We start from the raw sequence: 115,343 nt of genomic DNA on the forward strand, positions 1-115,343 counted from the left end.
GCGCCGTCGATCTCTCCGCGCGCGTGTTGATCCTGGACGAGCCGACCGCGAGCCTCGACCGCCATGAGGTCGAGATCCTGTTCGGAATCATGCGCCAGCTCGCAAAGCGCGGCATCGGCATCGTCTTCGTCAGCCACTTCCTCGACCAGGTCTACGAGATCTCCGACCGCATCACGGTGTTACGCAACGGACGCCTGGTCGGCGAGCGCGAGATCGCCTCGCTGCCGCGGCTCGAGCTGATCCGGATGATGCTCGGCCGCGAGTTGGCCGAGACCACCAGCGCGCGGGCGTCGGCGAGCGAGCATGAAGTGCGCGAGGTCTGCGCGAGCTTCGAAAACTACGGCAAGGCCGGCTATGTCGCGCCGTTCAATCTCGAGCTGCGCCATGGCGAGGTCGTCGGTCTCGCCGGCCTGCTCGGCTCGGGCAGGACTGAAACGGCGCGGCTGGTGTTCGGCGCCGAGCGCGCCGATGGCGGGCAAGCGAAGGTGGAGGGCGCGCCCGTGCGGCTCCAGTCGCCACGCGACGGCGTGCGCCACGGTTTTGGCTATTGCCCGGAGGAGCGCAAAACCGACGGCATCGTCGCCGAGCTCACCGTGCGCGAGAACATCGTGCTTGCACTCCAGGCCAAGCGCGGCCTCCACAAGCCGTTGTCACGCCGTGAGCAGGACGAGATCGCGCGTCGTTACGTCAAGATGCTCGACATCCGCCCGCCGGATCCGGAGCGTCCCGTCGGCCTGCTGTCCGGCGGCAATCAGCAAAAGGTGCTGCTGGCGCGCTGGCTGGCGACATCGCCGCGACTTCTGGTGCTCGACGAGCCGACCCGCGGCATCGATGTCGGTGCGCATGCCGAGATCATCCGGCTGATCCGCGAGCTCTGCGATGACGGGCTTGCGCTGCTCGTAATCTCCTCCGAGCTGGATGAGATCGTGACCTATTCGGACCGCGTGGTGGTGCTGCGCGACCGTGCCCATGTCGAGGAGCTCGCGGGCGAGGCGGTCGACGTCGGCAGCATTCTCGCGGCCATCGCCGCCGACGGGGCCAGTGTTGCGCATGAGGGCCGGGCATGACGGCGCTGTTGCCGCGCCGCGGCCTTGCCCAGATCCTGGCGCTGATCGTCATCCTTGCAGTCGACCGCGTGGTCTCGCCACAATTCTTCGATTTGCGCTTCCAGGACGGCCGGTTGTTCGGCAGCCTGATCGACGTGCTCAATCGCGGCACGCCGGTGGCACTGCTCTCGCTCGGCATGGTGCTGGTGATCGCGACGCGCGGCATCGATCTGTCGGTCGGCGCGGTGATGGCGATTTGCGGCGCGATCGCGGCGAGCCTCGCCGACAGCCATGGTTTGCCCGTGGTCCTCGCGGCCGCGCTTGGTGCCGGTCTCGTCTGCGGATTGTGGAACGGATTTCTCGTCGCCGTGCTCGGCATGCAGCCGATCGTGGCGACGCTGATCCTGATGGTGGCGGGGCGCGGCATCGCGCAGCTCATCACCGAAGGACGGATCGTGACGTTCTCCTCGCCGGACCTGGTCTGGCTTGGCAATGGCGCTATTCTCGGCCTGCCGGTGCCGGTCGCAATTGCGCTCGGCATGCTGATCCTCACCGGCGCGGTGGTGCGCGGCTCGGCGCTCGGGCTTTTGATCGAGGCGACCGGCGGCAATGCGCGGGCGAGCGAGCTTGCCGGCGTCGGCACCCGTGCGATGATCCTGGCGGTCTATGTCTGGTGCGGCATCTGTGCCGCGCTCGCCGGCGTGATTGCGGCGGCCGACATCATGGGCGCCGATGCCAACAATGCCGGCCTCTGGCTCGAGCTCGACGCCATCCTCGCGGTCGTGATCGGCGGCACCTCGCTGTTCGGCGGCCGCTTCAGCCTCATTCTTGCGGTGTTAGGTGCGCTGATCATCCAGACCATGAACACGGGCATCCTGCTGTCGGGATATCCGCCAGAGTTCAATCTGCTGGTCAAGGCGGTGGTGGTGCTCGCGGTGTTGCTGCTGCAATCGCCGAAGCTGTCCGGCATCGCCGGTGTTGTGGCGCGGCTGCGGAGGACCAAAGCATGAAAGGTCTGCCGCCCGTCCTCATCACCGCCATCGTGCTCGTTGCGGGCTTCGCGCTCTGTGCGATGCAATTCCCCAACATCGCCTCGACCCGCGTGGTCGGCAATCTCCTCACCGACAACGCGTTCCTCGGCATCGTCGCGACCGGAATGACCTTCGTCATCATCTCAGGCGGCATCGACCTCTCGGTCGGCTCGGTGATCGGCTTCACTACCGTCTTCGTCGCGCTTGCGATCGAGCGCTGGGGCGTGCCGCCGCTGGTCGCCTTCGTCGCCATTCTCGCGCTCTCGGCGGCCTTCGGGGCCGCGATGGGCGCCGTCATCCACGTCTTCGATCTGCCGCCGTTCATCGTGACGCTGGCCGGCATGTTCCTCGCTCGTGGCGCCAGCTTCCTGCTCTCGACCGAATCGGTGCCGATCACCGCGCCGGTCTATTCCACCGTGTCCGACTTCGCGCTGCGGATGCCCGGCGGCGGGCGACTGACGGCCGTTGCGATCATCATGCTCGTCGTTGTGATCGGCGGCGCGCTGCTGCTGCATCTCACCCGGTTCGGCGCCAACGTCTATGCGCTCGGCGGCAGCCGGACGACGGCGAGCCTGATGGGCGTTGCGGTCGGCAAGATGACGGTGAAGATCTACATGCTGTCGAGCCTGCTCGCAGGCATCGCCGGCATCGTCTTCTCCTTCTACACCAGCGCCGGCTATTCGCTCTCCGCCGTCGGCGTCGAGCTCGACACCATCGCAGCGGTCGTGATCGGCGGCACGCTGCTGACGGGCGGGCAGGGCTCGGTGATCGGCACCTTCCTCGGCGTGCTGATCCAGGGCCTGATCCAGACCTACATCAATTTCGACGGCACGCTGTCGAGCTGGTGGACCAAGATCGCGACCGGCGTCCTGCTGTTCGCCTTCATCGCCTTGCAGCAGGGGCTGGTCGCCCTGGCGCGCCGGCCGTTGGCGAAGCGCGCGGGAGCTGCCTCATGACCTCGCGCATCGTCGTCATCCCGACACGACGGGCCCATTCCAACCACGCGGAAGTGGCGCGGTCGATCGGCGTCGACATCATCGCCGGCCGTTACGCGGAGGGCACGCGCCTGCCGGGGGATGCCGAGATGATCGCGATGTTCGGCGTGTCGCGGCCGGTGCTGCGGGAGAGCGTGAAGACGCTGGTCGCCAAGGGCCTGCTCACCACCAAGGCGCGGGTCGGCACCGTCGTGCGGGAGCGTGGGGCGTGGAACATGTTCGATGCCGACGTGCTGGCCTGGCATCTGGACGCCGGGATCGAGAAGCGCTTCCTCAACGATCTCGCCGAAATCCGTCTCGCGGTCGAGCCGCGCGCGGCCATGCTCGCAGCGGCGCAGCGGTCCGAGGACGACCTCGCCGAGCTCCGTCGTTGCATGGACCGCATGCGGATCGAGCCCTCCGATTCCGCAGGCTTTGCCGACGCCGACCTCGCGCTCCATGTGGCGGTGGCGCGCGCTTCGGGCAATCTGTTCATGCGCTCGATCGGGCACGTCATCGAGGCTGCGCTACGCGCCTCGTTCCTGCTCAGCGCCCCGGTCGAGCCGGAGGACCGCGACACGGTGCTGCTCTGGCACCAGAAGATCGTCGATGCCATCGCGGCCGGCGACGCCACGACGGCGTCGGAGGCGATGGTCTATGTCATTCACAACGGCATGCGCCGCCATGAGGGGACGGTGATCGTAACAGCGCCGGCCGAGGCGCTGCCATCTGCGGAATCCGGAGAGAGATCGTGACTGAACTTCGCATCGCCATCGTCGGCTTCGGCAAGATCGCGCGCGACCAGCATGTCGGTGCGATCGCCGCGGTGCCCGGCGCGACACTGGCCGCCATCGCGAGCCGGAACGCTTCGCTGCCGGGGCTGCCGCATTTTGCCACGATCGAGGACTTGCTGGAGAAGGGGCCGCCGATCGACGCCGTCTCGCTCTGCACGCCGCCACAGGTGCGGCGCACCCAGGCCGCCGCGGCGCTCAAGGCCGGCAAGCACGTGATGCTGGAGAAGCCGCCGGGCACCGGCGTTGCCGAGCTCGATCCGCTGATCGCGATGGCGACGGAGGCCAAGCGCACGCTGTTTGCGACCTGGCATTCGCGCCATGCACCGGCGGTCGAGCCGGCGCGGCAATGGCTCGCCGCGCGCCGGATCAAGTCCGTCCACATCAACTGGAAGGAAGACGTTCGGGTCTGGCATCCCGGGCAGGGCTGGATCTGGGAGCCGGGCGGCCTCGGTGTGTTCGATCCCGGCATCAACGCACTGTCGATCCTGACCAGGATCCTGCCCAAGCCGGTGTTTGTCACCGCGGCCGAGCTCGCGTTTCCCGCCAATTGCCAGGCGCCGATCGCCGCGAACCTGACGCTGACCGATATCGACGGCCTGCCAATCCGTGCCGAGTTCGACTTCCGGCAGACCGGGCCGCAGAGCTGGGATATCCTCGTCGAAACCGACCACGGCCAGTTGACGCTGTCCGGCGGCGGCAGGCGCATGGCGATCGACGGCAAGACCGTTGCCGAGGCGCCCGATGAGGAATATCGGGAGCTCTACCGGCGCTTCGTCGATCTCGCCGTAACAGGCGCAAGCGATGTCGACCTGGCGCCGCTTCGTCTCGTCGCCGATGCCTTCCTGCTCGGCAGGCGCAACATCGTCGAACCGTTTGTGGATTAGACATGGCTGGCCCGAAAATACAAAAAGACGTCTTCGGAACGCTGCCGGACGGCCGCAAGGTCGAGCGCATCGTGCTGCGCGGGGAGGGCGGCTTCGAAGCGCGCATCATCACCCATGGTGCGGTGCTCCAGGCGCTGATCGCGCCGGATGCGAAGGGAGCCTGCGACGACGTCGTGCTCGGTCATGATGCGTTCGCCGGCTATCTCGCCGAGCGGAAGTTTTTCGGAGCCACGGTCGGCCGTTATGCCAACCGCATAGCCAACGGCCAGTTCTCGCTCGTCGGCGAGACGGTGCAGCTTCCCGTCAACAACGGTCCGAACGCGCTGCATGGTGGCCTCGACGGGTTCGATCGCAAGCTCTGGGAGATCGCGGAGATCGACGAGGGCGCCGCACCCGCGGTCACGCTGACTTACACGAGCCCGGACGGCGAAGAAAATTATCCCGGCCGACTCGACGTGCGCCTGACCTATCGCGTCACCGGCCCGGCGGAATTGTCGCTGACCATGGCGGCGCGGACCGACCGGGCGACCATCATCAACCTGACCAACCACAGCTTCTTCAACCTGGAAGGCGCTACCTCGGGCACGCCCATTCTCGACCACCGCCTGACAGTCGCTGCCGAGCATTTCCTCGCCATCGATCCCACCGCCATTCCGCTGCCGGAGCCGCCGCGAAGCGTAGCCGGCACGCCGTTCGACTTCCGCGAGCCGCGGCCCGTGGGTGAACGCATCCGCGAGAGCCACGAGCAATTGCGCAACGGCAGGGGGTACGATCACACCTATTGCCTCGGGCGTGACGGCAAGCTTGCGCTCGCGGCGCGGCTGGAGGCGCCGCGCTCGGGGCGCATCATGGAGCTGTTCACCGATCAGCCCGGCCTTCAGGTCTATTCCGGCAACTATCTCGACGGCACGATTTCGGGGAAGGGTGGCAAGCTGTATCGCCAGTCGGACGCCATTTGCCTCGAGCCGCATATCTGGCCTGATGCGCCGAACCGCCCGGATTTCCCGAGCCCGCGTCTCGATCCCGGCGGAATCTATCGCCATCACACGGTCTATCGCTTTGCAGTAAGGTCGCCATGATGGAGCAAGTGCCGACGTCAGTTCTCTCGGACGATCCCTGCCATCTCGGCGAGGGGCCGACCTATGACGTGACCACCGATACGGCCTGGTGGTTCGACATCCGTGAGGGGCGTCTGTTCGAGGCGCAGCTCGGCAGCGGCAGCATTCGCGTCCATGCGCTCGGCCGGATGGCGAGCGCACTCGGGCGCATCGATACCGAACGGCAATTGATCGTCGCGGAAGATGGCCTTTACATCCGCACGCTCGCCGACGGCGCGATGACGCTGCTCTGTCCGCTCGAAGCCGACAATCCCACGACCCGCTCCAACGACTGCCGCGTGCATCAATCCGGCACGTTCTGGATCGGTACCATGGGCCGCAAGGCGGAGCGGGAGGCGGGCGCAATCTATGCGTTCCATCGCGGCAAGATCTCGACGCTGTTCCCCGGCATCAGCATTCCCAACTCGATCTGCTTCTCGCCCGATGGCGCCATTGGCTATTTCACCGACACCGCGCGCGCGGTGCTCTATGCCGTGCCGCTCAATCCCGCGACCGGACTGCCGCGCGGCGAGCCGGAGGTGCTGCTGCGCCACAGCGGCATCGGCGGCCTTGACGGTTCGGTGTGCGACGCCGACGGGCAGATCTGGAACGCCTGCTGGGGCGCTGGCCGTATCGATGTCTACTCCCCGCAAGGCGAGCGCCTGCGCTCGCTGAGCGTGCCAGCGAAGCAGTCGAGCTGCCCGGCCTTCGTCGGCCCCGACCTGTCGCGCCTTCTGGTCACCTCGGCCTGGCAGGACATGGACGCGGCCGCGCGTGCTGCCGATCCGCAGGCCGGCTGCACTTTTCTATTGGAGGCATCTGCGCGTGGCCGCGCCGAGCCCGACGTCAAGCTCGCATAGGAGGCTCAAAGCCGCACACAACCAAATTTCTCGACGACCTAAGAAACAGTCTGACACCCAAGGGAGCGAAATATGCTGAAACTGAAGACGACATTCCTCGCGCTGGCGCTGGCCGGCGCTGCGACGATGGCCGCAGGCGTCACCGCCTCCGCTCAGGACAAGGCGACTGTCGGCATCGCCATGCCGACCAAATCGTCGGCGCGCTGGATCGACGATGGCAACAACATGGTCAAGGTGCTGAAGGAGCGCGGCTACAACACCGACCTGCAATATGCCGAGGACGACATCCCGAACCAGCTCTCGCAGGTCGAGAACATGGTGACCAAGGGCGCCAAGGCGCTGGTGATCGCCGCGATCGACGGCACCACGCTGTCGGACGTGCTCAAGCAGGCCAAGGCGAAGGGCATCACCGTGATCGCCTATGACCGCCTGATCCGCGGCACGCCGAACGTCGACTATTACGCGACCTTCGACAATTTCCAGGTCGGCGTGCTCCAGGCTGAATCGATCGTGCAGGGCCTGGGCCTCAAGGACGGCAAGGGGCCGTTCAACATCGAGCTGTTCGGCGGCTCGCCGGACGACAACAATGCCTACTTCTTCTACAACGGCGCGATGAGCGTGCTGAAGCCCCATATCGACAGCGGCAAGCTCGTCGTCGTCTCCGGCCAGATGGGCATGGACAAGGTCGCAACGCTGCGCTGGGACGGTGCCACTGCGCAGTCCCGCATGGACAATCTGCTCAGCGCCTATTACGGCAACAAGAAAATCAATGCCGTGCTGTCGCCCTATGACGGCATCTCGATCGGCATCATCTCCTCGCTGAAGGGCGTCGGGTATGGCAGCGCCGGCCAGCCGATGCCGATCATCAGCGGTCAGGACGCCGAGGTGCCCTCGATCAAGGCGATGCTGCGCGGCGACCAGTACTCGACCATCTTCAAGGACACCCGCGACCTCGCCAAGGTGACCGCCGACATGGTCGACGCTGCACTCGCCGGCAAGCAGGTGACCGTCAACGACACCAAGACCTACGAGAACGGCGTCAAGACTGTGCCGTCCTATCTGCTCAAGCCGGTCGTGGTTTACAAGGACAATTGGGAGAAGACCCTGGTCGACAGCGGCTACTACAAGAAGTCGCAGTTCCAGTAAGACTTCTTTCTTCTCCCTCGCCCCGCTCTTGCGGGGAGAGGGGCGGGGTGAGGGGTTCTCTCCACACGGGCAGTCGCCCTCGCGGAGACTCCCCCTCACCCGTAATCCGCGCTGCGCGCACATTTCGGCCTCTCCCCACAGGCGGGGAGAGGCGAAGGAAGGGACAGTACCGATGACCGCCATGCTGGAGATGCGCAATGTCAGCAAGAGCTTTGCCGGTGTGCAGGCGCTGCGCGACGTCAACTTCTCGGTTCAGGCCGGGCAGATCCACGCGCTCGTCGGCGAGAACGGCGCCGGAAAATCGACGCTGATGAAGGTGCTCAGCGGCGTCTATCCGGCAGGCAGCTACGAGGGCACCATTGTCTTCGAGGGCGAGGAGCGGCGCTTTCGCGACATCAACGATTCCGAGGCGCTCGGCATCATCATCATCCACCAGGAGCTGGCGCTGATCCCGCTGATGTCGATCGCCGAAAACATCTTCCTGTCGCATCCGCCGTCCAAGTTCGGAGTCATCGACCGCGACCAGGTGTACCGGCGCACGCGGGAACTTCTGGCGCAGGTCGGCCTCAAGGAGTCGCCGGATACGCTGATTACCGATCTCGGCGTCGGCAAGCAGCAACTTGTCGAGATCGCCAAGGCGCTGTCCAAGCGGGTGCGAATGCTGATCCTGGACGAGCCGACCGCGAGCCTCAACGAAGCCGACAGCGCCGCGCTGCTCGATCGCCTGATGGCCTTCCGCGAGCACGGCATCGGCTCGATCCTGATCTCGCACAAGCTCAACGAGGTCGCCAAGGTCGCCGACCACATCACCGTGCTGCGCGACGGCCGCACCGTCGACAGTATCGACTGCCGCGCCGAGCCGATCCAGGAAGACCGCATCATCCGGAGCATGGTCAACCGCGATCTCGCCCATCGTTTCCCCGAGCGCAGCGCGAAGGTCGGCGAGCCCGTGCTCGAAGTCGCGGACTGGTCGGTTTATCATCCCATCCATCCCGAGCGGCAGGTGATCAAGAACGTCCGTTTCAGCGTCAGGCGGGGCGAGGTCGTCGGCATAGCGGGCTTGATGGGGGCCGGCCGCACCGAGTTCGCCATGAGCCTGTTCGGCCGCTCCTGGGGCACCAATATCAGCGGTCGCATCCGGCTGGAGGGCCGGGAGATCGTGCTGCCGAGCGTCGCGGCCGCGATCGACGCCGGCCTTGCCTATGTCACCGAGGACCGCAAGCAGCTCGGCCTGATCCTCGCCGACGACGTCCGCAAGAACATCACGCTGGCAAGCCTTGACCAGGTCGCGCCCGGACGCGTGATCGACGACATCGCCGAGCTGAAGGTCGCCAGCGACTATCGCAACCGGATGCGCATCCGCTGCTCCGACGTCTACCAGGAGGCCGGCCAGCTCTCCGGCGGCAACCAGCAGAAGGTGGTGCTGTCGAAATGGCTGATGACCGACCCCAGGGTCCTGATCCTGGACGAGCCGACCAGGGGCATCGACGTCGGTGCCAAATACGAGATTTACTGTATCATCAACGAGCTGGCGGAGGCCGGCCGCGGCGTCGTGGTGATCTCCTCGGAGATGCCCGAGCTGCTCGGCATCTGCGACCGCATCTGTGTGATGAACGACGGCGCCTTCGTCGGGGAATTTCCCGCGGCGGAAGCGACGCAGGAGAAGATCATGCGCGCCATCATGCGCAACGAACGAAGCATTGGAAACGCCGCGCCCGCGGCCGCGGAGATGGGAGGATCGCAGCCATGACCGACAAGACGGTTTCGCTGCCGGAGGAGCGCCAGCACGGCAGCTTCATCAAGAACAACTTGCGCAACTACGGCATGCTGATGTCGCTGATCGCGATCATGCTGTTCTTCCAGGTCATGACCGGCGGCACGCTGCTCCAGCCGCTCAACCTGACCAACCTGGTGCTCCAGAACAGCTACATCGTCATCATGGCGCTGGGCATGCTGCTGGTGATCGTCACCGGCCATATCGACCTGTCGGTCGGCTCGGTCGCAGGCTTCGTCGGTGCGGTGGCCGCTCTCTTGATGGTCACCTACAAGGTCGACTACACGCTCGCCTTCATCGCCTGCCTCGCGGTCGGCGCCGCCATCGGCGCGGCGCAGGGCTATTGGGTCGCCTATTTCAAGATCCCGTCCTTCATCGTGACCTTGGCCGGCATGCTGGTGTTCAAGGGCCTCGCGCTTGCGGTATTACAGGGTCAGTCGCTCGGGCCGTTTCCGTCGACGTTCCAAAAGCTGTCGTCAGGCTTCATTCCGGAGCTCCTGCCTGAGGCGGGCACGCTGCATCCGACATCGATGCTGATCGGCGCGGTGCTGGCGTTGGGGCTGGTCTATGCCAGCGCCAAGAGCCGCACGCGCGAGCTGTCGCACGGCATCGAGGTCGAGCCCTACGCGTTCTTCCTGGGAAAGAGCATCGTGCTGGCCTGCGCGGTGCTGTACTTCACCTACCTGATCGCGACCTATCGCGGCCTGCCGAACGTGCTGGTGATCATGAGCGCATTGATCGCACTCTACGGCTTCGTGACCCGCCGCACCGTGATCGGCCGGCAGATCTACGCGGTCGGCGGCAACGCCAAGGCGGCAGGCCTGTCGGGCATCAAGACCGAGCGGCTGACCTTCCTCACCTTCGTCAACATGGGCGTGCTCGCCGCGCTCGCCGGCCTCGTCTTCGCCGCGCGCCTCAACACCGCGACGCCGAAGGCAGGTTTGGGTTTCGAGCTCGATGTCATCGCCGCCTGCTTCATCGGCGGTGCGTCAGCTTATGGCGGCGTCGGGCGCGTCGGCGGCGCCGTGGTCGGCGCCATGATCATGGGCGTGATGAACAACGGCATGTCCATCCTCGGCATCGGCATCGACTACCAGCAGGTCATCAAGGGCCTGGTGCTGCTCGGGGCGGTGTGCATCGACGTGTATAATCAGCGGCGGTAGCCGCATCGGCAGTTCCGTAGGGTGGGCAAAGGCGCAATCGCGCCGTGCCCACCATCTGTCTCCGATCGAGAGAAAAAAGGTGGGCACGCTTCGCTTTGCCCACCCTAAGGCAGTTTTGACTGCTGTTACTGCGTCGTGAACAGCACCGCCGCGATCGCCACCGAAAGGCTCACCGCCGACACGGTTGCGACCGTCGACAGCACGCCCATGCGCCTGAGCGCTATCGCGAACGCGATGATGATGGGGGTCGCGGTCATCAGCCCGATTTGCGCATCGCTCATCTTCTCATCGCTCGCTGTTTTGCGGAACCGCCACATACTCACCCTAGGGCGGGGAGGCGGGCGGGACGTTGCGATAGCGCAAACGTTCCTTCGGCCGGTTGCACTATTTGTGCGGCGACAAAGTCGGAACCGCACCGCTGAGGTATTCGTTCGGCGTCTTGGCTTGGAAATCAGATGTCGGCGACGGATTGCGAACAACAAGAAACCGGCTGGGGCATCCTGGAAGATCTTCCCGGCGACCCCATGATCTGGGTGCTCATCTTCAGCGAGCTCGTCGCTTTCGGCCTCTTCCTCGGTGCTTTCGTCGTCGCCCGCGCGATTCATCCCGCGATCTTCGCGGCCGGCCAAGCCACGCTCGATACGCATCTGGCCGGGATCAACACCGTCGTTCTGGTGACCAGCGGCTGGGCCGCGGCGCGCGGCACGGCTGCCGCAAGAGCGCGGGACAAGCGGACCGCGCGCGGCTGGCTGTTCGGAGCCATGGCGCTTGGAGCTCTCTTCATCGCGATCAAGCTGTTCGAATATGCCGGCGAGATCGCGCTGGGAAACGGCCTGGAGACCAGCCCGTTCTTCACGCTGTATTTCCTCCTCACCGGCTTCCATCTCCTGCATGTCGGCCTCGGCATCGTGATTCTGGCCGTAGTTTCCCGGGGTGCGAACGTGGCGGGCGTCGAGACCGGAGCCGCCTTCTGGCACATGGTCGATCTGCTCTGGATCGTCATGTTCCCGATCATCTATCTGGTGCAACAGTGATTCCGGATCGTCTCGATCTCACCTGGATCGTGTTGATCGGCCTCGCGCTTGCGACCATCCTGGTTCCATCCCTCGTCGCGCGTCCGCTGCTCGGCAACGCTCTGCTGCTGAGCTTCGCCGCCCTCAAGGGCCGCCGTATCGTGCTTGATTTCCTCGATCTTCGCGCTGCGCCGGCGCTCTGGCGCGGCCTCGTCAGCGCCTGGGTCGTCATCGTGGCGCTGTTCGCCTGGCTCGCATCCGCGATCGCCGCCCTGATCTGACGCGCTGCTTGCGCTTCGTCAAAGAGCGGTCTGCGCCGATCGGCAATAAATCGCATCACCGATTTTCTCGATACGACTCACACCGGAAAGGATTGGCAATGGCTGAACGCCTGACCAAGTCGGCCGCCCGAAACGTCTTCTACGGCGGCTCGGCCTTTTTCTTCGCCATTTTCATAGGGCTGACGGCGCACAGCCATTACTACATGGCCACGACCTCCACGGACGCGGCGACGCTGACGACGTCGGTCGCGCGCGGCAAGCATGTCTGGGAGAAGAACTCCTGCATCAACTGCCACACGCTGCTCGGCGAGGGCGCCTATTTCGCCCCTGAAGTCGGCAACGTCTGGGATCGCTGGGGCGGCAATGAGGATCCGGCCGCTGCGCGCGAGACGCTGAAGGCCTGGATGCAATCGCAGCCCTCGGGCGCGCCCGGCCGGCGGCAGATGCCGCAGTTCAACCTGACCGACCAGGAACTCGACGATCTCGCCGACTTCCTGCAATGGACCAGCAAGATCAAGCGCCAGGAGTGGCCGCCGAACAAGGCCGGCTAAAACGCTTTCCTCTTTCAAGACAGAGAGAACCCGAGATGAAATATCAAACCCAGAAAGTCGCGATGCTGTATTTCTACGGCGCGCTGACGCTGTTCCTGGCTCAGGTCCTGTTCGGGCTGCTCGCCGGGACCATCTACGTCCTGCCCAACACCCTCTCGACCATCCTGCCGTTCAACATCGTCCGCATGATCCACACCAATGCGCTGATCGTGTGGTCGCTGATCGGCTTCATGGGCGCGACCTACTTCCTGCTGCCTGAGGAAACCGAGACCGAGCTGTACAGCCCGCTGCTGGCGAAGATCCAGTTCTGGATGTTCTTCGGCGCCGCGGGCGTCGCGGTGGTCGGCTATCTCTTCCACTATCACGAGGGCCGCGAGTTTCTCGAGCAGCCCTTCATCATCAAGGTCGGCATCGTCGTCGTCTGCCTGATGTTCCTGTTCAACGTCACGATGACGGCGCTCAAGGGCCGCAAGACCACGGTCACCAACATCCTGCTGTTCGGCCTGTGGGGCGTTGCGATCTTCTTCCTGTTCGCCTTCTACAATCCCGCGAACCTCGCCGTCGACAAGATGTACTGGTGGTACGTCGTCCATCTCTGGGTCGAGGGCGTCTGGGAGCTGATCATGGCCTCCATCCTCGCCTTCCTGATGATCAAGCTCAACGGCATCGACCGCGAGGTCGTGGAGAAGTGGCTCTACGTGATCATCGGCCTTGCGCTGTTCTCGGGGATTCTCGGCACCGGTCACCATTTCTACTGGATCGGCGCGCCCGGTTACTGGCAGTGGATCGGCTCGCTGTTCTCCACGCTCGAGGTCGCGCCCTTCTTCACCATGGTGATCTTCACGGTGCAGATGACCTGGAAGGCCGGCCGCAAGCATCCCAACCGCGCGGCGCTGCTGTGGTCGGTCGGCTGCTCGGTGATGGCGTTCCTCGGCGCCGGCGTCTGGGGCTTCCTGCACACGCTGTCCTCGGTGAACTACTACACCCACGGCACGCAGGTCACCGCTGCGCACGGCCATCTCGCCTTCTTCGGCGCCTATGTGATGCTCAATCTCTCCGTCATGGCCTATGCGATCCCGCAACTGAAGGGACGCGCGCCCTATAACCAGTGGCTCTCAATGACCAGCTTCTGGATCATGTGCACCGCCATGATGGTGATGACCTTCGCGCTGACCTTCGCCGGCGTGGTCCAGGTCCATCTCCAGCGCGTGCTCGGCCAGGGCTACATGGACGTGCAGGATCAGCTTGCGATGTTCTACTGGGTCCGGCTCGGCTCCGGTGTGTTCGTGGCGATCTCCGCGCTGATGTTCGTCTGGGCCGTGCTGGTGCCGGGTCGCGTCAAGCAGGCGGTCATCCCCGGCGCGTTGCAGCCGGCCGAATAAACGCAAACGGCGGCCGCGGTTCGCCGCGGCCGCCTGCTTCCTGAAAAGTCCGGAGAGACATCATGAAACTAGCGCTTCACACCGTGACCTCGGCGCCCGAGCTGCCGGCATATGTTCCATCCGGAAACGAATGCGCGCTGTTCGAGCATGCCTGGCGGCATCAGCTGCCGGTCCTGCTGAAGGGGCCGACCGGCTGCGGCAAGACCCGCTTCGTCGCGCATATGGCGGCGCGGCTGGGCTTGCCACTGCACACCGTCGCCTGCCATGACGACCTCACCGCCGCCGATCTCACCGGCCGCTATCTCTTGAAGGGCGGCGACACCGTGTGGGCCGACGGCCCGTTGACGCGGGCGGTGCGCGAGGGCGGCATCTGCTATCTCGACGAGGTGGTGGAAGCGCGCAAGGACGTCACGGTGGTGCTGCATCCGCTCACCGACGACCGCCGCATCCTGCCGCTGGAGCGCACCGGCGAGGAGTTGGTCGCGCCCAAGAGCTTCATGCTCGTCGTCTCCTACAATCCCGGCTACCAGACGCTGCTAAAAGCGCTGAAGCCCTCGACGCGGCAGCGCTTCGTCGCCATCGAGTTCGGCTTTCTGCCACCGGAGCAGGAGATCGCCGTGGTCGCGGCCGAGAGCGGGCTCGCGTCCGACTATGTCAGGCCGCTCGTCCTGCTGGCCGGTCGTCTGCGGGCGCTGAAGGGCCACGATCTGGAGGAGGGCGTCTCGACCCGCCTTGTCGTCTATTGCGCCACCCTGATTGCCGCCGGCGTGTCGATCGCCGATGCCGTGCTCGCCGGCATGATCGAACCGTTGACCGACGACGCGGACGTCAAGGCCGCGCTGCTCGACGTCGCGCGCGCCGTGATCTCCTGAGGAAGATGCCATGCTCGATTTCCTCGAGCTTGAAGAAACGGTCGGCCGTGCCTGGCATCGCCTGGTCGGCGGCACCGCGAGCTATCCGGTCCATGCCGAGCACGCCGTGTCGCTTGCGGAGGTTCGGAGCCGGATCGCGATCATGTTCCGCGCGCTTGGCGGTGAGACGGGCGTGCAGATCGCGAGCGCCAGTGCCCGCCGGGCAGGGCACCGGCTCGGATGGCGCCAGCGCATCGGGCTCGGGGACGAGCGCCTGGAGCAGCCGGGGCGCGATGCCGCGACGATCTTCCTTCCAGACAGCATCGCGATCTTCGCCGATCGGGCGCTGAATGCATCGCTGTACCGGTGGTTGGCCGCGTGGTTTGCATTTGCGCCCGCCGATGGAATCGAGGAGGCCGATCCGCTGCGGCGCGATCTGTTGATGCTGCGGCGGACCAGCGAGATCGCGGTGCTGGTGCTGACCGAATGTCCGGGCCTCGCCGAGGACTACGCGCGGCTGGCGGCGGCCACGGCCATGGCCCGGCCGCGCCGGCCACTGCCGCGCATCGAGCAGGACATGGAGCGGATCGTGCTCGCTCTGCTCGGCGCCGATACGCCGCCCGCAGGCAAGCTGTGGCCGGCGATGATGGGAACGGGACCGCTGCCGGACAAGGCGCCTCCGGGCTATCGTTCGATCCTGCCATGCCCGCTCTGGGGCGATTGCTGGACGCGCGAGCTCTCGCCCGCACATGCGGGCGAGGACGAATGCGCACCGGGCGCAGAGGCCGCGGCGACGGACGATCGCAAGCGCTTTGCCGTCCGCGAGCGCGAAGACGGTGCCAACCGCCGCGATCCCTTCGTGCTCAACCGCTTCGAAAAAATCCTCGCCATGGCAGAGATGGTCAATGTCGACCGTCCGGCCGACGACAGCGAGGACGAGGATGCACGGAAGGCCGCCGACGATCTCGAGGAGATCACGCTCAGCCGCCGCAGCGGCAAGCCCGCGAGCCGGCTCAAATTCGATCTCGACCTGCCGCCGGAGGCGCTCGATGCCTCGCGATTGGACGCGGACCTCACCTATCCCGAATGGGACTATCGCAGCAGCGCCTATCTGCCGGACCACTGCCGCGTGCTCGCCGCCGCAGCCTCCGAAACCGGCGAAAGCTGGACGCCGGATGGGACCATGCGTCGGCATATCGGTCAGGTGCGCCGCCGCTTCGAAGTGTTACGGCCGCGCCACGAGTTGATGCGCGCACAAGCCGATGGTCACGACCTCGACCTCGACGCACTGGTGCGCGCCCGCTGTGATCTTCGCGCCGGCGGCAATGGCGCCGGTCTCGACCGCGTCCACATGGCCATGCGACCGCAAGGGCACGATCTGGCCGTGACGCTGCTCGTCGACGTCTCGCTCTCGACCGACGCCTGGGTCGACGGCTACCGGGTGCTCGACGTCGAGAAGGAGGCGCTGCTGGTGCTCGCCCACGGCCTTTCGGCCTGTGGCGATCATCACAGCATCCTGACCTTTACCTCGCGCCGGCGCTCCTGGGTGCGGCTCGAGACCGTCAAGGCGTTCGGCGAGCCGATGAGCGGCGCGGTGGAGCGGCGGATCGGCGCGCTGAAGCCCGGCTACTACACCCGGATCGGCGCGGCGGTGCGCCACGCCTCGGCCGAGCTCGCGCGTCAGCCGCAGCGCAAGAAGCTGCTGCTCGTCCTCACCGACGGCAAGCCGAACGACGTCGATCATTACGAGGGCCGCTTCGCGGTCGAGGACACCCGTAAATCCGTGCAGGAGGCGCGCCGGCTCGGCATCGCGGTCTTCGGCGTGACGGTCGATGCGGCGGCGCAATCCTATTTTCCGACACTGTTCGGCCGCAGCGGCTACGCCATTGTCGGGAACATCAAGCGATTGCCCGCGGCGCTGCCGGCGATCTACCGGCAGGTGGCTCATTGAACCAGCAGGGCAAAGTCCGCGGCGTCGTGTTCCCGGGTGAACTATTGCTCATGGATTGGGTATATGATCGAATGACCGGATGGACCAAATCCGGCCAAAGCCCGATCTGATCATCTTCGACTGCGACGGCGTGCTCGTCGACAGCGAACTGCTGAGTTGCCGCTGCCTGTCCGATGAGCTGTCCGAATTCGGGATATCGCTGACGCTTGCGCAGGCGATCGAGCTGTTTCTCGGGCGGAGCACGAGCGCGATCACGCAGCATTATCGCGAGCGCGGCCAGGTGGTGCCGGTCGATTTTCCGGTCCGGCTGAAGTCGCGCGTGCTGACCGCCTTCGAGAAGGCGCTCCAGCCGATTCCAGATGTCGATGCCGTCCTGTCCGGCCTGCGCGTGCCGTATTGCGTGGCTTCGTCGAGCGATCTCGACCGCGTCGCGCTGTCGCTGAAGGTGACCGGTCTTGCGCCGTCGTTCGGGAAGCGGATCTACACCGCGCAGATGGTCGCGCATGGCAAGCCGGCGCCCGATCTCTTCCTCTACGCGGCCGAGAAGATGGGCGCGCAGCCCGCCCGCACGCTGGTGATCGAGGATAGCATCAGCGGTGTGCAGGCGGGGAAAGCCGCCGGCATGACCGTCTGGGGATTTGTCGGCGGCAGCCATTATCGCGGGCGCGACGGGCAGGCTATATTGTCCGGCGCCGGGGCCGATCGGGTCTTCGGCCACATGAGCGATTTCTGGAAGGAGACGTGACGCCTGCCATGGCCGCCGAGAACGAAAAATCGAGGCTCGACGATGCCGCGCGCGCCGGCTGGCTCTATTTCATTGCCGGCCACACCCAGGACGAGATCGCAAAGATGCTGCAGGTCTCGCGCGCCTCGGCGCAGCGGCTGGTCTCGCTGTGTCTCGCCGAACGTCTCATCACCTTCCGGCTCGAGCATCCCATCGCCGCCTGCATGGAGCTGGCGGCACGCCTGAAGCAGCGGTTCGACCTCAGCCATTGCGAGGTGGTGCCGGCCGATCCTGCGGCTCCGCAAGCCACCGCCGGCATTGCGGAGCGCTGCGCCAATCTGCTCGACTCGACGCTGCGATCCGAGACGCCCGTGATCGTCGCGCTCGGCACCGGCCGCGCCGTGCGTGCCGCAGTCGAGCGCGTCACGCCGATCGACCGGCCCAACCACCAGATCGTCTCGCTGGTCGGCAATATCTCCGCCGACGGCTCGGCGAGCTTCTACGACACCGTCGGCCGGCTCGCCGACCGTACGGGTGCACGGCACTACCCGATGCCGCTGCCGTTCCTGATGTCGTCGGAGGACGAGCGCAACAAGATGGTGCGCATCGAGCCGATCGCCAAGGTGAAGGCGGTTGCGGCCAAGGCTGACTTACGCCTCGTCGGCATCGGCCAGATGGACCAGAAGGCACAGGTCCATGTCGACGGCTTCGTCACCCGCGACGAATTGTTCGAGATGATGCGGTTGGGGGCCATCGGCGAGATCACCGGCTGGGCCTATGACGCGAAGGGAAAGCTGCTCAAGGCCGGGACCAACAAGCGCCTCACCAGCATCCCGCCGGAAGTGCCGGCGAAGACCACGACCATCGGCGCCGCGGTCGGCGCAGCCAAGGTGCAGGCGATCACGGCCGCTTTGAGCGGAGGCCTGATCAACGGCCTGATCACCGACGAGGCCACCGCAAGGGCGATCCTGGAGCGGTAGCAAGGCCGGGCTTGGCGCTCGGCTCCTTATCCTCGCCCGCGACATTACAAAACCCTCCCGCACCGCAGCACTCATAAGTTGCGCGAATGCGCTCGCGCCTGCTTGACAATCGTCCGTCCTTGCGTTGAACATACGCCCAACGCGTGGGCATATGCTCAAAACGCGAGTTTGAGGGAGGTCACCGTGAAACACGTCCTCGGCGCCGTCTGCGGCGCGTCCGTCCTGTTGCTGGCCGTCCCCGCGATGGCCGAAACGACCCTGACCATCGCCACCGTCAACAATGGCGACATGATCCGCATGCAGGGGCTGACGGCCGAATTCACCAAGAAAAATCCCGACATTTCGGTGAAATGGGTGACGCTGGAGGAGAACGTGCTGCGTCAGCGCGTCACCACCGACATCGCCACCAAGGGCGGACAATTCGACGTGCTCACCATCGGCACCTATGAGGTGCCGATCTGGGCCAAGAAGGGCTGGCTGGTGCCGCTCGCCAATCTCGGCGCCGATTACGACGTCGCCGACCTGCTGCCCAAGATCAAGGATGCGGTCTCCGTCGACGGCAAGCTCTATGCCGCGCCGTTCTACGGCGAGAGCTCGATGGTGATGTATCGCACCGACCTGTTCGAGAAGGCCGGCCTCAAGATGGCGGAGAAGCCGACCTGGGATTTCGTGATCGACGCCGCCAAGAAGCTCACCGACAAGAGCGCCGGCACCTACGGCATCTGCCTGCGCGGCAAGGCGGGCTGGGGCGAGAACATGGCGTTCCTGTCGGCGATGGCCAATTCCTACGGCGCGCGCTGGTTCGACGAGAAGTGGGAGCCGCAGTTCAACACGCCGGAGTGGAAGACCACGCTCACGACCTACGTCAACCTGATGAAGGAAGCCGGCCCTCCCGGCGCGAGCTCCAACGGCTTCAACGAGAACCTCGCGTTGTTCAACGCGGGCAAATGCGCGATGTGGATCGACGCCACGGTCGCGGCGTCCTTCGTCACCAATCCGAAGGACTCCAAGGTCGCCGACAAGGTCGGCTTCGCGCTCGCGCCCAACACCGGGCTCGGCAAGAACGCCAACTGGCTGTGGGCCTGGAATCTCGCGATCCCCGCCGGCTCCAAGAAGACCGAAGCCGCCGAGAAGTTCATCGCCTGGGCGACCAGCAAGGACTACACCAAGCTAGTGGCATCGAAGGAGGGTTGGGCCAACGTGCCGCCGGGCACACGCACCTCGCTCTACAAGAACGAGGACTATCTGAAGGTCGCGCCGTTCGCGAAGCTGACGCTGGCTTCGATCGACGCCGCCGATCCGAACAAGCCGACGGTGAAGCCGGTACCTTACGTCGGTGTGCAGTACGCCGCGATCCCCGAATTCCAGGGCATCGGCACGCAGGTCGGCCAGCAGTTCTCGGCCGCACTTGCGGGATCGATGACGGTGGATGCCGCGCTCGCGGCAGCGCAAACCGCGACCGAGCGCGAGATGAAGCGCGCCGGTTACATCAAGTGAACCCGAGCTCTCCCTCCTGAGCTCAAACTTGCGGCCATCCACCGTTCGGGATGGATGGCCGCCTTCTTCCCCCAGCGGAGAAGCGTTGATGGCAACCCGGCAGACGCAGATTCTTGCGCGGTCGCTCCTGACGCCGGCCGTCGGGCTGCTCTTCATCTGGATGATCGTTCCGCTCGCGCTGACGATCTATTTCTCGACGCTGCATTACAGCCTGCTCGACCCCGGCTCGGAATCCTTCGTCGGGCTCGAGAACTTCCGCTACTTCCTCACCGATCCCGCCTTCCTCGCCTCGCTCCAGAACACGCTGGTGCTGGTCGGCTCCGTGCTGGCGCTGACGATCCTGCTCGGCATTCCGCTGGCGCTGCTGATGGACCAGCCCGTGATCGGACGCAATTTCGTCCGGTTGATGGTGATCGCGCCGTTCTTCGTGATGCCGACGGTGAGCGCGCTGGTCTGGAAGAACCTGCTGATGCACCCGGTGTCCGGCCTGTTCGCCTGGCTCGCCTCGGTGTTCCATTTGACGCCGATCGACTGGTTTAACGACATGCCGCTGTTTGCGGTGATCCTGATCGTGACGTGGCAATGGCTGCCATTCGCGACGCTGATCCTGCTGACCGCGCTGCAATCGCTCGACGAGGAGCAGAAGGAGGCGGCCGAGATGGACGGCGCCAGCGCGGTCTCGACCTTCATCTACATCACGCTGCCGCATCTGGCGCGTCCGATCACGGTGGTGATCCTGATCGAGACCATCTTCCTGCTCACCGTGTTCGCCGAGATCTTCGTCACCACCGGCGGCGGGCCGGGCTTGCAAACCACCAACATCGCCTTCCTGATCTATTCGCAGGCGCTGATCCAGTTCGACGTCGGTAGCGCCTCCGCAGGCGGCCTCGTCGCTGTGGTGATCGCCAACGTCGTCGCCTTCTTCCTCGTCCGCATCGTCGGCCGCAATCTGGAAGCCTGAATCATGGCGCGCAAGACAACGACGCAGCACGTGGTGATCTCGACGATCGGTGCGTGGTTCTTCGGCTTCCTGATCTTCTTCCCGATCCTCTGGATGGTGCTGGCGAGCTTCAAGACCGAGCTCGAGGCCTTCGCCATCCCGCCGTCCTTCCTGTTCTTCCACTGGACGACCGAGAACTATGCCACCGTGCAGGAGCGCAGCGACTATTTCCACCATGCGATGAACTCGGTCATCATCGCCGGCGGCTCGACGCTGATTGCGCTCCTGATCGCGATCCCTGCGGCCTGGTCGATGGCGTTCTCGCCGACCAAGCGCACCAAGGACATCCTGCTCTGGATGCTCTCGACCAAGATGATGCCGCCGGTCGGCGTGCTGGTGCCGATCTATTTGATCTACAAGACCTTCGGCCTGCTCGATTCCCGCATCGGTCTCGTCTTCATCCTTTGCCTCGGCAATCTGCCGATCGTGATCTGGATGCTGTTCACCTATTTCAAGGAGATCCCGCGCGACATCCTCGAAGCCGCGCGCATGGATGGCGCCACCATCGGCCGCGAACTCGTCTATGTGCTGACGCCGATGGCGATCCCGGGGCTGGCTTCGACCATGCTGCTCAATTTGATCCTCGCCTGGAACGAGGCGTTCTGGACACTCAATTTGTCGACGTCGAGCGCCGCGCCGCTCACCACGTTCATCGCCTCCTATTCGAGCCCGGAAGGGCTGTTCTGGGCCAAGCTGTCGGCGGCTTCCACGCTGGCGATTGCGCCCATTCTCGTCCTCGGTTGGTTCAGCCAGAAGCAGCTCGTGCGCGGGCTCACCTTCGGCGCGGTGAAGTAAAGGGGCTGCCGGATCATGGGTCAGATCACACTTCAGGACGTGCAGAAATCCTTCGGCCCGGTGCACATCATCAAGGGTGCCGACCTCGACATCGCCGACGGCTCCTTCGTGGTGTTCGTTGGTCCCTCGGGCTGTGGCAAGACCACGCTGTTGCGGCTGATCGCCGGGCTCGAGGACGTCAGTGGCGGCAAGATCCTGATCGACGGCAAGAACGTCGTCGACACGCCGCCCGCCAAGCGCGGGCTCTCGATGGTGTTCCAGTCGTACGCGCTCTATCCGCATATGAGCGTGCGCGGCAACATCGGCTTCGGCCTGAAGATGGCAGGCCTTTCCAAGGACGAAACCAACCGCAAGGTCGAGGCGGCGGCGGCCACGCTCAACCTCACGCCCTATCTCGACCGCAAGCCGCGCGAACTCTCCGGTGGCCAGCGCCAGCGCGTCGCCATCGGGCGCGCCATCGTCCGCGAGCCCAAGGCGTTCCTGTTCGACGAGCCGCTCTCCAATCTCGATGCGGCGCTGCGCGTGCAGATGCGGATCGAGGTGACGCGGCTCCAGAAGCAGCTCGGCACCACCGCGATCTACGTCACCCACGACCAGGTCGAGGCCATGACCATGGCCGACAAGATCGTCGTGCTCAACGGCGGCAAGATCGAGCAATATGGCTCGCCGCTGGAGCTGTACGAAAGGCCCGCAAACCTGTTCGTGGCCGGCTTCATCGGTTCGCCAAAAATGAACTTCGTGACCGGTGAGTTCGCCAAGCAGCAGGGCGCGACCACCATCGGCGTAAGGCCGGAGCATCTCAAGATCGAGCGCGACGGCGCCGGTGGCTGGCAGGGCACGATCGCGGTGGCCGAGCATCTCGGCAGCGACACCTTCCTTTACGTCGATGCCGGGCCGCTCGGCATGCTGACGGCGCGCTATATCGGCGAATTGAGCCTGCATGCCGGCGACCATGTGTCTCTGCTGCCGGACCCCGCACGCATCCATCGCTTCGATGAAAGCGGCAACGCGCTTCGAGGCTAACAAGAAACGGCAAAGAAACGGCAAGAAACGGAAAACCACCATGTACCTGGAAAAATTCAAGCTGAACGGCAAGACCGCGTTCATCACCGGCGGCGGGCAGGGCATTGGCCTTGGCTGTGCGGAGGCGCTGTCCGAGGCCGGTGCCAAGGTCATCATCGGCGACCGCGACAGCAAGGTCGCCGACAGCGCCAAGGCCAGCCTGAAGGCGAAGGGCTATGACGTCGAAACCGCGGTCATGGATGTCACTGATACGAAGCGCGTCGCCGAGGTCGCGAACGACCTCGTCGCCCGCCACGGCAAGGTCGACATCCTCGTCAACAATGCCGGCATTGCGCGCAGCGAGACGCCGGCCGAGACCGTCACCGACGAGCACTGGCTCAACGTCATCGACGTCAATCTCAACGGCACCTTCTGGTGCTGCCGCGAATTCGGCAAGCACATGCTGAAGGCCGGAAGCGGCGCCATCGTCAATGTGGGCTCGATGTCCGGCTTCATCGTCAACAAGCCGCAGGAGCAGTGCTTCTACAACGCCTCCAAGGCCGGTGTGCACCATCTGACCAAGTCGCTCGCCGCCGAATGGGGCGCGCGCGGCATCCGGGTCAACGCGGTGGCGCCGACCTATATCGAGACGCCGCTCAACGCCTTCGTGAAGAGCAACGCCAAAATGTACGACGCCTGGATCGGTGGAACCCCGATGGCACGGATGGGACAGGTCGAGGAGATCGCCTCCGTCGTGCTGTTCCTCTCCTCGGAGGCCGCGAGCCTGATGACCGGCAGCATCGTGCTGGTGGATGGCGGCTACACTTGCTGGTAGGCTTGCGTCACGATTGACGAAGCGACCGGGAGCGACAATGCCGCGAGCCTATATCGGCGTCGACGTAGGGACCACGAGCACGCGGGCAGGGGTGTTCGACGAGGCCGGCACTCTGCTTGCGACCGCGCGGCATCCGATCCGGATCTGGCACGAGGCCGGCGATATCGTCGAGCAGTCGTCGCAGGACATCTGGGAGGCATGTGCCAAATCGGTGCGGGCGGCGATGGCGGAAGCAGCAATCGCGCCCGACAGCGTCGGCGGCATCGGCTTCGACGCCACCTGTTCGCTGGTTGTGCTCGACAGGCAAGGCGAGCCGCTCACCGTCAGCGCCTCCGGCGACAAGCAGCGCAACGTCATCGTCTGGATGGATCACCGCGCCACTTCCGAGGCGCGGCTGATCAACGAGACCGAGGATGCCGTGCTGCGCTATGTCGGCGGCTCGATCTCGCCCGAGATGGAGATGCCGAAACTGTTGTGGCTGAAGCGGCACATGCGATCGAGCTTCGATGCCGCCGGTCACTTCTTCGATCTGGCAGACTATCTGACCTGGCGCGCGAGCGGCTCGCTGCAGCGCTCGACCTGCACGGTCACCTGCAAGTGGAACTACCTCGCGCATGATGGCGGGGGCTGGAGTGCGCCCTTCTTCAAGCGCATCGGCCTCTCCGATTTCGTCGCCGAGAGCTACGCCCGCATCGGCACCGACATCGTCGCGCCCGGCACCCGGCTCGGCGAAGGCCTCACCCGTGCCGCCGCGGCCGAACTCGGCCTGTCGCCGGGCACGCCGGTTGGAGCGTCGCTGATCGACGCGCATGCCGGTGGCATCGGTGCGATCGGCGGTCGCGACGGCTCGGACGGCACGACCGATGTTTCCGATCGCCTGGCCTACATCATGGGAACCTCGGCCTGCATCATGGCGACGACCAGGGAGCCGTGCTTCGTGCCGGGCGTATGGGGGCCTTATTACTCCGGCATGGTACCGGAGTTCTGGCTCAACGAAGGCGGCCAATCGGCTGCCGGGGCGGCGATCGACCATCTACTCAAGTCGCATCCCGGCTTCGGCGAGGTGCGTGCGGCGGCGCGCAACGAAGGCCTCGACCTCATCGAGTACCTGGAACGCCGCATCATCGCGCGCTCGGGCGACGCGAGCCGCGCCGCGCTGCTGGCGCGCGACGTCCATGTGTTGCCCGAATTCATCGGCAATCGTTCGCCCTACGCCGATCCGGATACCCGCGCCGTGATCGCGGGCCTCGATCTCGATACCGACGTCGCCTCGATGGAACGGCTGTTCGTCGCCGGTCTCTGCGGCCTTGCCTATGGACTTGCCGAGGTGATCGAGGCCTTTGCCGCGCATGGCGTCCGTTCCAGCATCATGATCATGGGCGGCGGCGCGAGCCGCAGTCCTTTGGTGCGGCAGATCATGGCGGACACCACGGGCCTCACGGTGGCGTTGCCGCAGACCAAGGAACCGGTGCTGCTGGGTGCCGCGATGCTGGGGGCGGTGGCCGGCGGCGCCTATGCCTCGATCGGGCAGACCATGGCTAAGATGTCGGCGCTGGGCGGGAAGAGCGAGCCGACCGCGCCCGATATGGCCGCCTTCCACGCCCGCAAGCGCAACGTGTACAGGCTGCTGCGCGACGTTGACCGGAATAGCCGCGCCGCGATGGGCGACGTCGCGAGAGGTTGAAGGACATGCTGATTTCCTGCGGCGATGCGCTGATCGATTTCGTCCCCACGCGAAACGCCGACGGGCGCGAGGCCGTGATGCCGGCGGTCGGCGGCTCCTGCCTCAACGTCGCTGTCGGCATGGCGCGCCTCGGTGCGCCGACCAGCTTCCTCGGCGGCATCTCGACAGACATGTTCGGGCAGATGATCGCCGATCATGCCGCGGCCTCGAATGTCGAGCTTGGTCTTTCCACCCGCACCGACCACCAGACCACGCTCGCCTTCGTCCGCATCGTCGCGGGCGAGTCGCATTACGCGTTCTACGACGCGGAAACCGCGACGCGGAACTGGACCTATCGGCGCGGGACAATTCCGTTCGCGCGTGTCGAGGCCGTCCATGTCGGCTCGACCACACTCGTCAACGATCAGGGCGCCGCCGAGACCAAGGCGCTGATCGCGGATGCACAGGCGTCGTCGACGATCTCTTTCGATCCGAACTGCCGGCCCAATCTGGTCAAGGACAAGCCTGCCTACGTCGCACGCATGGCCGAGTTCGCCGGCTACGCCGATCTCATCAAGATGTCGGATGTCGATTTCGCCTATCTGTTCGGGGATGAGCCTTATCAGCAACGTGCGACCGCGCTGCTGGAGCAGGGCACGAGCCTCGTCGTCGTCACCCGCGGCAACAACGGTGCGATCGCATGGCATGCGGGGGCAGGGCAGATCGAGGTCACAGCGCCGATGGTCGCGGTTACCGACACGATCGGCGCGGGCGACAGTTTTCAGGCGGCGCTGCTGTTCGCTCTGCACAAGCAGGGACGTCTCGCGCGGCAGCAGCTAAAGGGCATCAGCACCGACGAGCTCCGCCACGCGCTGTTCTTTGCCGCCAATTGCGCCGGCCTGACCTGCACCCGACCGGGCGCCGATCCGCCCTGGAGCCACGAAGTCGCGTGGAGCGTCTAACCCGGCTCCGCGTTACAGCCGCGCCACGACCTTCTCGGCGCATTTGAGGAAGATGCGGATCAGCGGGCTCTGCGAGTCCCGCCGCCAGCACACCGCGATATCGAGGGAATCGGCTGCTTCGCGCAGCGGCCTGAACACGATGCCGCGTGGCGCGCCAAGCTTGGCGCAAGCCGGCACGATCGCAAAACCTTCGCCGGCGAGAACCAGGCTCATTGCCGAATGCACTGTCTCCACCCGGCTCGCGATCGGCATCACGATCTGATGTCGGCGCAGCAGGGCTGCGACTGCGGAGGAGGCGGGGTCTTGCTCCGGCGGCGGCAACGCAATCAGCGGGCGGCCTTGCAGCCGGGCCATCGGCACGGCGCCGAGGCGCGCGAGCGGCGAGCGGGCGGACATCGCCAGCATGAACGGTTGTGCACCGATCCGCGCTACCTGGATCTCGGGATGATTGATCGCGGGCATGCACAGGGCGACCGTGACGCTGCGGTCCAGCAGCAGCGCCTCGCGGGTCGAGGCGCTGAGCTCGGCGAAGTCGAGGTCGACGCCGGGAATGGACCGCCGCAGCTCGGGGATCAGGCGCGGCAGCACCGCATTCGCCAGCACGAACATGTAGCCGACGGCGATCCGCCCGCGGCTGCCGGCCGCGACGGCGCGCGCAGCTTCGACGCCGTCGGCCGCAAGTGCCAGCGCCTCGCCGGCGCGCGCCAGCAGGGCCTGGCCCGCCTCGGTCAGGTCCATGCCGCGCGTGCCGCGGCGGAACAGCGGCGCGCCGACCTCCGCTTCGAGCTTGCGGATCTGGACCGAGAGGGGTGGCTGCGCCATCCGCAGCCGCTCGGCGGCCTTGCCGACGCTGCGCGCCTCGGCCACGGCGACGAAGTAGCGAAGCCTGCGCAGATCCATTGGCATACCGAAAATGTATGGGTTGATCATCAAAATCGTATTGGACGGCGAGTTAACAAAACTGTCATTCTCGCTGTCAATATCCTTGGGCCAACGGCGGCCCGCCTCGGAGCGTGATGTGACGATGAACGGCGATCCCTGCCTGCTGTCCGCAACCGAGCTACGCGCCCTCATTGCCGCAAGGAAGATTTCCCCCGTCGAGATCGTCAGCGCCGTGCTCGCCCGCGCCGAGGCGCGCCAGCCAGAATTGAACTGCTTCATCACCCTGTGCGGCGACGAGGCGATGGCCGCCGCGCGCGAGGCTGAGCGCAAGGTCATGGCCGGCGAGCCGCTCGGCCTGCTGCACGGCATCCCCGTCACCGTCAAGGACATCGTCAACACCAAGGGTGTGAAGACCACCTTCGGTGCCGTTCCCTACAAGGACAACGTGCCGACCGAGGACGCGGTCGCGGTCGCGCGGCTGCGCAGCCAGGGCGCGATCCTGATCGGCAAGACCACGACGCCGGAGTTCGGCAGCAAGTGCCTGACGGACTCGCCGCTGTTCGGCCGCACCCGCAATGCCTGGGACGCCTGCCGCTCCTCCGGCGGCTCCAGCGGCGGCGCGGCGGTGGCCGTGGCGAGCGGCATCGCGCCGCTTGCGATCGCGACCGATGGCGGCGGCTCGACCCGGATTCCCGCCGCCTGCAACGGCGTGGTCGGGCTGAAGCAGAGCAATGGCGTGATCCCGCACAGCCAGGCGCTCGACGTGTTCGGCAACCAGACCTATGTCACGCCGACGACGCGGACCGTCGCCGACACCGCGCTGATGATGCAGGCGATGGCGGGTGAGGATGCTTGCGATCCCTGGTCGATCGGCGTTCCCGTGCCCGACTTCGTCGGTACGGCCGCCCCGCGCGGCGATCTGCGCGGGCAGCGGATCCTGTACTGCCTGACCCCGCCGGGACGCCCGGTGTCCGCCGAAGTCGCAGCCAGTTTCAGGGCGAGCCTCGACCGGCTGGCCAGGCTCGGTGCCGAGCTCGAGGAATTTTCCGGCGACGGTTTCGACATCGAGCCGATTTGGCGCGCTATCAACCACACGGTCTGGCGCACGCGCTTTGCAAAGCTCGCAGCCGAGCACAGGGACGAGCTGAGCGAGGCCTTCCTCAAGCAGCTTGCGCTCGCCACCGAAGTCAGCGGCGTCGACTATCAGGAGGCGATGTTCGCGCGCACCGCGCTGTTCCGCCGCGTGCAATCGCTGCTTGCGCGCGGCCACTTTCTGGCGATGCCGACCCTCACGCGCACCGCGCTGCCGATCAAGCAGGATCTGTTCGGCAGCATCGAGATCGACGGGGCGCATTTCGACAGCGTCCGGCCGCACTGGTTCCCCTGGACCATGCCGTTCAACATGACCGGGCATCCCGCGATCAGTCTTCCCTGCGGCTTCGCCCGTGACGGTCTGCCGATCGCTCTTCAGCTCGTCGGCCGCTTCCGCGAAGATGCGGACTTGCTGCGCGTGAGCGCGCTGTTCGAGGCCTCGAGCGACCTGCTGTCCCGCTGGCCGGAATGACGAGATGCGCATGCAGCAAAGTCCTTGCCTCCGGCGTCTGGACATGTTGATCGTGCCCGGTAGCCCTGACTCCGAGCGCGCATGAGCGTATTTGTCCTCCGACGTGTCCTGACCCTGCTGGCGACGCTGGTCGGCGCGTCGCTGATCATCTTCCTGGTGCTGGACGCGCTGCCCGGCAACGCCGCGCAGATGCTGATGGGCGCCGACGCCTCGGCGGATGCGGTCCGCGCGCTCACCGCCAAGCTCGGGCTCGACCAGCCGCTGGCGGTTCGCTATCTGCACTGGATCAAGGGCCTTCTCGTCGGCGATCTCGGCAACTCCTATGTCTACGGCACGCCGGTTGCCGCCCTGATCGCGGAACGGCTGGTGCTGACCATTCCGCTCGCGATCATGGCCATGACGATCACGGTGACGCTGGCGCTCTCGGCCGGCATCTACACCGCCGCCAATCACAACAAGCTCGGCGATGTCGGCGTGATGTCGCTGACGCAAGTCGGCATCGCGCTGCCGAATTTCTGGTTCGCCATCCTGCTGGTGCTGCTGTTCTCGGTGCGGCTGCAATGGCTCTCGGCCGGCGGCTTTGCCGGCTGGGAGGACGGCATCTGGTTAGGGGTGAAGTCGCTGCTGCTGCCGGCGATCTCGCTCGCCGTGGTGCAGGCCGCGATCCTCGCGCGTGTCACGCGCTCGGCGGTGCTGGAAGTGCTGCGCGAAGACTTCGTCCGCACGGCGCGCGCCAAAGGGCTCGGCAAGCGCGAGGTGTTGTGGAGTCATGTGCTGCGCAACGCCATGATCCCGGTGATGACGGTGATGGGGCTGCAATTTGCCAATCTGCTCGCCGGCACCATCGTGATCGAGAACGTGTTCTATCTGCCGGGGCTCGGCCGGCTGATCTTCCAGTCGATCGCCAACCGCGACCTGATCGTGGTGCGCAACTGCGTGATGCTGCTGGCGGCCATGGTCGTGATCGTCAATTTCGTGGTCGACGTGCTCTATGCCTTCATCGACCCCCGTATCAAGGTGCACGACCTGTGAGCGCGCCCCTGACCATCGACGCGCCGGTCGCAACGCGGCCGCTGCCGGCCCGGACCTTCTGGCGCCGCGCGCTACGCCATCGCAGCTTCGTGCTCGGCGGTGCGCTGAGCCTTGTGGTGCTCGCTTCCGCGCTGCTGTCGCTGGTGTGGACGCCGTATTCGCCCTATGAGATCGACATCGCGTCAAAACTCCGGCCGCCCTCGGCGGCGCATTGGCTCGGCACCGATTCCTTCGGCCGCGACATCGTCTCGCTGCTGCTGGCCGGCGCGCGCTCCACCATCATGGTCGGCATCATCGCGGTGAGCATCGGTCTCACCTTCGGCGTCTGCCTCGGCCTGATCGCCTCGGCCAGGCGCGGCTGGACCGAAGAGATCATCATGCGCTTCTCCGACTTCACCTTCGCCTTTCCGGCGGTGCTCTCCGCCATCATGCTCGCCGCGGTGGTGGGTCCGGGCATGGTGACCTCGATCGTCGCGATCGGCATCTTCCAGATTCCGACGCTGACCCGGCTGACGCGCGGCTCGGCCAACGCGATCTGGGCGCGCGAATTCGTGCTGGCCGCGCGCGCCTCGGGCAAGGGCAAATTCCGCATCACCGTCGAGCACGTGCTGCCCAACATCCTGTCGATCCTGATCGTGCAGGTCACCATCCAGTTCGCGCTCGCGATCCTTGCCGAGGCCGCACTGTCCTATCTCGGTCTCGGCACGCAGCCGCCGCAGCCGTCCTGGGGACGGATGCTGAACGATGCTCAGACGCTGCTGTTTCAGTCGCCGATGCTTGCTGTGTATCCAGGCGCTGCGATCGCGATCGCCGTGCTCGGTCTCAATCTCCTTGGGGATGGATTGCGTGACCTGCTCGATCCCAGACTGGCGCGGGAGCGGTGACGATGGGCGAGCGCTCAACCATGCCGCTGATCGAGGTTGAAAATCTCGGTGTCCGTCTCAACACCAGCCGCGGCCCGGCACTGGCCGTGCGCGGCGTCAGCTTCGCCTTGAAGCGCGGCGAGACGCTCGGGCTCGTCGGCGAATCCGGCTGCGGCAAGTCGGTCACGGCGCTGTCGCTGATGGGCCTGTTGCCGGACAGCGCGGTCGTCACCGGCAGCATCAAGCTCGACGGCAGCGAGCTCGTCGGCCTTGCGGATGCGGACTATTGCCGCCTGCGCGGCAACCGCATCAGCATGATCTTCCAGGAGCCGATGACCGCGCTCAACCCGATGCACACGATCGGCAACCAGGTTGCCGAGCCGCTGCGGCGTCACAAGAAATATTCGGCGGCGCAGGCGCGGCGCGAAGCGATCGCTTTGCTCGACCGCGTTGGACTGCCCGATCCGGCCAGGCGCATCGACGCCTATCCGCACCAGTTCTCCGGCGGCCAGCGCCAGCGCGTCACCATCGCGATGGCGCTCGCCTGCGAGCCGGACCTGCTGATCGCGGACGAGCCGACCACCGCGCTCGACGTCACCATCCAGGGCCAGATCCTCGACCTGATCGCCGACCTCGTCGAGGAGCGCGGCATGTCGATGATCCTGATCTCGCACGATCTCGGCGTCATCGCCGAGAACGTGCAGCGCATGATGGTGATGTATGGCGGCACGGTCGTCGAGAGCGGGCCGACCGACGAGGTGTTCCGCCGCATGGGCCATCCCTACACGCAGGGCCTGTTCCGCGCCCGCCCGAAGCTCGGCGCGCGCAAGGGGACGCGGTTGACGACGATCGCCGGAACGGTGCCGGAGCTTGCTGACCTTCCGGCCGGCTGCACCTTCTCCGAACGATGTCCGCTCGTGATCGATCAGTGCCGCGCCGCCCTTCCGCCGATGGTCGAGGTCGGCGCCGGTCACGGCGTGCGCTGTGTGCGCACCGATGTCTCGATGGCCGCGAATGTCGGAGCGCTGTCCGCATGAGTACAGCGCCGCTTCTCGATGTGAAGGATCTCGAGCAGCGTTACACGCTGCCGCGCGAAAGCCTGTTCCGTCCGCCGGGGCACGTGCGCGCACTCAACGGCGTCAGCGTGCAGGTTGCCGCCGGCAAGAGCCTTGGCATCGTCGGCGAGTCCGGTTCGGGCAAGTCGACCTTTGCACGGGTGGTGATGGCGCTGGAGCGGCCGACCTCGGGGCAGGTGGCACTGCTCGGGCGCGATCTCAACCAAATCTCGGCCGACGAACTGCGCCGCGCCCGCCGCGATTTCCAGATGGTGTTCCAGGACCCCTACGGATCACTCGATCCGCGTCAGACCATCGCCCGCATCGTCGCCGAGCCGCTCACCGTGCTTGACGATGCCGACCGCACCAAATTCCGCGAACGCGTCTCCGCGGTGCTGCGGCAGGTCGGCTTGCGCGAGGCGGACATGGACAAATACCCGCACGAGTTCTCCGGCGGCCAGCGCCAGCGCATCGCCATTGCGCGCGCGCTGATCACGCAGCCGAAGCTGATCGTCGCCGACGAGCCGGTCTCCGCGCTCGACGTCTCCGTGCAGGCGCAGGTGCTCAATTTGATGCAGGACCTCCAGGAGCAGTTCGGCCTCAGCTACATCCTGATCAGCCACGACCTTGCCGTGGTCGACTATCTCTGCGACGAGGTCGCGGTGATGTATCTCGGCCGGATCGTCGAGCAGGGCCGGCCTGAGGATCTGTTCGAGCACTGCGCCCATCCCTACACCCGGGCGCTGCTCGATGCCGTGCCGCGGGCGCGCGCCGGCGGCGTCCGGCGGCGGCGCGGGGCCCAGGCCATCGCCTCGCAATCGGCGGCCGCCACCGGCTGCCCCTATGTCGCGCGCTGTCCGCTCGCCGACCAGCATTGCCGCGAGGTTCCGCCCTTGCTACGCAAGGTGGGCGAGGGCCATCTTACCGCCTGTCACAAGGCGGAGGCGGTGATGGCGTTGCCGCAGGCGGCCATGGAAGGTTAGTGTCCCCCATGGAATTGGCGTAGGCTGGGATCAAGAGAAGGCCGGGGAGTTACGCATGTTCAGGAAACTATCGATCGTCGCATTTGCCGCCGCGCTCGCCGCAGCACCGCTGCCGGTCATGGCGCAGAGCAAGAAGGACAGCGTCGTCATGGGCATGACGCTGGAGCCGCCGGGCCTCGATCCCACCAATGCCGCCGCTGCCGCAATCGCCGAGGTCACGCTCTACAACATCTACGAGACCCTGACCAAGATCAACGAGGACGGCTCGACCTCGCCGCTGCTGGCGGAGAGCTGGACCGCATCGCCCGACCTGAACACCTATACCTTCAAGTTGCGCAAGGGCGTCAAATTCCACAATGGCGAGGCGTTCGATTCCGCGGCGGTGAAGTTCTCGTTCGAGCGCAACGCCGCGGCGACCAGCACCAACAAGGACAAGAGCCTGTTCCAGGCCTTCGAGAAGGTCGAGGCGCCCGACGCCGACACCGTCGTGATCACGGTGAAGTATTCCGAGCCGAACCTGCCGTTCCTGATGGGACAGGCGAGCGCCTCGATCGTCGAGCCGAAGAGCGCGGCGACGAATGTCACGCAACCGGTCGGGACCGGACCTTATCAGTTAGGAGCCTGGGCCAAGGGCTCCTCGCTCACCCTGACCAAATGGGCCGACTATCGCAACGCCGCCGCGGTCAAGCTGTCGAAGGTGACGATCCGCTTCATCTCCGATCCGGCCGCCCAGGCCGCGGCGCTGCTCTCGAATGATGTCGACGCATTTCCGCGCATCGCGACCCGCGTCGTTGCCCAGTTCAAGGCCGACCCGCGCTTCACGGTGCTGATCGGCGGTTCCAGGGCCAAGACCATCGTCGCGATCAATGAGCGGAAGAAGCCGCTCGACGACGTCCGCGTTCGCCGCGCCATCCTTGCTGCGATCGATCGCAAGGCATTGATCGACGGCGCCGTCGAGGGGTTCGGCACGCCGATCGGCAGCTTCTACACGCCCGGATCGCTCGGCTATGTCGACACGACAGGCATCAACCCCTTCGACCCCGAAAAGGCCAAGAAGCTTCTGGCTGAAGCCGGCGTCACCACCCCGCTCGAGCTGTCGCTGAAACTGCCGCCGCCGCCCTATGCGCGGCAGGGCGGCGAGATCGTCGCGGCCCAGCTCGCCAAAGTCGGTATCGTCGCCAAGATCGAGAACGTCGAGTGGGCGCAGTGGCTGTCGCAGGTGTTCGCGCCCAACGGTCCGCACAATTTCGACCTCACCATCGTCAGCCATGTCGAACCGTTCGATCTCGTCAAGATCACCGAGTCGGACTATTATCTTGGCTACAACAACGAGGCGTTCAACGCGCTCTACAAGCAGATCGTGTCGACGCCGGAAGAAGCCGCCCGTGCCAAACTTCTCGGCGACGCCCAGCGCATGCTGGCCACCGACGCCGTCTCCGCCTACCTGTTCCAGCCGCAATGGCCCACGGTCATCAACAAGAAGCTGAAGGGCGTCTGGAAGGAAGTCCCGCAGTTCGAGAACGACTTCTCGGCGTGGGCGTGGGAGTAGGGGTGCATTGTTGCGCCCTCTGCCCCTTGTGGGAGAGGGCGGCGCCGTCCAAAACAAAAACCTGAAAAACAACCCCATGCACAGTAGCCGGGGGTAGTGATTTCAATGGCTTGTGCGGGCCGCTCAATGGCCCTGCGCTGCGCCCGTGATGACGTTGACCCGTCGGGCAAAACGCTGGCAGAATGCCGTCATCGCGGCGTCATGGTTCGGGACGCGCCGTCAGGCGAGGCACGCCATGAAGACACCATCCCGCCGCGCCGCTGGCCGCGTCGTGACTGCTGCGGTCGAACCAGCGATTTCCGTGAAACTCGAAGACGCGCCGATGAGCGAGATCGCTCATGCCCTGGCCAGTGGGCGGCTGAATGCAACGGCGCTGACCGGAGCCTACATCGCGCGCATCGAGGCCTACGACCGCAATGGGCCCGTGCTCAACGCCGTGCGCGCGCTCAACCCCGATGCGCTGTCGATCGCGGGCAAGCTCGACGAAACGAAACCTTCGGCCAAGCAGCCGCTGGCCGGCATACCGATCCTGCTGAAGGACAACATCGCGACCGGCGACAGGCAGTCGACCACGGCGGGCTCGCTCGCGCTGGAGGGTGCGCGCGCGCGGGACGATGCCACCATCGTCAAGTTGCTGCGGGATGCCGGCGCGGTGATCCTGGGCAAGGCGAACCTGATGGAGTTTGCCAACATGCTCGCGATCGACATGCCGGCGGGCTATTCGTCGCTGGGCGGCCAGGTGAAGAATCCGTATGCGCCGGCGCTGATGAACGATCACGGCATTCCAGTGGTGTCTCCGGGCGGATCGAGCTCGGGTTCGGCGGTCGCAGTGGCAGCCGGCCTGTGCGCAGCCTCAATTGGCACCGAGACCTCGGGCTCGCTGCTGCACCCCGCGAGCCTGAACGGCCTCGTCACCGTGAAGCCGACCGTTGGGCTGATCAGCCGTGCCGGCATCCTGCCGCTTGCACACAGCCAGGACACCGCTGGGCCAATGACGCGCACCGTGCGCGACGCGGCGATCCTCCTGAACGTGCTGGCGGCCGGGGACCCGCTCGACCCGGCGACGCAAGAGCAGCGGCGGCCGGCCGACTACACCGCCGGCCTTGCACGCGATGCGATGAAAGGCGCGCGCATCGGCGTGCCGAGCGACCCCGCCGATCCCCTGAATGACTGCTATTACGGCAAGCTGCCACCGAAGTCGGCCAAGCTGATGGCTGAGGCGATCAAGGCGCTGGAGGATCTCGGCGCCGCCATCGTGCGCGCCAGCATGCCGACGGCCGGCTGGATCGGCGGGCCGGGCACGACCATGGCGGTGCTCAACCGCAATCCGCTGAGCGAACACAAAGGCACGGTCGCGAGGCCGCCGGTCGTCTTTCTGTACGAGCTGAAACACGATCTCAACCTCTACCTGAGGGACTGGGCGACCAACACCGACATCAAGACCATCGCCGACATCGTGGCTTTCAACGCCGCGAACGCCGACAAGGCGCTGCGTTTCGGCCAGGACTACTTCCTCGCTGCTGAGTTGACCCGGGGCGACTTGAGCGAGCGCGAGTACAAGTCCGCACGTGCTATGGACCTGCTCTCTGCCAGGACGCGCGGCATGGACGCCTACATGAACCAGCACAAGCTCGACGCGGTGTTGTTCCCCGGCGCCGGCGGCGCCATGATCGCCGCTAGGGCGGGCTATCCCAGCGTCATGGTACCAGGCGGCTTCGTGTCGGGGACGACCGACGGCAAGGACACGCCGGACTATCCGCTCGGCGTCACCTTCGCAGGAAGAGCCTGGAGCGAGCACAAGCTGCTGCGTCTCGCCTATGCCTATGAGCAGGCCTCCAACATGCGCAAGCCGCCGCCGGGGTTGCCTGCGCTTTAGACTTCACCCGTTTCCTCGCCCGCTTGTCGACGAGTGGGCCATGCATAGTAGCCCGGTGCCAGTCATTTCAATGGCTTGCGCGTCGTCCGCGAAAACATTGTTGCTCCGTCGGACAAAACACTGGCATGATGTCACCATCGAAGAAGGCGCTGCCGGTTTTCATTGGAAGGCGCGGCCTCTGTTGCTCTCCCGGTTTGAACGTTCGGAACCTTCGTGCGTTGGCTCGGCGCGGGATGGCCGCATGCCGTGCGATCCGGCGCGACTGTATGCGGAGTTCGGTTCTTGCTTAAACTCTACAGATGGCCGACCGACGACTGGCAAGGCATCGGCGCGGAGATGCCCACCGAGATCATCTGGGCCGACCTCCTGAACGCGACCACGGAGGAAAAGCAGTTCGTCGAACGATTGCTGAAGATACGCATTCCGTCGCAGGAGTCCCTCAGCGAGATCGAGGCGTCGAGCCGCCTGATTCTCGACCACGGCACGCTCTATCTCGGCTCGCCGGCGGTCCGCCTCAACGAGCACAACGAGGCCGAGATCACGCCGGTGGGTTTCGTCATCGGCCCGCACGTGCTCGTGACGGTGCGCTTTGCCGAGCTGCCGATCTTCGACGACATCGGCAAGCGTATCGGCTCCGATGACAGCCTGGAAAACGGCATGTGCGTGTTCACCAGCCTGCTCGAGGCCATGATCGACCGCGGCGCCGATGTGCTGGAGCATCTCGGCGCGCGGGTCGATACGCTCTCGCGCGGCGTCTTCAAGGGCGGACTCGTTCGCACCCAGCGGCCGGTCCGGTCCAGCCGCAGGATGCGCGAGGCGCTGGAGAATATCGGCGAGCTGGCCGACCGCCTGGCCAAGGCGCGCGACGTTCTGCTCGGCGTCGGGCGAATTGCGTCGTTTGCGGGCGACGTCGGAAGCGCGTGGATCACGGAGGCGTCGAAAAAGCGCCTTCACGCCGTGTCGAAGGACGTCGTCTCGCTCAGCGACTACGAGACGCGGCTGACGGACAAGATCCAGCTCCTGCTCGATGCCGTGCTCGGCTTCATCAACATCCAGCAGAACGAGCTGTTCAAGATCCTCACGATCGTGTCCGTGGTCGGCGTGCCGCCCACCATCCTGGTGGGCATCTGGGGCATGAACTTCAAGCACATGCCCGAGCTGGACTGGACGTTCGGCTACCCGCTGGCCTGGCTCGCAATCATTGCCACCGGGGTGCTGCCGCTGATCTGGTTCAAGCGGCGCGGCTGGTTCGATTGAAGCAAGCAGTCCGTCCAGCGGCGCACAGCTACGCCGCCGCAGGCAGATCCGGATCGGCGATCGCGCCCGCGACGCGGACGCGGACACGGAGCGCGTTGCCGGGCAGATAGGCGATCGGCATGTCCTCGACGTCGACGGTCTTGAGGCTGTCGCGCGCCGCGCCGGCCTGGACGGCACGGTCGGCGGCGATATCCCGCGCCGCTGCGATCGCATCCTCACGGCTGAGATCGCGGAACACCTGGTCGGCTTCGCCTGAGACCTGTGCGATCGCGGCGCCCACCGCATTGGCGCAGTCGCCATGGGGGACGCGTACGATCTCGGAAATGCCGGGCAAGCGATCCGGCACCAGGAAGGCGCCGCCGCCGACCGCCAGCAACGGCACGTCGCCGGCTTCGGTCTTCATGCGGTCGATGTCTTCCTCCAGCTTGCGCCAGGCATCGCGCAGCGCGGCATCGATCAGGCGTTTGGGCAGATTGGCGACGCGGGAGCGATCGCCGATGTCGATCAGGCCGGCAGCAACCGCAATGTCGGTGGCCGTGAGGCGGTCGCCGCCGAATACCAGTGCATCCGACGTCAGGCGATAGCCGACGCTGAGCGGGCCGACGCGGACCGGCTCCTCGTCGACATGGCTGCCGCCGCCGAGCCCGATCGACAACAGGTCAGGCATCCGGAACAGCGTGCGCACGCCGCCGACCTCGACCACGGCATTGGCTTCGCGCGGGAAGCCGTGACGCAGTTGGCCGATATCGGACGTGGTGCCGCCGACGTCGACGACCATGGCGTCGTCGAGACCGGAGAGGTGCGCGGCGCCGCGCATGGAATTGGTGGCGCCGGAGGCAAAGCTCATCACCGGGAACGCGGTGGCGATCTCGGCCTGCATCACGGTGCCGTCGTTCTGGGTGAGGAACAGCGGCGCGTCGATGCCGCTGTCGGCGATCGCCTTGCGGAAGGCCGCAACCGTGGTGATGGCGAGGTCGTGCAGGGAGGCGTTGAGCAGTGCGGCGTTCTCGCGCTCCAGAAGACCGATGCGGCCGAGATCGTGCGACATCGTCACCGCAACGTCGGGGCAGATCTCGGCGAGGATTTCGCGCGCGGTGGTTTCGCAGGAGGGATCGAGCGGGGAGAAGCTCGAGCACACCGCGACCGAGCGCAGGCCCGCATCCTTGATTTTTCGCGCCGCGCTCTTGAGACCAGCGATGTCGAGCGGCATGAACGGGCGGCCGTCATAATCGTGGCCGCCCTCCAGCATGAAGATATCGCCGTTGACGAGCGAGGCGAGATCTGTCGGCCAGTCGCAGAACGGTGGCAGCGAGGCACTGGCGGGCATGCCGATGCGGATCGCGGCGATCTTCTGCACGTGGCGGCGCTGCACCACCGCGTTGATGAAATGCGTGGTGCCGATCACGACCGCATCGACCTTCACCGCGGCGGCGGGCTCCGCGCGCAACGCCCTGAGCGCGTCGAGGATGCCCGAAGTGACGTCAGCCGTGGTCGGACGCTTGACGGAATGGACGACCTTCTCGTCGACGATCAGCACGGCGTCCGTGTTGGTGCCGCCGACATCGATGCCAATGCGTTTCATGGGATCTTAGGCTCCAGCCGCAGCGGGCGAGAAGAGGGAACGGAAATCGAGGTCGTAGCCGAAGGCGCGCGGGCCGACGAATTCGAGACCGCGGGGGCTCGTCAGCACGGCCGGCGCCGGAAGTGCCACGACGGTGACGCGCTGGCCGTAGCGGATGGTCTCGGTGCCGATGCCGTGGCCGTTGACGCTGTCGAGCACGCAGATCAGATCGGGCGATGTCGCAATCGCGTCCTCGTCGCGCCAGGCCACGATCCATTCGTTCTGGAACGAGAGTTTTAGTTTCGTGCCGCGATCGGCATCGCTGCCGTCGACCATTGCCGTGCCGCGCAGGAACCCCTCCGTGGTGCGCCGCGCCACATCGACGATCTTGCCGGTGAAGAGCTTCTTGCCGCCTTCGGTTGCGAGCAGCGCCGCGATCGGATCCTCGTGGCGCCGGTTGGCCTCCTGCACGGCGCGGCCGATGCGGATCGCCTTGGTGGTGGTGAAGTGGATGCCCCAATCCTTCACCTCGCGTCCGGTGCGCGGCGCCTTGCTGGTGGAGGCGATCGAGCCCATCTCGACGCAGATCTTTCGGCTCGCCCGCTCCATCCACTTCCAGCTCGGCACCTTCGTCACCACGGCCTCGATGCCGCGCGGATCGTACAGCGTGCAGGGGTAGGGGCGCAGGTCCCCGATCGCGACCGAGGTCATCTGCGCCTCGGGGAAGGCGCGGCCCATGCAGTCGGCATCGACCACGGGGATGCCGAGATGGGCGGCTGCCATCAGCGCCTGCACGCCGTTGCCGCCGCCGATCTCGACCGACATCACGGCGCGGAACTTGATGTTGTTGATCTCTTCCTGCATGCGCACCGCGCGCGCGATGTTGCGGCTGTCGGCAAGCCGCTCCTGTCCCACCAGCGGTGCGCCCATGTTGGAGACCACGGCAACCCAGTCCTCGTCGTCGAGGTCGAGCGGCGACATCAATTGCACGCGGGTGCCCTCGGCATAGAGCCGGCGCAGATTGAGCAGGCCGAGATAGGGGCTGCCGCCGCCGCCGGTGCCGAGAATCCAGGCGCCGACCGCGAGCGCCTCGATCTCCTCGAGGCTGATCGTCTTCAATTCCGCCTTGCTCACGACACCAGCTCCTCGACGATGCGGGCGGCCGCGGCGATGCCGAGGATCACCGGACCGGGATAGGCGGTGCGCACGCGCGCCTTGTTGGCGCTGGTGTAGCTGATGCAATCCATCACCACGAGATCGGGTTCGAGGTCGGCCATCGTGCGTGCGGCCTCGTCGACCGTGGCGTCGTTCGAACCGGGACGCAGCGTGATGCCGACCACCTCGACGCCGTCGCGCTGCCACTTCTTGTCGATCAGCACGGTCTGCTCGGGCAGCGGCGAGAACACGCCGAGCCGGCCCTTCGGCAGCACCGCCTCGACGAGATTATGCAGGATGGCCGAGGGCAGGATGACGAGGCCATCGGCCGCGAGATTGGGGAATTTGCCGGTGCAGGCCATCAGCGTGACGCCGACGCCCTCATGCTTGAAGCGGATGATCTGCTGGCTCGCGCGCCGCTCCACCTCCTTCTTGCTGATGGTGACGCCGTCGCCGTTCGGCAGCAGCGTGAACAGCGTGTCGTAGCCGTCCATTGGCGGGATGGCGTCGATCTCGGCGCGGCTCATGCCGTCGAGCGCGCCGCGCAGCTCGATCTGGATGCCGGGCGAGAGCACGGTGGCGATCTCGGACGCGACGGTGGGACGCGGGCTCTGGCCGATCACGACGACCCCGACGCGCTGGTGCTGCAATGGCATGTTCATGTCTAGTCCTTCAAGACGACGAGATCGGCCGGCGTCCACTGAAGCGTGACACCGTTGCCGGGAACGAACAGGCGGCTCGTGCCTGCATTGGGCTGCTGCACGAGGACGCGATGGCCGCCCTCGAGGGTGATGCGGTAGAGCACGGCGCCGCCGAGGAAGTTGGTGTTCTCGACGGTGCCGTGGGCGGAGCTGCCGGCTGTGATGGCGGTGTCAGAACGCGGCGAGAGGCTGATCTTTTCCGGTCGGAGCGCCACGGAGAGAACGCCGATGCCTTGCGCCTCGGTCGGCGGCAGCGCCAGGATCAGGCCTTTGCCGACGTCCAGGTTCGGTCCGATGCGCTCGCCGCGGAAGATGTTGGTGTCGCCGATGAAGTCGGCGACGAAGCGGGTGGTGGGCTGGTTGTAGATCTCGGCGGGCGTTCCGACCTGCTCGACCCGGCCGCCGTTCATCACCGCGATGCGGTCGGACATCGCCAGCGCTTCTTCCTGGTCGTGGGTGACGAACACGAGCGTGAGACCCAGCTTCTTCTGGAGCTGCTTGAGCTCGAACTGCATCTGCTGGCGCAGCTTCTTGTCGAGCGCGCCGAGCGGCTCGTCGCAGAGCAGGACGCGCGGCGCGATCACGATGGCGCGGGCGAGCGCGACGCGCTGCTGCTGACCGCCGGAAAGCTGGGCGGGACGGCGCGCTTCGAGGCCGGACAGCTCGACCATGGCCAGCGCTGCCTTCACCTTGGCCGCGATGCTGGCCTTGTCGAGCCCGCGCATGCGCAGGCCGAAGGCGACGTTCTCGGCGACGGTGCGATGCGGGAACAGTGCGTAGTTCTGGAACACCATGCCCATGTCGCGCTTGTGCGCGGGCACGTGGGTGATATCGGCGCCATCGACGCGGATCGCGCCCGCGCTCGGCATCTCGAAGCCCGCGATCATCCGCAGCGTCGTGGTCTTGCCACAGCCGGACGGGCCGAGCAGGGAGAAGAACTCGCCCTGCCGGATGTCCATGGCGACCGCATCGACCGCGCGCACGCCGCCGTCATAGACCTTGCTGACGCCGGCGATCTCGATCGACGCGCTCATGCGCGGAAGATCCGGTTGACGCGCTGGTCGATCTCGTCCTTGCGCTCGTTGTACCATTTCCAGTCGACCTGGATCAGCTTCGAGACCTTCTCGGGCGTGGTGAGCAGCTTGGCGTCGTATTTTGCGTCGAGCTTCACCTTCTTGTTGGCCGGCGAATACCACACGGTCTCCGCAAGGCGCTTCTGCACCTCGGGACGGAGCATGTAGTTGACGTAGGCGTTGGCGAGCTCCTTCATCTTGCTGCCGGGCGTGATGGTCAAAACCTGCTCCAGCGACAGCACGCCTTCGCTCGGCGAGACGAAGTCGGTCGGCTGGTTCTGGCCGTCATAGCGGTAGATGCCGGAATCGTGGATGACGCAGAGGCCGACCTCGCCCGACAGCAGCATCTTCTCCATCGCGCCGGTGAAATCGACGATCTTGATCGGCTTTAGCTTCTCCAGCGCGGTGTAAGCGGCATCGAGATCGGTCTGGCCCTTGCCGAACAGCGTGCCGCACATCATCAGGAAGGCCTGGCCGAGGCTGTTGACGGGGATGACGTAGCCGCCGCGGACGCCGTTATACTTGGCGTCCCACAGCTCCTTCCAGGAGGTGATGGCGCCATAGCCCTTGTCGGTGCGCAGCCCAAGGCCGATGGCGCTGGTGAAGATCGAGACGCCGACGATCTTGTCGCTGATCGCGTAGGGGTAGACGTCGGCGAGGTTCGGCACGAGCTTGGGATCGATCTTCGGCTCGACCAGGCCCATCTCGGCCGCGGCCCATTGCTCGTTGGAATTGGTGTGCAGCACGTCGTAGATCGGTGCCGAGCGCGAGCTCGCCTGGAGCTTCGGCAAGTACGGGAAGGCGGAGTCGGTCTGGAGCTTGCACTTGAACTCGCTCTCGAAGGCGGGGCCGATCTCGGCCTTCATGATGTCGCCCCATTTGCCGCCCCAGCCGGTGATGCGCAGCGTCGGATCGTCGGCTCGCGCGACGCAAGGCGCAGCGATCGTGCCGATGCCGAGCGAGGCGCTCGCGGTCAGAAAACGGCGGCGGCTGAGCGATCCCAGAGCTTTCATCATATCCTGATTCCTTCGGTGCAATGAGCAGTTACAATTTGACGTAGGAGCGCAAGCCCACCGTGCGGTCGAGCCCGATGACGACGACGAACGCGAGCACGATCGAGACGACGGACGCAGCGCCAATGGTCCCGTCCAGATCGAACTTGAGGTAGTTGAACAGCGTGACCGGCAGCGTCTCGTTGCCCGGTGAGACCAGGAACAGCGAGACCGGAAACTGGTCGAAGGAGACGATGAAGGCGAAGATGGCGCCTGCCAGCACGCCCGGCTTGATCAGCGGCAGCGTCACCTCGAAGAAAGTGCGCAACGGGCTGGCGCCGAGATTGCGTGCGGCTTCCTCGAGGCGGGTGTCGAAATTATGCAGGACGGCGAGCGTGGTGCGCACCACATAAGGCAGCGTCACCAGCGTGTGGCCGGCCACGAGACCCCAGGTCGGACGTCCCACGTCGAGCAGCACATAGGTCTGGAACAGCGCAAGTCCGGTCAGGATCGCCGGCAGCATCAGCGGCGAGAGCATCGTCGCCACGATCAGCCTCGTGCCCGGCAGATTGCCGCGCGCCAGCGCCAGCGCGGCGGAGGCGCCGAGGATCGTTGCGGACACGGTGGTGAGGACCGCAACTTCGAGGCTGAAGCCGAGCGCATGCATGAAGTCGCGCGAGGCGAAGAATTTCTCGAACCAGCGCAAGGACACGCCGACCGGCGGGAACTGGATGAAGGGTGTGGGGTTCAGGGCGAACACGACGACGATCGCGATCGGGGCCAGCAGGAAGGCCAGGATGGCGATGTTGATCGCGAGATAGAGGGTGCGGCCGGAACGCCTGACGCTTCCGGCGGTCCGCGCGGGTGCGGCCGGCCGGCTTGCTGCGAGCGATGGGCTGTGCGAGGCCGTGGTTTGCATCGTCGGCCTCACTGCAACTCGCGCTGGCCGGAGACGAGGCCGAGCGCGCGGTTATAGGCGACGACGAGCAGCAGCGAGATCATCAGCAGGACGATGCCGAGCGCGGCGGCGAAGCCGACGTTGAAGTTCGCGGAGATCTGCTGGTAGATCAGGATCGGCAGCGTCATGATCTGGAAGCCGCCGAGCAGGATCGGGGTGACATAGGCGCTGATCGCGAGCGCGAACACCAGGAGCGAGCCGGCGAGGATGCCGGGCAGGCTGAGCGGCAGCGTCACCTCGATGAAGGCGCGCAACGGGCTGGCGCCGAGATTTTCGGCGGCCTGCTCCAGCCGCTCGTCGATGCGGCCGATCACGCCTGTCAGCGTCAGCACCATGAAGGGCACGTAGATGTGGACGAGGCCGACCACGATGCCGGTCTCGCTGTACATCAGTTTCAACGGCTGAGAGATCAGGCCGAACGCGAGCAGGGTCTCGTTGATCACGCCCTTGTCGGACAGCAGCGTCATCCAGGCGAAGGTGCGCACCACGATGCCGGTCAGCATCGGCGCCAGCACCGCCATCAGCAGCAGCGCGTGTCCGGTGCGGCTCTTGATGCGTGCCATCCAGTGCGCCAGCGGATAGCCGATGAGAAGCGCGACCAGCGTGGTGACGAGCCCGATCCGGATCGTGGTCCAGATCACCTCGAGATAATAGGGATCGCCGATCATGCGGGCGTAATGACGGGTGGTGAAGGCGACCTTCGGCATCACCACCGGGTTGCCGGTCAGCACGCTCATCAGCGCCATCAGCCCGATCGGCAGGAAGAAGAACAAGGCGAACAGCAGCGCGCTCGGCAGGATGAAGAGCGCAAGGCCGTTAGGGCGCGTGGTCGCGGTGCTGCTCATCGCGTCCCCGTCTGAATGCGGGTTGCAGCCTGATCGAGCGGATCGCCCGTCAGTCGTCGCAATTTCGTGGCCATCGCCGCGAGCTCGCGGCGGACATTGGCGCGCTCGGCGGCGGTGGTGGCCTGCACCGAATAGGACACCGCGATCCCGATCATCTCGCCGGTCTCGCCGCTCTTGAGCGCAAAACCTTGCGAACCGACGCCCTCGATCGATTCATCGGCCGCGTCCGACACGCCGGTACGGCGGATCTCGTCGAGGCGCGCCATCAACTGCTTGAAGTTCTGCGGCGAGTTGCGCGGCAGTTTTGGATAGGTCGCCGGCACCCGCGCGCGGATATCCTCGTCGGAGAGGCGGGCGAGCATGGCGCGGCCGTTCGACGTGGCGAGCGCCGGCGTGCGCTGGCCCGGCGGATTGACGACGCGCAAGGGGTTCGAGCCCGGCACGATGCGGAGCACGACCTGCTCGTAGCCGTCGAGTACCGCGATGTAGCCGGTGTGTCCGGTCCGCGCGCAGACCTCGCGCAGCTCGCGCTCGGCCATGCTGATGAGGTCGTCATGGGCGCGGTGCAGCCGGCCGAGCTCGAAGGTGAGCAGGCCCGGCCGGTAGCGGCGGGTGTGGGGGTCCTGCTCGAGCAGGCCGCAATCGCGCAACGACCGCAGCAATCGTGAGGTCGAGCTCTTCGGCTTGCCGGTCAGCGCCATCACGTCCGCGAACGACAGATCCGGCCGCGCGCTGGAGAAGCAGCGGAGAATCTCGATGGCGTTGGTGAGCGCGCTCATGAAGGCAGCCCGGGCGTTGGTCCAAAGGAGTTCCAAATTTCGGAACCTTGTCCCAAATTCTAGGCCTGGCACGAAAACGGGCAAGCGGAAATTTCGCGCAGGCTGGCGCCCGATTGCGCAGATGCGGCGGAAGGTCGCCTGGAGCAGCGGCGGAGCGGCGCCCCACGGTCGGGTGCGCCGCTCCTGAGGTCAGGCCGCTTCGGCGGCGATGCTGCCGATCCAGCCGCGGGCGAGCGTGACGTCGGCCTGCGACAATTGATGGCCCGCCGGCAGCACCTTGTGCTCGACGCTCGCGCCCGCTTCGGAGAGCAGCGCGGCAAGTTGCGCCGAATTACTCGCCGGCACGATCGGATCGGCCTGCCCGGAGAGCAGCAGCACCGGCTTGCCGCCAAGCTCCGCCTTGGGCGGCCCCGACAGCGGCACCATGGCGCGCAACAGGATGGCGCCCGCCAGCGCGTCAGGCCTCAGCAGCAACAGCGCGGCTGCGATGTTGGCGCCGTTGGAGAAGCCGACCGCGACGGGCGCGGCGATGCCATATCGCTTTCGCGTCTCCGCGACGAAGTCGCCGAGTTCGTGCGCGCGCTTGCGCACATCGTCCTCGTCGAACACGCCCTCCGAAAGGCGGCGGAAGAAGCGCGGCATGCCGTGCTCGAGCACGCGGCCGCGCGGCGAGAGCAGGGCGGAGCCTGACGAGATCATCTTGCCGAGCCCGAGCAGGTCGTTCTCGTCGCCGCCGGTGCCGTGCAGCAGCAGGAGCGGAGGGGAGCCCGCGCTGGTCGCGGGCTCGAAGCGATGGATGAAGTCGGTCATGACGCGCTCTCTTCCAGGCTCGGCAGCACGCCCTCGATCTGCTTGCGCTGCGCTTCGAGGAAGCTCGGCAGCTTCAGGTCGCGTCCCAGCGTCGCGACGGGTTCGTCGACGGCGAAGCCGGGGATGTCGGTCGCGATTTCGAACAGCACGCCGCCGGGCTCGCGGAAGTAGATCGAGCGGAAGTAGTTGCGGTCCCGCTGCTCGGTCGGATGCAGGCCGTGATTGCTCACGAGCTTTTGCGCCATCTGGCCCTGCTCGGCATCGTCAGCCGCGCGGAAGGCGATGTGGTGGACGGAGCCGCCGCCCTGGTGTCCCCGCAAAAAGCCCTTGGCCTCGTAGATGTCGACGACGCTGCCCTCAGTGTCGCCAGATGCCTTGAAGCGGATCACCGAGCCTTCGCGTCCCGTCTCCTTGAAGCCGAACACGTCGGTGAGGACGGCAGCCGTCTTGGCCGCGCTGTCGAGCAGCAGGGTTACGCCGTGAAAGCCGCGGATCGCGTGCTCGGTGGGCACGTCGCCATTGCTCCGGCCGGGCTCGTTCTCGGCACCGGGGACGCCGACCAGGGCGAGCGCCATGCCGTCAGGATCGGTGAACGGCAGCACGGATTCGCCAAAGCGCTTCTCCAGCGCCTCGTAGGCAATGCCCTTCTCGGTGAAGCGCTGGGTCCAGTAGCCGAGCGAGCGCTGCGGCACGCGGAAGGCGGTCTGATGGGTTTCGCCGACGCCGCGGCGCCCCGCGGGCACGCCGGCCCAGGGGAAGAAGGTCAGGATGGTGCCGGGACGGCCGGTCTCGTCGCCATAATAGAAGTGATAGGTGCCGGGATCGTCGAAATTGACCGTCTTCTTGACGAAGCGCAGGCCGAGATCCCGGGTGTAAAAGCCGAAATTGCGGATGGGGTCGCCGGCGATCGCGGTGACGTGGTGCAGTCCAGACATTGTCGTCCTCCAGAATTTGCAGGAGCAGTCTTGCTCTGGCCGGAAATATCGTTCCGCTTTGGATTGGAGACAATCCATGCAAATATGACGTCTATGTCTACGATTTGGAAACAATCGGGCGGCCCGGCCCTTGGATAAGGTCTCCAGCCTCAGGGCCTTCGTGAAGGTGGTCGAAAGCGGCAGCTTTGCCGAGGCCGGCCGGCAGCTGCGGCTGTCGCGCTCGGCGATCAGCAAATACATCGCCGACCTCGAAGAGAGCCTCGGCGTCCAGCTCCTGAACCGGACCACCCGGCACGCCAGCCCGACCGAGAACGGCCAGCGCTATTTCGAGCGCGCCGTGGTGATCCTCTCCGAGATCGAGGCGGCCGACCAGGCGGTGACGCAGGCCCAGTCGGCGCCGCGGGGTCTGTTGCGGGTCAACGCGCCGATGTCGTTCGGCACGATGCGGCTGGGCCCCGTGCTCGCCGACTTCATGGCGCGCTATGGCGAGCTTCAGCTCCAGATCGTGCTCAGCGACGATCTGCTCGATCCGGTGCAGGACGGCTTTGACGTGACGTTGCGGATTGCGGAATTGGAATCATCGAGCTTGATCGCGCGAAAAATCATGCCGGTGGCGCGCATGATCTGCGCCTCGCCCGATTATCTCGCGCGTCACGGCACGCCAAGACATCCGCAGGATCTGCGCGAGCATACTTCGCTCACTTACGGATTCCTGCTGACCGGCAATCAGTGGAAGCTCACAGGCAGCGACGGCGACCACTGGATCCAGCCGGCCTGGTCGCTCTGCGTCAACAACGCCGAGGTGCTGCGCGACGTCGCGATCAAGGGCAGGGGGCTGGCGCTACTGCCGGAGTTCATTGCGGCGGACGCGTTGAAGACGGGCGAACTGCGGACCGTGCTGGACGAGTATTCTGCGCCGCCACTCGCGCTCTACGCGGTCTATCCAGCGACCCGGCATCTGTCGGTGAAAGTCAGGCTCTTCATCGATTTTCTGGTCGAACGCTTCAGCCGTGACGAGGACGAATCCGGCGGGCGCAGACGTGCGGAGGCGAGGCCGTGACCCATAAATCTGCCGGGCGACTTGCCCCCGGTGCAAGATATGCACGGTTCGGATCAGAAGCGGTCCTGCCGGAAAACGCAGTATAGGTCGGTCGGCTAAGGGCCGGATGCGAAAGAGCGTGTACTAAGCAAGTCTTGGTCAGCTTGATCAGATCGCCCGTATCGACCCACCGAGAGTCCCGCGCAGGTGGCTGGACACTATTATACCGTAACGGAAACCTGAACTTTCTTCCCATCCCTCGGGACTCATACTTGCGTCCCGACATCGCGCCTTCAGATACGGAAAGCTTCAGCCGCTGCCGGGCGTCGCCGAGGGCTCTCTTTCGCGCCGCCGCGAAGAGCCGGGGCCTGACGTGTAGCTCGTCGGCGCTTCTCGACTTAGTTTCAACAAGCTCAGGAGGAACACATGCGGAAGTCTCTCAGCTTTTTCCTTTCTGGCGTGGCATTGGCCGTCGCGGCGTCGACTGCTGTAGCCGGTGAGCGGGTACTTGAGTTCAAGCTGGTCACGAAGCCAATCGACCTCAAGGTCATAGAGGCCGCAAACGTCGAAGGGCAGACGGTTGTGTCTGGCAAATTCTTTGGGGTCGCCGTCTTCAACGATGGCCGTATCGGAGTGAAAGAGTTCGTCAATAGTTCGGACTTGCTCAAAGGGTCGGGTCCCTTCTTCGGCTATAGCACTTACACCTTCGAGGAAGGCTCGATTACGGCGCGCTACACCGGTTCCGCCAAAGACGGCAAATCAACGGGCGAATACACGATTCTGTCGGGCACAGGTGCTTACGCGAACGCCACGGGTACGGGAACAATCGAAAGCGCACCGAACCCATTCAAGGGCGTCAACCTGCTGAACATAAAGCTCGTCGTTAAAACATCGGGTTCGTGATGGCGCAATGTTCACAGGTCCCACACGAAGGACGTTGATCCCTTGGGTGGCGTGTTGGCCCGGCCGGCGGCACATTGTCGGCCGGGCGACCTGCCGAAGAAACCGACTGGAGTCGTTGAGATCGATCTCCCTCTTGGCCAGCTGGGAGCGAACGCCCAGGTTGGCTTTGGGGACCCAGATGAACGCTAGGCGCACCGGCTTGCCCGTCCTGCACAGCACCCGAAGAATGTCAGGGCTTGAGCGACGCTGAAAAGGCGACCAGCGCGATCATGTCGTCGATGCTGAGATTCTCGACAATCGGCTTCATGAGTTCGCTATTGGCGCCCTTGCGCGCACCCGATTTGAAGTCATAGAGCTGCCGGAACATGTAGGTGGGCGAACGGGACGCGAGCCCCGGCGCGATGGCAGTCCCATTGAGGTCAGCACCGTGACAGGTCCCGCACTGGACGCGCGGATCGCTGTTCGCTGCCAGCGTCCGTCCTTTCTGAACGCTGCCTACCGGGACGTAGGCGATGAAACGAGCGCGCGAATCCCGGCTGACAAAGTGTTCAACGTTTTCCGGTATCTCGATGATGCGCTGACCGATGGGTTCTTTCTCGGTGCCGTCCAGCGGAGCCAAGAACAAGTCTCTCACCTGTGTTTTTGGCACCGCCTCGGCCTCTACGACGGCAATATTCGATCTCGGCGTGATGGAGGCGAAGTAGGCCGCGGCCTCTCCGAGTTCCTGATCGGTCACCGCTTTGGACAACTTGATCATCAGGTCGGTGGCGACGCGAGGCGCCGAGTTCTTGCGCAGGCCCGTCTTGAACTCCGCCGTTTGCTGAATGATGTATTCCGCGGAGAGGCCAAATAGGCTGGCATTCTCAGGACCGCCCGGTCCGTCGGCCCGGTGACAGACGCCGCACGCGAACACCTCTGGCTTTCGTCCCTTCGCCACGATTTCTGGCATTGGTGGATGATCGTCCGGGTGCCAGTCGGGCGCGGCGAACAGATCCCGCACTTGCGTGAGCGTAAAACCGGCGGTGCTGTCAGGAACGTGCCTGATCGTACCATCGTCAGGCGTGCGTTGAAAATTGGGCGGATTTACCGGGTAGGCCCATGCTGGCGGGCCCTCCTGGATTTGCGCACGCGCGCCTGCCGCGGTGAGCAATGCCAGCGAGAACGCCCATAGAGCGGTCGGAAATCTCATGGCTCTCGACCTCCCAGCGCGTCGGTGAAGCCAAACTGTACTTTCCGAAGGCGAAGATCAGGAGCGGCTAACCGACCGCTTGTCGGGCGACGGGACGCCGCTGCTCCTCCGCCACATCGAAAACACCATTCAACGCCGGGGACTCGCAGACGTCAATGTGCGATTCAGCTGTCTTGGTCTGCTCAGGGTCGAACGCGAAGAACTCAATCCGAGCAAATCTAGCTCACCGAACGCTGCTCGGCGGGCCGGAGCAGATCGTCGAGCGCGCTCATCGACGCTGCACGCAGCGTAGCGAGCTCACGCGCGGTACTCTGGCACTCGGGTAGAGACATCGTGGCTGCCGCCAGCTCTATCTCGCGGCAGCGCTCGAACAGGCAGACGAGGCCGAGCGCGCTCGCCGCGCTGCCGAGCTGGTGCGTGAACCGCGCGAGCTGGTTGTGCTCGCCGATCTCCGCGGCCCTGGCGATGTCCGCGATCAGTCTGTCGCTGGTCTCCTGGAGCAGAAGATGCAGCTTGGCAATCTGCGTTGGCCCCAAGAGTTCTTTCTGGTCGTCGAGAAAATGCCGGTCGATCAAGGCGCCTGCGGCGAGCTGTGCGGCGGCCGGCTCGTCGGGAGTGTCCTCGATCGCCTCGCGCAGCGCGTTGATCAGGATCGGCTTGCTGACGATCTTGGCGATGCCGGCGCCGGCGAGCCGCTCGCGGGCGCTGCTCGACACGTCGGCGGTCACGGCGATGATGCGCGGCATCCGCGGCAGATCGAGCTTGCCGATCCGCGATGCCGCCTCCACGCCGTCCATGTCGGGCATGTGCAGGTCCATCAGGATGACGTCGAACGCCTGCTCGCGGGCGAGCTCTATGGCCGAGGCGCCATTCGCTGCGATGGTCGGACGATGGCCGAGCCGGCTCAGAATGGCTTCACCGACCTCGCAATTGACGGGATCGTCGTCGACCAGCAGCACGCGGAGTTGCCGCGACGGCGGCGGTATCGCGCCTTGCGCGATACCGTGCGCGGCGCGTCCGAGCGGCACGTCGAGCGTGAACGCGCTGCCCGCGCCCGGCGTGCTCTCCACCGTCAGCTCGCCGCGCATCAGGCGGGTGAGGCGCCGCGCGATCGCAAGCCCGAGGCCGGTGCCGCCGAACCGCCGCGCGATGCTGTCGTCGGCCTGGACGAAATCCTCGAAGATGCGCTCATGCATGTCGGGCGCGATGCCGATGCCGGTGTCACGAACGGTGACGTGCAGCCGCACATGATCGTCGTGCGGCTCCGCCGCCGCTTTCAATTCAATCCCGCCGCGCGGGGTGAACTTGATCGCGTTGCCGATCAGATTGAGCAGGATGCGATTGAGCCTGACAGGATCGCCGTGCACCGATGTTTTGACCGTCGCATCGCAGGCGACGTCGAAGGTCAGGGCCTTGCCGAAGGCCTGCGGACGCATCAGGTCCGAGGCCGTCTCGATGAGCTGGTCGAGGCGGAAGTCGCGCATCTCCAGCGTTTCGGTACTGGCCTCTAGGCGGGCATATTCCAGCACCGCATCGACCAGCGCGATCAGCGTCTCGCCCGACGCGGCGGCGGTCGCGAGGTGGCGCCGCTGCGCCTCGCCCAGGCTGTCGTCGTCGAGCAGCTGCAGCACGCCCATCACGCCGTTGAGCGGCGTGCGCAACTCGTGGCTGACGACGGCGAGGAAGCGCGATTTGGTTTCGTTGGCGGCCACCGCAGCGCTGCGCGCGCGCTCGGCTGCGTCATGCTCGGCAAGGGCGTGGTCGCGGGCCTTCTCGAGCTCGGACGTCCGCTCGGCCACCTTGCGCTCGAGCGTCGCGTAGGAGTCGCGCAAATGCGCGGCCATCCGGTTGAACTGGTCGCCGAGCGCTTCCAGCTCGTCGCCGGTCTTGATCGCGAGCCGCAGGCCGAGATCGCCGCTCCCGATCAGCTTCGCTCCTTGCGTCAGCATCTGGATCGGCACGGTCATGCGCCGGCTGAGCCAGAGCGATACCAGCACGGCACCAGCCAGCAGGATGACCAGCAGAAACGTCGAGCGTCCGATCGATGCGTAGATCGGCGCGTAGGCTTCGGTGAGCGGCAGCTCGACGAAGACAAGCCAGCCGAGCGAGGGTACCGTCGCATAGGTCGACAGCACGCGCTGACCGGACAGGTCTTCCTTGACCAGGCCGCCCGAGGGCGGGCCCACGCCATCGAGTGCGGCGCGCACGTCCGGATGGCCGGAGAGATCGCTGCGCTGGAGTGCCCGCCACAGATCGGGATGCGCGATCAACACCCCCATGCGGTCGACCACATAGGCCTTGCCGGTGTTGCCGACCCTGATCCCGGCGACGAGGTCCCAGATGAAACGCAAATTGACCTCGGCGACAATCACGTCGGGAGCGCGGCCGGTTCCGCGCGTGGCAAGCGTCATGAACGGCTCGGTGTCGCCGAAGAAATAGACGGGACCGTAATAAGCCCGGCTTTCATTGGCGCCGCGGAAGGCGGGCGAAGCGGAGAGATCGGCATTGCTGCCGACCCTGTCCGCGACACGGCGCGACACGCGCACCTGCTCGCGGCCCTGCGCATCGATTTCGGCAATTTCCGCAATCGGGGGCGAGAGCCGCAGAAGGCGGATGGCGTTCAGGCGCTCGTCTTCGTTCGTCGACAGCTCCGGCGGCAGGCGCGCGAGCCATCTGATCTGGTTTTCGATCTGGCCGATGAACTGGCCGATCTGAATGGCCGCGCTTGCGGCCTGCTCGCGCTGGGTTGCGGCGAGAAGCTGCTTCTGCTCGTGATAGGAGAACCAGACGTCGAAGCCAGTGTTGATGGCGAGCGCGGCAAAGGCGAGGGCGACGATCGCGTAGAGATATTTTCTGAACAGCCGGCCGGGAGGCGTCCGCAAATGTCCCTGGTCGACCTGTTCGTTCACTCACGGATCTCGTCGGCACGCGCGAGCAGCGTGAATGGAATGGTCAGTCCGAGCGTGCGGGCGACCGTGCGATTGATCAGCAACTCGTATTTCCGCGGCGATTGCACCGGCAGGTCGCCGGCCTTGGTCCCGCGCAGGATGAGATCGACATAGTCGGCCGAGCGCACCTCGAACGTCGGCCCATAGCTCATCAGCCCGCCTGCATCCATGAAATAATGGAACGGATAAATCGTGGGCACGCGATATTTGGCTGCCGACGCCACGACCGCCTGCCGGTTGACCACGAGGAAGCTGTCGACCAGCGCAATCATCGCCGCCCTGGGCGGTTCGGAGAAGCGCCTGATGGCTTCGTCGATGTCCGCTGACGTGTTGACGGGTGCGGCGACCGCGGACACTCCGGCCGCCGCGGCCTCCTGCTCGATCGATTCGAGGAAGAAGCGCCCGCCGCGAGGGCTGGTCACCGGGTTGAAGAGGACACCGACGCGGGCGATATCAGGCACGGCCTCCCGGATCAGTTGCAGCCATTTGCCGCCCATATCGGCGGTGCTGTTGGTGAAGCCGGTGACGTTACCGCCAGGATGCGCAAGGCTTTCGACGAAGCCGCTGCCGACGGGATCGTGGGCGGTCGCGAACACGATCGGGACGGTCTTGGTGGCCGCGAGGACGGCTGCGGTTTCGACCGTCGAGCCGGTCAGGATCACGTCCGGCTCGAGCTCGAGCACCTCCTGGATCGCAGCCTTCAGCCTGTCTGGAGCGCCGAAGGTCGAACGGAGCTCGAGGCGGAAGTTGACGCCTTCGACCCAGCCCCGCTGCCTCAAGCCGCCGACGAGGCCGCCCAGACGAGAGGTCGGGCTATCGATCATGCTTCGTCTGGTCAGCTCGTCGTCGAGCGGCAGTGCCGTCAGCGAGGCCACGATCCGCATGCGATCCGACGTTGCGCCGAGCGCAAGCCATCCTGCGGCGGTCGTGCCCGCGAGGCGAATGAAGCCGCGGCGATCGACCGCGAACGCGGAAGGCCGTTCGGTCATGGAATTCTCTGCTCGATGGTCCGTCCCAAACCGGATGATTAACGTGAAAGGGCGGTGTCCACAATTGATGAAAAAATGCGCTTATGAATGTTCATTCGCAGCTTTCGGCAGTCCGATACCGTATTGCTGGCCCGGCCAGAGAGTCGCTGTTTCGAGCTTTGTCTGCTCCGTGACGATTCGCAACGCATTGTGGCGTTGCAATATTTTTCGTCCCGGTTGCGGTGTCGGCCCGGAGAAGTCGGTTCGCAGCGGCTGATTTTTGAAGCGTTGTTTCAGGTTTGTTTCGAAGGTTTTTCGATGCGCAAAATCCATCTCCTGCCGGCTCTCGTCGGCCTCCTCACATCTGTTGCAGTCGGGCCGCTCGCGGCTCAGGGAGCTGTCCCCAAGCAGAAGGCGGCGCCGGCCCCAAAAGCCGCCGCTGCCGGTGCGCCAGCCGCCGCAGGCGTACCGGCGGGCACGACGTCGACGGCCGCCGCCGAGACGCCTGCCGCCGGTGAGGACAAGGCGGCCAAGGCGATCGACGGCTTCCGCTCGGCCAAGTTCGGCATGAGCGAGACCGACGTGCGCGCGGCGATGACGAAGGACTTCAGCGCCAAGCCCGACGCCATCAAGATCCAGGACAACGCGTCCGAGCTGACGCGCAGCCTGCTGCTCACCGTTCCGGAGCTGCTGCCGAACGGCGGCGCCGCCGAGCTCTCCTATGTGTTCGGCTACAAGTCCAAGTCGCTGATCCAGGTCGGTGCGGTCTGGTCGAAGAGCACCGACACGGCGTTGACGGCCGAGAAGCTGTTCTCCAACGCCAACATCCTGCGCGCCCATTTCATGGGCGAAGGCTTCAAGCCCGATTCGGTCGCGGTGAACATGCCGGTCGCGGGCGGCATCGTGATGTTCCGCGGCAGCGACGCCAAGGATCACTCGGTGATCCTGCTGCTCCAGGGCACGTTCGAGAACAAGGAGAACAACCAGCGTGTGCTGACGCCCACCAGCCTGCTGCTGTTCTACGTCGCCGACGCCAAGAGCCCCGACATCTTCAAGCTGCCGCCCGGCCAGTTCTGATGCCGGATCACTTCACGACATTCTCCCACCCGGTTGTGGATCGGCGCCAATGCCGATGACGAGGATCTGAAATGCGCGGACCATCTGCGACGCGAGACAATGACGAGCGGGCGACGCTGCGGAGACTTGCGCGCTTCCGTTCGATGTCGCTGCTCTGCGCGATGCAGATGGTCTTCCTGCCGGTGTACAGCGTCCGCGTTCAGGCGCAGACGGCGAACGTCATCGTTCCGGACGGCCGCACCGGCACCAGCTTGCAGACCTCCGGCAGCGTCACGAACGTCACGACGTCGACGATCTCGGGCAACAACGCCTTCAACTCGTTCTCGCAGTTCAGCGTGGGGCAGGGCAACACCGTCAATCTGCAACTGCCGACCGGCACGCAAAATCTCGTCAACATCGTTCGCGACGCGCCTGTCTACGTCAACGGCACGCTGAATTCGTATATGAACGGTGCGATCGGCGGTAACGTCTATTTCGCAGATCCCAAGGGGTTCGTGGTCGGCCGCAGCGGCATCGTCAACGTCGGCAGCCTCAACGTCTCGACGCCGACGCGCGAGTTCACCGACAGCCTGATCGGCCCGGGGGGCGCGATCAACGGCACGGCTGTCGGCAACCTCATGGCCGGCTCGTTCCCGGTCTCGCCCGACGGCAACATCCGCATCTACGGCCGGGTCAACGCGATCGACGGCGTGCGCCTGACCGGGCAGAACGTCTTTGTCGGCGGCGCCACCCAGCGCGACATCGCCAATCTCGATCACGCGGCGAAGTTCGCGGCCTCCGTCAATTCCAAGGGCCTGCGCAGCGCCAGCTCGATCACCGTCAGCAACGGCTCGATCCATATCGGCGCCGTCAACAATGCCAGGGTCAACGGGCGCCTGACCGCGCGCAGCAAGACCTCGACGCCGAGCAACATCACGGTGCAGGCCGGCAACAACATCGAGATCGGCAAGAACGCCAGGCTCAACATCGCCAGCAAGACCGGCGATGCCGGCGAGATCCGCCTGAAGGCGGCGCAAAACCTGACGGTTGCGGGCGGGGCCAAGTTCAACGCGAGTGCGAAGACCGGGAATGCGGGCCTGGTCGATTTCAGCGCCAACGGCATCATCGACATCGGCCAGGGCATCAAGGTCAATCTCAGCGCGGACAACGGCAAGGCGGGCACGCTGCTGATCGACCCGACCGATTTGGTCGTCGGTGACGCCGCCCTGGGCGACGCCGGCGTGACGCTGTCGAACAGCTCCGTCGCGGCTGCGCTCGCCGGGCTCAGCGCCGGTGCCAACTACCTCATTCAGGCGGATCATTCCATCACGCTCGCCGCGCATGCGGTGATCGATGCCCGCCGTCTCGATGGCTCCGGCCATTCGACCGGCAACGCCAACAACGTCACCATCGACGCGCCGAACATCGACATCAAGAATGGCGCACAGATCCTGGCGCAGTCGGTCAATTTCGGCGGAACCACCTACGCTGACGGCAACGTGACGCTGCGGGCGACGGCAAGCGACATCAAGCTGTCCGGCCAGGCCACCGCCGCCACCGCGATCACGGTCGACGGCAAGATCACCGGCGGCATCATCTCGATCACCGCGACCTCGACGGCCGTGTCGAGCTTCCTGAACGGTTCCGTGGCCGGTGATTTCGCGCTGGTCGGCTCGACGCTTGCCGCCTCGCTGCTCGGGCTCAATGGCGGCTATCTCGCCGCAAGCGCCACGGCGACCATCAACATCAACAGCCATGCCGACATCAACGGCCGCGGCGATGTCACCATTTCGGCGCACGCCACGGAGACCGTATCCGATCCGGCGATCGCCACCACCTTGCTCGGCAGCCTCACGCCGGTCGCGGCCGGCGTGGTCGTCGGCAAGATCGACGGCACTGCCACCACCAACGTGTCCTCGGGCGCGACGGTCAACGCCGGCGGCAACCTCGAGATCAAGGCGCTCAACGACGCGACCATCGCCGTCTCCGCCCTCGCGGCATCGACGAGCGCGCAGATCGTCCCGACGGTGGCCTATTCCACGGGTTCGGTGACGACGACCGCCAACGTCGAGACCGGCGCGCATATCGCGGCGGGCCTGGTGAACACGAGCGGCAGCACCCTGAAGGTGCGCGCGATCAACAACAATTCCTTCTCGACCAGCGCAACGTCGGTTGCTGCGAGCGGACCGAATGCGAGCGGTGCTGTCGGCGCCGCGGTCGCCATCAGCGACGTCACGACGTCTGCGACCGCGACGCTCGGCGCATCGCTCGGAACCAGTGCCGGCAACCGGATGAACGGCTCCGTTCTCGTCGAGGCGACGTCCGACACCACGAGCAACTCCACGATGGCCTCGTCCATCGCCGGCCTGCCCGCGCTGATCGCGGCGATCCAGGAGTTCGCAGTCTCGAACGTCGCTTCGCCGACGCACTTCGTCATGGACCACATGACCTCGCTGGTGCCGCTGAGCTTCGATTTCAAGATCGCAGGCGCGCTCTCGCTGGCCAACAGCACTCAGAGCGCGACCGCCGCGATCGCGCAGAATCCGAGCGGCGGCGCGCCGAGCATCTATGCCAGCGGGAACGTCGCGGTTGCCAGCAACGTCATCGATCGCGGCGTTCGCAGCAATGCGACGTCCAGCGCGATCACGAAGGACGTGTCGACGGGCGAGGGGACGGCAATCAGCGCGGCCGTCGCCTGGGGTAACTTCACGCATAATTCGAACGCCTATGTCGGCAATGGCGCGCTGATCAACGCGGCGAATATTGCCGTCGACGCCACCACCGAACTGCCCATCACCAACACCTGGTTGAAATGGGACGGGCTCGGTGCGGTCCTGAGCCACCTCAACGGCAATCTCGGCGTCGGCGGCAACATCCTGACCAGCTACGCTAATGCCACGGCGGACGCTGGTGACACGATCGGTATTGCCGGTTCGCTGAACCATTTCGTCGTGAACAACAACACGACGGCGTGGGTGGCCGGCAGCGCGAGCCTGACGGCGACCTGCGCGACCGCGGCCTGCGGTAGTGGCACCGGCTGGTCGGCCGGGATGGACAATGGCGACGTCCACACCTACAACGCCAGCCTCCAGATCGCGGCGACAACGACCACGGCATCAATCGACGCCGCCGGCAATGTCGGCACGCTCGGCTTCCTGCCGGGTAACACGTCGGGTGGATCGTCGGTGGGCGGCGCGCTCAACCTCGTCCAGTTCAACACCAACACCATCGCCGGCGTTTCGGACCGTGTGACGCTCCGGGCGGCGGACGACATCGCGGTCAATGCAATCACCTCGGACCAGTTCGTCGCCGTTGCGCCGACCTCCGGCAAGGCCGCCGGCGCGCTGGCGCTCAACGGCATCACCTCGCTCGGCTTCCTGAACAACACGACGCATGCCTCGATCTCGAGCCAGGCCACCGTCTATGCCCCGACCGTCGGCATCCTGGCGCAGCAGGACCTGTCGGTCGTGACACTTGCCGGCGCGATGAGCCGGAACACCAGCGGCGGTTCGGCGGTCGGGTTGGCGGTCGCCTATCTCGGCGCAAATGCCGACACCGCCGCCTATATCGGCGACAACCATTCCGACATCCGGCCCGGCCCGTTCAGCTCCAACGATCCGTTTGCCGGCAACAGTGGCGGCAGCGGAGCCGTCAATGTCGACAATCTCACGATCAGCGCGACGACCTCCGGGCGCATCACGGCGGCGGCGGTCGCGGCGTCGATCTCCGAGCCGCAGGCATCCAGCTTCTCCGACAAGGCGGGCGCGGCCGGCGCCGGCGCGACCGGAGGCACCGCCGGCGTGGCGACGGCCGCGAGCAAGATCGGCTCGACCTCGGGATCGAGCACCGAAGGCTTCAGTCTTGATCTCGCCGGCAGCTCGTCGATCAGCGACGTCGCGCTCGGCACCAGCGCCTATATCAAGAACACGACGGTCAACAAGTTCACCACGACCGGAACCGTGGCGACCAATACGATCGTTCAGGCGCTCAACGACACCATGCTCAACAATGGTTCCGGCTCAGCGGCGCTCAATCTGGCCGGAGCATCCGCCCAGGGGGCTGCGATCGGCGGCGCAATCGCCGCGGCGATGTCTGACAATGCGACACTCGCCTACATCTCCAGCACCACCATGAACAACCAGAGTTCGGTGACGGTGCAGGCGCTCAATGGCGGCTCGGAGACCGTCGTCGCGATCGGCGTAGCGGGATCGAAATCCAATGCGGCGTCGCTGTCGGCCTCGGTCGGCATCATCACCGACAGCGCCAACGCCTATATCGAGAGCTCGACGATCACGGGGCAGGCGACCGGCGTCAATCGCGCGCTCGAGGTCGACGCCTACCAGACCACGAATATCGCGGTCGGCGGCGGCGTGCTCTACATGTCGGGTGGCCAGGCCGGCGTCGGCATCGGATTGACCTATGCGTCGATCGCCGACCCCACCGGCGGCAATGCGACCGACGCGCATATCCGCGCGACCTCGATCTCGAACTACGACAGTCTCCTGGTGCTGGCCGACAATGCCAGCGTGATCGCGGCCGGTGCGGCCTCGGGCGGCGCCGCGACCAATGGCAACGCGCTGTCGGGTGCCGTCGTCGTCGACGAGATCAGTCCGACCACGACGGCCTATATCAACAGCGGCGCGACGGTGAACATCAACGTCGGCGGCGTGACCGTGCTGGCCGACAGCGGCGCAGTGTCTGCGCTGGATACGGCGCTCGGAAATCTCGTCAAGAAGTCGAACAACAATCATCTCGCCGAGGACACCTGCACGGTGCGCAGCGGCACGGGCGGACAGAACTGCATCGATTTCAGCGCGGCCGCGCTCAATGGCGGCACCGGCAACGGGCCCGGTGCCAGCATCGTTTCGGTGGCGGGCGTCGTCAACGCCGCCCAGAACGCAATCGGCGCCTCGATCGTCTACGACACCATCGCAACCACCCATTCGGCTTACATCGCCAACGTGCTGCTGCAGGCTTCGACCGCCAACGGCCGCGTCAATGTGAGCGCGGTCGATTCCTCCAAGATCCAGTCGGTCACGATCGGCCTCACCGGCGCGACCGGACAGTTCGCCGGCGTCGCCGGCACGACGATCAGCTCGATCACCAACACGGTTTCGGCCGCAATCGGCAACGGCCAGTCCAGCGCGTCGAATTCGACGGTTTCCGCCACCAACGTCTCCGTCACGGCGAGCGACAATTCCAGCATCAAGGGCAGTGCCGCCGTCGCGGCGGGTGCACCCAGCGGAAACGCCGGCGGCCTTGCGCTGGTCTACAGCAATATCGCCAATAATGTGAGCGCCGGCGTGACCGGGTCCAAGGTGACCGCGACAGGCAGCGTCGCCGTCGGTGCCAGCTCGAACGCCAGTATCTCAAACGTCGCCATCGGCATCGCGGCGTCTTCGCAGGTCGGGCTTGCGGGCTCGGTCGTCACCAGCCTGATGGGCACCAACGTCACCGCCAGCATCAGCGCCGCCGGCACCAACGGTGTCAACGGCGCTGACGTCATGGCGACCAACAATGTCGGGGTGATCGCCAGCAATTCGGACAGGATATCCGCGATCGCCGGCGCGCTCTCCGTCTCGACCGGCGCGGCCGGCGGCGCGGGTTCGCTGGTGACAAACCAAATCACGGGAACGACCGCGGCCTATATCAGCGGGGCGAACACCAAGGTCGATGCGCTCGGCACCAGCTCGACCGATACGCTGTCGGTCAACAACGGCTCGCTGGCGCATGCGGTCGATCTGGGCGGCTTCCAGGCACCGACCGACAACACGCCCGATCTGACCGAGAGCCAGGACACGGTGCGCGGCCTCGCCGTCGTCGCCAGCTCGCACCAGGCCGTCGTGACCAACGTCGCCTCGCTCGCCGCGAGCTCCAGCATCGCCATCATGATCAACCCGATCACCAACGTGATGAGCGGGTCGACCAGGGCCTATATCGACAGCGCGGCCATCGAGACCCGCCTGACCTCTTCGACGCTGGCGCCGCAGATCGAGGTCGCGGCGTCGAGCTTCTCCTATTCCGGCGCGTTCGGCGCCGGCATCGTCTGGGGCAGCAGCGGCGGCGGTGGCGCGACGATCATCTCGACGACGATGTCGCGCGGCACCTTCGCCTACATCACCAATGCCACGGTCGGCGGCGTGTCCTCGTCGAGCCCGACGGTCGGCGCCGTCACCGTGAAGGCCAATGCCGAGCAGGATGCCTCGTCGGTCGCCGTCGGCTTCAACAGTGGTTCTGTGGGGCTGAACGTCTTACAGGCGACCACGGAAGCCTATGTCGACGGCGGCGCGCTGACGGCCTCGTCACTCACCGTGAACGCCAACAATTACACCGGCATCGCCTCGGCGAACGGCTCGGGCGCCTATGGCAGCCAGGCCGCGATCGGCGCGGCCTTCCTGGTGCAGGTCTCCTCGAACCGGACCGAGGCCTATGTCGGCGACGAATTCCACTATCAGGGTAATGGCGCCGCGCACACGACCGCGCTCAATTTGAGCGGCGCGCTTGACGTCGAGGCCTTTACCAAGAACCGCTTCCAGGCTTATTCGGTCGGCGGCGCGCTCTCGACCGGCACGGCCGCGATCGCCGGCATGGCGAACATCGAGATCGCCAACAACACCACCATCGCCGGCGTCTACGACACCACGCTGCAATCGGTGACGGGCGGTGCGGCCGGTGCGGTCACCATCGCCGCGACCGAGGACGTCGCGATCAAGGAGATCGCCGGCGCGCTCGCGGTCGGCGCCAGCGGGGCGGGGGTCGGCGTCGGAGCCGCCGCCAACGTCATCGTGTTCAAGAGCCGGACCATTGCCGAGAGCTGGAACAGCAATCTGAACTCGTCAGGTGCGATCAATGTCGGCGCGCTCAGCACCAAGGAAGTGCTGTCCTACGCGGTGACGGCGGGTATCGGCGGCAGCGTCGGCATCGGTGCGACGGTCGGCGTCATCATCATCGGAACCAACACCGCCGATGCCGACACCCAGGGCCAGCAGACCGGCCAGCTCAACCAGGGCGGCAACGGCACCATCGCGTCCGTGAACAGCGGCACCAGCAACACGCACGGCAGCAACGCCGTCGCGAGCGGCACGGCCGGCAATCCGAACAGCGCCAATGTCAGCTCGACCTACGACGTCAGCAATGTCCTGAGCGGCGGCAACGACGTCGTGGTCGCGCAGATCGCCGGCGGCAACGTCACGGGCACGCAGGTCAATGTCGCGGCCACCAGCGCCAACGCGGCGAAGATGTATCTGCTCGGCGCCGGCTTTGCGAAGAACGTCGGCATCGGCGCCGGCATTGGCTATACCAGCGTCAACAGCACCGTGCTCGCCAATCTGAGCGACTACGGACGCAACGGCTCCGGCGTGCTGGTGGCCGCAGATACGCCTCTGGCCGTTTCGGCGCCCTCCGTCGCCGTTGCCGCGGTCGTCAAGGACGCAACCACCGGACCTTATGCCGGCAAGACCATCGACACCGAGGCGATCGCCGGCGGTGCGGCGCTCTACTTCGGCGCGGACGCAGCCGTGGCGGTTGGCAATGTCACCAACACCGTGACGGCGCTGCTCGGCGGCCAGATCACCGGCACCGGCGGCAACGGCGCTGCCGTCATGGCGCTGGATTCGACGACCCAGGTGGTCTTCACCGGCGGCGTCACCGGCGGTGCCGTGGCCGTTGGCGCCTCGGTCGCCACGGCGAGCCGGACGAGCTCGGTCGCAGCCAGGGTCCTGAATGGCTCCACCATCAACGTCTTGAAGCTGGCGGTCGGGGCGAGCGGGGCTGGCACGTTGACGACGACGTCAACGGCACTCGGCGGCGGCATCGTCGCCGGCGTCGGCGCGGATGCGGAGGCCCACGAGAATTCCTCCGTGCTGGCGGAGATCGGCTCCAGTGCCTCGATCACCACGTCCGCGACCGATATCGGCACGCTGGTGTCAGCATCGATCACGCCCAATCTTTCGAGCGAGGCGATCGGCGTTTCGGTTGGCGGCGGTGCGGTCGGCGTCGCCATCGCCCAGTCCACGGTCGGTGCCACGGTGACGGCCGATGTCGGCGACAATGCCAGCTTCTCCGGCGGTGCGCTCGCCGTGACCGCCATGGCGCTGGTTCCGACCAGCGGCACGACGACCTGGGCCAAGGCGCTCGCCGGCGGCGGTGGCTCGCTGATCGGCGCGCAGGGCAGCTACGCCAAGGCGTTGGAGAACGCGACGGTCAGCGCCTATGGCGGGACAGGAATTACGCTGCCCAATGCCGACGTGACCATCGCGGCCGAAAACGACAGCGCCCAATACGCCGAGGCGACCGGCCTTTCGAGCGGGTTCCTGGCGCTCGGCGCCACCGTCGCGCAGACCTCGTCCAGCGCGCACACCTATGCCTATCTGGGTGCGCCCGCGGACATAGATAATCTGAGCCACGGCAATTACACCGGCATCCTCCGGATCACGGCCACCGGCACCGATACCAACGTTTCCAACGCGAAGGTCGGCGCCGGCGGCACCTATGCCGGCGCGGCGGCGGTCGCTACCACCAGCTCGACCGCCGTGACCAATGCGCGGTTCGACGGCGGCACGGCGGATGACACGCTCTATTTCGGCGGCCTGCGTATCAATGCCAAGCACACCACCAATTACATCGCCAACGGCGATGCCTATCAGGCGTCCACGGCCGGCGTGTCGGCCGGCAAGGCGCAGAACGACGTCGATTCCACCACCACTGCCGAGATCGGAACGCATCTGATCATCAATTCGGCGGGCGGCAACATGGTCGTCATCGCCAACGACATCGTCAATCAGGGGGGCGGCGGCGCGCGCTCGGGCTCCGGCGGCTCCTTCTCGGGGGCTGCGGCGCTCAGCACGTCGACCGTCACCCAGACCGTCAATACCAATATCGGCGCCGGCACGGTGCTGAGCCTCAACGGCGATCCGCGGACCTCGTCGGCGTTCATCAATATCGAGGCCTACAACACGCTGAACACCAACGACACCGCGAGCCTCGCCACCGCCAGCTTCTTCGCCGGCGGCGGCGCCGAATCCAACATGACGGCGAATGCCACGCTTGCGGTCAACATCAATGCCCGCGAGCTGTTCAGCGCGGGCAAGATCTATATCGGCACGGCGGCGAAGATGGCGGCGGCCAACAACGCCAATGCCAGCCTCTACGGCGCGATCGCGGGCGTCGGCGCCAGCACCAACAGCTGGGTGCACGCCAACCAGTCCGTCAATGTCGGCGCCGGCGCGAAGATCGTGGCCTGGCGCGACATCAACATCTATGCGGGCCTCGCCGGCGACGGCAGCGTGTTCAGCAGCGTGCAGGCGATGGCGACGACGGTCGTCTACAACAACACCGCCATTCCGATCTCCACCCTCTACCGCGGCACGGCCAATGCAGACGACACCACGAGCCTGACGCTGGCCCCGACCTCGAGCGTGCTCGGCGCGCGCGACATCTATCTCGGCGCAACGCAGGGGCAGGTCACGGCGGCCGGCAACGGCAGCAACTACAACCCGTATCTCGACATCTTCAGCGCCAAGAACAGCGACAACCACAGCCACACCAGCGGAACCGGCGATGTCGCGCTCAATGGGCTCGTGGTGGCGGGCATCAACAACGATTTGACGATCACGATCGAGCTCGGCGCGAGCACGCCGACGCTGAGCACGACGAGCCCTTACTCCGCGCTGACCCTCGAGTCCGTTTCCGACGTCAATCACTTCAGCCCGGTGATGAGCTGGAACCACCAGACGGTCCAGTACACCGTCGTCGGCAACTTCAATCCCTACCAGCTGGTGGTCAACCAGCTGGCGACGCTGACCGGCCTGACCGCGGCGCAGGTCCGCTCTCAGCTTGCCGCGGCGACGCCGACGGCGCCCGCGACGATGTCGCCGTCCGGCACCGATCCGACCGGCGACGTCCAGCGCCAGATCGACACGTTGATCAAGCAGGCGCCGTTCACCTCCGACGCGCCCGGCAACGCCTTCGCGTTCGGCGACATCATGGTGTCCGCCGGCAACGTCTCGATCCTGGCGCAGAAGCTGACCGGAAACAGCGGCACGAACCCGGCCGCGCCCGCGGTCATCGCGCGCAGCTCGCCCTTGATCAAGATCGAGAACAAGGGCCTCGACTTCATGAGCCTGGGCAACCTCACGGTCACCGACGTGACCGGAGGCAACATCACCTACCGCCAGATCGACCATGTCGACCCGGATTCGCACTCCAACGTGACCTTCACCGCGATGCCGAGCGCCACGCCGGTCATCGACGTCTCGGCCACCTACAACCGCCTGGATCCGGACTCCGGTCAGGGCATCGACCAGAACGGCAATGTGCTGACCCGCACGCCCGACATCTATTTCAACGGCGCCGTCAACAATCCGAACGGACTGCTCAAGATCGTCAACAATCTCGGCAGTGTCGTCGCATCGCAGTCGCTCAGCGCCGCGACCGTCCAGATCGTGGTGCCCAAGGGCACGTTCACCTTCCTCGGCGGCATCGGCAGCTTCTACGACAGCGGCAGCGCGGTCACCTCGCAATGGGCCAGCACCGAAAACAGGCCGGAAGATGCGCTGACGGCGGTGATGACCGCCGCGACCTATCTCGGCGCCTACGGCGACTACTACACCGCTCCGCACATCGGTTCGGGATCCGATCACCCCTATTTCTATTACTGCTGCGCAGACGGCAGCCACGGCGTGTATCAGCCGGTCGCCAACGCCGACGCCAGCACGATCTTCACTGCGCGCATGCTGATGACGTACTACGACGGCCTCTCGCTCTATTCGGCCATCTTCCTGCCGATAGGCCGGGGCACGCCTGGGAACACCAGCACTCCCGATGCCGGCAGCGTGCCGGACATCCCGACCCTCAAGATCATCGAGGGGCAGTCGCCGGACTCGACCAATGTCGTGCTCGCGCAGTGGAAGAAAACGACTTATGACGGCCGCAACGTTTACACCGATAGCGGTCCGTACAAGACGCCGTTCAATTGTGCGAGAGACTGCGACAGCTCGGGCTTCTTCCAGGTCATCAATATCCAGCCGGATGCGATCACGCCGAAGACCGCGGACGCGCCGGCCACCGCGACTGCCACCCGGACCATCAGCGGCCAGGCGGTCATCATCTCGGCGTCGGTGATCAACATCAACGGCACCATCCAGGCCGGCTCGAGCAGCAACTACTCGGTCGACATCGGCGCCGCGGCGTACGATGCCATCTATGGCAGCAACGGCCTCAAGAACCGCAACAATGGCGCGGATTTTGCCGCGGCGCAGGCCAATGCGCGGAACGGCGTCTATTACGACGTCTCGGGCGCCGTGACGGCGTCGGCCAGCGGCGACGCCAAGATCGGGGTCAGGTACAACGCTCTCACCGACCAACTCATCCTCAACGGCGTGGCGCAGGGCGCCGGCGGCTACGTCTATCTCAACGGCAAGATCATCTCGACCTCGACCGACAGCACCCAGACCCAGGGAAACATCGAGATCAAGGGCGGCGCCGGCGCGGTCACGGTCAACAACACGAGCGGACTTGCGCTCGTCACCAACACCATCAATACCGGGGCGACCGCCCAGAGCGTGGTCGAGATCGTCGACCAGCTCAAGGGGAAGACGACGTGGTGGGTCTACGATCCCAAGGCCGCGAGCAACCAGCAGGTCTCGCGATACGAGGTCAACAGCGTCACAGCGGCCGCACCTGACGCCTCGATGCTTGCAGCCAGGACCGGAACTGCGGGCATTCAGTACGCGACCAAGGAGAACATGCTCTATCAATGGGTCGACACCGCGACGCTGGATCGTCTGCCGACCAGCACGCAGTTTGACTACGGCTGGAGCTTCACGCCCAATCAGGTCACCGGCGAGAACTGGACCCGCTCGACCAGCCTGGTTTCAGGCACGCAGAGCAGCAACTACCAGAAGGTCACCACAGCCACGGGCGGCTATCACTGGGCGGGGGGCGTTAACCCGGATGGGACCCCAGTTGGACTCAACACCCACTCCAACGCTTGCTGCGGCGCGGACGCCCAGTACAACTGGTACCAGCAGATCTACGATCACCTGACGCTCTCGCTGACCAACACGGTCAAGGCGTCGAATCCGATCAACATCAAGTTCATCGGCGGCAGCAGCAGCGACGTCGTGGTCAATTCGACCTCCGGTATCGTCATCAACGGGTCGATCAACAACCAGCAGGGGACGACGACGCTGGCCGCCACCGGCGCCAACTCGTCCATCACGGTCGGCGCCAATGCCAACAACCCGGTGATCTCGGGGACGAGCGTGACGCTTCGGGGTGACGGCGGCATCGGCACGCTCGGTACCACCAAGGCTCCCGTCCAGGTGCAGCTCTATGGCGGCAGCCTGACCGCCAGCTCAATCGACCACGACATCGCGATTTCCGCGATCGGCGCGCTGTCGATCAACCAGGTGAAGGTGAACTCGGCCGGCGCAACGCCGCAGGGCAACGTCTTCCTTTCGGCAACGGGCGACATCAACTCGGCGTCCGCCTACAACGTCGCCAACCCCGTGGTGATCGGCAAGAACATCGAGATCAACTCCACCTCGGGCGCGATCGGCGCGAAGAGTGCCGTCGTCAATGGCGCGTCCACCCTGACCAACATCAATCCGCTGGTGATCCAGGCGACGGGGACGGTTCAGGCGAACGGCGCCGTCGATGGCGGCGTTCTCGACAGCGCCTCGGCCACCGGCACCTACATCATCCAGTCCAAGGGCGATCTCCGCCTCGGCACGATCCAGTCGACCGGCGGCCCGGTCTTCCTGGAAGCGGCAGGCTCCGACGGCAACCAGGCCAGCATCCTGAACGGCCGGGCGGCGGTCGGTCTGACCCAGGCGCAGAGCCAGCATCTGCAGGACGTCTGGGCGAGCCTCGACCTGCTCAGCGGCAACGCCGCCACCAACGCGGTCAACAGCTACCAGTCGATGGTGACGTCGGCCTACAACGACTACTTCCAGCTCAAGAACATCGCCTTCCCGAACGGCAGTACCTACAACCCGACCTCGGTGGGGCTGACGGTGCTGCGGGCGCAGGTGGCCGCCAAGCTCGGCATCGATCCCGCCAACGTCACGACGGCGCAGATGAAGACGGAGGCCACGACGCGGTTCCTGCGGGACCAGTTCCTGCTCGGCAAGATCACCACCGACGAGCTGAAGACCTCGCTGACGTCATTGCTCGGCACCGCGCCCACCGATCCGCTGGGGACGGTGTTCGGCAGCTCGCTGTCGACGACGCTGTTCACCAAGCTGTTCGACGGCGTCTCGACATCCAGTCAGCGCATGCCGAGCAACACGGCGCTGCAAACCGCGCTGAATGCCTACAACGCAAACTACACCTACACGCTCGCATCGACCGAGCGGGTCTACGGCATCATCACCGCGGGTTCGCAGTGGACCCAGAGCCAGCTCGCCTACACGGTGTCGTCGTCGGCCGTTGGCGCGGCACCGCCGCCGATCGACGAGAACGTCGTGGCCAATGTCAGCGCCAACCAGATCATGCTGTACGCGCCGCGCGGCTCGGTCGGCAATTCGGCCGCGCCCCAGACCTTCACCTTCACCAGCGTCGATTCCTCGTCGCTGACGCCGGAGCAGCGGGGATTGCTGGCCACCGCCGGTCCCGGCCAGCTCACCGTCGGCGCGGTCACCGACCCGACGACCCACGTCACGACCTATACGGTGAGCCTGTCGCAGCAGAACCTCGTCGTCGTCGACAACCCGATCGCGATCTCGGCCAAGGCGCTGACCAATGTCTATCTCGGCAGCAAGAACAGCCTCGCGCTCGGCGGCGTTACCGCGAATTACGGACCGATCTCGGCCGCGCAGGCCAACGGCATCGCGGTGACCGGCCGCGGCGACGTCAAGCTCGACGCCGTCACCAGCATCTCCGCCAATGTGAGCGGGCCCGTGATCTCGGGTGATATCGCCAACCTGACCCTGATCGCCGAGCACGGCAATGTCGGCGCCCCCGGTGCCGCCGGAAACAATCCCGCGGCCAATTCGAACGCGCTTCAGATCGCGTTCGCCGACCCGTCCAACGACCAGCTCGACCAGGTCTCGTCGGCGCAGGGCATCTATGTGAAGCAGACCACCGGCGATCTGATCCTCGGCAACATCTCCGCCGGCAATGCGATCCAGCTCGCTGCGACCGGCAGCATCTACGCCGAAGCCGGCTTCACGGACCGTTCGGCGATCCACATCCTCGGCACCGACCTCGACCTGCGCGCCGGCGGCAGCATCGGCTTCAACGGCTCGACCTTCCAGCCCTTGCAGGTGAACATCTCCGGCGCGGTGACCGGCTCGGCGGTCGGCGACCTCAGCATCCTCGCCGTCACCGGAGATCTCGCGGTCGGCACCAGCGGCACCTATGGGTCGCTGACGGCGGGCGGCGCACTGACGCTGAACGTGGCGCGCGGCGCGCTCGCCATCAATACCAGCATCACCAGCGACGGGCTGATGCAGCTGCTCGCCAACCGCGGCATGACCTTTGCGGCCGGCACCAGCACCGTGCCGGTGGCTGCGACCAGTAGCTCTGACGGTGTGACGCTGGTGGCCGCGACACTGTCGATGGGCGCCTATTCGGCCATCAACGCGGCCGGATTGATCTCGGTGACCACCACGGGCGATGCGACGATTGGCCAGCTCAATTCGTCGCTGTCCTACGCGGCGGCCTCGAACGCGCCATCGATCATCGTCACGGCCGGCGGCGTCGCCTCGCTGGGCGCGATCATCGACAATCGCGACGGCCAGACCAAGTTCATCGCGTCCGGCGCGGGCGCCGAGGTGTCGCTGAGTGCGTCGAACGGCATCGGCAGCGCGACGAGCCGGTTCGCCTTCAACGCCGTGCGGCTGTCGGCAAGCGCCAGCGCTGGCGGCATCTACCTGAAGGCGCTGACCGACACCGAGGCGAGCGTGCTGTCCGCGGTGAAGGGCAGCGTGGATATCATCGGCACGGGCGGGCTGACGCTCGACCAGGTCGTGGCGGGCACCGCGACCGGCGCGAGCGGGTCCTTCAGCGCCGTTGCGAACAACGGCAGCATCGTCATCGGCACCGCAGACAGCAGCGGCTCGCAGACGGTCCACGCCACTCAGAACGTCACGTTCAACTCGCTCGCGGCCACCGGCAACAGTGGTGATATCGGCAACATCAACGTCACCGCCGACAATGGCTTCATCCTGGCGCAGACGGTGACCTCGGGCGGCGTGCCGACGTTGGGCTCGGTCTCGGCCCATGGCTCGGTGTCGCTGCTGGCCGCCACGACCATCACCGGCAACACGCTCGCCACCACGACCGGCGCGGGCCTTCTGACCGCGACTGGCCCGATCAACTGGAACACGCTCAATGTCGGCACGACGCTGGGTGCGACCTCAGGCCAGGACAGCATCACGTTCCAGACCGCGCAGAGCGGCGGTACGCAGACCATCCACGCCCACGACAATGTCACCTTCAACGCTCTGACGACGACGGGCACCAACGGCGACGCCGGCAGCATCAATGTCACCGCCGACAACGGCTTCATCCTGGCGCAGACGGTGACCTCGGGCGGCGTGACGACGTTGGGCTCGGTCTCGGCCAACGGCTCGGCGAGCCTCGTTGCGGCCACGACCATCACCGGCAACACGCTCGCGGCCACGACCGGCGCAGGCTTGCTGACCGCCGCCGGCCCGATCAACTGGAATGTCCTCACTGTCGGAACGACGCTGGGCGCGACCGCAGGGCAGGGCAGCATCGCGTTCCAGACCGCGCAGAGCGGTGGTACGCAGACCATCCATGCCCACGACAACGTCATCTTCAACGCACTGACGGCGACGGGTATCAACGGCGATGCCGGCAGCATCAACGTCAACGCGGACAACGATTTCATCCTCGCGCAGACGGTGACCTCCGGCGGCGCGCCGACGCTGGGCTCGGTCTCGGCCCACGGCTCGGCCAAGCTCATCGCCGCCGGCACCAACACCGGTCATAACCTCACGGCCACGACCGGCAACGCGGTCCTGAGCGGCACGATCGTTCATTGGGATAATCTCGCCGCCGGCGGCACACTCGACGTCACCGCGACGGCCGGAGCGATCACCGTCGGCACCGCCACCAGCGGCGGCACGCAGACCCTGCATGCCGTCAACGACATCGTCTTCAGCCAGCTCACCACGACGGGTATCCCGGGCGATGCCGGCGACCTCAACGTCAAGTCCGACACGGGCTCGCTCCGCGGCGGATCGATCTCCGCCCACGGCGATACGCATTTCGACGTGGCAGGCCCGGTCTCGCTCGACCGGATCAGCGGCGACATCGTCAAGATGACCTCGTCGGGTGACCTGACGATCAACTGGGTCAGCGTCGTGAGGGAGCTCGACCTCGCGGCCGACACGATCAACGTCAGGGGCGAGCAGATCCGCTCGAACCCACAGGTCCCGCTGGTCATGAACATCACCGGCTATAACGGCGGCGTCGCGAAGTCTGCCAACATCTGGATCGATCCGGACAGCATCATCGTCAACCAGTTCAGGGTGGTGGACGCGAACTTCTGGACCGACGCCCGCGCCGTCTCGATCCTGAACGGCTACGTTCCCGGTCAGCTCATGCTCACCACCGCCACCCAGCAGGTGCTCCTCAACAACCGCACGCCGGTGCCGTCGAACTGGCCGACGCTCCAGCTCTACCAGCCGGGCGGCGTGTTCACGATGAGCCAGGTCGGCAACGCCAATGTCACCAATGCCTATGTGGTGTTCTACACCGGCGACATCTCGGCGACCGTCACCAACTATGGGCCGGGCCACAGCTGCTGCAACGACTTCACCGGCGCGAGCATGGTGCGCAACATCCCGGTCGACGGCGAGGGCAACGAGCGCATCGAGACATGGCTGGCCAAGAAGGATGGGGGGACGTTCTACCTACTCGGTCTCTCCGGCCAGGCGCGGCTCGACGCGCTGCTGACGCCGCGGCCGGTCGAGACCATCGGCTCGGGTCCCGCCGTCAACGTCGAGGGACTTAGCGACATGCGCAAGCTACGCCGTCAAGGACAGCGCGCGGGTCGCACGGGCTGGAAGGACGCAGCGGTCGAGACGGCGAAGCCGGCCGTAGGCCGTCTCGCACAGGCATGGTAACGGGATTCGGGATGCGGATTTGGGGGGCAGCTTTTGGGGTCGCGCTTGCAGCGTGCTGCATCGTGCCCGCGCGCGCCCAGGTGCCCTCGATCAATCCCGGCGTGATCCAGAACGACGTCGACCGGCAACGCCGTCAGCTCGAGCAGCAGAGCGCACCGCCAAAACTCGGCGGGCCCGCGGTGATCGGCGGCGAGCGGGAGAAATCCCAGCTCCTGAAGCCGGGCGGGCCCAAATTCCGCCTGCGCAAGGTCGAGTTCGACGCGTCCAAGTTCATCACGCCCGCCGAGCTCGACGAGCTCGCGAAGAAATATGTCGGCAAGAACGTCGACATCGCTTCGCTGTTGCAGCTCGTCGCGGACATCAACGCGATCTACACGGAGCGCGGCATCGTCACCGGCATCGCGACGCTACCCGACCAGGATGCCAAGGGTGGGGTGGTCAAGATCAAGCTGACCGAAGGCCGGCTCCAGAAGACGACCGTCGAGGGCAACGAGCAGACCCGCACCGACTACATCCTTCAACGGGTGAAGGAGCCCGAAGGCGAGGTCCTCGACGTTCCCAAGCTCAATCGGGACGTGATCTGGTTCAACCGCACCAACGACGTGCAGATCAAGGCGCTGCTTCAGCCCGGCACGAGCTTCGGCCTGACCGACCTCCAGTTCGCGGTGATCGAGCCGCCGGCCGACACCTTGCAGCTCTTCACCGACAACCAGGGTGCCGAGAACACCGGGCGATGGGAGGGCGGGGCGTTCTACAAGCGCCACGGCCTGTTCGGCGTCGACGACCGCCTGACCTTCTACGGCGTCCGCTCCGACGGCAATCTCAACGGCAATGTCGCCTACAGCATCCCGGTCAATCCCTGGGGTGGCCGCGCCGGCGTCAGCTATACCGAAGGCAAGATCAAGATCATCCAGGGGCCGTTCGTCGCGCTCGACGTCACCGGACGCTCGAGCCAGGCCGCGGTCAATTTCAGCCAGCCGGTCTGGGTGACGCAGGACTGGCTGGTGCTGCTCAACGCCGCCTTGACCGAGGGCAAGACGGTCAGCCGCTTCGCCACGGTCGCCGTCACCGACGATCACTACGACAAGACCACGGCTGGTGTCTCGGTGACCAAGTCCGGCAACAGCTATTCGATCACGGTGGCGCCGGCGGTGAACTACGTCGCATGGCACGACTACGTGCTCGGCAACAACCGCGCGTTCAACACCTATACCGGCTCGCTGCTCGCGACCAGCGCGGCGGGACCGGCGAATTTCAGCACCAACGTGCTGGCGAGCTGGCAGTACACGCAGGAGAAGCTGCTGCCGGGCGACCAGATATTCTCGATCGGCGGGCCCACCACCGTGCGCGGCTATCCCTCCAACTCGGCCTCCGGCGACAGCGGCTATTATCTCAACGCCGAGCTGCACTACAACTGGTCGCAATGGCTGAAGGGTTTCGACACCTACATCTTCGCCGACTGGGGCGGGGTGTATTCGACCTTCCCCGGCGTCACCGAACTGGCCTCGGTCGGCGTCGGCTTCTCCTGGACCTATGCGCCGTTCATGACGTTCGAGGCCAATTACGCGACGCCGCTGAAGATGGCGGTGTCGACCCAGAACCATTACGAGGCCTATGGCCGCGTCATCTTCCGGCCGCTGCTGATGTTCCAGAAGCAGGAAGCGCCTGCGCCCGTGGCGGCGGTGGCGGGGAAGAGCAGGTCGTAGCTCTCCGTCGTCATTGCGCGCAACCCTCTCACCACCGTCATTGCGAGGAGCTCTTGCGACGAAGCAATCCAGAATCTCTCTGCGGAAAGACTCTGGATTGCTTCGCTTCGTTCGCAATGACGGAGGATGGATCAACGCTGGCGTCTGACTGGCGAGCTTGAGGCACGGCATCTCAACGCCGTAGCGTGAACTCACCTGCGCCGCGCCGTTGCTCCCATTTTGCTTGCTCGAGCTCGGGCTGGTCGCATTCGACCTCGGGATAGCCGATGCAGAGATAGGCGATGAACTTCCAGGTCCCAGGCACGTCGAGAATGGTGTGGATGCGCGCGGGGGTCAGGATCGACACCCAGCCGAGCCCGATGCCCTCGGCGCGCGCGGCGAGCCACATCGCGGTGATGGCGGCGACCACGGAATATTCCGTCGTCTCCGGCATCGTCGCACGGCCGAGGCCGTGGCCGATATCGCTGGCCTTGTCCGCGAACACGGCGAGGTGGCCGGGGGCCTGTTCGAGGCCCGATAGTTTGAGCGTGGCATAGCGCGCCGCGCGTTCGCCCGCATACGCATTCAAAGCGTCGGCATTGCACGCCTTGAAGTCATCGATCACGGCGCGGCGCCGTGCGTTGTCGTCAACGGTAACGAAGCGCCAGGGTTGGCTCAGGCCGACCGAGGGCGACAGGCAGGCGGTTTCGATCAGGCGGTCGATGGCGCCTTCCGGCAGCGAATCGCTGCGAAAGCGGCGCACGTCACGGCGCCACACGAACAGCTCGCGCAGATGTTGGCGGAAGGCGTCGTCGAACTCGACCATGACGTCAGCGTCCCATCTGGAAGGAAGCCGCGACCAGCAGGATCAGGATCTCGCCAATCTGCTCGAAAGCGCCGAGGATGTCGCCGGTCTGCCCGCCGATCTGACGGATCGCAAGCCGCGCCAGCAGCAGGCCGGCGAGCGACAGCAGGATCAGGCCGACCAGCGCTTTGCCCGGCCCCAACGCGAGAACGAGAGCGAGCGTTCCAACGGCAAAGGCGATGGCGACGCTGCGGCCCGGCGGCGCTCCGGCGCTCGCCGAAAGCCCGTCCGGACGCGCCGGGGGAACAAGCGACATGAAAGCCGGCACGCCCGCGCGCGAGGCGGCATGCGCAGCGCACAGCGCCAGCGCGACGGCCCAGGGACTTGCGATTGCCGCAAGCGCGCTCCAGCGCAGGCCGAACGACAGGATCAGCGCGCAGACACCGTAGGTGCCGATCCGGCTGTCGCGCATGATCTCGAGCTTGCGTTCGCGCGTGCGCCCGCCGCCGAGACCGTCGGCGGTATCGGCAAGCCCGTCCTCGTGCAACGCGCCGGTGATGAGGGCGGTCGTGGCCAACGTGAGCAGGGCGGCAAGGTTCGGTGTCAGCCCAAACCGGATCGCGACCTTATAGACGAACGCGCCGGCAAGGCCGACCAGCAGTCCGGCGAGGGGAAGCGCCCAGGTCGCGCGCGCGACGGCGCCGTCAGCCGCGGGCTTCGTCGATGCGACGGGAAGGATCGTTACGAAACATGCCGCCATCCTGAGATCGGCGATGATGTCCTTGAGAAGCTCGGCGCGCGGCATCATTTCAATTTCATCGGCAGGCCGGCGACCACGAACTCGACCTCGTCAGCGGCTGCCGCGATGACCTGGTTCATGATCCCGGCAGCGTCGCGATAGCTGCGCGCCAGCGCGTTGTCGGGCACGATGCCGAGGCCGACCTCGTTGGTGACGAAGACGACGGGGCTCTTGAGGCGGGGCAGGGCGCCGGCGAGCTCGGTCACCTCGCGTTCCCAGTCTCGCTCGGCATGCATCAGGTTGGAGAGCCACAGCGTCAGGCAGTCCACCAGCCTTGCGCCACCGCCATCGCTCGCCATCAGCGCGGGCACGAGATCGAGCGGCACCTCTCGCTCGATCCAGTCGGTTCCGCGGCGCGCGCGATGTCTCGCAATGCGCGCCTCCATTTCAGCATCGAGCGCTTCGGCCGTCGCGACATAGACGGGCTGCCCGGGAAAGGCGCGCGTGCGCATTTCCGCACGCTTGCTCTTGCCCGATCGTGCTCCGCCCGTGATCAAGATGATGGCCACAAAAGTCTCCTGTGGGCCTGACTAATCACCAAACGCGGCCAAAGACAAAGCCGAAATCAGGCGGCCGGGGGCTTGCGCTCGCCCCTAGCTTTGCGCAACAGGGGCGGGACAGGAGGCAGGCGTGGGCTTTGCGGGCGCGATGGTGGTGGCGATGGCGGTGGATGCCCTTTCGGGCTGGCCGTCGTGGCTGTTCGCGCGGATTGGTCATCCCGTGACCTGGCTCGGATGGCTGATCGGCGCCATCGACGCCACCTGGAATCGCGCGTCCGATCCGCCGGCGCTGCGCCGCGCCACTGGCATCGCCGGGGCGCTTCTGGTGATTGCGGTTTCGGTCGCGCTCGGCTGGGCGCTTCAGTCCTTGCTTCCCTCAGGCTGGATCCAGATCGTGCTGGTCGGCGTGCTGGCCTGGCCGCTGGTCGCGCTGCGCTCGCTGCATGATCATGTCGCTGCGGTCGCACATCCTCTGCAGGCCGGCGACATCGCCGCCGCGCGCGACGCGGTCTCGCGCATCGTCGGCCGTGATCCCGCGGTGCTGGATGAAGCCGGCATCGCGCGCGCGGCGATCGAGAGCCTTGCCGAGAACGCCTCCGACGGCATCGTGGCGCCGGTGTTCTGGGGCGCGCTGTTCGGCTTGCCCGGCATTTTGGGTTACAAGGCGATCAACACGCTGGACTCCATGATCGGCCATCGCAGCGAACGCCACGAAGCATTCGGTTGGGCCGCGGCGCGCATCGACGATGTCGCCAACTTCATTCCGGCGCGCCTGACCGGGTTTCTCTTCGTGCTGCTCGCACCACGCCGATCGGACGCACTGTCCTGCATGACGCACGACGCGCGCCGTCACCGCTCGCCCAACGCCGGCTGGCCGGAAGCGGCCATGGCCGGTGCGCTTGGCGTGCGGCTTAGCGGGCCCCGCATCTATCACGGCAGCATCACGAACGAGCCTTGGCTAAACGAAGGCGCGCGCGATCCGCTTGCCGCCGACATCAGTGAGGGGCTGGCGGTCTACCGCCGCGCCATGCTGTTGCTCGCCGGTGCGCTTGCGATCCTGGCCTTCGCGTGAAAGAACGGGGCATGCGCGAGCACGGTGGAAATCTCGATCTGGCCCAGCAGCATTTTGGCGGGCGTGCGGAGGACTGGATCGACCTGTCGACCGGGATCAACCGGTTGGCTTATCCCGTGGGCGAGGTGAGTGCGCGCGCGTGGAGCGCGTTGCCGTCGCGCGCCGAGATCGACGCCTTGCATCAGGCGGCGCGGCACGCCTATCGCACGAGTGCTCCGATCGTCGCGCTCGGCGGCGCGCAGGCCGCCATTCAATTGCTGCCGCAACTCGCGCCACCCGGCCGCGCACGCGTCCTCGCGCCGACCTACAATGAATATGCCGGGGTGTTGTCGGCCGCGGGCTGGGACGTCCAGGAGGTCGAAGAGTTCGACGCTCTCGCAGGCGCGGATCTCGCCATCGTCGTCAATCCCAACAATCCCGATGGCCGGTGCCGGACGCCAAAGGATTTGCTGGCGCTGCTGCCGCGCGTCGGCCGGCTCGTCGTCGACGAGAGCTTTGCCGATGCCGTTCCGCAGCTCTCGCTTGCGCCGGAGGAGGATCATCCGGGATTGCTGATCCTGCGCTCGTTCGGAAAGTTTTATGGTCTCGCCGGCCTGCGGCTTGGCTTCGCGATCGGCCATGCGGGCGAAATCGCAAGGCTCAGCGCGATGTCGGGTCCATGGCCGGTCTCGGGTGCGGCGATCGCGATCGGCTGCCGCGCATTGCGTGATGACGCCTGGTCCGAAGCGACGTCAGCGCGCCTTGCGCGGGATTGTGTTCGCCTCGACGCCATGGCGCAAGCGCAAGGCTGGCGGCTCGTCGGCGGCACGTCGCTGTTTCGTCTCTATGAAACACCTGACGCACTTGCCGCACAGGAAAAGCTGGCGTGCGGCCACATCTGGTCGCGCCTGTTCGCGCAACAGCCGGCTTGGCTGCGGCTGGGACTTCCCGGCAGTGAAGCCGAATGGACGCGCCTTGCGGAGGTGCTAGCGTGCTAGCGCGAGCAGGCCTTCGACATCGAGATGCTCTTCGATGTGATCGGCGAGGGCATCGAGCGCGCTCTCGACCCTGGCGTGATAGGGTTCGTCGCCTGCGGGAATATCGAGCTTGGCCAGATACGCCCTGCGGAAATCGTCCGACGTGAACAGGCCGTGCAGATAGCTGCCCTGTACACGACCATCGCTGGAGACTGCGCCTTCCGGCTCGCCGTTCAGTATCGCGAACGGGTGGGCGCGATCGGGTCCGTCGGTGCGACCGATGTGGATTTCATAGGCCTCGATCGGCTGCTCCGTTGCGGCATGCATAGCCGCGACACGCGTCAGCGTCTTCTGCGGGCTCATCACCGTCTCGACATCCAGAAGCCCAAGACCCGGCGTGTCGCCCGCGGGGCCTTCAATGCCATCAGGATCGGAAACGCTGCGGCCGAGCATCTGATAGCCGCCGCAGAGGCCGAGCACATGGCCGCCGCGGCGGTGATGCGCGAGCAGATCGATGTCCCAGCCCTGCGCGCGCAGGAAAGCGAGATCGCCGCGGGTGGACTTTGAGCCCGGGATGATGACGAGGCGCACGTCGCCCGGAATGGCCTCGCCCGGGCGCACCATCACGAGATCAACGCCCGGCTCGAGCTTGAGCGGATCGAGATCGTCGAAATTGGCGATCCGCGACAGCGCCAGGCACGCGATCTTGCATTGGCCGGGCTTGCGCGCGTCGCTCAGGCCCAGCGCATCTTCGGCCGGCAGCTCGCCGGCGCGGGCAAACCAGGGCAGCACGCCGAAGCCGCGCCAGTCGGTCTTCGCTTCGATCAGTCTGTAGCCGTCGTCGAACAGCGTGGGATCGCCGCGGAACTTGTTGATGACAAAACCCCGGATCATCGCGGCATCGTCGGGCTCGATCACCGTCTTGATGCCGACCAGCTGGGCGATGATGCCGCCGCGGTCGATATCGCCGACCAGCACGACCGGTACGTCGGCCTTGCGCGCAAAGCCCATATTGGCGATGTCGGCCTTGCGCAAATTCACCTCGGCCGGGCTGCCGGCGCCCTCGACCAGCACCAGATCCGCGCGCGCCTTCAGCCGCTCGAAGCTCTCCAGCACCGCGCCCATCAGTGACGGCTTCATCGCCGCGTATTCGCGCGCTCGGGCGGTGGCGATGCGCTTTCCCTGAACGACGACCTGGGCGCCGACATCGGTCTCGGGCTTGAGCAGCACCGGGTTCATGTCGGTGTGCGGCTCGACACCGGCGGCGAGGGCCTGCAACGCCTGCGCGCGGCCGATCTCGCCGCCGTCGACGGTGACGGCGGCATTGTTCGACATGTTCTGCGGCTTGAAGGGGAGCACGCGCAAACCGCGGCGCGTGAAGGCGCGCGCGAGGCCGGCGACGATGAGCGATTTGCCCACGTCCGAGCCGGCCCCCTGGATCATCAGCGCGCGTGCCATCGACTGCTCAGAATTCGACGCCGGCCTGCGCCTTGATGCCGGAGCGGAACGGATGCTTGACCAGCGTCATCTCGGTGACGAGATCGGCGATCTCGATCAGTTCGTCCTTGGCGTTGCGGCCGGTGAGCACGACATGCGTCATCGGCGGCTTTTGCGTGGTCAGGAACTCGACCACTTCGGCGATGTCGAGATAGTCGTAGCGCAGCGCAATGTTGATCTCGTCGAGCACGACCATGCGCAGGTTCGCATCAAGAATCAGCTCTTTGGCCTTCTCCCAGCCGGCGCGCGCCGCGGCGACGTCGCGGGCGCGGTCCTGCGTCTCCCAGGTGAACCCTTCGCCCATGGCGTGGAACTGGCAGAGATCGCCGAAATGGCCAGTGAGCAGGCGCCGCTCGCCGGTATCCCAGGCGCCCTTGATGAACTGCACGACCGCGCAGGGGAAGCCATGGGCAACGCAGCGCACGATCATGCCGAACGCCGAGGAGGACTTGCCCTTGCCGGCGCCGGTGTGGACGATGATGAGGCCCTTTTCGCCGCTCTTGGTCGCCATGATCTTGTCGCGGGCGGCCTTCTTCTTCGCCATCTTCGCGGCGTGCCGGGCGTCGGTTTCCTCGGCTGTTTGGGTCTCCGGTTCAGGTGTCATCGGTCCCGGTCCTTCGGCTTGACAAGAGGCGGCCGGGGGCAAATGGTGGCCCGGCGTTGGTTCCTGTCCTATGACAGGCGAAGAGGGAATGCGATAGGGTCCGAATCGGCAAGATTTGGATCCAAAATGCAGCCGCCCCCGCGACCGTGACCGGAGAGATGCCCAAAGCCACTGATCCCCGAGGGGATCGGGAAGGCGGGGATCGAAGGGCAAAAGCCCTGCTCCGCAAGCCGGGAGACCTGCCAGCGCGGACGAGTTTTGGACCGGCGGACGGGGTGTTCCGCGACGGGGAAACGGGCCTCTCAAGTCAGGGTCCGTGTGCCTCATCGCCTCCCGATGTTTATCATGGAAGAGGCGATGACCGTTACACTTCACGTCTGCATCACCTGCCGCGCCGGCGAGACGCCCACCGAGGGCGAGATGACGCCCGGCAAGCGACTGCATGGCGCGATCCTCGAGGCCGGCGTGCCCGAAGGCGTCAACGTGGTTCCGGTCGAATGCTTGTCTGCATGCAGCCAGGGCTGCTCGGTCGCGCTCAGCGCGCCCGGCCGCTGGTCCTATGTCTATGGCCGCCTGTCGGACGCGAATGCGCAGGATGTGGTCGCTGGCGCTGCGGCCTATGCGGCCGCGCCCGACGGCCTCGTGCCCTGGCGCAGCCGTCCTGAAATCTTCCGCAAGCAATCGCTTGCTCGTATTCCTCCCATGACCATCGTGCCAGAGGCCGCAGAATGAATTCGCTCGCAAAAGTCCCGGTCACGATCGTCACGGGCTTCCTCGGCTCCGGCAAGACCACGCTGATCCAGCATCTGCTCGCGAACCCCAATGGCAAGAAGCTCGCCGTGCTCGTCAACGAGTTCGGCAGCGAGGGCGTCGACGGCGAGATTCTGAAATCCTGCGCCGACGCGAACTGTCCGGAAGAGAACATCGTCGAGCTCGCCAATGGCTGCATCTGCTGCACCGTGGCCGACGATTTCATTCCGACCATGGAGAAGTTGCTGGCGCGCCCGGTGCGGCCCGATCACATCCTGATCGAGACCTCGGGCCTGGCGTTGCCAAAGCCGCTGCTGAAGGCATTCGACTGGCCGGAGATCCGTTCGCGCATCACGGTCGATGGCGTGATCGCGCTGGCCGATGCCGAGGCTGTCGCAGCCGGGCGTTTTGCGCCGGACCCGGATGCAGTCGAAGCACAGCGCGCGGCGGACGAAAATCTCGATCACGAGACGCCGCTGTCGGAAGTGTTCGAGGACCAGATTGCGTGCGCCGATATCGTGCTGCTCACGAAGGCGGACCTCGCGGGCAGCGCAGGCATCGAAGCGGCCAAGGCGGCGATCACCGCCGAGATGCCGCGCCGTGTACCGATGCTGCCCATCACTGACGGCGCGATCGATGCGCGCGTCATCCTCGGTCTCGGCGCTGCCGCCGAGAACGATCTCGCCGCCCGTCCGTCGCATCATGACGGCGAGGAGGAACACGAGCACGACGATTTTGCCTCCGTCGTGATCGACCTTCCCGAGGTTGCGGACGTCGATGCGCTGGTCGCATCCGTTCAGCGTCTGGCACGCGAGCAGAACGTGCTGCGCGCCAAGGGCTACATCGCGGTCGCGGGCAAGCCGATGCGGCTGTTGCTGCAAGCGGTCGGCGAGCGCGTGCGCCACCAGTTCGACAAGCCGTGGGGCGCAGGCCTCAGGCAGTCGAAACTCGTCGTGATCGGCGAGCACGGCGATATCGACGAGGCAGCGATCAGGACAGGACTTGGTATCTGATGCACGTCGTCTTCCGCGAGAGCCGCGGTCTCGAGGAGACCGCGACGCCAAGGGACATCGGCCAGGACCCGGCCGATCTCGTGGTGCTCTCGTATTCGGATTCCGATCTTGCCGCGTTCGCGGCCGGCTGGCGGCGGGGCCGCGACAGCCTGCCGTCGCTGCGGCTCGCCAATCTCGCGGAGCTGCGTCATCCGCTGTCGATCGACACCTATGTCGAGCGCACGCTGTCGCAGGCGCGCGGCATTCTGGTGCGCTTGATCGGCGGTGAGTCCTACTGGCCGTATGGCCTTGCGGCGCTCCAGCAACTGGCAAAAGATCGGAACATCGTGCTGGCCGTGCTGCCGGCCGATGGCCGTGACGACACGCGGCTGGATGCCTATTCGACATTGCCGGTCTCGACGCTGCGGCGGCTCAAGGTGCTCTGCGACACCGGCGGTCCGGTCGCGGCGCAAGCGGCAATTGCGCAGCTCGCGCTGGCATCGGGCCTCTATGCAGGTCCTGTTATCGGCGAGATGACCGTGCCGGAGATGGGTTTCTACGATCCCGAACGCGGTGTCATTGCCGCGCCGAGCGGGGAAGGGAAGCCGCGCGCGCTGGTGACGTTCTATCGCTCCTATCTCACCGCTGCGGATACGGGCCCTGTCGATGCCCTGATCGCCGCGCTGCGCGAGAAGGGCTTTGACGCGCAAGGCGTGTTCGTCACCTCCCTGAAGGGCGCGGGCGTCGCGGATTGGCTGCGGGACTATCTTGCCAAGAATCCTCCGGCCGCGATCGTCAACGCGACGGCGTTCTCGGCGATAGGCGGGGACGGCACGACGCCGTTCGATGCTGCGTCGTGTCCCGTCTTCCAGGTCGCGCTCTCATCGGCGCGGCGCGAGGACTGGGTGGAATCGTTGCGTGGCCTGTCGCCCGGCGATCTCGCGATGCACGTGGTGCTGCCCGAGGTTGATGGCCGCGTGTTCACCGGCGTGGTGAGCTTCAAGTCGGCGGCGGAGCGCGATCCCGATCTGCAATTCTCGCATCTGGCACACAGGCCCGATGAGGAGCGTGTGTCGGCCGTTATCGCGCGCGTCGCGGCCTGGTGGCGCCTCGCGGAGAAGCCGACAGCCGAGAAGCGCATGGCGATCGTGCTCTCGAACTATCCGGGCCGTCCGCACCAGATCGCGCATGCGGTCGGGCTCGATGCGCTGGCGTCAGTCGAAGCATTGGTGTCCGACCTCGCGGAGGCCGGCTTCGATGTCGCGCCGATCGATGGGCTCGGGCAAACGCTGCTGAAGCAGAATTTGACCTGGAGCGTCGCCGACTATCGCGCGGCACTCTCGCGCCTGCCGCAAGTCTTGCAGGATGATCTGGCACAAGCCTGGGGCGCGCCGGAGAGCGATCCGAGCTGCCGCGACGGTGCGTTCCATTTTGCGGCGATCCAATGCGGCCGGTCGATTATCGCGGTCCAGCCGGAGCGCGGCGATGCGAGCACGCGCGATACCGACTATCACGATCTCGCCCGCACGCCGCGGCACGCCTACGTCGCGTTCTATCTCTGGCTCGGTGGGCAGGGGATTGATGCCGTCGTGCACATGGGCGCGCATGGCACGCTGGAATGGCTTCCCGGAAAATCCGTGGCGCTGTCGTCTGCGTGCTGGCCCGAAGCCCTGATCGGCGATCTCCCCGTCATCTATCCCTTCATCGTCAACGATCCCGGCGAGGCCGCGCAGGCCAAGCGGCGCATCGGGGCCGTCACGATCGGCCATCTGCCGCCGCCGCTCGAACAATCCGCGGTGCCGGAAGGCCTGCGCCGGCTCGAACGTTTGCTCGACGAATATTCGACGGCTGATGGTCTCGATCCCGCGCGCCGGCAGCGGCTGATCGCGGCGATCCGTGATGAGGCGCGTGCCGCGGGCCTCGAAGACGATCTTGGTCTGGATGTCTCGGCTGCGCCGGCGGAAGCCATTCCGCGGATCGATCGCTTCGTCTGCGATCTCAAGGAAAGCCAGTTCGGTGACGGCCTGCACGTGTTCGGCCGCGGCGCCTGCGGGGAAGCGGAGCGGGACACGCTGCGTGCCGCGCTCGCAGGCCAGCGTATCGCGCCGGGGCCGTCGGGCTCGCCCTATCGCGGGCGTCAGGACGTGCTGCCGACGGGACGCAATCTCTTCGCCGTCGATCCGCGGGCCGTGCCGACGCCGTCGGCGCATGCGCAGGGGATCAAGCTCGCGGAAGAGCTCCTGCGCCGTCACTTGCAGGATCACGGCGACTGGCCGAAGGGACTCGTCGTCGATCTCTGGGGCTCGGCGACGATGCGGACCGCGGGCGAGGAATTTGCGATGGCGCTGCATCTGGCCGGTCTTGCGCCGCGCTGGGATCACGCTTCCGGCCGCGTCACCGGCTACGACATCATCGCGCCGGCCGAGCTCGGCCGTCCCCGCATCGACGTCACGCTGCGCGTGTCGGGCCTGTTCCGCGACGTCTTCTCCGGCCTTGCGCAATTGTTCGAGGCCGCGGCCGAGGCGCTCGCCGCGCGTGAGGATGAGGGCGAGGAGAATCCCTATCGCCACCGCGCCTCCCGCGTCTTCGCGCCGCGCCCCGGACAATACGGCGTCGGCCTGTCGGCGATCCCCGATGTCTTCACGGCCGAGACGCGCGACGCTGCGGGCGAAGCCTGGCTGTCCGCATCGTCCTGGGCGTTTTCCGCCGACGGTACGATGCAGCAGGATCGCGCCGGCATCGAGACGCGGCTCGCATCCGCCGATGCTTTCGTTCATGTGCAGGATTTGCCGGAAACCGATCTGCTGCTCGCTGCCGACTATGCCGCGCATGAAGCCGGTATCGCGGCGGCAGCCACGCATCTCGGCGCGGCGGGACCCTCGCTCTACCATCTCGATACGACGCGGCCCGAGCAGCCGCACGCGCGCACGCTGACGGAAGAGATTTCGCGCGTCGTCCGCGCACGGGCGGCCAGCCCGGCCTGGATCGCCGGCATGATGCGCCACGGCTTTCGCGGCGCCGCCGAAATCACAGCGACGCTCGAGCACATGGCGGCCTTCGCGCATCTGGCGGGCGCCGTGCCGCCGCATCTGTTCGATCTCTATTACGATGCGACGCTGGGCAGCGCCGAAATCCGCGACTTCATGGCTCGCGAAAATCCGGCGGCGCTCGCCGCGATGGAGGCCTGCTTCACGCGCCTGCATGAAGCTTCACTCTGGCGAACGCGCCGCAATTCGATTGCGGCTGCGCTGCGGGAGGCATCATGAGCGCATCCGTGGTCAAGGGCTGGTGTCCCGGCGCGCTGCGCCCGATGCAATCGGGCGACGGGCTCGTGGTCCGCGTGCGCCCGTTCGGCGGCCGTCTTGAAGCCGGGCAGGTCGCCGGGCTTGCGGAGCTCGCCGAGCGCTACGGCAACGGTCTCATCGATGTGACGAGCCGCGCCAACCTCCAGATCAGAGGCGTCAACGAACAGGGCCATCGGCCGTTGCTCGATGGCCTTGCGGGCTTGCGGTTGCTCGATCCCGATACAGAGATCGAAGCCCGCCGCAACATTCTGGTGACGCCGTTCTGGAATGTCGGCGACGAAACGCAGGCGCTCGCTGCCGAACTGGAAGAAGCGCTTGCCGACAGCGCGCTCGGCCTTCCCACCAAATTCGGCTTCGCCATCGACGACGGGACGTCGCGCGTGCTCGCCGGCGATTCCGCGGACGTGCGCATCGAGCGCGATCGGGGCGGCCGGCTCCTGGTCCGGGCCGATGGCGCGAGGTTCGGCCGCTCCGTCGCGCGCGGACAGGCGGTGAGCACGGCGCTGGCGCTCGCGAACTGGTTCATTACGTCAGGCGGCGCGAAAGGCGGGCGAGGGCGCATGGCGGCCCACATCGCGGCCGGCGCGGCACTGCCCGGGACGTTGAGCGGCGAGACCGAGCCTGCGCCCGTGATGGCGGCGTCGCGGCCCGGGCATTATCCGCATGGCGCCCTGGTCGGCGTCGCGTTCGGGCAGATGCTGCACACGACGCTTCATCAATTCTCCGGCTGCGGTCATGCGCTGCGCATGACGCCGTGGCGGATGGTGCTGAGCGAAGGCAAGCGCGAGATGCCGAGCGGGGCGGGCCTCATCACCGAGCCCTACGATCCGGCGCTTCGCGTCATCGCCTGTAGCGGGGCCCCGCGCTGCCGCGAGGCCCATGCCGACGCGCGCGCACTCGCAGCCACGCTTGCGCCGCGCATCGCGCTCGACATGCAGCTTCACGTCTCCGGCTGTGCCAAAGGCTGCGCGCGTTCCGGCGCATCCGCGGTGACGCTGGTTGCGACCAGCGCCGGCTTCAATCTCGTTCGCAACGGCTCGACCCGCGATGAGCCGGTCCTGCGCGGCCTGAACGGCGCCGACATCGTCAGCGATCCCTCCATCCTGGTCGGAGGTCACTGATGCCGTACACTTACGAGACCGACGGCGCGGCGATCTACCGGCAGTCCTTTGCGACCATCCGGGCCGAGGCCGATCTTGCCCGCTTCACGCCGGACGAGGAGCAGGTGGTGGTGCGGATGATCCACGCTGCCGGCATGGTGGGCCTGGAGGCGCATATCCGTTTTACGCCCGGTATGGCGACCGCTGCGCGCGCGGCCCTGCAGAAGGGCGCGCCGATCCTGTGCGACGCGCGGATGGTTTCCGAGGGTATTACGCGCGCGAGACTGCCTGCGGCGAATGCCGTGATCTGCACGCTCGGCGACGAGGCGGTGCCGGCGCTTGCGCAATCCATGCGCAACACGCGTTCGGCCGCGGCGCTGGAGCTGTGGCGGCCGCATCTGAGCGGCGCCATCGTCGCGATCGGCAACGCGCCGACCGCGCTGTTTCATTTGCTCAACATGCTGGAAGACCAAAACTGTCCGCGGCCCGCGGCGATCATCGGCTGCCCGGTCGGCTTCGTCGGCGCGGCTGAGTCAAAGGCGGCGTTGATGGCTGATCCACCAGTGCCGACGCTGACGGTGGAAGGCCGCCTCGGCGGCTCCGCGATCACGGTCGCTGCCGTGAACGCGCTGGCGAGCCGGAGCGAATAGAGATGGGACGCGTCATCTGCTGCGGTCTCGGCCCCGGCGACCCCGATCTCATGAGCGTCCGTGCCGATCGCACGGTGCGCGCTGCGAAGCACGTCGCCTATTTCCGCAAGAAGGGCCGGCCCGGTCAGGCGCGACGCATCGTCGAGGGCATGCTGGCTGCCGACGTCACCGAATATCCCATGGAATATCCTGTGACGACGGAGATCGCCTTCGACAGCCCTGAATATGTCCAGCTGCTCGCCGGCTTCTACGACGAATGGGCCGAGCGCCTGGCGCGGCTTTCGCGCGCAGTCGACGTCGTCGTGCTCTGCGAGGGCGATCCTTACTTCTACGGCTCCTTCATGCATCTGCACACGCGCCTGCAAGGCCGTGTCGAGATCGAGGTAATCGCCGGCATTCCCGGCATGGTCGGCTGCTGGAACGGCGTCGGACAGCCGATCGCGCTCGGCGACGACGTGACGACGGTGCTGATGGGCACGCTCACTGAGCCCGAGCTTGAACGCCGCATGCGCGATTCCGATGCGCTCGTGATCATGAAGACAGGCCGCAATCTCGCAAAAGTGCGCCGCGCGCTCGCGGCTGCCGGCCGGCTCGACGATGCCTGGCTGGTCGAGCGTGGCACCATGCCGGACGAACGTGTGGTGCGGCTCGCTGAGGTCGATGCCGCTGATTGTCCTTACTTCGCGATCGTGCTGGTGCACGGCAAGGGCCGGCATCCGGACGCCGCCGAATGACGGGCACGCTGACCATCGCGGGCCTCGGCCCGGGCAGCGACGCGTTAGTGACGCCGGAGGTCTCCGCTGCGCTCGCCGCCGCGACCGATGTTCTGGGCTACGCGCCCTATGTCGCACGCGTGCGGCTCCGGCCGGGGCTCACCCTGCATCCGTCGGACAATCGCGAGGAGCTGCAACGCGCGAGCGAGGCCCTGCGGCTTGCGGCCGAAGGTGGTCAAGTCGTCGTCGTATCGTCCGGCGATCCCGGCGTCTTTGCGATGGCCTCGGCCGTATTCGAGGCGCTCGAACAGGCGCCGCAATGGCGCGAGCTGCCGATCCGCGTGCTGCCCGGCATCACCGCGATGCTGGCGGCGGCCGCGCGCGCCGGTGCGCCGCTCGGCCATGATTTCTGCGCGATCAATCTCTCCGATAATCTCAAGCCATGGGCGGTGATCGAGAAGCGGCTGCGACTGGCCGCGGAAGCTGATTTTGCGATTGCGATGTACAATCCCCGCTCGGCCAGCCGGCCTGAGGGCTTTGGCCGCGCGCTGGCGCTGCTGAAGGAGGCCGGCTGCGGCGAGCGCCTCGTCATTTTCGCGCGCGCGATCAGTGCTGCCGACGAGAGGATCGAGACGGTGACGCTGAACGACGCGACACCCGAGATGGCCGACATGCGCACGCTTGTCATCGTCGGCAATTCGCAGACGCGCCGCGTCGGCCGCTGGGTCTATGCGCCGAGGCAGGTCCGATGACCGAGCCACTGCATCACTTCAGTGACGCTCTCGACCCGTTGGCGTTCGGGCAATTTTGGCCGCGAGATCATGATCACGGGCACGCCGAGCATGCGGGCCGCATCGATCTTGGCGCGCGCGCCATCGCCGCCGGAATTGCGGGCGACGTTCCACGTGGTGCCGCGCGTGCGCATCATCTCCAGCTCGCCATCGAGCGTGAATGGCCCGCGCGACACGATCACATCGGCGGCAAAGGGCAGGGGCGCCTCAGGCGGATCGACGAAACGCAGCGTATAGGCATGCTGCGGTTTCCCCGCGAACGGCGCGATGTGCTGGCGGCCGATGGCGAGGAACACTTTTGCCGACGCCTCGGGCAGCGCGGCGACCGCGGCGGTGACGTCAGCGACTTCGATCCAATTGTCGCCGGGCACTTTCGTCCAGGGCGAGCGTTCGAGCGCGATCAGCGGCGTGCCGGTTTCCGCGCAGGCCTCGACGGCATTACGGCTCATCTCGGCCGCGAAGGGATGCGTCGCGTCGATCACATGGGTGATGCCTTCATCGTGGATGTAGTCGGCGAGCCCGCTCACGCCGCCAAAGCCGCCGATGCGGGTGGGCAGCGGCTGATCGGCCGGCACGCGGGTGCGACCGCCATAGGAATAGACGGCATCGATGCCGGCGCGCGCGACCTCCGTCGCGAGCAGGCCCGCATCGGCAGTTCCGCCCAGAATGAGGGCGTGCATCATGTCTGATCCCTGGCTGACCATCATCGGTATCGGCGAAGATGGCCTTGCCGGGCTGTCCGAAGCAAGCCGAAAGGCGCTTGCCAAAGCCGAAACTGTCTTCGGCGGCGAACGGCATCTTGCGCTTGCCGGCGTTGGGGCGCGCGGGCGTCCGTGGCCGATGCCGTTCGACGCCAACATCGTGCTGAGCTGCCGCGGCACGCCGACGGCGGTGCTCGCCTCCGGCGATCCGTTCTGGCATGGCGCTGGTGCGAGTCTCGCCGAGAAGCTCGATGGGGACGAGTGGATCGCGCATCCGTCGCCCTCGACCTTCTCGCTCGCTGCCGCGCGTCTCGGCTGGCGCCTCGAAGGAATTGCCTGCCTTGGCCTGCACGCCGCGCCGTTCGAGCGTCTGGTGCCACATCTGGCGCGAGATAGGCGCATCATTTGTCTCGTGCGCGACGGGAGAGCGGCCGGTGATCTCGCAAAATGGCTGACGGCGCGCGGATGGGGCGCGTCACCATTCTGGACGCTCGCCGCGCTCGGCGGCCCGCGCGAAAGCATCAGAGAGCATCGTGCGCACAGCTTTGCCGGTGATCTCGCTGGCAACCTGGTTGCGGTCGCCGTTGAGGCGACAGGCGCACAGGGTCTTCCCCGTAGCTCGGGGCTTCCGGACGATCTCTTCATCCACGACGGCCAGATCACCAAGCGGCCGGTGCGGGCGCTGGCGCTCTCGGCGCTGGCAGCATGTCCCGGCGAACGGTTGTGGGACATCGGCGCCGGCTCGGGTTCGATTTCGGTCGAGTGGGCGCTGTGCGGTGGGACGGCGGCGGCAATCGAGGCGCGCGAGGACCGCGCTGCCAACATCCGCAGCAATGCGACGGCGTTCGGATTGGCGCACCGGATCACTGTCATCACGGGGACCGCCCCCGAGGCTCTTGCTGCGCTGGAGCCGCCGGATGCCGTCTTCATCGGTGGCGGCCTCGATCGCGCGATGTTCGATGCGATCTGGTCGCAGCTCGCGTCGGGGACACGTCTGGTCGCGCATTCCGTCACGCTGGAGACGGAAGCGCTGCTCGGCGAGCTGCATCAGCGCCACGGCGGCGAGCTGATGCGGGTCGACATCGCCCATGCCGCTCCCCTCGGCCGCTACCGGTCGTGGGAGGCGGCGCGGCCTGTGGTGCAGTGGAGTACGGTCCGATGAAGGTCGCCGGGCTCGGATTCAGAAGGGATGTGACGCTGGCTTCGCTGCGTGAAGCACTGCTGGCGGCCGGCGGTCCCGAAGGCCTTGCCGCGGTGGCGACCGTCAGCGACAAGGCCGATGCGGAAGCGCTAAAACAGCTCGCGCGCGAATGCGGCGTGCCGATCAAGGCTGTCCCGGCAGATATGCTGGCCGGCATCGAGACGTCGACGCAGTCAAAGCTCGTCGCGGAAAAATTCGGCACGGGATCGGTCGCCGAAGCCGCAGCGCTGGCGGTGGCCGGTCCTCGCGCGCGATTGATTGCGACGCGTGCGGTCTCGCAGGATCGCACCGCGACCGCCGCGATCGCGGAAGGAGATGGCGCATGACCGTGCATTTCATCGGCGCCGGGCCGGGCGCACCCGATCTGCTGACGCTGCGCGGACGCGACCTGATCGCGGCGTGTCCGGTCTGCCTCTATGCAGGATCGCTGGTCCCTGCGGGCGTGCTCGCGCATTGCCCGCCCGGCGCCCGCATCGTCAACACGGCGCCGTTGTCGCTCGACGAGATCATCGCGGAGATCGCCGCCGCACATGCGGAGGGCAAGGACGTCGCGCGGCTGCATTCCGGCGATCTCTCGATCTGGTCGGCGATGGGCGAGCAGCTCCGCCGCCTGCGCGCGCTGGGTATTCCCTATACGATCACGCCGGGCGTTCCCTCCTTCTCGGCCGCCGCTGCTGCGCTGGAGACTGAGCTGACGTTGCCGGGTCTTGCCCAAACCGTGGTGCTGACACGCACGCCGGGCCGCGCCAGTACGATGCCTGAAGGCGAAAAGCTTGCCGCTTTCGCCGCGACCGGCGCGGTGCTCGCGATCCATCTGTCGATCCATCTGCTCGACAAGGTCGTCGCCGAACTCACGCCGCATTACGGCGCGGATTGTCCGGTCGCGATCGTCTGGCGCGCGAGCTGGCCGGAGCAGCGGATCGTCCGCGCCACGCTCGCAACGCTCGATGCCGCCGTCGGCGCCGAGATGGAGCGCACCGCGCTGATCCTGGTCGGCAGGACGCTGGGCTCGGCGGACTTCGACGAAAGCCGGCTCTATGCGGTCGACTATGACCGTCGCTATCGCCCCGTCGGCGCCGAGCCGCGCTTTCCGGAGGCATCCTGATGGCGGCAGGACTCGTCATCTCCGCGCCTGCCTCCGGCGTCGGCAAGACCACGCTGACGCTGGCGCTCGCGCGTGCCTGGCGCCATCGCGGATTGACCGTGCAATGCTTCAAGAGCGGGCCCGATTATATCGATCCGGCCTTTCACGCCGCAGCCACGGGTCGTGCCTCCGTCAACGTCGATAGCTGGGCGATGGATCGCGGCACCATCGCGCATCTTGTCAGCCGCGGCGCTGACGCCGATGTCGTGCTCGCCGAGGGATCGATGGGCCTGTTCGACGGCGTTGCCGCGCGCGGTGTCTCCGGTACCGGTGCGACCGCCGACATCGCGGAGATGCTGGGCTGGCCGGTGGTGCTGGTGATCGATCCATCGGGACAGGCGCAAACCGCCGCGGCGATCGCCGCAGGCCTTCGCGACTACCGCCCCGGCGTGCGCCTCGCCGGCGTCGTGCTCAATCGCGTTGCCAGCCCGCGCCACCAAGACCTGGTGCGGCGCGCACTCAACGATGCCGGCATCGCCGTGTTCGGCGCACTGCCGCGCCATGCCGAGATCAGCCTGCCGAAACGCCATCTCGGCCTGGTGCAGGCCGAGGAGCAGGCCGAGATCGGCAAGCTGATCGACGAGGCCGCGCGCTTCGTTGCCGAGCATGTCGATCTCGACGCGGTGCTGCGGTCGGCCGCCAGCTGGTCGCCGCAGCCTGCCGCGAACGGCCTCAACGTGACGCCGCCCGGCCAGCGCATCGCGCTCGCCCGCGATGCCGCGTTCTCGTTCGTCTATCCGCATATGCTGGAAGCCTGGCGCGCGGCGGGCGCGGAGATCTCGACATTCTCGCCACTTGCCGACGAGGCGCCCGACACCAGCGCCGACGTATGCTGGCTGCCCGGCGGCTATCCCGAACTTCATGCCGGCAAGATCGCCGCCAATGCGCGCTTCCGCAAGGGCCTGCGTGCCTTTGCCGAGACACGGCCGGTGCACGGTGAATGCGGAGGCTATATGGTGCTGGGAACCGCTTTGACCGACGCCGACGGTATCAGCCACGAGATGGCGGGCCTGCTCGGACTGGAGACGAGTTTTGCAAAACGCCGCATGCATCTGGGCTACCGTCTCGCCGCGCTCGCAGCACCCATGCCCGGGCATCAGGCCGGCGCGCGCCTGCGCGGCCACGAGTTTCACTATTCGACCATCCTTGCGCAGCCCGATACGGCGCTGGCGGTCGTCCACGATGCGACCGGCGCGGTCATCGCCGAGACCGGTTCGCGGCGCGGCTACGCCAGCGGCACGTTCTTCCATCTGATCGCGGAGGACCGGTGAGCGGTTTTGTCTCTTTTGTCTCTGCCGGCCCCGGCGATCCCGAGCTGCTCACGGTGAAGGGCGCCGCGCGGCTGCGCGAGGCCGATGTCGTGCTCTATGACGATCTTGCCTCAGGCGCGATCCTCGACCTGGCCCGGCCCGGCGCCAATCTCGTCGCGGTGGGCAAGCGGGCAGGGCGGCCGTCGACCAAGCAGCACCACGTCAACCGCCTCTTGGTCGACTATGCCGCAACCGGCGTGCGCGTCGTGCGCCTCAAGTCGGGCGATGCCGGCATTTTCGGCCGGCTCGAGGAGGAGCTCGAGACGTTGCGCGAAGCCGGCATCGGCTACGAGATCATTCCCGGCGTCACCTCGGCCTGTGTCGCCGCCGCACAAGCCGGCATTCCCCTGACCCGGCGTCATACCTCGCGCCGGGTTCAGTTCGTGACCGGGGCTGATGTCACCGGCGAGCTGCCGCAGAACCTCAACTGGGCGGCGCTGGCCGACCCTGAAGCGACCACCGTGGTCTATATGGGCCGGCGCACCTTCCCGGCGCTTGCCGCAAAATTGATCGAGCACGGGCTCTCCCCAGCCACCCCGGCGCTGTTCGCCGAATCCCTCGGGCGGTCCGACGAGCGGCTGGTCCGCACCACCATTGCCGAGCTTGCCGAGCAGCTTGCGCGCGGCGGCGCGGCCTCGACCGCCGCCGTCATCGTGTTCGGTGCGCTGGCGGGGGATTATCCGTCATGATCGCCCCGGCCGCGCCTCGCCCCTTGACGCCCCGCTGGCGAAAGGGGCACACAGGAGACGCATGGTGCTCGACGCGGCGCAAAGCGCCGGAGCATAATCGGGAATGGGGATGGGCGGACCCAGTTGCGGCGCCCAAAACCCTAGCCGCCCCCGCGACTGTAAGCGGTGAGGGACTTCGACCAGCCACTGGGCCGCGAGGCTCGGGAAGGCCGGAGTACCCAGTGAACCGCGAGCCAGGAGACCGGCCGTGCATGTTTTGAGGCCAAGGCCGTCGGGTGTGACGGCAGGAAGGATCTGAGCCATGCATATCGAACCCGGTATAGTGACGGGCGCCAAGCTCGTGTTGAGTTACGCAACCGGCATCGCCGCAGGCGGCGTTGCCTTGAAGCTCGCGGTCGAGACCGTGCGTGAGCAGGGCGTCGGCTCGTTCGCGGCGCGGACGCTGGCTACTACAGTCCTCGTCTTCGTCTTCTTCGAGATCCTGCCGCATTTCCCGGTGGGTGTGTCCGAGGTGCACTTCATTCTCGGCTCGACCTTGTTCCTGCTGTTTGGCGCCGCGCCCGCGGCCTTCGGTCTCGCCTTTGGCCTGCTGCTTCAAGGTGTGTTCTTCGAGCCGCCGGATCTGCCGCAGTATGGCATGAATGTCACGACGCTGCTGGTGCCGCTGTTCGCGATCCAAGCGATCGCCACGCGGATCATTGCGCGCAACACCGCCTATGTTGACCTCAGGTATCGCCAGGCACTGGCGTTGTCGACGACCTATCAGGCCGGCGTCATCGCCTGGGTGGCGTTCTGGGCGCTCTATGGCTCCGGCTTTGCGATGAGCAACCTCGCCAGCATCGCGACGTTCGCGGCCTCCTATGCGCTGGTCATCGTGATCGAGCCGCTCGTCGATCTCGCCGTGCTGGCGCTGGCGAAGTCGCTGCGGGGTGTCACGGCGCCCGGCCTCGTCACGCCGCGCCTGCATAACGCGGCTTAAAGAGACAAGGGGCGGCCGTCATGGCCGCCCCACTCGCGATGCTCACGCTCTCCCTGATAGGCATCGGTTGCGGCGATCCCGGGCAGCTGACGCGCGCCGCGGTTGCGGCGATCAACGCGGCCGATTTCGTCCTGATCCCGCGCAAGGGGAGCGCAAAATCCGATCTCGCTGATTTGCGGCGGACGATCTGCGCCGATGTGCTCAGCAACCAAGCCACGCGAATTGCCGAGTTCGATCTTCCCGTGCGCGACGCCGCTGAAGCGGATTATCGCAAGGGCGTGGACGATTGGCATGATGCCGTGGCAGCAAGCTGGTCGCGGACGATCGCAGATCGTCTCGGAAGCGAAGGCAAGGTTGCGCTGCTGATCTGGGGCGATCCCTCGCTCTACGATTCCTCGCTACGCATCGCGCGCCGGCTCAATCCGTTGCCTCACATCGAAGTCATCCCCGGCATCACCTCGATCCAGGCGCTGTGCGCGGCGCATGCGCTGCCGCTCAACGACATCGGTGAGCCTTTTCTCGTCACGACGGGGCGTCGCTTGCGCGAAGGCGGCTGGCCCTCGGGCGTCGATACCGTGGTCGTGATGCTCGACGGCGGCACGGCGTTCCAGTCGCTCGATCCGGAGGGCTTGCAGATCTGGTGGGGCGCCTATCTCGGTATGCCCGATCAGATCGTCATGTCCGGCGTCCTTGCCGAGGTTGGCCCGCATATTGTCGCGATGCGGCAAGAGGCGCGCGAGCGGCATGGCTGGATCATGGACAGCTACATTCTCAAGCGCAGGCCGTAAGCGAGGCAGCATGCTCCCCGAATGGGTTTACAAGAAGTGCGCCGAGATTTCTGCCGTCCATCGCGAGATGGCGATCGAGCGCCAGGCGCAGCTGACAAAGCCGACCGGTGCGCTCGGCCGGCTCGAGCAGTTCGCGATCGAGCTTGCAGGCCTGCAGGCGACCGAGCAGCCACGTGCTGCGCGGGTGCCGATCATCATCTTTGCCGGCGATCACGGCATCGTCGCGCAGGGCGTCTCGGCCTATCCGCAGGCCGTGACCATCGCGATGATGGCGAATTTCGCCTCTGGCGGCGCCGCGATCTCGGTGTTGGCGCGTGAGCTTGGCTCCAGCCTGGAAGTCGTCGACGCCGGCACGCTGGCGTCGGAGGAGATGGCCGGAATCGTCACCGATAAGCCGCGCAGCGGCACGCGCGACTTCAGCGTCGAAGCCGCGCTCACGCCGGCGGAGCTGGCATTCGCTTTTGAAACCGGTCGGCGCGCGGTTGCGCGCGCGGAGGCACAACAACCTGATCTCCTGATCTTCGGCGAGATGGGCATCGGCAACACCACGACATCGGCGGCGATTGCGGCGTGCCTGCTCGGCCTGAGCGCGGAGGAGATCGCAGGCAGCGGCACCGGTATCGATGCGGCCGGGCGTGCGCATAAGGCGGGCGTGATCGATGCAGCGATTGCGCGTCACGGCGTTGCGGGTGCTGCGCCCGAAAAAGTCCTCTGTGCCGTCGGCGGCCTCGAAATCGCGGCGATCTGCGGCGCCATTATTGCGGCCGCGCGGCGCCGCATCCCTGTGTTGATCGACGGCTTCATAGTCTCGGTTGCGGCGCTGGCAGCGGTGCGGCTGAACCCGTCCTGTCAACCGTTCCTGTTGCCGTCGCATCAATCGGCGGAGCAGGGGCATCGGCTGGTGCTGCGCGCGCTGAACGTGCAGCCGCTGATCAGCCTCGATCTCAGGCTCGGCGAGGGATCGGGTGCCGCCATCGCGCTGCCGCTGGTGCGGCTCGCGTGCAGCCTTCACAACGGCATGGCGACGTTCGCGCAGGCCAATGTGCCGGATCGGCCCAACTGATCCGGCTCAGGCTACACGCTGATTGACCGAGACGACGCGCCAGCCGGTCGCGAGCCGATCGATCCGGGTCAGCGACAGCGGATCGATCACGAAGCGCAGCGCCGCTTGCGGTGTGAGATCCAGCGCGACGCACAGCGCGGCGCGGATGGTGCCGGAATGCACGACCAGCGTTGCGGCGCCGGCGCCGATCTGCGATAGACCGCGCCGGACGCGCGCGACCTGATCCTCAAAGCTTTCGCCGCCCGGCGGCTTTCCGCGCGCCGGATCGCTCCAGAATTGCGCATAGTCCCCGCCACCGGTCGCGGCCAGTTCGTCATGATTCCGGCCGGTCCAGTCGCCAAAATTCTGCTCGCTGAATTCGGGCACCAACCTGGGCTCGAGCCCAAGTGCACGCGCGGTCTCGACCGTGCGCCGCGATGGGCTGGCGTAGCTCGCGGCATCCTGCGGCAGGCGCTGCCGCAACGCTTCCAGTTGCGGGCGATCGCCGAGATCAGCCGGCGCGTCGGTGGCATGGATCGTCCCTTTGACGCCGTCGACGGGCGCATGCCGTACCAGCCAGAGGAAGGTCTCGCCTTCCATGCTCATCTCCAAGGAAGTTAATAAGGAAGTTGGTCGCTGTGGCAATAACGCCGCAGCTTGCACATTGACTCCGTCTTGATCGTAATCCTAGATGTTCGCGACGGTTTCCCCGCGAGGGGATGAAAAGGGAATGCGGTGCGGGGACCTTGTCCCCAATGCCGCGGCTGCCCCCGCAACTGTAAGCGGCGAATCTTGCGTCACGAGCCACTGGGTATCTCGGTCCCGGGAAGGCGACGCAAGGTGTTGACCCGCGAGCCAGGAGACCTGCCGTCAGCCGTGGTCACACGCGAAGATGTCGGTCGGGGAGTACAGACATTCGGCTTCATCGGAAGGCTGAAAGGCCGAAGATGGGACCTTGGTTCGCTGTGACGTGCCACTGACGTCATACCGAGGTCCAAAACCGTGTTGTCCATTCGTATCGTACGACCGCGCCGCTTCCTGCTCGCTTCCGCTGCGCTCACGTCGTTTGTCGCCGCCGATATGCCTGCCGCCCTGGCGCAGCAGGTCCGCGATACCCTGCCGCCGGTCGAAGTATCGCCGGCCGAGGCCCGCAAGCAGACGCGGCCGGCCGGCCGGGAAGCGCAGAGAGCCCGCCGTGCGTCGTCGCGCAGGTCCGCTGGCACAGCGGCAGCGCCAAAGCCCGCGGTGCCGGGCCCGTCCGTACACACACAGGCGACGACACCGCTCAACAGCAACGCGGTCGCGACTAGCGCCTCGCGGCTCGGTCTGACGGTGCGGGAGACGCCCGCGACCGTCGAGGTGATCTCGGCCGAGACCATGCGCGAGCAGGGATATCGCACCGTCTCCGAGGTGGCGCAGGGCGCAGTCGGCGTCACATCCGGCGACAATCCGGGGGAGCCCGCGGCCTTCTCCATGCGTGGCTTCACCAACAGCCAGATCAACACGCTCTACAACGGCATCAAGATCGGTCCGCAGAACATGACCTCGCGGATTACCGACACCGCCAATCTGGAAGCCGTGGAATTCCTGAAAGGTCCGGCCTCGCTGATGTCGGGCGAGGGCGCCGCCGGCGGCGCGATCAATTTCGTCACCAAGGCACCGCACACGGGGCCGATCCGGAACGAAGCTGATTTCTCCTGGGACTCGCTCAACTCGTTCCGTGCCCACTATGGCTCGGGCGGCAGCACCAATGTGCAGGGGCTGGACTACCGCTTCGATGTCAGCCGCTCCTCGCTCAACGGCTTTGCCGACGACACCAATACCAAGACGCTGGACGTCTCCGGCCAGCTCAACTACCGCATCTCAGACAGCCTCAAGATCTGGGGCGCGATCGAGTATCGCGAGGACCGCTCGAAGGCCTATTGGGGCGCGCCGCTGGTGCCGGTCGCGTTCAGCGGCTCGCATGCGACCAGCGGCATCGTCTCCGGCAATTACGTCTCGAACTACAACGGAACCAACCTCGGCGCGGTCACCATCGACGACCGTACCTTCAACACCAACTACAATGTCCTCGACAACCGCAATGTCGCACAGGAAGTGTGGCTCCGTGGCGGCTTCGAGCTGAAGCTGGCGCCCGACCTGACGCTGAAGAGCCAGGCCTATGGCTATGGCGCCGAGCGCACCTGGTTCAACAACGAGGTCGAGGCGTTCAATTCCGGCACGAACCTCGTTGATCGCGAGCGCTTCTATGTCGCACACAGCCAGCGCCTCGTCGGCAACATCACCGACCTGATCTGGGACGCGAACATCGCAGGTCTCGATAACCGGCTGGTCACGACGCTGTCGTCAAGCTACCTCGATTTCGTCAGGCCGGGCGCGGCGAACTTCCCCGGCGATTCCGTTTCTCTCGTCAATCCGAACCGCGGCTTTTACGGCCTGCTGACGACGCAACAGCAGACCGCGCGCATCGACAACGAGGCGCTGTCATTCGAGGATCGGCTGAAGCTGACGCGCAGCTTCGCGCTGGTCGGCGGTCTCCGCGTCGAGCACATCGGGCTCGACCGCAACTCGACCGACAAGAACGGCCTGGAGAAGGCAGGATTCCCGTATTCGAAAGACTGGGCGCCCGTGACCGGTCGTATCGGCTACACTTGGGAAGCAGTTCCCGGCTTGACCTTCTACAGCCAGTACGCAACCGGTGCGGACGTGGCCGCCAACAACATCTTCCTGCTCCTTCCAACCCAGCCGCTCGACCTGACGACCGCGCGCACCTATGAGACCGGCGTCAAGCACCTGTTCTGGGACAACCGGGCGGAATGGTCGTTCTCGGCCTACGACATCCTGCGCAAGAACGTCTATGCGGCGGCCGGCGGCATGCTGCTCAACATCGCCGGGCGGCAGGAGTCGAAAGGTGTGGAGCTCGCCGCTTCGGTCCGCCCGATCGAGCCGCTACGTCTCTGGGGCAGCATCGCCTATGTCGATGCACGCTACGTCGATTACAATTTCGTCGGCGGCTCGTTCTCCGGCAACACGCCGCCGAACGTGCCGCGCATCGTTGCCAATGCCGGCGCGTCCTGGCGCTTTTTCACGCCCTGGCCGGTGGAGCTCGGCATCACCGGCCGCCATGTCGGCGACCGCTACAACACCGATGCCAATGTCGTGACGATGAAGGCGTACACCGTCGCCGACGTCTATGCCTTCGTCGACATCCCCAAGACCGTGTTCAATGCGGTCGAGCAGGCGCGCCTGACGTTCCGCGTGCGCAACATCACCGACAAGCGCTACGCGATCTGGGGCGATCCGTTCTATCCCGACCAGATCCTGCTGGGCGCCCCCCGCACCTACGAACTCTCGGCGGCGTTCAAATGGTAGGGCGCTGACCACATGATGGACGCGATCGTCCTGCTGCACCGCTGGCTCGGGATCGCGTTCTGCCTCCTGTTCGCGATGTGGTTCGCGACGGGGATCGTGATGCACTTCGTTCCGTTTCCGTCGTTGACGGACGCGGAGCGCTTTGCCGGGCTTGCGCCGGTGGACCGTGTGGAAGCCAAGATCGCGGTCGCCGACGCCGTGGCCGCGAGCGGGATTGCCGACGCGACGCGCGCGCGACTGATCCAGCGAAGCGATGGGCCGGTCTATGTCGTCTCGGGACCGTCGCGCGTCCGCGCGGTCCGTGCCTCCGACGGAGCCGACGCGTCGGTCACGTCTTCCGATGTTGCATCGGCCATCGCGCGCGCGCACGCCCACAGCCGCGGGCTCGATGCCGCGCGGGCCGGGGCCATCGCGCGCGAGGATTACGATCAATGGAGCGTGCCTGATGGCTTTGACCGCCATCGGCCTTTGTTTCGCGCGGCCCTCGGCGATGCCGCCGGGACGGAGGTTTATGTCTCGTCGCGCACCGGTGAGATCGTCCTGGACACGACGCGAAGCGAACGCGGCTGGAATTGGGCCGGCAGTGTCTTGCACTGGATCTATCCGACGGTCCTGAGAAGCAATTGGGCGCTGTGGGATCGCGTGGTCTGGACGCTGTCGCTGCTGGCCTTGCTTGCGGCATTGCTGGGGGCGGTGCTCGGGATCGTGCGGCTCAAAATGCGAGGCGCTGTGATCTCGTCGCCATATCGTGGCTGGCATGCCCTGCATCACCTCATTGGCCTCGCAGCGATGATGTTCGTGCTGAGCTGGATCTTCAGCGGCTGGCTCTCCATGGATCACGGCCGGCTGTTCTCGCGCGGGCAGCTGAGCGCGGCAGAAGCCGGCGTGGTGCATGCCGTGCCGGACTGGACGGCAGCCTCATCGCTCGATCGGCGGCCGATAGCGTCGTCGGTCCGCGAAGTCGAATGGTTCGCGTTCGGCGGCAAGGTCTACCGCCGCGATCGGGATGATCTTGCGCGCCAGATATTGATCAGGACAGGGGATGTATCCCAGGATGGACAAACCGGATTTTTGAGCGCGCGCGATGTTCAGGGCTTGACGGCGCGCCTTGCCACCGGCTGCCTTGCGCCGTCCGCTGTTGCTGATAGCGACGACTATCCCGCGCAATCCGTCGTCCCCGGTGCGCCCGTCTATCGCTCCCGATGCGGCGACCTCTGGTTCGACATCGACGGCGCCGATGGCCGCGTGCTGCAAAGGCTCGATGCCTCGCGGCGGGCCTATCGCTGGTTCTACAGCGCGCTCCACACGCTCGATTTTCCGATCCTCATGGTGCATCCGCATCTGCGCGATGTCCTGGTCGTCGGACTCTGCGCGTTGGGACTGGCGTTTTCCATCACCGGCATCGTGATCGGCTGGCGGCGCCTGCGTCTGTCTCTCTGACAATCCGCGCAAGCGGGGATCGTCACATCGGCTCGATGCCGATCTTCTTGATGATGCCGGCCCATTTCGTGGTCTCCGACGTCATGAAATTCGTCAGACCTTGCGGGTCCATCACCAGCGGCTCGGCACCCTGCTCGACGAAGAGGGCGCGCACCTTCGCATCGTTTACGGCCTCGACCATCGCGGCATGGAGTTTGTCGACCACGGCCTTGCCAGTGTTCGCCGGCGCAAGAAGCGCAAGCCACGCAGCGCTCTCGTAATTCTTCAGGCCGGCCTCGGCAGCGGTCGGCACATCCGGCAGCGCCGTCATGCGCTTGTCGCTGGCGACCGCGAGCGGGCGCGCATCGCCGCTTTTGATCAGGCCGAGGACGTTCGGCAACAGCTGGAAGCCGAGCGGGACCTGTCCCGCGATGAAATCAGGCGTGTAGGCGGCGATGTTGCGGTAGGGCACGTGCGTGAGCTCGGTGCCGGTGAGCTGCTCGAAATAGGCCGCCGACAGATGCTGCGACGAGCCGACGCCGACCGTGCCGTAGTTCAGCTCGCGCCGATGACCCTTGGCATAATCGATCAGCTCAGCCAGCGATTTCGGCAGCAGCTTCGAATTGATCACGATGACATTGGGCATGGTCGCGAACAGCCCGATCGGGGCGAGATCCTTCAGCGGATCGTAGGGCAGCTCCTTGTAGAGCGACTTGTTCGCGGCCAGCGGGCCGGAGGTGCTCATCAGCAGCGTGTAACCGTCCGGGGCCGCATGCGCGGCGGCCGCGGTGCCGATATTGCCGCCGGCACCGGGACGATTGTCGACCACGAAGGCCTGTCCGAGCGATGTCGACATGCGGTTGAGCAGGATCCGTGTGATCACGTCGCTGGCGCTGCCTCCCGCAAAGGGCACGAGCACCTGGACCGGGCGGGCGGGATAGTCTTGCGCTTGCGCGGGCCGCAGTCCGGCGGCGGCGAGAGCCGCGCCTGCGCCGAGCGAGAGTAATGACCTCCGGTCAGGGCGAAATCCCTCGCTCTGCTGCTGAGCGATGCTTGTGATCTTGCTGCGACCGAACCCTGTCATCTCGGACTGAATCTCCCGACCGTGTCTTGTTTGCGAGCCGTGGGATTGTCCGGGACAGGAGTCGTCGGGGATGAGCCAGGCCGCGATTTTCTGCGCCTGGACCGTAGTTAGCCGGCGAATGCGACCGTCATGCCGGCTCGTCTCAAAACTTACCAACTCGTCTCATTTTGCGATCGGCGCGACATCCTGTGCGGATGAGAGAGCAGCGACGCCTAATCGAGTCCGGTCTTGCCCGGTGCCCAATAGGCTTTTGCCTTGATCCGCGATGACGCGACACCCCCGGCTTTCAGGGTGCGGCTGATGCGCTGGATCGACGACGCCTTGCCTGTCAGCACGAACTGCGCCCCGTTTGCGGCAAGGCGGAGCATCTCGGCCTCGATGGCTGCGAGATGGGCGTCGTCGGCGCTGCGTGCGGTCAATCGCGCCTGGCAGAGGCCGATGGCGTCCAGCGCCTGCTGCGACTCCGCGATGTCGTTGGCCTCGAACATGTGGAGCGCGCCGCCAGTTTGCAGATTGTCGCGCAACGCCGCCGCCAGGCCAAACGAGGTCTCATCGCCAAACAGGACGACGGGGGCCTCAAAGCCGGCGAGGTCGAGCGAACGGCGCGGACCGAAGAACTGGCAGATATCGTCTTCGTGCAAACCGCTCGCCCATCGGCTGCCGGGGCCGTCGCCATGGGCGAAGGCGAGCAGGCGTGTCCTGCCGCGCCCTCGATCCCACGACATCGGTGTGTAGGTGCGCGCGCTCAGGCCCGTACCCATCGCGACCTGGATCTTCTGGCCGGCGGTCCATGCGACGTCCTTGAGTGCTTCGCCTTCGAGCTCAACGAGCCGAAAGTGCGGCGAGAGTATTTCGATGGTGACGACGCGCGCAGGCCGCATCAGCCATCGCAGCAGCATCCGCATGACCGGTCCTTGCGGTATCTGCGATGGCTCGGAGATTTGCGGCGCTGGGTCGGGCTCGTTCAAGGCTCGGCTCCCGGATCATCTGGTCTTGATCGTGAGTTCGTTGCCGCGGCCGGGGTCGAACGGCAGCGACAGCGAGAGGTAACCGTTTTGGGGATCGCGGACGTAATCGATATAGCCCGAGGCTTCCTCGAACGCGTTCTCGCCGACGATGAGGGCGCCGAGCTTGAGCTGCGGCTCCAGCAGTTTGAGGATAGGAAGATAGAGCGTGAAAGCGCCGTCGAGCATCACCATGTCGATCTCACTGATGCCGGACCCGAGTGTTTCGCGGGCGTCGCCGAGCCGGAATTCGACGAGGTCGGCTAGCCCCGCGGCGGCGACATTCGCGCGGGCACGCTCGATCTTGCCGGGTTCAAGATCGGTCCCGATCAGGCGGCCGCCGCCCATGTCGCGGAGAGCTGCCGCCATGTAGATCGCAGAAATCCCCATCGAGGAGCCGAACTCGACGATGCGTTTCGCCTTGCAGGCGCGGGCGCACATGTAGAGGAAGCGTCCGAACCGCGGCGAGACGCTCAGGAAATTGCCGGCAAGTCCGTGATAGACGGACTTCAGGTCACGGCTCTCGGCTGCAATGAACTGGCTGATCATTTCTTCGCGGTTGCTCGCTTCGCTCGTGCTGGTCTGCACGAGCGGAGCATCGGCGACCTCCGCCTCCAGGTGCAGGCGTTCGACAACGTCCGCGACAAGTCCGCTGCTCAGTGAATCCATGGTCAGGCTCCCTTGGCATGCGCTCCCGAGGGGGCGCTTCCGAGCCTGCTTACGAAATCGCTCCTCCATCCGCATTCCGCAGATGCGACAATCGATTGCGATTTCCGGTCAGTGGGCGCCGATGCGGCGCTCGGCGAGATAGCGCGCCGGCGGCTTGCCGAGCGCCTTGCGGAACATGGTGACGAAGGCGCTCGCGCCCTCATAGCCGAGATCGAGCGCCACCGTTTGCACCGAGGCGCCCTGGTCGAGCCGCTGAAGCGCGATCAGGATGTGGAGCTGCTGGCGCCAGCGGCCAAAGCTCATGCCGGTCTCGCGTTGCAAGAGGCGGGTGAGGGTGCGCGGTGCCACGGCGATGCGCCGGCCCCAATCGTCGATCGTCGCGCGATCGGAGGGATTTTCCATCATCGCGCTGGCGATCCGTCGGAGCCTCGTGTCTACAGGCATCGGGAAGCGCAACTCCTCGACGGGCGCCGTCGACAACTGGTCGAGCAGTACCGTGGCGATCCGGCCGTCGGCGCCGTCGATGTCGTACAGCGGCGGCATGTGCGTGGCATGCACCAGCAGGCGTTCCAGCAAGGGCGAGATCGTCAGCGAGCAGCACTGCCTGGGGAGCCTCAGTGCCGCATCCGGTTCGACGAACAGGCAATAGACCTCGACGTCACCGGCGACGTTCACGCTGTGGGCGACATCACCGGGAATCCAGACCGCGCAGCGCGGCGGCACGATCCAGACGCCTTGCCCGGCTTCCAGCCTGACGACGCCGCGCAAGGCCAGGACGAGCTCGTCCTTGCGATGCGCGTGCATGGCCACCTCGGTGCCCTTCGTGACCATCTCGCCGCCGAAGGCGGCGATGGCGCGCGGCACGTCCTCCGAGTTGAAGTCGATGATGTCATCGGGGCGAAGATCGCCGTCGTTGAGCCGGAAGAAGGGCATGGTGGGTGGATGATCGATCCGGGGGATGAACTGGACCCGCCCAATATCAGGCCGACGACCGGGACTTTCAACGCAGCGAGATCGATTCTCGACGGGTTCTAACCAGCCCGCTTCCGTGCCTTTCTGCGGAAGGATGGCTCGACGAACTCTTTCGCTACGGCTGCCGCCTGTGCCAGATCATCGCTGATGACGTCGAGCACGGCCTTTGCTGCAACCGACACCGATCGCCTGGGATGATGCACCCAGGCGATCGAGCGCACGATCCGCTGCTCGTCGAAACGATGGGCCCGGATGGCGCCGCTCGCAAGCGATTGCCGGAGCGCGATGGTCGGCAGCACCGTCGCGAAATTGGTGGTCGCGATGACGTCGCAGAGCGCGGGCAGGGTGTCGAGCTCCAGCCTGGGGCGGAGGTCGATGCCAACGGCGGCGGCGTGCTCGTCCAGGATCAGCCGCAGGCCGTGGCGCTTGGAGGGCAGCACCAGGTCGAAATTCGCGATGTGGTCGAACCGCAGTTTTGCAGGCTGCCTGAGCGGGCTGTCCTTGCGGCAGGCGAACACCATCTCCTCGTCCATGATGTGATGCGCGGCGAGCGGCGTCTTTCGGCGCGGCACGTTGATCAGCGCGAAATCGAGCTGGCCGGTGTTGACCCAGTCCACCAGCGTCTCGGTGTAGCCCTCACAGGCTGACAGCGTGATCTCGGGATAGCGGCTCGCAACCGTCGCCGACGAGCTCGCCATCGTGCTTTGCGCCACCGAAGTGATGAGGCCGACCGAGACGCGCCCCGAGATGCGCCCGCCGAGCTGCGCCATCTCCTGCCGCGCATGCTCGGCATCGCGCACGATCGGCGCCGTCAGCCGCACCAGCGCCTCGCCGGCACTGGTCAGCGTCATGCCCTGCACACTGCGGTCGAACAGTTTCTGGCCGAGCTCGGCCTCGAGCTTGGCGATCTGCATGCTCAGCGCCGGCTGCACGATGTTGAGCTGGCGCGCGGCGCGCGTGACGTTCTTTTCCTCGGCGAGGCACAGGAAATATTGCATCTGCCTGAGTTCCACGGGCCCCGTCCTTCGTTCGCCGATCCTGCCAGCGATCATCTCAGATGATGAATGATATAATCAATCATTATTTGTTCTGATGGATGGGATTGCCTAGTCTTGCCGCTCGAGGGGCGCGTGCCCCAGGGGAGCGAAACCACAAATATGCAGGACGCCACACCCAAGCGGATGATCATCGGCATTTCCGGCGCCTCCGGCGTCACCTATGGCGTGCGCCTGCTCCAGCTCCTGCGCAATGCCGGCGTCGAGACGCATCTGGTGATGTCGAAGACCGCCGAGCTGACCTTTGCCTATGAAACGGACCTGAAGATCGCGGAGGTGAGAGCGCTCGCCAATGTCTGCCATGGGATCGACGACATGGCCTCGGCAATCTCGAGCGGCTCGTTTCGCACCGCCGGGATGATCGTGGCGCCGTGCTCGATGCGCTCGATGTCCGAAATCGCCTCGGGCGTGACCACGACGCTTCTGACCCGCGCCGCCGACGTCGTGCTCAAGGAGCGCCGGCGCCTGGTGCTGATGGTGCGCGAGACCCCGCTGCACACCGGGCACCTCCGGACGATGACGGCCTTGTCCGAGATGGGCGCGATCATCGCGCCACCGGTGCCGGCCTTCTACGCCAAGCCTGAAAACCTCGAGGACATGGTCGAGCACACCGTCGGCCGCGTGCTCGACCTCTACGACATCGATATCGGCGTCGTGCGCCGCTGGGGCGAGGACGAGGCGCTCAAGCGCCGCTCGCCGCCGCTGCGCAAGATCACGCCCTGACCCGAGACTTGAGGAAAGACCCGCATGCGAATGGAAAATGTTGCGAGGAAGGCGCCCGCCGACCTGCGCGCCTGGCTCGCTTATCTCGCCGAGCGCGGCAAGCTCGCCATCGCCCGTGAGGGTATTGGCCTTGCCGACGAGCTTGCCGCCGTGGCCAAGCGGCTGGAGCGCGACAGCGCCGTGCTGTTTCCGCGTCCGGACGGGCACGCGATTCCGGTCGTCGCCAATCTCTTTGCCGGCCGCGACTGGGTCGCCGAGTCCATCGGCGTGACCGAGGACCAGCTGCTGCCGCGGTTTCTTGCCGCCGCGAGCCGACCGCTGCCGACACATGAGGTCGCGAGCGGGCCGGTGCAGGAGGTCGTGCACGAAGACGTCGACCTGCTGCGCCAGCTTCCTGTGCCCAAGCACAATGAGCGCGACAGCGGACCCTACATCACGGCGGGCCTCCTGATCGCCCGCAATCCCAGGACCGGCGTGCAGAACGTCTCGATCCACCGCTGCCAGATCTCCGGCAAGAACCGCATCGGCGTGCTGCTGCTGCCGCGGCACACGTTCTCCTACTATCGCCTCGCCGAGGAGCTGGGCCAGGCGCTGGAGATCGCGATCGTCATCGGCGCGCATCCGGCATTGATGCTGGCGTCGCAGGCGATCGCCGCGCTGGACGAGGACGAGATGGCGATCGCCGGCGCGCTGCTCGGTGCGCCCGTGGACGTCGTCAAGTGCCGCACCAATTCGGTGCGCGTTCCCGCGCACGCGGAAATCGTGATCGAAGGTCGGATCCTGCAAGGCGTGCGCGAGCCGGAAGGTCCGTTCGGCGAATTCCCTCAATATTACGGCCCGCGCGCCAATCGCGAGGTGATCGAGGTCGATGCGATCACGCATCGCAAGGCGCCGATCTTCCACACCATCGTCGGGGGCGGCTTCGAGCACCTGATCCTCGGCGGCGTGCCGCGCGAGGCGACGCTGCTCCAGCATCTGCGCCGCAGCTTTCCCAACGTGCTCGACGTCCGCCTCACGCGCGGCGGCACCTGCCGCTACCATCTCGCGATCAAGATCGACAAGGCCAATGACGGCGAACCCAAGAACGTCATGATGTGCGCCTTCGGCGCGCATTACGACATCAAGCAGGTCGTCGTGGTGGACAAGGACGTCGACATCTCCTCGTCCGAGGAGATCGAATGGGCGGTGGCGACGCGCTTCCAGGCCGACCGCGACCTCATGGTCGTCTCAGGCGCGCTCGGCTCGAAGCTCGATCCGACCACCGACAACGGCATCAGCGCCAAGATGGGCCTGGATGCGACCGCGCCGGTCAGCGCGCCCGAGCTCGCCTTCAAGCGCATCCGCGTCAAGGGCGAGGAGGAGGTCGATCTGGCCACCGCCTTGCAGGCGGACCCCGGCGCCGCGGTCGCGCGCCTGCTTGCGGAGACGCGGACATGAGCGGATTATCGCCCACCGGCAACTTGCGTCTTTGTGCGCGGTTGGAATATGAAGCCCGTGCTGCCTATAGTGCCGCGCCAACAAGCCAATCATTTTGCGGCGCAATGCCGGGAGGAAGGAACTGATGTCGACGGCCCTGCGCATCGCTCATGGCGCTTTCGGCAGGGTCGCGCTGCTCGACATGGACCGTTCGCTGGTCCGCCACGCCCATCATCACTGCCACGTCCTGCTCAAGGTCGAGGGCGCCGACACGCAGTTCATGGTCGGCGACCAGGTCACGCCGCTGACGGACACCGCCGCCGTGCTGGTCGACGGCTGGAAGCCGCACGCTTACGTGCATGACGTCAATCGCCCGCGCACCCTCATCATGGCGCTCTATATCGAGCCGGAATGGCTGAAGGAGTTCCGCCCCGGCTGGGCCGCGAGCGGCGCGCCGGGATTCTTCGAGCGGCCGTCGGGCGAGGTGTCGCCGCGCATCCGTCAGCTCACGCTGCATTTGGCGGCCGAAATGATGGCGAATCCGGATGCGGTGCGGACCCATGAACAGACGCTGTCCGACCTCATGATCGCGGTGATCGAGCGCTTCACGCCCTGGCGCAGCTTTCCGATCTCGATCCGCGGCATGAGCGCGGTGAGCTGCGACTGGCGCATCCGCCGCGCGATGGACGCGATGCGGGTGAACGACTCCCATGCCAACGTCGATCAGTTCGCGAGGGGTGCCGGCCTGTCGCGCGCGCAGTTCTTCCGCCTGTTCGAGACCTCGCTGGGCGTCTCGCCGAAGCTCTACCTCAACGTCGTCCGCATGGAGCGGGCACTCGATGCTGTCATGCGCGAGGACACGCCGCTCGGCGAGCTCAGCGAGCGCTTTGGTTTTCCGGAGCCGGCGCATTTCACGCGGTTCTTCCGCGATCATGCCGGCGTCAGCCCGCGCGAGTTTCGCAACGTCTCGCGTCTTGCGGGTTGATTCTTGTAGCGGATATTGCGCTGCACGCTCTCGAATGAGACGATTTGGTAAGTCGTGAGAGCGGGCGGTATGGCTCGCGCGTCCCCTGTCCTGACATCTGTCACCGTCGCGTCAAAGAGCGCGTCGGGAGGGTTGCCGGGACATGGTGCAGGCTGCGGTTCAATCCGCACATTCGGTTGACCAGAGTGGCGACAGGCCGTGGGTCGGGCGTTCGATCGAGCGCGTCGAGGATGCCGCGCTGCTCTCTGGCCGCGGCCGCTTCATCGACGATCTCGGCGGTGCGCCCGGCACGTTGCACGCGACGATTTTGCGCTCGCCGCATGCGCACGCCGATATTCTCTCGATTGACGTTGAAGCCGCCACGCGTCTGCCGGGCGTTGCCGCGGTTCTGACTGGCACCGACGTCAAGGCCGTCACCACGAGCCTCGTCGTCGGCGTGAAGGCGCCGGTCGAGTGCTGGCCCATTGCCATGGACCGCGTGCGCTATGTCGGCGAGCCCGTCGCCGTGGTCGTGGCCACTGACCGCGCCCGCGCCGAGGATGCGGCCGAACTCATCAACGTCGAATATCGTCCGCGGGACGCCGTCGTCGATCCGCTTGGTGCGCTCGTAACAGGTGCGCCTGTGCTGCATGACGGCTTTCCCGGCAATCTCGCCAGCGAACGGGCCTTCCGCTACGGCGATCCCGAGAAGGCCTTTGCGGATGCGCCGCATCGCTTCTCCGTCGACATCAGATATCCGCGAAATTCCTGCACGCCGATCGAGACCTACGGCGTCGTCGCCTCGCACGACTCCGGCGAGGACGCGTACGAGGTTCTCGCCAATTTCCAGGGCCCGTTCAGTATCCACACAGTCATTGCGCGTGCGTTAAAGGTGCCGGGCAATCGGCTGCGGCTGCGCACGCCGCCGGAGTCCGGCGGCAGCTTTGGCGTCAAGCAGGGCGTGTTTCCCTACATCGTGCTGATTGCCGCTGCCGCGCGAATCACCGGACGGCCGGTCAAATGGATCGAGGACCGGCTCGAGCATCTCACCGCCTCGGTCTCGGCGACCAACCGCGCGACGACCTTGTCGGCGGCCGTCGCAAGCGACGGTAAGATCCACGCGCTCGACTGGGATCAGGTCGAGGATTGCGGCGCGCATCTGCGTGCGCCCGAGCCGGCGACGCTCTATCGCATGCACGGCAATATGACGGGCGCCTATGACATCCGTCACGTCAGCATCCGCAACCGCGTCGTCGTCACCAACAAGACGCCGACCGGCCTCAACCGCGGTTTTGGGGGCCCGCAGGTCTATTTCGCGCTGGAGCGATTGATTCAGAGGATCGCGATCGGCCTCAAGCTCGATCCGCTCGATGTGATCAAGCGCAATCTGATCGACGCCGGCGCCTTTCCCTATCGCACCGCGACCGGCGCCTTGCTCGATTCCGGCAATTACCAGGAAGCCATCGCGCGCGCGGTCGAGCAGGGCAGGCTCGCGGAGCTTAAATCGCGGCGAGACGCGGCGCGGGCGCAGGGCCGGCTCTACGGCATCGGCTTCACCGCCGTGGTCGAGCCCAGCGTCTCCAACATGGGTTACATCACCACCGTGCTGACGCCGGCGGAGCGCCGCAAGGCCGGGCCGAAGAACGGCGCGCAGGCAACCGCGACGGTCGGGCTCGATCCGGTCGGCAGCGTTACGGTCCACGTCGCCTCGGTGCCGCAAGGGCAGGGCCATCGCACCGTGCTGTCGCAGGTCGTCGCCGATGTCTTCGGCCTCCAGCCAAAGGACATCCGCGTCAACACTGAGATCGATACCGCCAAGGATGCCTGGTCGATCGCCTCCGGCAACTACGCCAGCCGTTTCGCCGCAGCCGTGGCCGGCACCGCAAAGCTCGCGGCCGAGCGTGTCGCCGGCCGTCTCGCCCGCATCGCCGCCAGCCAGCTCAACGTCGAGACCGCTGACATCGTCTTCGCAAAAGGCTTCGTCGCCTCAAAGCACAATCCGGAGAACCGGATCGCGTTCTCGCGCGTCGCCGCCCTCAGCCACTGGTCGCCGGGCTCGCTGCCTGATGATGCCGGCCAGACCATCCGCGAGACAATGTTCTGGACGCCGCCGGAACTGACGCCGCCCGACGCGGACGACCGCATCAACTCCTCGCTCTGCCACGGCTTCATCTTCGATTTCTGCGGCGTCGAGGTCGATCCGACCACGCTGGAGACGCGCATCGACCGCTACGTCACCATGCACGATTGCGGCACCATTTTGCATCCCGGCATGGTCAACGGCCAGATCCGCGGCGGTTTTGCGCAGGCGCTCGGCGCCGCGCTCTACGAGGAATACGCCTATGCCGAGGATGGCAGCTTCCTGACGGGAACGCTGGCCGACTATCTGCTGCCGACCACGACGGAGGTGCCGGAGCCCGAGATCTTCCACATGGAGACGCCGTCGCCGTTCACGCCGCTTGGCGCCAAGGGCGTCGGCGAGGGCAATTGCATGTCGACGCCGGTCTGCCTCGCCAATGCGGTCGCGGATGCGCTTGGCATTGCCGATATCACCTTGCCGCTGGTCCCGGCGCGACTTGCAGAGATGGTGCGCGGTGCCGAGCCGCCGCCTCCCGCGGGCGGCGCGGCGGCCGCGCCTGTACGCGAAGGCGACCGGCGGCTGCGCGGCGAGGGGCAGGCGTCGGTGAAGGGCGCGCCGGAGCAGGTCTGGGCGATGCTGCTCGATCCCGCGACGCTGCAATCGGTCATTCCCGGCTGCCAGCGCGTCGACAAGGTCACGGACACGCATTTCCGCGCGGACGTTACGCTCGGTATCGGGCCCGTCAGCGGCCGCTACCGCGCCGACGTCGAGCTGTTCGACCTCGACCCGCCGCGCGCGGTCACCTTGCGTGGCGGTGCCACCGGCGCGCTCGGTTTTGGCAATGCCGAGGGACGCATCACGCTCGCGCCCGACGGCAATGGCGGGACCAAGCTGGCCTACAGCTATGACGCCGCCATCGGCGGCAAGGTAGCCAGCATCGGCGGCCGCCTGCTCGATGGCGCGACGCGCGTGATCATCGGCCAGTTCTTCACTGCGCTCGCCCGCAAGGCCGGCGGTGGTGGTGCGGAGGGCGGCGGTTTCTCGCTGTTCGCACTGCTGGCGAAGCTGGCCAGCCTGTTCGGAGGGCGTCGATGAAGCCGCCCGCATTCGATTATCTCCGCGCCGAAACCGTCGGCGACGTCCTCGAAGGTTTGGCGCAGCAAGGCGGCGATGCCCGCGTGCTCGCCGGCGGGCAGTCGCTGATGGCGATGCTCAACATGCGTCTCGCCAAGCCAAAGCTGCTGATCGATATCATGCGTCTGACGGAGCTCCGCCGGATCGAGCGGAAGGGCGATGCCGTCGTGATCGGCGCCGGCGTGCGCCAGGCCGATCTGCTGGCCTGGCCCGATCTTGCCGTGGCGCTGCCGCTGGTGGCGCAGGCGCTGCCCTGGGTCGGGCACGTGCAGACCCGCAGCCGCGGCACCATCTGCGGCTCGCTGGCGCATGCCGATCCTAGCGCCGAGATGCCGCTCGCGCTGGTCGCGCTCGGTGGCGAAGTGCTCTTGCGTAGCGCCAAACGCCGCCGCCGCATCGCCGCAAAAGACTTCTTCGCCGGCATGATGCTCACCGCACGCGCCGACGACGAACTGATCGAGGGCATCTCGCTGCCCGTCATCAAGGGATCGCGCGTCGCCTTCCGCGAGGTCGCGCGCCGCCACGGCGATTTCGCCATCGTCGCCTGCGCCGCGATGAAGATGCCGACCGGCGTGCGTCTTGCCGTCGGCGGCGTCGCCGACGTGCCGACCGCGCGCGGCTGGCCGCTTCTGGAGGGCAGCGCGCTCGACGATGCGCTCAACGCCTTCGCCTACGAGCTCGGGGCCCGCGACGATGTCCACGCCACCGCGCGCTATCGTCGCGACCTCGTGCGTATGATCGGCCGCGACCTGATCGGCGAGGTGCTGCAATGACCCGGCTCAAGGCAGATCAGCGCCATGCCATTCGCTTCTCGCTCAACGGCCAGCCGGTCGAGGCGGAGGCCGAGCCGCGCATGCTGCTGTCCGATTTCCTGCGCCACCAGCTGGGCGCCACCGGCACCCATGTCGGCTGCGAGCACGGCGTCTGCGGCGCCTGCACTGTCGTCGTCGACGGCATGCTGACGAGGTCCTGCCTGACGCTGGCGGCGCAGGTCGATGGCTGCGAGCTGAGGACAGTCGAAGGGCTCGCGCCTTCGGCCGACCGGCTCGGCGTGCTGCAACAGGCGTTCCGCCGCAACCACGCACTTCAATGCGGCTTTTGCACCGCCGGCATTTTGATGTCGCTCGACCACTATCTCGCGAAGAATCCGGAACCGACCGAGGCGGAGATCCGCGATCTCCTCAGCGGCCATATCTGCCGCTGTACCGGCTACACCCCGATCATTCAAGCGGCGCTCGAAGCCGCCGCAAAACTCGCATCATCCAAAAAAGAGACGTCCGATGCTTGATCTCGCCAGCAGCTTCATGGCCAGCGCCGCGCGCGATCCCCATGCCATTGCCTTGGTCGACGGCGATCTCCGCCTGACCTACCGGCAATGGTACGACAAGATCTCCGCGCTGGTGGCCTCGTTCGACCGCCTCGGCCTCAAGCCCGGCGATCACGTCGTCACGCTGCTGCAAAACCGCTGGGAGGCCGCGACGCTGCACGGGGCCTGCCAGTTCGCAGGCCTCGTGATCACGCCGATCAACTGGCGCGCCAAGGCTGACGAGCTCGATTACTGCATCGAGAACGCCGAAGCCTGCGCGATCGTCTATCAGGACATCTCCGCCGAGGCCGTGCAGGGCTCGGCGCTATCAGGCAAGCTCCTGCGCGTGTCGGTCGATCCCCGCACCGGCGATGCCACCAGCTTCGCCGATCTGATCAAAGACAGCGCATCGGACGCCGAGCCGCGCGTCGGCGCCGATGCGTGGTCGATCATGCTCTACACTTCAGGGACGACCTCGCGTCCGAAGGGCGTGCCGCGTCGCCATCGCGCCGAGCGGGCCGCGGCGATCGCCCATGTCGCGCAAAACCTCTACGGTCGCGGCGAGCGCACGCTCGGCGTGATGCCGCTCTACCACACCATGGGCGTCCGGTCGCTGCTGGCGATGTCGCTGATCGGCGGCCGTTTCATTTGCCTGCCGCGCTATGACAGCCGCCAGGCGCTGGCGCTGATCGAGAAAGAAGAAATCACCAATCTCTATCTGGTGCCGACGCTCTATCACGATCTCGTCCATCACGAGGCCTTTGCCAGAACCGACGTCTCCAGCGTGCGTAAGCTCGGCTTTGCCGGTGCGTCGATGACCGACGGCCTGCTGAAGAAGCTGAACGAGGCGTTCAAGCCGAACCTGTTCGTCAACCATTACGGCAGCTCCGAGATCTACACCTTTACGATCGACCAGAACGCGACGGCAAAGCCCGGCTCGGCCGGCAAGGCCGGCCTGAACCAGCACGTGAAAGTCGTACGCATCGGTGCGAGATCGGTCACCGACCTTGCGGCGGTCGGCGAGGAGGGCGAGATCATCGCGACGCTGGCCGGCGACGAGGCCTTCGAAGGCTATTGGCGCCGCCCCGAAGCCGATGCCAAGTCGCTGCGTGAGGGCTGGTACTTCACCGGCGACACGGGCCTCATTGATCCCGACGGCGATCTCTTCGTCACCGGCCGCGTCGACGACATGATCATTACCGGCGGCGAGAACGTCTCGCCGGTCGAGATCGAAAGCTGCCTGTCGCTGCATCCTGATGTCGACGAGGTCGCGGTGGTCGGCGTTGCCGATGAGAAGTGGGGCAAAATCGTCGCCGCCTTCGTCAAGCGCAACCGCGCCGTCTCCGATGTCGAGTTGGAGCAGTTCTGCCGCACCTCGGGCCTCGCCAATTTCAAGCGGCCGCGCCGCTACGTCTTCGTCGACGCGATTCCCAAATCGCCGGTCGGCAAGCTGCTACGGCGCCTGCTCGTCGCCGGAGAATACGAGGCCGAACGCCTGCCGCCGTCGGACGCCGCCTGATCATCCGCATCAACAGAAGGAAGCCAACATGCCGTCGCCCTACACATTCGCTGATCCCCGGCTCGCCAAGCTCGACGGGTTCAAGGTCGAGCTCGACGAAGCGCATGAGCGCGCCGACATCATCCTTGGGAGGCCGCCCTACAACGTCGTGGCGATGCCGCAGCGCGACCAGCTGCGGCTGACCTTCGAGACGCTGGATGAGGATCCGCGCGTGCGCATCATCGT

At 66.1% G+C, this 115,343-nt stretch carries 93 protein-coding genes and 3 riboswitches (2 of these 96 cut by a window edge); of the genes, 65 read left to right on the forward strand and 28 right to left on the reverse strand.

Annotated features, from left to right (window positions below; all coding sequences use genetic code 11):
- The 10 genes from I3J27_RS12420 to mmsB form a co-directional block, all read left to right on the forward strand.
- Positions 1-1,067, forward strand: the 3' portion of a protein-coding gene (locus tag I3J27_RS12420; RefSeq protein WP_270169484.1) for a sugar ABC transporter ATP-binding protein. The gene continues 478 nt to the left of window position 1, outside the view; 1,067 of the gene's 1,545 nt are visible here — the last part of the coding sequence; the start codon falls outside the window, past its left edge; its stop codon occupies positions 1,065-1,067.
- Entirely contained in the window at positions 1,064-2,056 is a 993-nt protein-coding gene (locus tag I3J27_RS12425; RefSeq protein WP_270169486.1) for an ABC transporter permease, read from the forward strand. The genes I3J27_RS12420 and I3J27_RS12425 overlap by 4 nt, the downstream gene beginning before the upstream one ends.
- Positions 2,053-3,033 (forward strand): galactofuranose ABC transporter, permease protein YjfF, encoded by a 981-nt coding sequence (yjfF, locus tag I3J27_RS12430; RefSeq protein ID WP_270169488.1) that lies wholly within the window; start codon positions 2,053-2,055, stop codon positions 3,031-3,033. The genes I3J27_RS12425 and yjfF overlap by 4 nt, the downstream gene beginning before the upstream one ends.
- Positions 3,030-3,806 carry a FadR/GntR family transcriptional regulator gene (locus I3J27_RS12435; RefSeq protein ID WP_270169490.1) on the forward strand — a complete coding sequence of 259 codons (777 nt, stop codon included), beginning with the start codon at positions 3,030-3,032 and terminating at the stop codon, positions 3,804-3,806. The genes yjfF and I3J27_RS12435 overlap by 4 nt, the downstream gene beginning before the upstream one ends.
- Positions 3,803-4,729: a Gfo/Idh/MocA family protein gene (locus tag I3J27_RS12440; protein ID WP_270169493.1), complete on the forward strand. Its 927-nt coding sequence runs from the start codon at positions 3,803-3,805 to the stop codon at positions 4,727-4,729. The genes I3J27_RS12435 and I3J27_RS12440 overlap by 4 nt, the downstream gene beginning before the upstream one ends.
- Before the next feature lie 2 nt (positions 4,730-4,731).
- Complete coding sequence (locus tag I3J27_RS12445) at positions 4,732-5,808, forward strand: aldose epimerase family protein (protein WP_270169495.1); 1,077 nt, start codon at positions 4,732-4,734, stop codon at positions 5,806-5,808.
- A complete protein-coding gene (locus tag I3J27_RS12450) occupies positions 5,808-6,686 on the forward strand; it encodes an SMP-30/gluconolactonase/LRE family protein (protein WP_270172711.1) in 879 nt (292 codons plus the stop codon). The genes I3J27_RS12445 and I3J27_RS12450 overlap by 1 nt, the downstream gene beginning before the upstream one ends.
- Before the next feature lie 72 nt (positions 6,687-6,758).
- Positions 6,759-7,832: a multiple monosaccharide ABC transporter substrate-binding protein gene (gene chvE, locus I3J27_RS12455; RefSeq protein WP_270169497.1), complete on the forward strand. Its 1,074-nt coding sequence runs from the start codon at positions 6,759-6,761 to the stop codon at positions 7,830-7,832.
- 172 nt (positions 7,833-8,004) lie between these two features.
- Complete coding sequence (gene mmsA, locus I3J27_RS12460; protein WP_270169498.1) at positions 8,005-9,582, forward strand: multiple monosaccharide ABC transporter ATP-binding protein; 1,578 nt, start codon at positions 8,005-8,007, stop codon at positions 9,580-9,582.
- Positions 9,579-10,769 (forward strand): multiple monosaccharide ABC transporter permease, encoded by a 1,191-nt coding sequence (mmsB, locus tag I3J27_RS12465; RefSeq protein WP_270169500.1) that lies wholly within the window; start codon positions 9,579-9,581, stop codon positions 10,767-10,769. Before mmsA ends, mmsB begins: the two co-directional genes overlap by 4 nt.
- A 125-nt stretch (positions 10,770-10,894) precedes the next feature.
- Here the strand turns inward: mmsB and I3J27_RS12470 are convergent, their stop codons facing one another.
- Positions 10,895-11,050: a hypothetical protein gene (locus I3J27_RS12470; protein ID WP_091892367.1), complete on the reverse strand. Its 156-nt coding sequence runs from the start codon at positions 11,048-11,050 to the stop codon at positions 10,895-10,897.
- A 174-nt stretch (positions 11,051-11,224) separates the two neighbouring features.
- Between I3J27_RS12470 and I3J27_RS12475 the strand changes: the two genes are divergently transcribed.
- The 15 genes from I3J27_RS12475 (at position 11,225) to I3J27_RS12545 (ending at position 26,256) form a co-directional block, all read left to right on the forward strand.
- Positions 11,225-11,803, forward strand: a complete 579-nt coding sequence (locus tag I3J27_RS12475; protein WP_270169503.1) for a cytochrome c oxidase subunit 3 family protein — start codon at positions 11,225-11,227, stop codon at positions 11,801-11,803.
- A complete protein-coding gene (locus I3J27_RS12480; RefSeq protein WP_270172713.1) occupies positions 11,803-12,063 on the forward strand; it encodes a cytochrome C oxidase subunit IV family protein in 261 nt (86 codons plus the stop codon). Before I3J27_RS12475 ends, I3J27_RS12480 begins: the two co-directional genes overlap by 1 nt.
- A gap of 98 nt (positions 12,064-12,161) precedes the next feature.
- Positions 12,162-12,614: a c-type cytochrome gene (locus I3J27_RS12485; protein ID WP_270169504.1), complete on the forward strand. Its 453-nt coding sequence runs from the start codon at positions 12,162-12,164 to the stop codon at positions 12,612-12,614.
- Between the two features lie 35 nt (positions 12,615-12,649).
- Complete coding sequence (locus I3J27_RS12490) at positions 12,650-13,996, forward strand: cbb3-type cytochrome c oxidase subunit I (protein ID WP_270169505.1); 1,347 nt, start codon at positions 12,650-12,652, stop codon at positions 13,994-13,996.
- Positions 13,997-14,058: 62 nt separating this feature from the next.
- Positions 14,059-14,868: a CbbQ/NirQ/NorQ/GpvN family protein gene (locus I3J27_RS12495; protein ID WP_270169506.1), complete on the forward strand. Its 810-nt coding sequence runs from the start codon at positions 14,059-14,061 to the stop codon at positions 14,866-14,868.
- A gap of 10 nt (positions 14,869-14,878) precedes the next feature.
- Entirely contained in the window at positions 14,879-16,798 is a 1,920-nt protein-coding gene (locus I3J27_RS12500; RefSeq protein ID WP_270169507.1) for a nitric oxide reductase activation protein NorD, read from the forward strand.
- Between the two features lie 79 nt (positions 16,799-16,877).
- On the forward strand, positions 16,878-17,543 hold the full coding sequence (locus tag I3J27_RS12505) for an HAD family hydrolase (protein ID WP_270169508.1): 666 nt from the start codon (positions 16,878-16,880) through the stop codon (positions 17,541-17,543).
- A gap of 8 nt (positions 17,544-17,551) precedes the next feature.
- On the forward strand, positions 17,552-18,502 hold the full coding sequence (locus I3J27_RS12510; RefSeq protein WP_270172715.1) for a sugar-binding transcriptional regulator: 951 nt from the start codon (positions 17,552-17,554) through the stop codon (positions 18,500-18,502).
- A gap of 183 nt (positions 18,503-18,685) precedes the next feature.
- The gene (locus tag I3J27_RS12515) at positions 18,686-19,999 is read left to right on the forward strand and encodes an ABC transporter substrate-binding protein (RefSeq protein WP_270169509.1); all 1,314 of its coding nucleotides are present in this window, start codon (positions 18,686-18,688) and stop codon (positions 19,997-19,999) included.
- An 88-nt stretch (positions 20,000-20,087) separates the two neighbouring features.
- Positions 20,088-20,960, forward strand: a complete 873-nt coding sequence (locus I3J27_RS12520) for a carbohydrate ABC transporter permease (RefSeq protein ID WP_270169510.1) — start codon at positions 20,088-20,090, stop codon at positions 20,958-20,960.
- A gap of 3 nt (positions 20,961-20,963) precedes the next feature.
- On the forward strand, positions 20,964-21,794 hold the full coding sequence (locus tag I3J27_RS12525; RefSeq protein ID WP_270169511.1) for a carbohydrate ABC transporter permease: 831 nt from the start codon (positions 20,964-20,966) through the stop codon (positions 21,792-21,794).
- 15 nt (positions 21,795-21,809) lie between these two features.
- Entirely contained in the window at positions 21,810-22,817 is a 1,008-nt protein-coding gene (locus I3J27_RS12530) for an ABC transporter ATP-binding protein (protein ID WP_270169512.1), read from the forward strand.
- Between the two features lie 40 nt (positions 22,818-22,857).
- Entirely contained in the window at positions 22,858-23,631 is a 774-nt protein-coding gene (locus I3J27_RS12535) for an SDR family NAD(P)-dependent oxidoreductase (RefSeq protein WP_270169513.1), read from the forward strand.
- A gap of 37 nt (positions 23,632-23,668) precedes the next feature.
- Positions 23,669-25,315, forward strand: coding sequence for an FGGY-family carbohydrate kinase (locus tag I3J27_RS12540; RefSeq protein ID WP_270169514.1), 1,647 nt, complete (start codon positions 23,669-23,671; stop codon positions 25,313-25,315).
- 5 nt (positions 25,316-25,320) lie between these two features.
- Positions 25,321-26,256, forward strand: a complete 936-nt coding sequence (locus I3J27_RS12545; RefSeq protein WP_270169515.1) for a carbohydrate kinase family protein — start codon at positions 25,321-25,323, stop codon at positions 26,254-26,256.
- Positions 26,257-26,268: 12 nt separating this feature from the next.
- Here I3J27_RS12545 and I3J27_RS12550 read toward each other — a convergent pair whose 3' ends face one another.
- Entirely contained in the window at positions 26,269-27,156 is an 888-nt protein-coding gene (locus tag I3J27_RS12550; protein WP_270169516.1) for a LysR family transcriptional regulator, read from the reverse strand.
- A gap of 124 nt (positions 27,157-27,280) precedes the next feature.
- On the opposite strand from I3J27_RS12550, the gene I3J27_RS12555 reads away from it, so the two are divergent.
- The 8 genes from I3J27_RS12555 (at position 27,281) to I3J27_RS12590 (ending at position 37,317) form a co-directional block, all read left to right on the forward strand.
- Complete coding sequence (locus I3J27_RS12555; protein WP_270172717.1) at positions 27,281-28,702, forward strand: amidase; 1,422 nt, start codon at positions 27,281-27,283, stop codon at positions 28,700-28,702.
- A gap of 81 nt (positions 28,703-28,783) precedes the next feature.
- Complete coding sequence (locus tag I3J27_RS12560) at positions 28,784-29,734, forward strand: ABC transporter permease (RefSeq protein WP_270169517.1); 951 nt, start codon at positions 28,784-28,786, stop codon at positions 29,732-29,734.
- Positions 29,731-30,618 (forward strand): ABC transporter permease, encoded by an 888-nt coding sequence (locus I3J27_RS12565; RefSeq protein WP_270169518.1) that lies wholly within the window; start codon positions 29,731-29,733, stop codon positions 30,616-30,618. Before I3J27_RS12560 ends, I3J27_RS12565 begins: the two co-directional genes overlap by 4 nt.
- Before the next feature lie 2 nt (positions 30,619-30,620).
- The gene (locus I3J27_RS12570) at positions 30,621-31,634 is read left to right on the forward strand and encodes an ABC transporter ATP-binding protein (RefSeq protein ID WP_270169521.1); all 1,014 of its coding nucleotides are present in this window, start codon (positions 30,621-30,623) and stop codon (positions 31,632-31,634) included.
- Complete coding sequence (locus I3J27_RS12575) at positions 31,631-32,635, forward strand: ABC transporter ATP-binding protein (protein ID WP_270169524.1); 1,005 nt, start codon at positions 31,631-31,633, stop codon at positions 32,633-32,635. Before I3J27_RS12570 ends, I3J27_RS12575 begins: the two co-directional genes overlap by 4 nt.
- A gap of 55 nt (positions 32,636-32,690) precedes the next feature.
- On the forward strand, positions 32,691-34,184 hold the full coding sequence (locus I3J27_RS12580; protein ID WP_270169526.1) for an ABC transporter substrate-binding protein: 1,494 nt from the start codon (positions 32,691-32,693) through the stop codon (positions 34,182-34,184).
- A 235-nt stretch (positions 34,185-34,419) separates the two neighbouring features.
- On the forward strand, positions 34,420-36,060 hold the full coding sequence (locus I3J27_RS12585) for an amidase family protein (RefSeq protein ID WP_270169528.1): 1,641 nt from the start codon (positions 34,420-34,422) through the stop codon (positions 36,058-36,060).
- Positions 36,061-36,342: 282 nt separating this feature from the next.
- The gene (locus I3J27_RS12590; protein ID WP_270169531.1) at positions 36,343-37,317 is read left to right on the forward strand and encodes a magnesium transporter CorA family protein; all 975 of its coding nucleotides are present in this window, start codon (positions 36,343-36,345) and stop codon (positions 37,315-37,317) included.
- A 28-nt stretch (positions 37,318-37,345) separates the two neighbouring features.
- On the opposite strand, the gene I3J27_RS12595 is transcribed toward I3J27_RS12590, so the two are convergent.
- From I3J27_RS12595 to I3J27_RS12640, 10 genes are all read right to left on the reverse strand, one after another.
- Positions 37,346-38,899, reverse strand: a complete 1,554-nt coding sequence (locus I3J27_RS12595) for a hydantoinase/oxoprolinase N-terminal domain-containing protein (RefSeq protein WP_270169533.1) — start codon at positions 38,897-38,899, stop codon at positions 37,346-37,348.
- A 6-nt stretch (positions 38,900-38,905) separates the two neighbouring features.
- On the reverse strand, positions 38,906-40,012 hold the full coding sequence (locus I3J27_RS12600; protein ID WP_270169535.1) for an S-methyl thiohydantoin desulfurase family protein: 1,107 nt from the start codon (positions 40,010-40,012) through the stop codon (positions 38,906-38,908).
- Positions 40,009-40,695 (reverse strand): AroM family protein, encoded by a 687-nt coding sequence (locus I3J27_RS12605; RefSeq protein ID WP_270169537.1) that lies wholly within the window; start codon positions 40,693-40,695, stop codon positions 40,009-40,011. The genes I3J27_RS12600 and I3J27_RS12605 overlap by 4 nt, the downstream gene beginning before the upstream one ends.
- A 2-nt stretch (positions 40,696-40,697) precedes the next feature.
- Complete coding sequence (locus I3J27_RS12610) at positions 40,698-41,768, reverse strand: ABC transporter ATP-binding protein (RefSeq protein WP_270169539.1); 1,071 nt, start codon at positions 41,766-41,768, stop codon at positions 40,698-40,700.
- Positions 41,765-42,823, reverse strand: coding sequence for an extracellular solute-binding protein (locus I3J27_RS12615; protein WP_270169541.1), 1,059 nt, complete (start codon positions 42,821-42,823; stop codon positions 41,765-41,767). Before I3J27_RS12615 ends, I3J27_RS12610 begins: the two co-directional genes overlap by 4 nt.
- 28 nt (positions 42,824-42,851) lie before the next feature.
- Positions 42,852-43,718: an ABC transporter permease gene (locus I3J27_RS12620; protein WP_270169543.1), complete on the reverse strand. Its 867-nt coding sequence runs from the start codon at positions 43,716-43,718 to the stop codon at positions 42,852-42,854.
- A gap of 8 nt (positions 43,719-43,726) precedes the next feature.
- Positions 43,727-44,602 (reverse strand): ABC transporter permease, encoded by an 876-nt coding sequence (locus tag I3J27_RS12625; protein WP_270169545.1) that lies wholly within the window; start codon positions 44,600-44,602, stop codon positions 43,727-43,729.
- The gene (locus I3J27_RS12630; protein WP_270169547.1) at positions 44,599-45,381 is read right to left on the reverse strand and encodes an IclR family transcriptional regulator; all 783 of its coding nucleotides are present in this window, start codon (positions 45,379-45,381) and stop codon (positions 44,599-44,601) included. Before I3J27_RS12630 ends, I3J27_RS12625 begins: the two co-directional genes overlap by 4 nt.
- A 189-nt stretch (positions 45,382-45,570) precedes the next feature.
- The gene (locus tag I3J27_RS12635) at positions 45,571-46,191 is read right to left on the reverse strand and encodes an alpha/beta hydrolase (RefSeq protein ID WP_270169549.1); all 621 of its coding nucleotides are present in this window, start codon (positions 46,189-46,191) and stop codon (positions 45,571-45,573) included.
- On the reverse strand, positions 46,188-47,126 hold the full coding sequence (locus I3J27_RS12640) for a ring-cleaving dioxygenase (RefSeq protein ID WP_270169551.1): 939 nt from the start codon (positions 47,124-47,126) through the stop codon (positions 46,188-46,190). Before I3J27_RS12640 ends, I3J27_RS12635 begins: the two co-directional genes overlap by 4 nt.
- A 130-nt stretch (positions 47,127-47,256) precedes the next feature.
- On the opposite strand from I3J27_RS12640, the gene I3J27_RS12645 reads away from it, so the two are divergent.
- Together I3J27_RS12645 and I3J27_RS12650 are read left to right on the forward strand one after the other, a co-directional pair.
- Positions 47,257-48,186, forward strand: coding sequence for a LysR family transcriptional regulator (locus tag I3J27_RS12645; RefSeq protein WP_270169553.1), 930 nt, complete (start codon positions 47,257-47,259; stop codon positions 48,184-48,186).
- Between the two features lie 405 nt (positions 48,187-48,591).
- On the forward strand, positions 48,592-49,068 hold the full coding sequence (locus I3J27_RS12650) for a hypothetical protein (RefSeq protein WP_270169555.1): 477 nt from the start codon (positions 48,592-48,594) through the stop codon (positions 49,066-49,068).
- Positions 49,069-49,297: 229 nt separating this feature from the next.
- Here the strand turns inward: I3J27_RS12650 and I3J27_RS12655 are convergent, their stop codons facing one another.
- The 4 genes from I3J27_RS12655 to I3J27_RS12670 all read right to left on the reverse strand — a co-directional run bounded on the left by I3J27_RS12655 (position 49,298) and on the right by I3J27_RS12670 (position 54,506).
- Complete coding sequence (locus I3J27_RS12655) at positions 49,298-50,257, reverse strand: c-type cytochrome (RefSeq protein WP_270169557.1); 960 nt, start codon at positions 50,255-50,257, stop codon at positions 49,298-49,300.
- Positions 50,258-50,475: 218 nt separating this feature from the next.
- Positions 50,476-53,166 (reverse strand): hybrid sensor histidine kinase/response regulator, encoded by a 2,691-nt coding sequence (locus I3J27_RS12660; protein ID WP_270169559.1) that lies wholly within the window; start codon positions 53,164-53,166, stop codon positions 50,476-50,478.
- A complete protein-coding gene (locus I3J27_RS12665) occupies positions 53,163-54,194 on the reverse strand; it encodes an ABC transporter substrate-binding protein (protein WP_270169562.1) in 1,032 nt (343 codons plus the stop codon). The genes I3J27_RS12660 and I3J27_RS12665 overlap by 4 nt, the downstream gene beginning before the upstream one ends.
- 81 nt (positions 54,195-54,275) lie before the next feature.
- Positions 54,276-54,506: a hypothetical protein gene (locus I3J27_RS12670; protein WP_270169564.1), complete on the reverse strand. Its 231-nt coding sequence runs from the start codon at positions 54,504-54,506 to the stop codon at positions 54,276-54,278.
- Here I3J27_RS12670 and I3J27_RS12675 point away from each other — a divergent pair.
- The 3 genes from I3J27_RS12675 (at position 54,492) to I3J27_RS12685 (ending at position 74,034) form a co-directional block, all read left to right on the forward strand.
- Positions 54,492-55,250 carry a hypothetical protein gene (locus I3J27_RS12675; protein WP_270169566.1) on the forward strand — a complete coding sequence of 253 codons (759 nt, stop codon included), beginning with the start codon at positions 54,492-54,494 and terminating at the stop codon, positions 55,248-55,250. The genes I3J27_RS12670 and I3J27_RS12675 overlap by 15 nt on opposite strands.
- Before the next feature lie 71 nt (positions 55,251-55,321).
- Positions 55,322-72,328, forward strand: coding sequence for a leukotoxin LktA family filamentous adhesin (locus tag I3J27_RS12680; RefSeq protein WP_270169568.1), 17,007 nt, complete (start codon positions 55,322-55,324; stop codon positions 72,326-72,328).
- 11 nt (positions 72,329-72,339) lie between these two features.
- Complete coding sequence (locus I3J27_RS12685; protein ID WP_270169570.1) at positions 72,340-74,034, forward strand: ShlB/FhaC/HecB family hemolysin secretion/activation protein; 1,695 nt, start codon at positions 72,340-72,342, stop codon at positions 74,032-74,034.
- Positions 74,035-74,206: 172 nt separating this feature from the next.
- Here I3J27_RS12685 and bluB read toward each other — a convergent pair whose 3' ends face one another.
- Genes bluB through cobU form a run of 3 tightly spaced genes read right to left on the reverse strand, consistent with a single transcriptional unit; the run spans position 74,207 to position 76,069 of the window.
- Positions 74,207-74,839, reverse strand: coding sequence for a 5,6-dimethylbenzimidazole synthase (gene bluB, locus I3J27_RS12690; protein ID WP_270169572.1), 633 nt, complete (start codon positions 74,837-74,839; stop codon positions 74,207-74,209).
- A gap of 4 nt (positions 74,840-74,843) precedes the next feature.
- The gene (gene cobS, locus I3J27_RS12695; RefSeq protein WP_270169574.1) at positions 74,844-75,626 is read right to left on the reverse strand and encodes an adenosylcobinamide-GDP ribazoletransferase; all 783 of its coding nucleotides are present in this window, start codon (positions 75,624-75,626) and stop codon (positions 74,844-74,846) included.
- Complete coding sequence (gene cobU, locus I3J27_RS12700; RefSeq protein WP_270172719.1) at positions 75,623-76,069, reverse strand: bifunctional adenosylcobinamide kinase/adenosylcobinamide-phosphate guanylyltransferase; 447 nt, start codon at positions 76,067-76,069, stop codon at positions 75,623-75,625. The genes cobS and cobU overlap by 4 nt, the downstream gene beginning before the upstream one ends.
- A gap of 178 nt (positions 76,070-76,247) precedes the next feature.
- Here cobU and cbiB point away from each other — a divergent pair, with 178 nt between their 5' ends.
- Positions 76,248-77,189 (forward strand): adenosylcobinamide-phosphate synthase CbiB, encoded by a 942-nt coding sequence (cbiB, locus tag I3J27_RS12705; RefSeq protein WP_270169576.1) that lies wholly within the window; start codon positions 76,248-76,250, stop codon positions 77,187-77,189.
- 11 nt (positions 77,190-77,200) lie between these two features.
- Complete coding sequence (gene cobD / locus I3J27_RS12710; RefSeq protein ID WP_270169578.1) at positions 77,201-78,166, forward strand: threonine-phosphate decarboxylase CobD; 966 nt, start codon at positions 77,201-77,203, stop codon at positions 78,164-78,166.
- On the opposite strand, the gene I3J27_RS12715 is transcribed toward cobD, so the two are convergent.
- A complete protein-coding gene (locus I3J27_RS12715; RefSeq protein WP_270169580.1) occupies positions 78,155-79,603 on the reverse strand; it encodes a cobyric acid synthase in 1,449 nt (482 codons plus the stop codon). The genes cobD and I3J27_RS12715 overlap by 12 nt on opposite strands.
- A gap of 7 nt (positions 79,604-79,610) precedes the next feature.
- On the reverse strand, positions 79,611-80,246 hold the full coding sequence (gene cobO / locus I3J27_RS12720) for a cob(I)yrinic acid a,c-diamide adenosyltransferase (RefSeq protein WP_270169582.1): 636 nt from the start codon (positions 80,244-80,246) through the stop codon (positions 79,611-79,613).
- Between the two features lie 40 nt (positions 80,247-80,286).
- Positions 80,287-80,507, forward strand: a riboswitch (cobalamin riboswitch).
- 96 nt (positions 80,508-80,603) lie between these two features.
- On the opposite strand from cobO, the gene I3J27_RS12725 reads away from it, so the two are divergent.
- Genes I3J27_RS12725 through cobJ form a run of 7 tightly spaced genes read left to right on the forward strand, consistent with a single transcriptional unit; the run spans position 80,604 to position 88,508 of the window.
- Complete coding sequence (locus I3J27_RS12725; protein WP_270169584.1) at positions 80,604-80,978, forward strand: DUF1636 family protein; 375 nt, start codon at positions 80,604-80,606, stop codon at positions 80,976-80,978.
- Positions 80,975-82,009, forward strand: coding sequence for a cobalamin biosynthesis protein CobW (cobW, locus tag I3J27_RS12730; RefSeq protein ID WP_270169590.1), 1,035 nt, complete (start codon positions 80,975-80,977; stop codon positions 82,007-82,009). The genes I3J27_RS12725 and cobW overlap by 4 nt, the downstream gene beginning before the upstream one ends.
- The gene (gene cobN / locus I3J27_RS12735; RefSeq protein ID WP_270169592.1) at positions 82,009-85,254 is read left to right on the forward strand and encodes a cobaltochelatase subunit CobN; all 3,246 of its coding nucleotides are present in this window, start codon (positions 82,009-82,011) and stop codon (positions 85,252-85,254) included. The genes cobW and cobN overlap by 1 nt, the downstream gene beginning before the upstream one ends.
- Positions 85,251-86,414 carry a precorrin-3B synthase gene (gene cobG / locus I3J27_RS12740; protein WP_270169594.1) on the forward strand — a complete coding sequence of 388 codons (1,164 nt, stop codon included), beginning with the start codon at positions 85,251-85,253 and terminating at the stop codon, positions 86,412-86,414. Before cobN ends, cobG begins: the two co-directional genes overlap by 4 nt.
- The gene (locus I3J27_RS12745; protein ID WP_270169596.1) at positions 86,414-87,043 is read left to right on the forward strand and encodes a precorrin-8X methylmutase; all 630 of its coding nucleotides are present in this window, start codon (positions 86,414-86,416) and stop codon (positions 87,041-87,043) included. Before cobG ends, I3J27_RS12745 begins: the two co-directional genes overlap by 1 nt.
- A 2-nt stretch (positions 87,044-87,045) precedes the next feature.
- Positions 87,046-87,777: a precorrin-2 C(20)-methyltransferase gene (locus tag I3J27_RS12750; protein WP_270169598.1), complete on the forward strand. Its 732-nt coding sequence runs from the start codon at positions 87,046-87,048 to the stop codon at positions 87,775-87,777.
- A complete protein-coding gene (gene cobJ, locus I3J27_RS12755; RefSeq protein WP_270169600.1) occupies positions 87,774-88,508 on the forward strand; it encodes a precorrin-3B C(17)-methyltransferase in 735 nt (244 codons plus the stop codon). The genes I3J27_RS12750 and cobJ overlap by 4 nt, the downstream gene beginning before the upstream one ends.
- Here the strand turns inward: cobJ and I3J27_RS12760 are convergent.
- A complete protein-coding gene (locus tag I3J27_RS12760; protein ID WP_270169602.1) occupies positions 88,484-89,230 on the reverse strand; it encodes a cobalt-precorrin-6A reductase in 747 nt (248 codons plus the stop codon). The genes cobJ and I3J27_RS12760 overlap by 25 nt on opposite strands.
- Between I3J27_RS12760 and cbiE the strand changes: the two genes are divergently transcribed.
- The 8 genes from cbiE (at position 89,229) to cobT (ending at position 96,422) form a co-directional block, all read left to right on the forward strand.
- Positions 89,229-90,410, forward strand: coding sequence for a precorrin-6y C5,15-methyltransferase (decarboxylating) subunit CbiE (gene cbiE / locus I3J27_RS12765; protein WP_270169604.1), 1,182 nt, complete (start codon positions 89,229-89,231; stop codon positions 90,408-90,410). The genes I3J27_RS12760 and cbiE overlap by 2 nt on opposite strands.
- On the forward strand, positions 90,407-90,775 hold the full coding sequence (locus tag I3J27_RS12770; protein ID WP_270169606.1) for a cobalamin biosynthesis protein: 369 nt from the start codon (positions 90,407-90,409) through the stop codon (positions 90,773-90,775). The genes cbiE and I3J27_RS12770 overlap by 4 nt, the downstream gene beginning before the upstream one ends.
- On the forward strand, positions 90,772-91,554 hold the full coding sequence (gene cobM, locus I3J27_RS12775; protein WP_270169608.1) for a precorrin-4 C(11)-methyltransferase: 783 nt from the start codon (positions 90,772-90,774) through the stop codon (positions 91,552-91,554). The genes I3J27_RS12770 and cobM overlap by 4 nt, the downstream gene beginning before the upstream one ends.
- A complete protein-coding gene (locus I3J27_RS12780) occupies positions 91,554-92,864 on the forward strand; it encodes a cobyrinic acid a,c-diamide synthase CobB (RefSeq protein ID WP_270169610.1) in 1,311 nt (436 codons plus the stop codon). The genes cobM and I3J27_RS12780 overlap by 1 nt, the downstream gene beginning before the upstream one ends.
- Positions 92,861-93,592, forward strand: a complete 732-nt coding sequence (cobA, locus tag I3J27_RS12785; RefSeq protein ID WP_270169612.1) for a uroporphyrinogen-III C-methyltransferase — start codon at positions 92,861-92,863, stop codon at positions 93,590-93,592. Before I3J27_RS12780 ends, cobA begins: the two co-directional genes overlap by 4 nt.
- 45 nt (positions 93,593-93,637) lie before the next feature.
- A riboswitch (cobalamin riboswitch) is annotated at positions 93,638-93,856 on the forward strand.
- Positions 93,857-93,893: 37 nt separating this feature from the next.
- Positions 93,894-94,571 carry an energy-coupling factor ABC transporter permease gene (locus I3J27_RS12790; protein WP_270169614.1) on the forward strand — a complete coding sequence of 226 codons (678 nt, stop codon included), beginning with the start codon at positions 93,894-93,896 and terminating at the stop codon, positions 94,569-94,571.
- Between the two features lie 38 nt (positions 94,572-94,609).
- On the forward strand, positions 94,610-95,359 hold the full coding sequence (gene cobF / locus I3J27_RS12795; protein ID WP_270172721.1) for a precorrin-6A synthase (deacetylating): 750 nt from the start codon (positions 94,610-94,612) through the stop codon (positions 95,357-95,359).
- A gap of 10 nt (positions 95,360-95,369) precedes the next feature.
- Positions 95,370-96,422 carry a nicotinate-nucleotide--dimethylbenzimidazole phosphoribosyltransferase gene (gene cobT / locus I3J27_RS12800; RefSeq protein ID WP_270169617.1) on the forward strand — a complete coding sequence of 351 codons (1,053 nt, stop codon included), beginning with the start codon at positions 95,370-95,372 and terminating at the stop codon, positions 96,420-96,422.
- 6 nt (positions 96,423-96,428) lie between these two features.
- Here cobT and I3J27_RS12805 read toward each other — a convergent pair whose 3' ends face one another.
- A complete protein-coding gene (locus I3J27_RS12805; RefSeq protein ID WP_270169632.1) occupies positions 96,429-97,001 on the reverse strand; it encodes a histidine phosphatase family protein in 573 nt (190 codons plus the stop codon).
- A gap of 84 nt (positions 97,002-97,085) precedes the next feature.
- A riboswitch (cobalamin riboswitch) is annotated at positions 97,086-97,287 on the forward strand.
- A 116-nt stretch (positions 97,288-97,403) separates the two neighbouring features.
- Here I3J27_RS12805 and I3J27_RS12810 point away from each other — a divergent pair.
- Together I3J27_RS12810 and I3J27_RS12815 are read left to right on the forward strand one after the other, a co-directional pair.
- Positions 97,404-99,773 carry a TonB-dependent receptor gene (locus I3J27_RS12810; protein WP_270169635.1) on the forward strand — a complete coding sequence of 790 codons (2,370 nt, stop codon included), beginning with the start codon at positions 97,404-97,406 and terminating at the stop codon, positions 99,771-99,773.
- A gap of 12 nt (positions 99,774-99,785) precedes the next feature.
- Complete coding sequence (locus I3J27_RS12815) at positions 99,786-101,213, forward strand: PepSY domain-containing protein (protein ID WP_270169637.1); 1,428 nt, start codon at positions 99,786-99,788, stop codon at positions 101,211-101,213.
- A 22-nt stretch (positions 101,214-101,235) separates the two neighbouring features.
- Here the strand turns inward: I3J27_RS12815 and I3J27_RS12820 are convergent, their stop codons facing one another.
- The 5 genes from I3J27_RS12820 to I3J27_RS12840 form a co-directional block, all read right to left on the reverse strand.
- Entirely contained in the window at positions 101,236-102,276 is a 1,041-nt protein-coding gene (locus I3J27_RS12820; protein ID WP_270169639.1) for a Bug family tripartite tricarboxylate transporter substrate binding protein, read from the reverse strand.
- A gap of 212 nt (positions 102,277-102,488) precedes the next feature.
- The gene (locus I3J27_RS12825; RefSeq protein WP_270169641.1) at positions 102,489-103,244 is read right to left on the reverse strand and encodes a siderophore-interacting protein; all 756 of its coding nucleotides are present in this window, start codon (positions 103,242-103,244) and stop codon (positions 102,489-102,491) included.
- A 15-nt stretch (positions 103,245-103,259) separates the two neighbouring features.
- On the reverse strand, positions 103,260-103,949 hold the full coding sequence (locus tag I3J27_RS12830; RefSeq protein ID WP_270169643.1) for an O-methyltransferase: 690 nt from the start codon (positions 103,947-103,949) through the stop codon (positions 103,260-103,262).
- Positions 103,950-104,057: 108 nt separating this feature from the next.
- Positions 104,058-104,882 (reverse strand): AraC family transcriptional regulator, encoded by an 825-nt coding sequence (locus I3J27_RS12835; RefSeq protein WP_270169645.1) that lies wholly within the window; start codon positions 104,880-104,882, stop codon positions 104,058-104,060.
- 98 nt (positions 104,883-104,980) lie between these two features.
- Positions 104,981-105,919 (reverse strand): LysR family transcriptional regulator, encoded by a 939-nt coding sequence (locus tag I3J27_RS12840; RefSeq protein ID WP_270172723.1) that lies wholly within the window; start codon positions 105,917-105,919, stop codon positions 104,981-104,983.
- A gap of 159 nt (positions 105,920-106,078) precedes the next feature.
- Here I3J27_RS12840 and I3J27_RS12845 point away from each other — a divergent pair, with 159 nt between their 5' ends.
- From I3J27_RS12845 to I3J27_RS12880, 8 genes are all read left to right on the forward strand, one after another.
- Positions 106,079-106,699 (forward strand): UbiX family flavin prenyltransferase, encoded by a 621-nt coding sequence (locus tag I3J27_RS12845; protein WP_270169647.1) that lies wholly within the window; start codon positions 106,079-106,081, stop codon positions 106,697-106,699.
- A 24-nt stretch (positions 106,700-106,723) separates the two neighbouring features.
- The gene (locus I3J27_RS12850; RefSeq protein WP_270169649.1) at positions 106,724-108,136 is read left to right on the forward strand and encodes a UbiD family decarboxylase; all 1,413 of its coding nucleotides are present in this window, start codon (positions 106,724-106,726) and stop codon (positions 108,134-108,136) included.
- 124 nt (positions 108,137-108,260) lie between these two features.
- The gene (locus tag I3J27_RS12855) at positions 108,261-109,100 is read left to right on the forward strand and encodes a helix-turn-helix transcriptional regulator (RefSeq protein WP_270169651.1); all 840 of its coding nucleotides are present in this window, start codon (positions 108,261-108,263) and stop codon (positions 109,098-109,100) included.
- Positions 109,101-109,242: 142 nt separating this feature from the next.
- On the forward strand, positions 109,243-112,254 hold the full coding sequence (locus I3J27_RS12860) for a xanthine dehydrogenase family protein molybdopterin-binding subunit (protein WP_270169653.1): 3,012 nt from the start codon (positions 109,243-109,245) through the stop codon (positions 112,252-112,254).
- The gene (locus I3J27_RS12865; RefSeq protein WP_270169656.1) at positions 112,251-113,066 is read left to right on the forward strand and encodes an FAD binding domain-containing protein; all 816 of its coding nucleotides are present in this window, start codon (positions 112,251-112,253) and stop codon (positions 113,064-113,066) included. The genes I3J27_RS12860 and I3J27_RS12865 overlap by 4 nt, the downstream gene beginning before the upstream one ends.
- Positions 113,063-113,581, forward strand: a complete 519-nt coding sequence (locus I3J27_RS12870) for a (2Fe-2S)-binding protein (protein WP_270169658.1) — start codon at positions 113,063-113,065, stop codon at positions 113,579-113,581. Before I3J27_RS12865 ends, I3J27_RS12870 begins: the two co-directional genes overlap by 4 nt.
- The gene (locus I3J27_RS12875) at positions 113,574-115,118 is read left to right on the forward strand and encodes an AMP-binding protein (RefSeq protein WP_270169659.1); all 1,545 of its coding nucleotides are present in this window, start codon (positions 113,574-113,576) and stop codon (positions 115,116-115,118) included. The genes I3J27_RS12870 and I3J27_RS12875 overlap by 8 nt, the downstream gene beginning before the upstream one ends.
- A gap of 28 nt (positions 115,119-115,146) precedes the next feature.
- A protein-coding gene (locus I3J27_RS12880; RefSeq protein ID WP_270169661.1) for an enoyl-CoA hydratase/isomerase family protein crosses the window boundary here: on the forward strand, positions 115,147-115,343 show its beginning. 610 nt of this gene lie beyond the right edge of the window; only the first 197 of its 807 coding nucleotides appear in the window; it begins with the start codon at positions 115,147-115,149; its stop codon lies beyond the right edge, outside the window.

Origin of the sequence: Bradyrhizobium xenonodulans (assembly GCF_027594865.1) — a bacterium.
GTDB lineage: Bacteria > Pseudomonadota > Alphaproteobacteria > Rhizobiales > Xanthobacteraceae > Bradyrhizobium > Bradyrhizobium xenonodulans.

Excerpts from the sequence above, each read along its gene's own strand:
- cobD (WP_270169578.1), top strand. The coding sequence starts at position 77,201 with ATGCGCGAGCACGGTGGAAATCTCGATCTGGCCCAGCAGCATTTTGGC.
- I3J27_RS12570 (WP_270169521.1), top strand. The coding sequence starts at position 30,621 with ATGGGCGAGCGCTCAACCATGCCGCTGATCGAGGTTGAAAATCTCGGT.
- I3J27_RS12770 (WP_270169606.1), top strand. The coding sequence starts at position 90,407 with ATGAAGGTCGCCGGGCTCGGATTCAGAAGGGATGTGACGCTGGCTTCG.
- I3J27_RS12575 (WP_270169524.1), top strand. The coding sequence starts at position 31,631 with ATGAGTACAGCGCCGCTTCTCGATGTGAAGGATCTCGAGCAGCGTTAC.
- cobS (WP_270169574.1), bottom strand. The coding sequence starts at position 75,626 with ATGATGCCGCGCGCCGAGCTTCTCAAGGACATCATCGCCGATCTCAGG.
- I3J27_RS12615 (WP_270169541.1), bottom strand. The coding sequence starts at position 42,823 with ATGATGAAAGCTCTGGGATCGCTCAGCCGCCGCCGTTTTCTGACCGCG.
- I3J27_RS12655 (WP_270169557.1), bottom strand. The coding sequence starts at position 50,257 with ATGAGATTTCCGACCGCTCTATGGGCGTTCTCGCTGGCATTGCTCACC.
- I3J27_RS12745 (WP_270169596.1), top strand. The coding sequence starts at position 86,414 with ATGCCGTACACTTACGAGACCGACGGCGCGGCGATCTACCGGCAGTCC.
- I3J27_RS12510 (WP_270172715.1), top strand. The coding sequence starts at position 17,552 with ATGGCCGCCGAGAACGAAAAATCGAGGCTCGACGATGCCGCGCGCGCC.
- I3J27_RS12520 (WP_270169510.1), top strand. The coding sequence starts at position 20,088 with ATGGCAACCCGGCAGACGCAGATTCTTGCGCGGTCGCTCCTGACGCCG.
- yjfF (WP_270169488.1), top strand. The coding sequence starts at position 2,053 with ATGAAAGGTCTGCCGCCCGTCCTCATCACCGCCATCGTGCTCGTTGCG.
- I3J27_RS12425 (WP_270169486.1), top strand. The coding sequence starts at position 1,064 with ATGACGGCGCTGTTGCCGCGCCGCGGCCTTGCCCAGATCCTGGCGCTG.
- I3J27_RS12850 (WP_270169649.1), top strand. The coding sequence starts at position 106,724 with ATGCGAATGGAAAATGTTGCGAGGAAGGCGCCCGCCGACCTGCGCGCC.
- I3J27_RS12835 (WP_270169645.1), bottom strand. The coding sequence starts at position 104,882 with ATGCCCTTCTTCCGGCTCAACGACGGCGATCTTCGCCCCGATGACATC.
- cbiE (WP_270169604.1), top strand. The coding sequence starts at position 89,229 with ATGTCTGATCCCTGGCTGACCATCATCGGTATCGGCGAAGATGGCCTT.
- cobM (WP_270169608.1), top strand. The coding sequence starts at position 90,772 with ATGACCGTGCATTTCATCGGCGCCGGGCCGGGCGCACCCGATCTGCTG.
- I3J27_RS12605 (WP_270169537.1), bottom strand. The coding sequence starts at position 40,695 with ATGAACATGCCATTGCAGCACCAGCGCGTCGGGGTCGTCGTGATCGGC.
- I3J27_RS12625 (WP_270169545.1), bottom strand. The coding sequence starts at position 44,602 with ATGAGCAGCACCGCGACCACGCGCCCTAACGGCCTTGCGCTCTTCATC.
- I3J27_RS12675 (WP_270169566.1), top strand. The coding sequence starts at position 54,492 with ATGCGCAAAATCCATCTCCTGCCGGCTCTCGTCGGCCTCCTCACATCT.
- I3J27_RS12715 (WP_270169580.1), bottom strand. The coding sequence starts at position 79,603 with ATGGCACGCGCGCTGATGATCCAGGGGGCCGGCTCGGACGTGGGCAAA.
- cobT (WP_270169617.1), top strand. The coding sequence starts at position 95,370 with ATGCTCCCCGAATGGGTTTACAAGAAGTGCGCCGAGATTTCTGCCGTC.
- I3J27_RS12635 (WP_270169549.1), bottom strand. The coding sequence starts at position 46,191 with ATGACCGACTTCATCCATCGCTTCGAGCCCGCGACCAGCGCGGGCTCC.
- cobJ (WP_270169600.1), top strand. The coding sequence starts at position 87,774 with ATGACGGGCACGCTGACCATCGCGGGCCTCGGCCCGGGCAGCGACGCG.
- I3J27_RS12505 (WP_270169508.1), top strand. The coding sequence starts at position 16,878 with ATGGACCAAATCCGGCCAAAGCCCGATCTGATCATCTTCGACTGCGAC.
- I3J27_RS12875 (WP_270169659.1), top strand. The coding sequence starts at position 113,574 with ATGCTTGATCTCGCCAGCAGCTTCATGGCCAGCGCCGCGCGCGATCCC.
- I3J27_RS12665 (WP_270169562.1), bottom strand. The coding sequence starts at position 54,194 with ATGACCGAACGGCCTTCCGCGTTCGCGGTCGATCGCCGCGGCTTCATT.
- I3J27_RS12840 (WP_270172723.1), bottom strand. The coding sequence starts at position 105,919 with ATGCAATATTTCCTGTGCCTCGCCGAGGAAAAGAACGTCACGCGCGCC.
- I3J27_RS12820 (WP_270169639.1), bottom strand. The coding sequence starts at position 102,276 with ATGACAGGGTTCGGTCGCAGCAAGATCACAAGCATCGCTCAGCAGCAG.
- I3J27_RS12445 (WP_270169495.1), top strand. The coding sequence starts at position 4,732 with ATGGCTGGCCCGAAAATACAAAAAGACGTCTTCGGAACGCTGCCGGAC.
- I3J27_RS12865 (WP_270169656.1), top strand. The coding sequence starts at position 112,251 with ATGAAGCCGCCCGCATTCGATTATCTCCGCGCCGAAACCGTCGGCGAC.
- I3J27_RS12830 (WP_270169643.1), bottom strand. The coding sequence starts at position 103,949 with ATGGATTCACTGAGCAGCGGACTTGTCGCGGACGTTGTCGAACGCCTG.
- cobW (WP_270169590.1), top strand. The coding sequence starts at position 80,975 with ATGAATTCGCTCGCAAAAGTCCCGGTCACGATCGTCACGGGCTTCCTC.
- I3J27_RS12485 (WP_270169504.1), top strand. The coding sequence starts at position 12,162 with ATGGCTGAACGCCTGACCAAGTCGGCCGCCCGAAACGTCTTCTACGGC.
- I3J27_RS12540 (WP_270169514.1), top strand. The coding sequence starts at position 23,669 with ATGCCGCGAGCCTATATCGGCGTCGACGTAGGGACCACGAGCACGCGG.
- bluB (WP_270169572.1), bottom strand. The coding sequence starts at position 74,839 with ATGGTCGAGTTCGACGACGCCTTCCGCCAACATCTGCGCGAGCTGTTC.
- I3J27_RS12535 (WP_270169513.1), top strand. The coding sequence starts at position 22,858 with ATGTACCTGGAAAAATTCAAGCTGAACGGCAAGACCGCGTTCATCACC.
- I3J27_RS12435 (WP_270169490.1), top strand. The coding sequence starts at position 3,030 with ATGACCTCGCGCATCGTCGTCATCCCGACACGACGGGCCCATTCCAAC.
- I3J27_RS12640 (WP_270169551.1), bottom strand. The coding sequence starts at position 47,126 with ATGTCTGGACTGCACCACGTCACCGCGATCGCCGGCGACCCCATCCGC.
- I3J27_RS12545 (WP_270169515.1), top strand. The coding sequence starts at position 25,321 with ATGCTGATTTCCTGCGGCGATGCGCTGATCGATTTCGTCCCCACGCGA.
- cobF (WP_270172721.1), top strand. The coding sequence starts at position 94,610 with ATGCTCACGCTCTCCCTGATAGGCATCGGTTGCGGCGATCCCGGGCAG.
- I3J27_RS12870 (WP_270169658.1), top strand. The coding sequence starts at position 113,063 with ATGACCCGGCTCAAGGCAGATCAGCGCCATGCCATTCGCTTCTCGCTC.
- I3J27_RS12550 (WP_270169516.1), bottom strand. The coding sequence starts at position 27,156 with ATGGATCTGCGCAGGCTTCGCTACTTCGTCGCCGTGGCCGAGGCGCGC.
- I3J27_RS12860 (WP_270169653.1), top strand. The coding sequence starts at position 109,243 with ATGGTGCAGGCTGCGGTTCAATCCGCACATTCGGTTGACCAGAGTGGC.
- I3J27_RS12560 (WP_270169517.1), top strand. The coding sequence starts at position 28,784 with ATGAGCGTATTTGTCCTCCGACGTGTCCTGACCCTGCTGGCGACGCTG.
- I3J27_RS12845 (WP_270169647.1), top strand. The coding sequence starts at position 106,079 with ATGCAGGACGCCACACCCAAGCGGATGATCATCGGCATTTCCGGCGCC.
- cobG (WP_270169594.1), top strand. The coding sequence starts at position 85,251 with ATGAGCGCATCCGTGGTCAAGGGCTGGTGTCCCGGCGCGCTGCGCCCG.
- I3J27_RS12760 (WP_270169602.1), bottom strand. The coding sequence starts at position 89,230 with ATGATGCACGCCCTCATTCTGGGCGGAACTGCCGATGCGGGCCTGCTC.
- I3J27_RS12685 (WP_270169570.1), top strand. The coding sequence starts at position 72,340 with ATGCGGATTTGGGGGGCAGCTTTTGGGGTCGCGCTTGCAGCGTGCTGC.
- I3J27_RS12500 (WP_270169507.1), top strand. The coding sequence starts at position 14,879 with ATGCTCGATTTCCTCGAGCTTGAAGAAACGGTCGGCCGTGCCTGGCAT.
- I3J27_RS12495 (WP_270169506.1), top strand. The coding sequence starts at position 14,059 with ATGAAACTAGCGCTTCACACCGTGACCTCGGCGCCCGAGCTGCCGGCA.
- I3J27_RS12650 (WP_270169555.1), top strand. The coding sequence starts at position 48,592 with ATGCGGAAGTCTCTCAGCTTTTTCCTTTCTGGCGTGGCATTGGCCGTC.
- mmsB (WP_270169500.1), top strand. The coding sequence starts at position 9,579 with ATGACCGACAAGACGGTTTCGCTGCCGGAGGAGCGCCAGCACGGCAGC.
- chvE (WP_270169497.1), top strand. The coding sequence starts at position 6,759 with ATGCTGAAACTGAAGACGACATTCCTCGCGCTGGCGCTGGCCGGCGCT.
- I3J27_RS12790 (WP_270169614.1), top strand. The coding sequence starts at position 93,894 with ATGCATATCGAACCCGGTATAGTGACGGGCGCCAAGCTCGTGTTGAGT.
- I3J27_RS12595 (WP_270169533.1), bottom strand. The coding sequence starts at position 38,899 with ATGAAACGCATTGGCATCGATGTCGGCGGCACCAACACGGACGCCGTG.
- I3J27_RS12475 (WP_270169503.1), top strand. The coding sequence starts at position 11,225 with ATGTCGGCGACGGATTGCGAACAACAAGAAACCGGCTGGGGCATCCTG.
- I3J27_RS12670 (WP_270169564.1), bottom strand. The coding sequence starts at position 54,506 with ATGGATTTTGCGCATCGAAAAACCTTCGAAACAAACCTGAAACAACGC.
- mmsA (WP_270169498.1), top strand. The coding sequence starts at position 8,005 with ATGACCGCCATGCTGGAGATGCGCAATGTCAGCAAGAGCTTTGCCGGT.
- I3J27_RS12490 (WP_270169505.1), top strand. The coding sequence starts at position 12,650 with ATGAAATATCAAACCCAGAAAGTCGCGATGCTGTATTTCTACGGCGCG.
- cobU (WP_270172719.1), bottom strand. The coding sequence starts at position 76,069 with ATGCGCACGCGCGCCTTTCCCGGGCAGCCCGTCTATGTCGCGACGGCC.
- I3J27_RS12470 (WP_091892367.1), bottom strand. The coding sequence starts at position 11,050 with ATGAGCGATGCGCAAATCGGGCTGATGACCGCGACCCCCATCATCATC.
- I3J27_RS12750 (WP_270169598.1), top strand. The coding sequence starts at position 87,046 with ATGGGACGCGTCATCTGCTGCGGTCTCGGCCCCGGCGACCCCGATCTC.
- I3J27_RS12450 (WP_270172711.1), top strand. The coding sequence starts at position 5,808 with ATGGAGCAAGTGCCGACGTCAGTTCTCTCGGACGATCCCTGCCATCTC.
- I3J27_RS12805 (WP_270169632.1), bottom strand. The coding sequence starts at position 97,001 with ATGGAAGGCGAGACCTTCCTCTGGCTGGTACGGCATGCGCCCGTCGAC.
- I3J27_RS12630 (WP_270169547.1), bottom strand. The coding sequence starts at position 45,381 with ATGAGCGCGCTCACCAACGCCATCGAGATTCTCCGCTGCTTCTCCAGC.
- I3J27_RS12610 (WP_270169539.1), bottom strand. The coding sequence starts at position 41,768 with ATGAGCGCGTCGATCGAGATCGCCGGCGTCAGCAAGGTCTATGACGGC.
- cobN (WP_270169592.1), top strand. The coding sequence starts at position 82,009 with ATGCACGTCGTCTTCCGCGAGAGCCGCGGTCTCGAGGAGACCGCGACG.
- I3J27_RS12815 (WP_270169637.1), top strand. The coding sequence starts at position 99,786 with ATGATGGACGCGATCGTCCTGCTGCACCGCTGGCTCGGGATCGCGTTC.
- I3J27_RS12780 (WP_270169610.1), top strand. The coding sequence starts at position 91,554 with ATGGCGGCAGGACTCGTCATCTCCGCGCCTGCCTCCGGCGTCGGCAAG.
- I3J27_RS12530 (WP_270169512.1), top strand. The coding sequence starts at position 21,810 with ATGGGTCAGATCACACTTCAGGACGTGCAGAAATCCTTCGGCCCGGTG.
- I3J27_RS12680 (WP_270169568.1), top strand. The coding sequence starts at position 55,322 with ATGCGCGGACCATCTGCGACGCGAGACAATGACGAGCGGGCGACGCTG.
- I3J27_RS12725 (WP_270169584.1), top strand. The coding sequence starts at position 80,604 with ATGACCGTTACACTTCACGTCTGCATCACCTGCCGCGCCGGCGAGACG.
- I3J27_RS12580 (WP_270169526.1), top strand. The coding sequence starts at position 32,691 with ATGTTCAGGAAACTATCGATCGTCGCATTTGCCGCCGCGCTCGCCGCA.
- I3J27_RS12585 (WP_270169528.1), top strand. The coding sequence starts at position 34,420 with ATGAAGACACCATCCCGCCGCGCCGCTGGCCGCGTCGTGACTGCTGCG.
- I3J27_RS12855 (WP_270169651.1), top strand. The coding sequence starts at position 108,261 with ATGTCGACGGCCCTGCGCATCGCTCATGGCGCTTTCGGCAGGGTCGCG.
- I3J27_RS12620 (WP_270169543.1), bottom strand. The coding sequence starts at position 43,718 with ATGCAAACCACGGCCTCGCACAGCCCATCGCTCGCAGCAAGCCGGCCG.
- I3J27_RS12555 (WP_270172717.1), top strand. The coding sequence starts at position 27,281 with ATGAACGGCGATCCCTGCCTGCTGTCCGCAACCGAGCTACGCGCCCTC.
- cobO (WP_270169582.1), bottom strand. The coding sequence starts at position 80,246 with ATGACACCTGAACCGGAGACCCAAACAGCCGAGGAAACCGACGCCCGG.
- I3J27_RS12525 (WP_270169511.1), top strand. The coding sequence starts at position 20,964 with ATGGCGCGCAAGACAACGACGCAGCACGTGGTGATCTCGACGATCGGT.